Source organism: Hymenobacter lutimineralis, from assembly GCF_008271285.1.
GTDB lineage: Bacteria > Bacteroidota > Bacteroidia > Cytophagales > Hymenobacteraceae > Hymenobacter > Hymenobacter lutimineralis.
The window spans coordinates 1-115,343 of the sequence record NZ_VTHL01000013.1 but is presented as its reverse complement, the minus strand read 5'-3'; the positions used below and the strand labels follow the sequence as shown (position 1 = coordinate 115,343).

The following is a 115,343-nucleotide window of genomic DNA, read 5'->3' as shown; positions in this document are numbered from 1 at the left end:
CGCCCAGGCTCGTATGGTAAGCGAGAATGCCCCGAACGGCACCAGCGTGGGGGCTGCCATAGCGGCTACTGACCCCGATGGCAATACCCTTACCTACGCCATTACGGGAGGTAATACCGGCGGTGCCTTCGCCATCAACGCCAGCTCCGGCCAGCTTACGGTGGCCAACAGTGCTGCCCTCGACTTTGAAACCACGCCCAGCTTTGCGCTGACGGTGCAGGTAACAGACAATGGGACTCCAGCCAGCAGCGCATCGGCTACAGTGACGGTGAACCTCATTGATGTGGACGAAGTGCGGCCCACGGTGAGCATTGGGAGCGGGGCCAGCAGCCCGACGAGCACCTCGCCCATCCCGGTGACGGTGACGTTTTCGGAAAGCGTGACGGGCCTGACGCTGGCCGAGGTAGTGGTGAGCAACGGCACGGCCAGCAACCTGAGTGGGAGCGGGGCTTCCTACAGCGTGAGCATCACCCCAACCGGGGCGGGGCCGGTGACGGTGAACCTGGCCGCGGGCGTGGCCGAGGATGCTGCCGGCAACGGCAACACGGCCGCCGCCCCCTTCAGCATCACGTACACCCTGCCCTCAACCACCGTAACGGCAGTGAGCCGAGGGCAGCTTTCGCCCACGGCCATGCCGACGGTGACGTACACGGTGACCTTTGCCGGGAACATAAGTGGAATTTCGACCAGCAATTTTTCCCTGACAACCACCGGTATAAGTGGGGCAGGGGTGACCAGCGTCTCGGGGTCGGGCTCGACGTATAAGGTGACGGTAAACACGGGCACCGGCAATGGCACCCTGCGTTTGGATGTTGCCAATAGCACGGGCATCAATCCTACGGTCACGAATGTGCCCTTCACCACTGGGCAGGAGTACACCATCACCAAACGCTTTACCAACCCCGTTCTGAGTTTGCAGGGCACCGGGGGGGCGGGCAGCGACGTGACCGTGTTTGTTGACCAGGTGCAGCTGCTGCAGGCGGGTACCAGCACCGCGGCGCCTGGCGTGACCAATGGCAGCTTCGAGTCGTACAGCGCACTTAGTAACGGAACGTTTGGCTATAATCCCACAGCACCAGGTTGGACCTTCAACAGTCGCTCGGGTATTGCGCTGAATGGCAGTGATTTCAGTCCGCCAACGCCTCCAAATGGCAACGCCGTAGCCTTCGTGCAAAGCTCTGCAGGGAATGGGGCGTTGCAGCAGACGCTCGGAGCCTCCATTGGGAGCTTCCAGGTGAATTTTCTGGCCGCCCAGCGTACCTGCTGCTCCAGCCTGGACCAGGTAGTGAATGTATTTATTAATGGGGTGCACGTGGGCAGTAGCGCCCCAAACAGCATTTTCTCTTACCAGCCCTTTACGTCGGCGGCTTTCACGGTGGATGCCACAGCGCCGACCGACCTGACACTGAGCAACAGCAGCGTTACGGAGAATGCCGCAGTAAATACCGTGGTAGGGACGCTTTCGACGACGGCGGCCACGGCCGGCGACACCTACAGCTATGCGCTGGTAAATGGCACTGGCGCCACAGATAACGGGTACTTCAGCATCTCGGGTAATACCCTGCGTACCGCGCAGGTATTCGACTTTGAAACCCAGGCCAGCTACTCCGTACGGGTGCGGGCAACCAGCTCCACTGCCCCCGGGCTCGTGTACGAGGAAGTGTTGACCATCAGCGTAACGGATGTGGACGACACGGCCCCACCGGCACCCGTGGTACTGCTCCCCACCAACGGCCGTCTGCTCGGAACCGCTACGCCTACCTACAGCGGCACGGCCGAAGTGGGCAGCACCGTCAGCGTTAGCGTGGATGGTAGTCTTGTGGGTACCACTACGGCTACCGACGGTAGCTGGAGCCTGCTCCAGCCTGGGGCGTTGACCGAGGGTAGCCACACGGTGTCTGCCAGGGCCACCGATGCGGCCAACAATACCAGCCCAACGAGCAATACTAACAACTTCACGATAGACATCACGGCCCCCACGGTGAGCATTGGGAGCGGGGCCAGCAGCCCGACGAGCACCTCGCCCATCCCGGTGACGGTGACGTTTTCGGAAAGCGTGACGGGCCTGACGCTGGCCGAGGTAGTGGTGAGCAACGGCACGGCCAGCAACCTGAGTGGGAGCGGGGCTTCCTACAGCGTGAGCATCACCCCAACCGGGGCGGGGCCGGTGACGGTGAACCTGGCCGCGGGCGTGGCCGAGGATGCCGCCGGCAACGGCAACACGGCCGCGGCTCCCTTCAGCATCACGTACACTCTGCCCTCAACGGCAACTTCCTGGACCGGGGCCACTTCGGTTAGCTGGTATGAGGCCAGCAACTGGACCAACGGGGTGCCCACGGCCACCCTCGACGCCACCATTCCGTCCGGGGCGGCCCGGTACCCGGCCATCAGCAGCGGCACGGCCCTCGCCCGCAGCCTGACCATTGACCCGGGAGCCAGCCTGACGCAAACGGCGGGCACGCTGAACTTGAAGGGTAACTGGGTCAATAACGGCACCTTTACGGCCACGGGCGGTACGGTAGCCTTTAGCGCGGCCAGCAACCAGAGTGCGGGCGGCAGCAGCCTGAGCCGCTTCTGGAACCTGCGTGTGGAAGCCAGCGGCGTAACCCTTGCGGGGGCCGCCGCCCTCCAGCGCCTTCTTACCCTGACGGGCACCCTCAGCACCAATGGCCAAACGTTTACCTTGCTCTCGGATGCGGGCGGCACGGCCCTGGTGGTAAATGCCGGGGGCACGGTGGTGGGGCCGGCCACGGTGCAGCGCCACCTCGACCCCAGCCGCAACTCCGGCCTGGGCTACCGCCACTACAGCGCCCCGGTGAGCGGCTCAACCGTGGCCGACCTGGCTACGCCCGGCTTCACCCCCGAGGTAAGTCAGGCCAGCGCCTATAATGCCTCGGCCACGCCGGGCAAAATCAAACCGTTCCCGACCGTATTTGCCTATGACCAGAAGCGGGTGAGCCGGACCAGCACCTACGCGCCCTTCGACCGAGGCTTTGTAGTGCCCGCCGGCCTGGGCAGTGCCCTGGAAGTAGGCCGTGGCTACGCCGTGCACATTGCCGGTACGGAAAAGGTTGACTTTATTGGTACCCTTACCACGGGCAATGTGGACGTGAGCCTGGAACGGCTCAGCGACAATGTTGATGCCGGCTGGGCCCTGGTGGGCAACCCTTACCCGGCTCCCCTCGACGGGGGCCAGCTGTTTGAGAGCGGCAATGCCCCCGGGCTGGATCAGAGCTTCTACGTATTGGAAAGCACCGGCCCCTACGCCGGCATGTACCGCGCCTACGTGCGGGGCTTTGAGGGAGGCGAGCAAAATGCCCTCATTGCGTCGGGGCAAGGCTTCTTCGTGCGGGTAAGCCAAAACAGTACGAGTGGCCAGCTGCGGTTCCGGGACGCGCAACGCGTAACCAACCCCAACACGCAGGTAGCCATGTACCGTGGGGGCTCCGGTACCCAGCCCACCGTGGCCTTGTCCCTGCAAGCAGACGGTGGCCAGGCCGACCCGCTCTTCGTGTATGCCGATGCCCAGGCCACGCCGGGCTTCGACAGTGGCTATGATGCCTGGAAGCTGCCCAATACCAGCGGCCTGAACCTGAGCAGCCGCACAGCCCAGGGCCAGGGGCTGAGCATAGATGGCCGGCCGGCCTTTACCGCCACTACTCGCGTAGAGCTGGCCGTGGGGGTGCCCACTGCTGGTACCTATACCATCAGCGCCACCTCCCTGGCCCACCTGCCCGCGGGCCTCGAGGCCTATCTGCATGACGCCGTCACGGGGCAGCTTACCAAGCTCAGCAGCGGCACCAGCTACCGGTTTAGCGTGACGGCAACCCAGGCCCTGGCCTTACTCACGGGCCGCTTTACGCTGCAGTTCAGCGGCGGCGTAGCCCTGGGCTCCGCCGCGGCGGCCGATTTGGCCGCCCAGGTGAGCGTGTATCCTAACCCGGCAAGCAGCCGCTTCACGGTGCTCGTGCCGCCCATCGACGGCGGGCGCACGGTAGAAGCCACCCTGCTCAATAGCCTGGGGCAGGTCGTACGTCGGCAGGTAGTCGGGCTGAACCCGAGCACCGGGGCCCGCTTCGGCTTCGAAACCGAGGGCCTGAGCCAGGGCGTGTATTCGCTGCGCCTGCGGGTGGGGAGCAATGCCTTCACCAAACGCGTGGTGTTGCACTGAGTTGTCTTATCAGCCGGCCCCGGGCATGCAGCGCGGGGCCGGCTTTTTCTCGTCTTCTGTATTCAAAGCACATGAAAAATTTAGTGGTCGTAACCGCCCTGACGTTGGCTTTCCTGGGCCTGACTTATGGAAGCGCCCTGGCCCAGGGCGCCCCCGGCTCCACCGGGCCACAGCCCGATGATGAACCTACCGATGTCCCGCTGGACGGCGGGGCCTCCCTACTGCTGGCGGGTGGGGCAGCTCTGGGCCTGCATAGGCTGCGCCAGCGCCCCACTCGCTGAGAAGCCACGCCCGGTTATTTCTACCAACGCCCTTTTTTCATCCGTGGAAAAGTGGCGTTGGCGCGTCGGTAGTTGCCCAGTTACGCACTCATCCGATAACGGCCGCTCAACACGAAGGGCTTTGTAGCGGAGGCCGGTTTCGGCCCAGCGCCACACAGCGGCTAAGCCGTGACGCACACCTGATGGTTTGATATACAGGGCATCCGCTTCCCGTCTCTCCAGGGCCGCCTTATCCTCCCCAGCCAGCCTGCCCGAGCAGGGGCACGAAGCGAAACTCCTCGAAGTCCTCGCGCACGAAGCTTTCCTCCGACTCCCGCACCACCCGCACCATGCGCTGGCTCTGCTCCGTGCCCACCGGAATTACCAGCGAGCCGCCCACGCGTAGCTGGCGCAGCAGGGGCCGGGGCAGCGAAGGCGAGCCAGCCGTAACAATAATCTTATCAAAGGGCGCCTGATCGGGGAAACCCAGGCTGCCGTCGCCGCAGGAGAGGTGGGCGGGGCGGTGCAGCTGCGCGAGCAGGCGCTGGGTACGGGCAAACAGCACCGCGTTGTACTCAATGCTCCAGACGTGGGGCGTGAGCTCCAGCAGCACGCAGCACTGGTAGCCCGAGCCCGTCCCGATTTCCAGCACCCGGTCCTGGGGCCGCACCTGCAGCAGCTGGGTCTGGAAAGCCACCGTGTAGGGCTGCGAAATTGTTTGTCCCTCCCCAATGGGGAAGGCCTTGTCCTGGTAGGCATGCTCCCGGAAGCCGGGCTCGAAAAACAGGTGGCGCGGCACTTGCTCCAGGGCGCGCAGCACGCGTTCATCGTAAATACCCTTGCGGCGCAGCTCCGCCACCAGGGCGCGGCGCTGGCCACGGTGCCGGTACGTATCGGAAGCCGAAAGAGCAGATTGCGGGGTCACGGAGAATGCGCTTACCTTTGCAGACCCGGCGGGCGCTGTTCAGGTATGAGAAGCGCGAAACTACCGTTTCCGGGGCATAAAAACCACTGGTTTGGCCGCTCCAGGGCCTTTTCGTTGCTTACGCTGTTCGCCGCTTGATTCGTACCCTGCAGAAGCTCAAACTCATGGCCACCGACTTCGGGGCAGCTCTGCTGGCCTGGATGGGCTTTTACCTCCTGCGCAAATACCTTCTTAACGAAAGCTTCACACCCCGGGAAGAGTTGCTCACCCTGCTGGGTTCGGCCCTGCTGATTGCCTTGTTCTGGATGCTGCTCTACGGGCTGATCGGCGAATACCGCGACATTTTCCGCAAATCGCGCCTGGGCGAAATCATTCGGCTGGCCCGGGTGTCCACGCTGGGGGCTTTGGTTATCTTCTTTGCTCTGCTGCTCGACGACGAGGGGGTGAGCAACTACCGGCTGTACTACCGCACCATCTCGGCCTATTTCCTGCTGCACTTCACCATTTCGGCCATTTTGCGCACCTGGGCCGTCACCAGCGTGCAGCGGCTGGTGCGCAGCGGGGTGATTACGTTTAACACCCTTATTGTGGGAGCCAATGCCCTGGCCCGCGACGTACGCCAGGAGCTGGTGCATGCCACCCGCTACCTCGGGTTGCGCATCATCGGGTTTGTGTCGGTGGGCGAGAGCATCGACTCGGCCTTGGCCGCGGCGCTGCCCCGGCAGGGGCACTACCAGGAACTGCCCGAGCTCATTGAGCGGCTTAACGTAGAGCAGGTTATCATTGCCACGGAGCCCAGTGAGCACCTGCTCATTCAGGAAATTCTTACCCTGCTGGAAGGCACGCCCGTGCGCATCAGCATCCTACCTGACCTCTACCAGATGCTGCTGGGCTCGGTGAAGGTCAACCACCTGTTTGGCACCCCGCTTATTGAAATCAAGCAGGATTTGCTGCCCGTGTGGCAGGAAGTAACCAAGCGGGTGCTGGATGTGGTGGGCTCCTTACTGTTTCTGGTGCTGGCCTGGCCGGTGTATGCCTTTACCGCCGTGATGGTGCGCCTTTCCTCGCCGGGCCCCATTTTCTACTCTCAGGAGCGCATCGGCAAAGCGGGGCAGCCGTTCCGTATTTATAAGTTCCGCTCGATGTACGTGGATGCCGAGCGGCTGGGGCCTTCACTTTCTTCCCTGCACGACCCGCGCATCACGCCCTGGGGGCGGTTCATGCGCAAGGTTCGGCTGGATGAGCTGCCGCAGTTCTGGAACGTGGTGAAGGGCGACATGAGTTTGGTGGGCCCGCGGCCCGAGCGGGAGTTCTATATCCGCCAGATTATGGCCGTGGCCCCGCATTACCGCCACCTGCACCGCGTACGTCCCGGCATTACCAGCCTGGGCCAGGTGAAGTATGGCTACGCCGAAACCGTGGAACAGATGGTGGAACGCCTCAAGTACGACATTCTCTACATCGAAAACATGAGTCTGGCCATGGACTTCCGCGTCATGCTCTACACCCTCAAAATCATTGTGGAAGGACGCGGAAAATAATGTGCTGATGTGGTTGAATGTGCTTCGCTCCTTTAATGTGCCAATGCTTTGTAAAGTAAAATTGCACCGTTGAACAATTCAGCATTCCGTTGATTAGCACATCAGCACATTTTCCACATTAGCGCAGCGTAGCATATTCAACCCACATCAACACATTTTCCACATTAGCGCAGCGCAGCACATTTAAACCACCTTAACGAAGTGTTCACCGGCATCATCGAAACCCTGGGTACCATCACGGCCGTGCGCCGGGAAGAAACCAATATTCATTTCACCGTAGAATCCAGCTTCGCTCAGGAGCTGAAAATCGACCAGAGCGTGGCCCACGACGGGGTGTGCCTGACGGTAGTAGCCGTCGATGGCATGGCTGGCACGCACGTTGTCACGGCCATCGACGAGACGCTGCAGAAAACCAACCTGAGCCAGTGGGAGCCGGGCCGCCGTGTGAATCTGGAGCGGTGCCTGGCCGCCAACGGCCGCTTCGACGGCCATATTGTGCAGGGCCACGTGGACCTTACGGCCGAGTGCGAGTCGGTGGAGGACCAGCATGGCTCCTGGGTGTTTCGCTTCCGCCACGAGCCGGGCCCTAGCCGCGTAACGGTGGAAAAAGGCTCTATCTGCGTAAATGGCACCAGCCTCACCTGCTTCAATAGCACCGACGACGGCTTTTCCGTGGCCATCATTCCCTACACCTACGAGCACACCACCTTCCAGGACCTACGCCCCGGCCACCGCGTCAACCTGGAGTTCGACATAGTGGGCAAGTACGTGGCGAAATTGCTGGGGCGGTAAGGAAACTGGCAGCCGGAAACTGCGTAACGGTAGGAGTATCAACTCCTACCGACATGTCAACCAAACGTCAGTTAATAGAGCCTACTCCTGGTGACAAGCGCTACGTGCGCCGCGACAAGGAAGGCAAGTTCACCAGCTCCGCCGATTTAAACCGCTCGTTGTCCGGCGACGACCGGACCAATTCTAAAGTCACCAGCAAATCTGGCCAAGGTGACAAAGGCGACGGGCACACCGGCAACCGCAAGCCCGCCAAGTAACTTTTGCTCAGGATTTACCAATAAAAAAGGCTCCGCGCGACCGTGCGGAGCCTTTTTTATTGAATCGATTTAGGAAGAACCTACGAGTCATGCTGAGCTTGTCGAAGCATCTCTACCGCTTCGTTGGAAGAAGGAGACGAAGCGGTAGAGATGCCTCGACAAGCTCAGCATGACGTCCTGTATAATTTTCTACGCCTCCGCCCCTAGCAGCGGCCACCAGCGCCGGGCCAGGTGCCGGAACGCCAGGGCGCAAAGCCAGGCCATGAGGGAACCCAGCAGCATACCCGCCAGTACATCGGAAGGGTAGTGAGCCCCCAGGTAGATGCGACTGTAGCTGACCAGGGCAGCCCAGATAAAGAGCAGCACCTTGGCCGTGCGGTAGCGCCGGGGCAGCAGAATACCCAGAAACACCGCCAGCGCAAAGGCATTGGCCGCGTGCGAGGAAAGAAACCCGAACTGCCCGCCGCAGCCGTTTACCAGGTTCAGCGTGGCTGAGAGGTCGGCGTCGTGGCAGGGGCGCAGGCGGGCAAAGTAGGGCTTGAACAGGCGGCTGGAAATGACATCGGCCAGCAGCACGCTCAAGCCCAGCAGGGGCAGCAGCAGGGTGGCGCGCCGGCCGTAGAGGTAGCACAGCACCACCACCAGCACGAAGTAGGCCGGAAACCAAACCAAACGTTCGGAGAAAAACACCATCCAGGCATCCAGGCGGGCGGTGTGGCGGGAGTTGGCGGCTACCAGCAGCCAGCGGTCCAGGTGTTGGAAAAACTCAATCAAACCGTGGCAGGGGGGATGGTTAGCCAGTCAAGGCCCGGGCGCAGCCACTGCTGGGTGGCTTCTTCGGGGGAGCCGGGCTCGATGGGAAAATTGTAGTGCCACTCGGCCTGGGGCGGCAAGCTCATCAGGATGCTTTCGGTGCGGCCGCCGGTTTCCAGCCCGAAGCGGGTACCGCGGTCGATGGCCAGGTTGAACTCGGCGTAGCGGCCCCGGCGCATCAGCTGCCACTGCTTCTGCCGCTCCGTGTGGGGCCGGCCGGCGTTCTGGCGCAGCAGTTCACAGTAAGTGCGCCCGTAGACCTCGCCCACGCTGCGTACGAAGGCAAACAAGCTCTCCGCATCTGCCTCCTTGCCTACAATCAGCCGGTCGAAGAAGATGCCGCCGATGCCGCGGGTTTCCTGGCGGTGGGGCAGGTAGAAGTACTCATCGGCCCACTGCTTGAAGCGCGGGTAGTAGGCGGAATTGTGGGCGGCGCACACGTCGGCAATCTGCTGGTGAAACCAACGGGCCTGGGTTTCATCTACGTAGATGGGCGTCAAATCCAGCCCGCCGCCAAACCAGGCTTCCCCGTTGCCGGCCTCGAAGTAGCGCACGTTCATGTGGGAAATGGGCACGAGCGGGCTGCCCGGGTGCTGCACCACCGAGACGCCCGTAGCAAAGTAATTCGGGTCGGGCATGAGCAGGGTGCGGGCTGCCGCCTCACTCATGCGCCCTTCCACGGCCGAAAAGTTCACCCCGCCTTTTTCAATGATCTGGCCACCCGTGAGTACCCGGCTACGGCCCCCGCCCCCGCTGTGGTGGACCCAGGCATCTTCCCGAAACACGCCCATGCCGTCGGCCGCTTCCAGTTGCTGGCAAAGCCAGTCCTGAAATTGGCGCATCCACTGCTCCACGGTGTCGCGGAAGCGGGGCTGAGCGGTGGGCGTAGGGAAGGAGGCGGTGGGCGTAAAATCCATGGCGGCAAGGGCAGAATCAGCGGGCAAAGGTAGAAATTTCCGGCGCTGCCACTCTGCCAAAGCGCAATGGGAGCGGCTCTGGTAATTCAGTTGGCTGCGCGAATGTGCCGGGCAGTAAAGTAAAACCCGCTCGTAGGCGTCTGTACCATTGAAGGCCGCTTTTTACGGCTCCTGTGCTATGCTGCAAGTATTGGGGAAGAACCCTTCCCGCCAAGTGAAAGACCGGTTTACCGGGTTATCAAATTACCAGAACGGCCGCTTTGAGAATTTAGAAGGCGTACGTTTCAGCCCCAGCGAAGCCCCAATGGGCAAGATGCTGGTAGATTTCCTGCGTAAGCCCCGCACCGTAGCTCCGACCGGACAGCTGCCCGCCGTGCGCACCAATTTGCACCTTCCCGCTACGGACCAGCCCACGGTCGTTTGGTTTGGGCACTCGTCTTACCTGATTCAGGCCCACGGGCTGAATATTCTGGTTGACCCCATGTTCAGTGGGGCTGCCTCGCCCTTCTCGTTTGCCGTGCGCGCCTTTGCCGGTGCCGATGTCTACTCGGCCGCCGATATGCCCGTCCTTGATGTGCTGGTGCTCACCCACGACCACTACGACCACCTCGACTACGCTACCGTGGTGGCCCTGCGCGAGAAAGTACGTCACGTGATTACGCCCCTAGGGGTGGGCAGCCACCTGCAGGCCTGGGGCTACGCGCCCGAGCAGATTACCGAGCTGAACTGGCACGACACGGCCACGCCGGTGTCGGGTGTGCAGCTCACGGCCACGCCGGCTCAGCATTTCTCGGGCCGCAGCCTGCGCCCCCGGCAAACCCTGTGGGCTTCGTACGTGCTGCAGCTGGATGGGGCGCGCCTGTTTCTGGGCGGGGACAGTGGCTACGGCCCCCATTTCCGAGCCATTGGCCGGCAGTACGGCCCCTTCGACCTGGCTTTGCTCGAGAATGGTCAGTACAACCTTAGCTGGCACCCCATTCATATGCTGCCCGAGGAAACTGCCCAGGCCGCCCTTGACCTGGGAGCCAACATGCTGCTGCCCGTGCACTGGGCCAAGTTCACCCTGGCCTATCATCCCTGGAATGAGCCCGTGCAGCGGCTATTGCCCGCCGCCGAAAAAGCCCAACTGCCCGTCACGGTGCCCCGCATCGGGCAGCCCTACACTATTGGCGGACCGGTGCTGCGCGACGTTTGGTGGCTCAATAACTAGCCGAAAGCAAGCCAAGCACGGCCAGTATCCGGAGTAACGGCTTACGACAGCTGCTTGCGCATCAGCAGCAGCTCCAGCGGCTGGCGCGGAATGCCAAAGCGCGTGTCGGTGGGAAAAGCCAGGGTTTCGCCGGTGCGCTGGAAGCCGTGCCGCTCGTACCAGGCAATCAGCTCGGCGCGCACCGTAATGACGGAAATCAGAATGCCGGTGCAGGAATGGGCGCGGGCGTGGGTTTCGGCGGCGGCCAGCAGCTGCTTGCCGATGCCCAGGCCTTGCTGCCCGGGCTCCACGGAAAGCATGCCGAGGTAGAGGTCGGGGAACTGGGGCTTTAGGTAAACGCTGCCTACGAGCTGCCCGGTGTTGGTATGAGCCAGCAGGAAGGTGGCACCGGGGGCAGTGCGCAGGGCTTGCAGGTCTTCGGCGTCGGTGCGCTGCCCATCGAGCAGGTGGGCTTCGGTGGTCCAGCCCTGGCGGGAGGCGCCGCCGCGGTAGGCCCGGTTCACGAGTTCCACGAGGGCCGGAATGTCAGCGGCGGTGGCGGGCGCAATGCGTAGTTCGGCAGTCATGGAGGCAAAGATACGGCCTCCGGGGCCCTGTCTTCCGTGGCAAAGGCCCGGTTCGTACCTTCGCCCCGGCATTACCCCACCCACCCCTTATGCTCCCCCAAGCCACCCCCACGCTGGAAACCGACTTCACCCACGCCCAGCCCAGCCGCGCCACCCTGCGCCAGGCCTACCTGCTCATGCGCACGGCCGATGAAATGGCCCGCCTCTACGAGGAAAATAAGGCCGTAACGGCCAAGTACGTGCACGCCACGGCCCGCGGCCACGAGGCCATCCAGCTGGCCGCGGCCTCTATTCTCGGCCCCCAGGACTACGCCGCGCCCTACTACCGCGACGATGCCCTGCTGCTGGGCATGGGCCTGAGCCCCTACGAGCTGATGCTGCAGCTGCTGGCCAAGCGCGACGACCCGTTTTCCGGCGGCCGCACGTATTACAGCCACCCTTCCCTGCGCCGGGCCGGCGTGCCCACCATTCCGCACCAAAGCTCGGCCACGGGCATGCAGGCCATACCGGCCACCGGCATGGCCCACGGCATCAAGTACCTGGAAAGCCAAGGCTTGAACGCCCTGATGCCCGACCCCCGGGACTTTTACGAAAATAACCAGCCGATTCCGGGCCTCTACGGGCTGCAGGCGTCGGAATTGGCGGCTCCGTTGGTGCTCTGCTCCATTGGCGACGGCGCCATGACGGAAGGCGAAGTAAGCGAGGCCCTGCAAATGGCGGCCCTGCATCAACTGCCTATCATCTACCTGGTGCAAGACAACGAGTGGGGTATTTCGGCCACCGGCCGCGAAATGCGCTCCATGAATGCCTACGAGTTTGCAGCGGGCTTTAAGGGCCTGCACCGCCTGCAGTTTGATGGGGCCGATTTTCTGGCCAGCTACGCCGGGATGCGGGAGGCCGCCGACTACGTGCGCCAGCGGCAGGGGCCGGTGCTGGTCCACGCCCGGTGCCCGCTGCTGGGCCACCACACCAGCGGAGTGCGGCGCGAGTGGTACCGCGGCGACAACCTCGCCCACCATACCACCCAGGACCCCTTGCCGCGCTTCCACCAGCAGCTGCTGGAGCTGGATTTCACGGAGCAGGAGCTGCAGGCGCTGGGAGAAGAAGCCCGCGCCACCGTGCAGGCCGACTACCAGCGTGCCCTGGCCGCGCCCAACCCCGACCCGGCTACCTTTGCTGACCACGAGTTTGCCCCGCCAGTCGTAACCCAGGAAGCCGGGGAGCGAAGCCCGGCCGGCGCCGATAAAGCTCTGATGGTGGACGCGGCCTTGCACGCGGTGGATGATATTCTGCGGGAGTTTCCGGAGGCATTGTTCTACGGCCAGGACGTGGGCGGGGAGCTGGGCGGCGTGTTCCGCGAGGCGGCGCTGCTGGCCAAAAAATACGGCGATGCCCGCGTCTTCAACACGCCCATTCAGGAGGCTTACATTGTGGGCAGCACGGCCGGCATGAGTGCCGTAGGAGCCAAAGCCATTGTCGAAATTCAGTTCGCCGACTACATCTGGCCAGCTCTTAATCAGCTGGTAGAGGAGCTGAGCAAGTCGTGCTACCTTTCCAACGGGCAGTTCCCGGTGCAGAGCCTGATCCGCGTGCCCATTGGGGCCTACGGCGGGGGCGGACCCTACCACTCAGGGTCCGTCGAAAGCACGCTGCTCACCATTCGCGGCATCAAGGTGGTGTACCCCAGCAATGCCGCCGACATGAAGGGCCTGATGCGCGCCGCCTTCCTCGACCCCAACCCGGTGGTGATGCTGGAGCATAAAGGTCTATACTGGAGCAAGGTACCCGGCACCGAAGACGCCAAAACCGTGGAGCCCTCTGCCGGCTACGTTATTCCCCTGGGCAAAGCCGCCATAGCCCAGGAAGCCAGTCCGGAGAAGCTGGCCAGTGGCGAAACCTGCGTGGTAGTTACTTACGGCATGGGCGTACACTGGGCCAAAACGGCTAGCCGCCAGTTTGCCGGGCAAGTGGAAATCCTGGACTTGCGCACCCTCAATCCGCTGGACTGGGAGGCCGTGCAAGCCGCCGTGCAGCGCCATGGCAAAGCCCTGGTGCTCACGGAAGAGCCTTTGCTCAACTCCTTTGCCGAAAGCCTGGCCGGCCGCATTCAGCGGCACTGCTTCCGTCAGCTCGACGCGCCGGTGTTTACGCTGGGCGCGGCCAACCTGCCGGCCATTGCCCTGAACGTGGAGCTGGAAAAGCAGATGCTGCCCAACCCCGACAAAGTAGCCGCCGCCCTCCGGGAGCTGCTGGCGTATTAGCCCAGACCACCACTTGCCCAAAAGGAAGAAGCGGCTTCTGCACTAGCAGGAGCCGCTTCCTTTTGAGAATAGAACTGAATAAGGGCTTCAAGGCCCGGGCCCAAGCGGCGTGTTAAGTAGCACCAGATCAGAATGGGTAGCCAATACCCACGTTGAGCGTAGGCGTATTCAGCCAGGGCTTGGCATCGTTGCGCCAAACGGCAAACCGGCGGATAGCCCATTTATCCCCTGGCACGGCCGTGGGGTCGTACACCTTAGTGGCTATATCCAGCCGGATGATGAGGAACGTAAGGTCGAAGCGGATACCCAGCCCGCTGCCTACCGCAATTTCCTGGTAAAAGCGGTTGGCCGAGAAATTAGCCCCTTCGCGGGGGTCGTCGGGACGCAGGGACCACACGTTGCCAAAGTCCGTGAAGAAGGCCCCGTAAATGTAGTCGTAGATGGGGAAGCGGTATTCCACGCTGCCTTCCAGCAGCAGTTCGGCGGGTTGCTCCACGTTCTCATCCTGAATGAGCTTGCCGCGGCTGTCGTACTGAGGTTGGCCGTCTTTGGTGAGAAAAGTAGTATACGAGCCGGGGCCCAGGCGGCGGGGGCGCCAGGCCCGCAAGCTGGAGCCGCCGCCCGCAAAAAAGTACTTGTCGTAGGGAATAACGAAGGAAGAACTGGTTACGCCATCGGCCGTGAAGGTGGTGCGGGTGAGGGCATGCGCCACGCCGGTGTTCAGGCGCCAAGCCAAATAGGTGAGGGGCGTGAGCTTGTAATACCGGCGGTAGTCGGCATTGAAGCGCGCGTAGTCCAGCACCGGGATGCCAGCCAGGCGCGGGTCACCCGAGGCTGGGTCGGGTTGAGTGTAGAGCTGCCGACCCAGGCCGCCCAGCTCCGCTACCACCCGAAAATAAGCGGCGTTACGCGTCTGGTTGAAGTCGTTGCTGTTGTAGAGGGACGTGGCGCTGGCGCTGGGTACCAGCTGCCGGCCAAAGCTGCGCAGAATGGCCCCGTTGTTCGCCAGCGTACCCAGATAAGCCTTAAAATCAGGGTCGATTTTGCTGGTATTCAGCAAGCTGATGTTGAGGGGCGTCACCACGTACTGCTGATAGGCGCTGCGCTGCCATATGTAATCGTAGCTGCCTTCAAGGTTGGTACGGGTATAGTCCGGCCGCTTTACGTAGGTGTACGACGTCGAAACCCGGGTTTTGGGGTTATAGCGCGTGAGAAAGCGGTTGGTCTGCCAGGGCACCAGAAACTGGGGCAAAATCAGGCTCACATTGCCCCCCAGCTGAAACGAATAAACTCCTTTCGGGCTGTTGCTGGTGGGATTGGGCACCTGCCGGTACTGGCCTTCCAGGCCCGCCCGCAAACTGGTTTCCAGCACCTCGGCCCCGCCAAACAGGTTCCGCGTTTTCACCCTGATATTGGCAAACGGGCCCACCAGCAAGGCCGAATAGGTAGCACCCAGCTCGGTGGTTTCCTGGAATTTTTTCAGCGGGGAAGCGTAGATGTTGGCGTCCAGCCGGGCCAGGCCACTGGCGCTGTCGCCCTGCACTTTCTGATACGTTACGGTATTAAACCGGAACATATCCAGGTCGGCCAGCTGGCGCTGGGTGGTCTGGGTGTTGAGCAGGCTGTAGCGGGACCCGGGGCGCACTTCTACGCGCTGGTTCAGCACCTTCGAGCTGTAGCGCTGCCGGTAGGCCAGGAAATTGACCGAGTCGCGCCGCACGGTGTCGCGCTTCACCCCAAAGCGGGTAGTGCCCGCGTCGGTAAACACGTTCACCCGCCGCACGGTGTACACCTTGTGCCGCTCGCCGGGGCCGGGGTTGGCTACGATGGTGCGCAAACGCACGGTGCCGGGCGCAAAGCTCGTGTCGGCTTCCAGGGTCACGTACTGCTGGCGAAAGTCGTAGTAGCCCGCGTTTTTCAGCAGGGTTTCCAGCCGCGACCTTTCCAGGCCAATGGCTTCCTCGTTGTACCGGTCGCCGAGGTGGAGCAGGGAGGTGGAGCTGCCCGCCAGCACCACCGCCGCCACGGCCGTGTCCCCAATGTGGTAGTCGAGCTGGGCGTAGCGGAAGGGCTGATTTTCCGTTACCGAATACGTTACGCTCACCCGGCGGTCCGTGCTCTTTTCGGTGGCACGCACCTGGCTGCGGAAAAACCCCTGGGACCGGAGAAATACGGCCATCTGTTCGGCCGTGCGGGCCGTGAGCAGGGAGTCGTACACCACCGGGGCCTCGCCAATGCGCATCAGGGCGTTGCCTTTGGTAAGGGCCAGCTGGTGGCGCTGGGTGTGTTTTTCCCGCTTCAGCAGCAGCTGGCCCACCGTCACGGAGTCGCGGCCAGCCAGCCGAATCAGGGAATCATACTTGGTGCGCTCTTCTTCCAGCTGGCGCCGCAGCCGCTCGGGGTTGTAAAACGACTGCCCCAACTGATAGATTGCTAGCTTTGGGAGCGGAAACCGGGTATTCGGCTTTTGCTGGTACAGGGCCTGCAGCCGGTCGGTGCTGGCTTCCTTCACGCCTTCCAGCCGCACGCGGTAGAGCAGGTTTTGGCCGGGCTGCAACAGCCGCGTGGGCGAGCAGCCCAGTAGTAGGTTCAGGCTCAGACTCAGCAGAAGTAAGGAAAAAACTCGCCGGGGCGCAGGCAGCACAACAAAGAAATATGGTGTCAAAAGCAGTTGTCAAGTACGTACACGCGTTGCAGCAGAAAAAGTATCGGCTGCGGCACGGCGCCTTCCTGGTAGAAGGCGGCAAGAGCGTGCGCGAGTTGCTAAGTTCAGGACTTCTAACGGAACGCGTGTTCCTTACTGCTGAATTTGCGGCAAAAATCGGGCAGGAGCTGCCCGCCGGCGTGCCGGTGGAAATCATTTCGGAGGCGGAACTCACCCAGCTGGGCACCCTTAGCACCAACAACACCGCCCTGGCCGTGGCCCGCATTCCCGCCGAGCCGGCCCTGCCCACCAGCGCCGCAGGCTTGCTGCTGGCCCTGGATGAAGTGCGCGACCCCGGCAACCTGGGCACCCTCATCCGGCTGGCCGACTGGTACGGGCTGACGGGCATCGTGTGCTCCGAAACCTGCGCCGACCCGTGGAACCCTAAAACCGTGGCGGCCACCATGGGGTCCTTCACGCGGGTGCGCATCTGGCAGCGGGAGCTACCCCAGTGGCTGGGCACGTTCCCGGCCGCCACCCCCATCTACGGCGCCGACCTGGCCGGCGACAACGTGCACCGCTTGGCGCTGGCTCCGGAAGGCGTGCTGGTGATGGGCAGCGAAAGCCACGGCCTGCGACCCGAAGTGCATGCCCGCCTCACCCGTCGTCTGCACATTCCCGGGCGGGGCGGGGCCGAGAGTCTTAATGTGGCCGTGTCGGCCGGTATCCTGCTGGATAACTTTTTCCGGCAGCTGTGAGTAGCAGTCGTTAGTGAGGCGCCACACGCTTGGCAGAGCGGCGGCTGATTCGGCAGGCCGGCACTTTGCAGGCGTGTCTACGGTGGTTTTACCCGGCGGCCACGGCGCGGGGGGCTGGCTCGTTTACCTGCTCGTGCCACTGCGCTTTATCGACTCCTTTTAGCAATAGCCATAGGCAGAAGGCTGATTCGCCAACCAAGGGCAGCACCAGCACGCCGGGCAAGAGGATAGCCGCCAGCGCCGGGGCGAACAGCGCGGCAAAGCAGGCGACCAGATAACCCAGGCCTGCCACCTGCAGCAGGGTCCCCAGCACCCGCGGAAAATACCCCGACTTCCGAATCAGGTAGCCGTTGACCAGGCAGGTTAAGCCGAAAAAGATCAGGGCGATATTAAAGGAAATGTCATGCGTCCTTAGCGCCAGATTGGCCAGTACGGGCAGCTGGCGGGGGCCAAAGGCGCTGGCGTACTCCGGATTGCTCAGAATAGGTAGCACCAGCAGCATAAAGACCTTGCTGACGGCTTCCACCGACAAGGAAACCACATTCAGGAGCACCGCCAGCAGCACCAGGCTTTTGCTGACGGGCCGCAGCAGTAGGTACTCAATCCAGAGTAGGGGCACGGCAAAGAGCACCAGCAGCACGTTGCCCGCCACGCCCAGACGCCAGAGTGCCGGCGAAGCCAGGATATGCCGGGCCGTGGCAACGGCATCACCACCTACCACCAGTTTGCTGGTGACGAAGCCTTCGGCGAAAGCGCCAAACAGGATAATGGCCAGGTACAGCGCCCCGCCAAGGCGGGCATAGAACTGGGGCGAGGATGCAAAGGAACGGGCAGTCATAGCGTCGGTTTGTGCAGGTGTAGGGGCAGAAAAAAGCCGTTCGGGGTCTTATTGCTACCCGAACGGCTTTTGCTATTGGTAATTGACCAGGAGTATGTGGTCAGGGCTGTGAGTTATTCGAGCAGGGAGATACCGAAGCTCAGCGTCTGGCCCTGGGGGCCGCGGTTGGCCTTGAAGGTGTCGTTCAGGTTGTATTTCACGAACAGGTCGATGTTGCGGATGCCGATGGTGCCCTGCACGCCGTACTGAAAATCTTCGAGGTTGTAGCTGCCGCGGTCCTTGTCTTTGCGGGTGCGCCCTTCGCTTTCGTACTTCAGCTTGGTGTGGGCGCCCAGGCGGTAGCCCACAAACCCACCCGCGCCGATGCGGAAGGCATTCCGCCCTTTATCATCGTCGAAGTCGAGGACGGCCATCAGGGGCAGGTTCAGGGTGGTCACGGCCAGCTTGCTTTTCTCCAAACTCAGCGTGGGCTCTTTCGTCGGTGTAGTCACCCCGTTTACGTCCAGGAAGCGGAAGTTCTTATCGAGCATGTAGTTGTTGAAGGCCAGCTCCGGGCCGGTAACCAGGTGCAGGGGCGAGGCTTTGGCACCTACCCGGATATCGTAGTGCCAGTTCAGGCTTACGTAGCGGGAACCAACCGGGCGCAGGTCGAAGTTTTCGCCGCCCACCAGTGTGGGCCGGTTTACGAGGGTGTTCAGGCCCAGGTCCAGGCTGAAGTCCTGGTGCACGCGGCGGTTGCGCTTTTCTTCCTGGCGGGCCCGCCGCTCCACGTTGCGGATGGAGTCTTCCGAGACCGAGCGACCGATGTGCACCGACACGCCATCGTCATTGTCGGAGTCCTTTACCGTCACGCCCATTTTGCCCAGCATCACGTCCACCCGGTCGGTTTTAGCGTTGCCTTTGCCGTCCTGGCTGCGCACTGTCACCCGAATCTGCTCGGGGGCATTGGTGCCGGGGCGCTCCTTGGCGGGGTAGAATTCCAGGGTCACTTGGTCGGTCTTCGAGTTCTGCCCCGCTGCCTCGGCCTGGGTGATGTAGGCATCGAGCAGCAGCATCAGGGAGTCGAGCTTGTAGGTGCGCATCTGGCGCAGCTGCTCTTTATTTTTCACATAAAGGGTCATGGTGGCCTGGTTAGGCAGCTTTACCATGATGGTATCATCGTTGACGGGGGCAGAAGAAGCGGCCAGGGAGCGGCCGGGCGCCAGCACCGCCAGCAACAGGAAAGCCAGCAGAGCAGAAAAGCGTTTCATAGCTGAAAAGAAAAAGAAACTGTTAGAGTTGAATTGTTTTGGAGAGGGTGCGCCCCGCCACGCGGGCTTGCACCGTCAGGGTTTCCGGCAGGCCGGCATCGACCAGGCTCACCTGGTCGCCACGCACGGCGTTGCGCACTTGCCGGAGAATGCCTCCCAGCCGCGGCCGACGGTCGGGGGCGGCGGCCGCAAGGGCCACCGGCGTTTCTGCCTGGCGGTGTACTTCCACCTCAATCGGGCCGACCGGAGCGGCCGTAGTGGGGGAAGGCGTTGCCGAGGCAATGAGGGTTTGCTCGGGAGCTGGCGTAGCAGGGGCCGACTGATAACGCTCCGGTTGCGTATCGGGCCGGCTCGCTACGGCCACGGCCGGAGCAGAAATAGCGGAGGTGTTAGGGGCCACGGAGTGGCTGGGGTGGGGGGATTTGGTTGCCGAGGCGACCAGGCGGGTTGAAGCAGTAGGCCGGTCTGCGGGGGCTTTCTGCGCTTCTGGAGTGGTAGATGCAGGGGTTGCGGAGGGCGTTGCCTGGGCAATTATTTTTTCTTGGGAAATCTGCGGCTCCTGCTGGTCTGCGTCTACTTTTGTGGCCGGTCTGGCGGCCGGAGTAGTGTTGGCGGCCAGGGTGCCCTCAGCGCCCGTGGCTGGGCCCTGGGGGCCGCGCAGCAGCCAGCCCGCGCCCACCATTAGCAGCAGGGCAATAGCGGCAGCCATGGAGTATAGCCACATCACCGGGCGCTTTTTCTGCTCGGGCTGCAGCTCCGCTTCCAAGCGGCTCCAGAGGTCGGCAGGCGGCGTGGGCGCGTGGCCCTGCAGGCGCTGCCGAAACAGCTTATCAATATCTTCCGGTTGCATACAGTTCTTTCGGTTGGGTGGAGGAGGATACCGCTACCGTATTGGCGGCGGCAATGCGGCGCTGCAACATGGCGCGCGCCTTACTCAGCTGCGACTTGCTGGTGCCCTCCGAAATGCCCAGCAGCTCGGCAATTTCGGGGTGGGTGTAGCCCTCCAGCGCGTAGAGGTTGAACACGGTGCGGTAGCCGGCCGGCAGCTCGGCTAGCAAGGCCATCAGGTCATCGGCATTCAGCTGACTTTCGGCTTCGGCCGCGGTGGCCGGCACGTCGTAGGTCAGGTCGTCGATGGCCAGGTGCAGGGGCTCCTTGCGGCGCAGCTGCCCCAGGGCCTCGTTTACCATGATGCGGCGAATCCAGCCTTCAAACGAGCCTTCGTGGCGGTACTGCTCCAGGGCCCGGAACACTTTCACAAAGCCCATGAGCATTACCTCCTCGGCGTCGTCGCGCTGACGCAGGTACCGCAGGCACACGCCCAGCATCAACCCCGCAAACCGCTCGTAGAGCAGTTTCTGGGCGCGGCTGCTGCCTTGGCGGCAAGCGGTTATGAGTTCAACCTCGGTCACAGCGTAGTAGAGTTTTGGAGCAAATAGCGGGCGTTTGGCAGGGTAGATGCGAAGCCGTAGCGGACCGTTGCCTGACCAGGTAAAATTAATGTGCTTCGCTTCGCTAATGTGGAGAATGGGCTGGTGGGAGAGGGTGCTAGGAAGGAAAGCGTGGTCATATGTCCCGGGCAAAGCCAGACCTCCTTTATGTCAAAAAAGCCCTTCCCTGTACCTAACAGGAAAGGGCTTTCTGGAAAAAGGCCTGTTACGAGAATAAACAGGCGAAGTCACCCGGAACAAAGCAACCTCAATCCATTCTCCCCATTAAAAAACCACATCAGCACATTTTTCACATTAGCGGAGCGACCCACATTAGCGCAGCGCAGCACATTAAAACTAGTACTGGCCTACGCTGAGCATCACGAGCGTGCAGGCTTCTTCGGTCTCGATGCCGTGCTGGCGGGCCAGGCGCTCCAGCTCGGGGTTCTCAGTGCCCGGGTTGAAAATAATGCGCTTGGGCTGCAAGTCCAGGATGTAATCGTACCAGGCGGGCTGGTTTTGCGGGCCTACGTACAAAGTCACGGTGTCTACATCGGCGGCAGCGGGCCGCTCGGTTTCGATGGGCAGGCCGGCCACCTGACCTTTCCGAATGCCAACCGGCACAACTTCGTGGCCGTGGCTTTTAAGCTGGTGCACGGCCCGGTAGGAATAGCGGGCCGGATTGTCGCTGGCGCCAAGAACAAGGGTCTTTTTCATACTTGCGGTTTTTAGCTATCAGCTACTAGCTGTTGGCTGTTAGCGCTATGGGGGAATTAGAAAAACTACTCGGGCAGGTTTTGTTGATTTGGGCTCTGTTGAGGAAAACTAGTCGTAATACGCAGAACTCCCGCCCAAGGCCGCCGTTAACACAGCTAACAGCTAACAGCTAACAGCTAACAGCTAACAGCTAACAGCTAACAGCTAACAGCTAACAGCGGCAAAAGCGGCTTCCGCGCACCGTTCTCCATCCATGGCGGCCGACACGATGCCGCCCGCGTAGCCGGCACCCTCCCCACAGGGGAATAGGCCGTGCACCTCCGGGTGCTGGAGCGTGTCCCGGTCGCGGGGAATGCGCACGGGGGAGGAGGTGCGGCTTTCCACGCCCACAATTTGAGCGGCGTTGGTGGCGTAGCCCGGAATCTTCTGGCCGAAGTTGCGGAAGCCCTGCCGCAGCCGCTCCGACAGCCCAGCGCCCAGCACCTCGTCCATAGGCACCGAAACCAGGCCGGGCTGATAGGACGTTTCCAGGAGGGCCCCGGAGGATTTCTTCTTCAGGAAGTCGCCCAGCAGCTGGGCCGGAGCCAGCTGAGTGTTGCCGGCCACCTGGCAGGCCTGCTGCTCAATCTGCTGCTGCAGGCGCAACCCAGCCAGGGCCCCGTGCTGCCGCAGGTCCATATCCTCCAGCTCAATAGCCGTGACGATGCCCGAGTTGGCAAAGCGCGAGTCGCGGCGGCTGGGGCTCATGCCATTCACGACGACCTCGCCGGGCGCGGTGGCGGCGGGCACGATAAAGCCGCCCGGGCACATGCAGAAGGAAAACACGCCCCGCTGCCGACCCTGCCACTGGGTTTGATGAACCAGGGCGTAGGAGGCCGCGGGCAGCGGACCCCGCTCCCGCATCCGGTACTGGGCCTGGTCGATGAGCTGCTGCGGATGCTCGACCCGCACGCCCAGGGCAAAAGGCTTGGCTTCAATGAGCACGCCCCGGCGGTGCAGCAGCTCGTAAATGTCGCGGGCCGAATGGCCGGTGGCCAGAATCACCGCGTCGGCCGTGAGTTCCTCCCCAGCCGCCGTAATTACTCCCCGCAGGTGGTTTTCGGCCAGTACCAGATCATCTACCCGCGTATCAAAGCGCACCTCGCCGCCCGCCGCCAGCACGGAGTCGCGCAGGGCCGCTACAACGGACGGGAGCTTGTTGGTGCCAATGTGGGGGTGGGCATCGACGAGAATATCGGGGGTGGCGCCGTGCTGTACCAGCAGGCGCAGAATCCGCTGCACGTCCCCACGCTTGGTAGAGCGGGTGTAGAGCTTGCCATCGGAGTAAGTGCCGGCTCCACCTTCTCCAAAGCAGTAGTTGGAGTCGGGGTTCACGATGTGGTCTTTGTTGAGGGCCGCCAAATCGCGGCGGCGGGTGCGCACATCCTTGCCGCGCTCCAGCACTACCGGCTTCAGGCCTAGCTCGATGCAGCGCAGGGCCGCAAACAATCCGGCCGGGCCGGCGCCCACAATCAGCACAGAGCGCCGGGCCCGGCTGACATCGGGGTAGGTAAACCAGGGACCAAACAGGTCGGCGGGCGGCGGGCCGGGGTAGATGGCGGCGCGCAGGCGCACCAGGGGCTGCCGGCCGCGCGCGTCAATCGAGCGTTTGCGCAGGTGCACAAAGTCGGCCTCGCCGGGCTGGAGGCCCGCGGCCTGCAGCAACGCGCGGTAGCGGGCGTATTCGTGGTAGGCTACCTCGGCGGGCAGCAGCACCTCAACTTCTTGGGGAGTAGTCATGGGAGGGGTGAAAGGGAGTTAGCCTTCAAACCAGGTAAAACGAGCCGCAAACTTACGAAAAGCCCGGGGCTCTATACGCCAACAACCCCAGCGGCACCGGCGGCTGGGGTTGTTGGCGGAATGTGGAGCGGCTACGACTTGGCTACCGGTTCGTGGTGAATGTTCTGCTTTCTGGGCCAGAACTGCTCCATCGACGTGTTGAAGGTGTGCAGCACGTGGGCCCGCACTTCGCCGGAAGGATGGCGCAGCAGCTGCCCCAGCATATGCCGGTACATTTCCGTCGTTACCTCCAGGCCCCGGGCACTTACCAGGCCGTGGTGCAGCAGGTCGCAGTTGGTGGCCACGGAATTAGCCATGGAGTCAGTAAGCTCTTCGCGAGCCTTATCCGCTTCTTTAAATGATTGTTCCAAACGGGCGTTGAGCCGTTGGTTATGCGGCTGTTCCATACAGTGAGAAATCGGGAAAAGAGGTATACGCAAGCTCCACAACGGGCCAGGATACCAGAATGGTTCAATATATAGTAGAACGATAATAAGGCTGTTGAGGTTGAGTGGCTTCCGGGCTGGGCTGTATGAGGGGCTCCATCGGCCGGCAAAATATCCCCCTGGCTCCGGCTTAAAACCAGCCGCCGGGAGTAGTGCTACGCGCAGGAAACGCCGCGGCTTCTTACCTTGCCTGCTTTCACCTACTGGATATTCTATGCCGCCTGTTGCTGCTGCTGCGCCGTTTTCAGCCCGTCTGCGCTCCATCGTGAGCGGCTCTATCGGCAACTTGGTGGAATGGTACGACTGGTACGTGTACTCGGCTTTTGCCTTGTACTTTGCCCCAGCGTTTTTCCCGGCCGGCAACCAAACGGCCCAGCTCCTGAATACGGCCGCTATCTTCGCCGTGGGCTTTCTGATGCGCCCCCTCGGGGGCTGGCTGCTGGGCGTGTACGCCGACCGTCACGGCCGCAAAGCTGCCCTGCTGCTCTCCGTGCTGCTCATGTGCGGGGGCTCCCTGCTCATTGCCCTCACGCCCGGCTACGCGCAGATTGGGGTAGCGGCCCCGGTGCTGCTGGTGCTGGCCCGCCTGCTGCAGGGGCTGAGCGTGGGCGGCGAATACGGCACCTCGGCCACCTACCTGAGCGAAATGGCCGGGGCCCGGCATCGGGGCTTTTTCTCCTCCTTCCAGTACGTGACGTTGCTGGCCGGGCAGCTGCTGGCCCTGCTGGTGCAGCTGGCTTTGCAGGCCCTGCTCACGCCCGCCGAGCTGGCCAGCTGGGGCTGGCGCGTGCCGTTTGTGCTGGGCGCGGCCGCGGCGGTGTCGGCGCTGTATCTGCGCCGCAACATGGCCGAAACCACCGATTTTGTGCAACAGGAGGCTACTCCGGACGCCAAACTCAGCAAGCTGGCGCTATTGCTCCGCCACCCCCGCGAAATCCTGACGGTGGTGGGCCTTACCCTGGGCGGCACGCTGGCGTTTTACACCTTTACCACCTACGCGCAGAAGTTTCTGGTGAATACGGCCGGTTTCAGCAAGGCCCAGGCCACGCTGGTGTCCTTTGGGGCGCTGGCCGTGGCGTTGGGGCTGCAGCCCCTGATGGGGGCCGTGTCGGATAGGGTGGGGCGGCGGCCGGTGCTGCTGTTTTTTGGGGTGGGCGCCACGCTGGGCACGGTGCCGCTGCTCACGGCCCTGGGGCGCGCCGGCAGCGTAGGTGTGGCCTTCGGGCTGCTGGTGCTGGCCTTATGCATCGTGAGTGGGTACACCTCCATCAATGCGGTAGTGAAGGCCGAGCTGTTTCCGACGGAAATCCGGGCCCTGGGCGTGGGGCTGCCCTATGCCCTCACGGTGGCGGTGTTCGGGGGCACGGCCGAATACGCGGCCCTGCTAGCCAAGCAGCAGGGCGTAGAATCGTTGTACTACTGGTACGTAACGGCCTGCGCCGCTATTTCCCTGCTGGTTTACTGGCGTATGCCCGACACCCAGGCCACCTCGCGCATGACTGCCGATGCCTGAGGCTAGGGCCCGGCCAGTGCAACCCCGCGAAACATCCTGTATCTTTTCGCCATTCTGTTTTACAAAAACCCGTTTTGCTATGAAAAACCTCCTCCGCTTCGGCCTCTTGTCTACCCTCTGGCTGGCTTGCCTGTTGCTTTCCTTCGGTAGCCTGGCCCAGGAAAAAATGCCCGAAGACAAGTCCAAGCGTCCGAGCCCGCCCGCCACGGCTACGGCCAAAACGCCGGCCGGCACCATCACCATCGACTACAGCCGCCCATCAGTGAAGGGCCGCAAAGTATTTGGCGGGCTGGTGCCGCTGGGCCAGGTATGGCGCACCGGGGCCAACGAGGCTACCACGTTCACCGTCGATAAAAACGTGCTGGTAGAAGGCAAGGCCCTGCCCGCCGGCAAGTACGCGCTGTTTTCCATTCCCGGCGAGCAGGCGTGGACCCTCATCTTCAACAAAGTAGCCAACCAGTGGGGCGCCTACGAATACAAAGAGGAGCAGGACGCCTTGCGCGTGCAGGTGCCCGCCAAAACGGCCGCTAACGCCACCGAGCAGCTCACGTTCCAGGTAGATAAGTCCGGCAAAGTGACGCTGCTGTGGGAAAAAGCGCAGGTAGCGTTTACAGTAAAGCCGGCAAAGTAGCCGCCCGCCGCACGACCCTGCTCATGCCAGGCCGGGCCGTTCCTCGTGGGGGAACGGCCCGGCTTTTTTATTCCTCCAAAGCCAAGGTATACACCACGAAGTGCCGGACCCCGAATTTCTGGAACCATAGCGCGGGCGGAACCTTGCTCTGGGTCAGGTCGCAGTAGTACAGAAATCCGTCTTTCTGGTAAGGGAGCGTGTATACCATAACCGGAAAACGGCGGCCTGCCGGAATGCGCGCCTGGTTTTTTTCCTAGGCGAGGATATCGGTGCGCAGGCTGTAGTCGGTGGCTTTGGCCGAGGGCAGAGGCGCGAACTGCTGTTCCTTGCCCATGGTCGGGAAAAAGAATTTCACCTCCAGGCGGGCATCCGTAGCCGGCCGCGCGTACACGTTGCACGCAAAGTGGCCCTTGGCATCAAGGCGGAGCCGGTCCCGGTTCTGGCCCAGCAGATCCTGCTCCGGCTGCGCCACACCGTCGCGAAACTCCTGGGACTTGAGGTGAAAAACCCGCCCGGCCAGCCGCGGGTCGTTGATTTCCAGTTGGTGCTTTTCCACGTGCAGCACCTGCACCATCAGTTCACTGGTGGCCCCATCCGGGAAGCCAAACCGGGCCGTGAGGCGGGTGGTAAGCGTAGCCACTTTCTGGGCCTGGCAGGTGAGGGCCGTACTCAGGAGAATGAGGGACAGAGCAACGCGCATAACGGGAAGGAAAGCGTGACTGATTTTTTGAGTAAGGATTAGCGACAGTTCTCCTTTACAAGCTTGCGCACCTGCTTTTCTGTTGGTGGCTCCAGGCCCCATTGCAGCGCCAGGCGGAGGTTTTCACAAGCTCCGGGTTTATCATTCATTTTTAGTTGAAGCTCGCCGATAGTGCCAAACAGCGGTGCTTTGTCGCGCGGTGGTACCAGCTGCAGGCAGGATTGCCAGTCGGCTATTGCGGCGGCATAGTTTTGCTGCTCGGTGTAGGCCAGGGCCCGGTTGGCATAGGCGCTGATATAGCGTGGGTTTAGTCGGATGGCCTCCGAGTAGTCGGCAATGGCGGCGGGGTAGCGCTTCTGGCCGAAGGCAAGCCAGCCCCGGTTCAGGAAAGAAGTTGTGTCCTGCGGGTCGAGCTGCACGGCGCGGGTGAGGTAGGCGCGGGCTTTGGCCGTGTCCTGCTGCATATACCACCGCCCCGACCAAGCGTAGGCATAGGCATTGTTGGCATCAAGGACGAGAATTTTCTCATTGGTGGCAATGGCCTCGGCATACTCCCGGCGCTGAGCGTGCCCGTAGGCCAAGTTACTGTAGTAACGGACAAGGCTTTCGTTGTCCACGTCGTGCCGCTGGCCCATTCTTAGGTACTGATCTGCCTCGGCTTTTCGCTGTTGGTGCTGCAAAAAGGCACTGAACCCGTAGTACACATCGGCCAGCGTAGAATCCAGTAGCCAGGCCTGGTTGAAGCGTTTAATTGCTGTAATAGGATTATCAGCTTTTAGATAGCTCCAGCCAAAACGAACGTACAGCAGGGCCGTTTCACGCGCGCTCCTGTTGCTGCGGCGCACCGCATCCTGAATAAACTCCGCATCGGAGGCCAACTGCGCCGCAGTTTTTGGCTGACCACCAAAACGGGGCTGCTCGTTGATGGTGCCCGCTGGCCGGGATAATTGTGCCGGGGTAGGTTGGCGCCTGGCCTGGGCCAGCGTTAGGCTTGGTAGCAACAGAAACAGCAGCAGCAGCTTCACAGGTAGATATTTAAAACGCTGATACCTACTACCCCATTCAGGATGACAGCTAACAACTAAAAACCAACGAACAACCAGCAACTAACCAGCTACCCCTGCTCGCCTAGCACGCTTTCCACCCAGCCTTTGCCCCAGTCCTCCAACTCCTGCTCGCTCCAGATGGCGGGATAGAAGATGCGCTTCTGGAACTTGGGAGGCAGGTACTTCTTCCAGTTGGTGCCGCCGGTGGCGGCAATGGCCGTGGGGTCGCGCTCCAGGTAGCGCACCGCCGACTTGTAGTGCATCAGCGGCCAGTTCACGTTCACGCTCACGTCTAGCTGGCGCAGGGCGCGCAGCAGGCGTGGGTGCTGCTGGTCTGCGGCTGGCAGGCGCTGCACCACGCTCCACACGTTGCGCTCGGCAAAGCGGCGGGCGTGCTGGTGCAGGGTATCGGTGTATTTTTCTTCGAACTGAATGAGCGTAAGGGCCTTGGCCCCGCTTTCTTCAATGGTGGCACCGGCCTTCCAGTAGATGCAGCCCAGCAGCTCGTCGTGGGCGGCGGCCTCGCCCAGCAGGCGGCGCTTTTCCTTGTCGGCCAGGTAGAAGAGGGAAGTAGAGGCCAGCTCAATCATGCGGTACTGCACGCTCTGGAAGCCCGACGCCGGCATCAGGCTCATCCGGAACTGCAGAAACTGCTGCTTGTCCATACCGTCCACCATCACGTCGAACGAGTCAATCAGGTTCTCGAAGTAGCGGTTGATACGGCCCACACGCAGCACCACCTCCTGCAGCGTGGGCTGCTGCAGGTCGCCGATTTGTTCGTACTCGCACAGGCACAGCTTGAAGTACAGTTCGGTAATCTGGTGGTAGATGATAAAAATCCGCTCATCGGGAATCTGGGTGAGGGGGCGTTGCAAGCTCAGCAGCGTGTCCAGCTCAATGTAGTCCCAGTAGTTGACGTAGTCGGCGTAGTATAGACCTTCGAGGTAGCCCGCCAGGTCCTGGCCATCGGCGGCGTATTTCTGCTGCAGGCGGCGCAGCTGCTCCAGCACGGCGGGAGCAAACTCGTCGGAGGGAATAGGGGAGAGCATGGGCAGGCGGGTAAGGCGGCGGGTGAACGGGCGCAAAGAACGAAAAACCCCCGCAAACCCCCACGGCCGGGCTTGGCCTAAGGCCGAAGAGTGGTCCTGGCTGGAAATGCTGGTACTTTGGCAAGTTGAATTCCCGCCCGAATCCTCTACTTTTGGCAGGCATCCGCAGAATAACGGCGCGCTATGGCAGAGAAAAGCAGCATTTTCGATATGATCGGGCCCGTTATGATTGGCCCCAGCTCCTCGCATACGGCGGGCGTGGTGCGCATTGCCAGTGCCGCCATCCGCATTCTGGGCTCCCTGCCCACGCACGCCACCATCACGTTCTACAACTCCTTTGCCCGCACCTACGAAGGCCACGGCTCCGACCGCGCCATCGTGGCGGGTCTGCTGGGCTACGCCACCGACGACGTGCGCATTCGCGAGGCCTTCGACCACGCCCGCGCCGCGGGCCTGCAGTACACGTTTCAGAGCGTGGGCAACGCCTCCACCATGCACCCCAACACCATCAAGCTGCAGCTGCGTGATGAGCGCACCGGCCACGCCGTGGAAGTGGTGGGGCAGAGCCGGGGCGGGGGCGTCATTCGCATTGTGGAAGTAGATGGGTTTCCGGCCGATTTCTCCGCTTCCCTGCACACGCTCATTATCGACGCGGCCGACGTGCCCGGCTCCATTGCCTTCATTGCCTCCGTTATTGCCCACGACGACTGCAACATTGCCACCATGTTTGTGAGCCGCAAGGGCAAGCACGAGCTGGCCCGGCAGTTTATCGAAACCGACTCGGGCCTGAAGGATATTACCCTTGAATACCTGCGCCAGTTGAGCTGGGTGCAGCGCGTTACCTACATTCCAAACATCGACTAAGTGCACCAGCGGGCTAGTTCACGGCTTGTATGCCGGTGTTGGTTGATTCCGGCTCCGCCCCCGGCTGCCGGCCCCTACCTTGCGTGGCCGCTGGCCACCTGACTGCCCGCCGCCCCTCTTCCGCTGATTTTCTTTACCTGCTATGAAACACTTGTATCGGCTGCTGCTGGGCACCAGCCTGCTTACGCCGCCCGCCCTGGCTCAAACAACGTCGCCCACCCAGCCCCCCGCCGGCACGCTGCCCGCCACGGCCGGGGGCGGCTGGACGCTGCAGCGCGCCATCGACTACGCCCTGCAAAACAACCTGAACGTGCGCCTGACGCAGTTCTCGGCCGACGTAAACGAGGCGAACCTCCGCCAGAGCCGAGCCGCGCTGCTGCCCAACGCCAACGTGAACGGCTCCCAGTCCTGGAACTTTGGTACCAGCACCGACCCGCTCACCAACGAGTTCATTACGCAGACCATCCGCTCCAACAATTTCTCGGTATCCTCGCAGGTTACGCTCTTTTCGGGCTTTCAGCTGCGCAATACCATCAAGCAGAACGTGCTGAACGTAGAAGCCGGCCGCAACGACGTGGACAAGGCCCGCAACGACCTAGCCCTGAACGTGGCCTCGCAGTACCTGCAGTTGGTGCTGGCCGAGGAGCTGGTGCGCGCCAACCAGCTGCGGGTGAACTCGGCCGAGCAGCAGGTGGAGCGGGCCCGCAAGCTGCTCCGGGCCGGCTCCGTCGCCGAGAGCAACCTGCTCGACGCCCAGGCCCAGCAGGCCTCCGACCAAACCAACGTTATCACGGCCGAAAACCAGCGCGATATTGCCCGCCTGCAGCTGATTCAGCTGCTGAATCTGAGCGGGGCCGAGGCTACGGCCTTCCAGATTGACGTGCCCGCCCTGCCCGACCCCGACGACGAGGCAGAACTGAGCCTGGATCTGAACGAAACTTACCAGACGGCCGAAAGCCTGCTGCCCGAAGTGAAAGCCGCCGACCAGCGCGTGCGGGCCAGCAGCTTCGGCGTGGATGTGGCCCGGGGCGCCTACTACCCGCGCCTGACCTTCGGGGCAGGCTTGTTCACGGGGTATTCCTCGGCCCGCTCCTCGTTTATTCCCACCGGCGAAGTCGACTTCAGCTACGCGCCGGTCTTCATCTACAACCCCGCCACGCCCACCACGCCGCCCGTCCCTACCCAGTACGTGACGGGGGTGGCCCAGCCGCGCTTCGACGTGAAGCCCACGGCCTTCTCCAACCAGATCAAAGACAACTTCGGTAAGCAGCTGCAGTTCAACCTGAGCGTGCCCATCCTGAATGGCCTGCAGGCGCGCACCAACCTGCAGCGCGCCCAGATTGGCGTGCAGCAGGCCCAGGCCCGGGCCGACCAGACTCGTCTGACGCTGCGCCAGAACATTCAGCAGGCCTACGCCGATGCCCGGGCCGCCCAGCGCCGGTACGTGGCCGCCAAGCGGCAGGTAGATGCCCTGACCACGGCGTACCGCAACGCCGAAATCCGCTTCAACAACGGCCTGCTCAACGGCACGGAGTTCAACATCTCGAAAAACAACCTGACGGCGGCCGAGTCGAGCATGATTCAGGCCAAGTACGAGTTCATCTTCCGTCGCAAAGTGCTTGACTTCTACCAGGGCCGCCCCATCAGCCTGTAAGGCGTGCAACAGCCCCGGCCCGCGCGGCCGCCCCGAAAAAGCACCTGGTGGTTTTAGCCAGCAGCAACTACGTCCCTGAGCCCTAAGTTCCTAAGTTTTTACCTATGAAAAATAACCGCACGCTGTACATTCTCATTGCCGTATTGCTGCTGCTGGTGGGTGGATTTATTCTGGCCAAGAAACAAGGCTGGATTGGTAGCCCCGTCGGCACAGAAGTTATTTCGGCCAAGGCCCAGCCCGCAACGATTGTCGAGAAAGTAAGTGCCTCCGGGAAAGTGCAGCCGGAGACGGAAGTGAAAATTTCGCCCGACGTATCGGGGGAAATCACCGAGCTGTACGTGCAGGAAGGCGACTCCGTCAAGAAGGGACAGCTGCTGCTGCGCATCCGGCCCGACAACTACCAGGCCATGGTAAATCAGCAGAACGCGGTGGTCGGCACTCAGCGCGCCAACGTGGGCCAGAGCCAGGCCCGTCTGCAGCAGTTGCTGGCCAATGCCAAGCAAACCGAGCTGACGTACCGGCGGAACGCCTCGCTCTTCAAGCAGAAGGTGATTTCGCAGGCTGATTTTGAAGCCAGCAAGGCCGCCTACGATGCCTCCCAGGAAGAAGTCAACTCGGCCCGCCAGAGCATTCGGGCCGCCCAGAGCCAGGTGCGCAGCGCCCAGGCCAGCCTCGACGAAGCCCGCCGCAACCTCGATAAGACCACCATTTACGCGCCCGTGAGTGGCACCGTCAGCAAACTGAACGTGGAGCGCGGGGAGCGGGTAGTAGGTACCTCGCAGATGGCCGGCACTGAGATTATGCGTATCGCCAACCTCAACTCCATGGAGGTGCGCGTGAACGTGAACGAAAACGACGTAACCAACGTCAACCTCGGCGACTCGGTAGAAGTCGAGGTGGATGCCTATGCCAGCAAGGATGAGAAGTTCCGGGGCCTGGTCACCAGCATTGCCAACACGGCCAAGGATGCTCTCACGGCCGAAGCGGTAACGGAATTTGAAGTGCGCATCCGCCTGCTGCCCGAGTCGTACCGGCACTTGCAGCGCACGGTAAACGGCCGCACCCTGGTGCCCTTCCGCCCCGGCATGACGGCCTCCGTCGACATTATCACCGAGCGCAAGAGCAACGTGCTGACGGTGCCGCTGGCCGCCGTGACTACCCGCTCCGACAGCGCTTTTGCTAAGGGCGGCGACAAGGATAAAGGAGGCATCAAGATCGGGCGCGGCCGTGGGGGCGAGGCTGAGGCGGCCAAGGCTCCCAAGGCCGATGTCCAGGAAGTAGTGTTTGTGGTGAAAGGCGGCAAAGCCGTGCTCACGCCCGTGAAAACCGGCATCAGCGACTTCCAGAACATTGAAATCCTCAGCGGCCTCACCCAAGGTACGGAGGTGGTCAGCGGCCCTTTCCGCGCGGTTTCCAAGACTCTGAAGGATGGGGAGCTGGTTGTAGTGAAGGATGCCAAGAGCATCAACAAAGCGGCCCTGAAGGCCGACGAGCCTAAAGAAGACTAGCCGCGCTAACTACCTGAATGGCTGGTTTTGGCGCCCTGGTTTGGAAGGCTGGCCCCCGCGCGGGGGCCAGCCTTCCGTTTTTTTTGCCTAAACTCGGCCATCGGCTGGCCAAAACCCTGCCGCCTTTTATCCCTTCGTTGATTCTGTAACCCGCAGCTTGGAAAAGATTGCCATGATTGGCGGTGGCTCATGGGCCACTGCACTAGCCAAAATACTGTCGGAAAACGGGGCCCGGGTGGGCTGGTGGATGCGCAGCAAGGACGACGTGCAGCACCTGCAGCGCACCCGCCACAACCGGCGCTACCTTTCCTCCGTGGCCTTCGACCTGACGCGTATATTTCCCTCCAGCGACCTGGACGCCGTGGTGAAGGAAGCCGACTGGCTGGTGCTGGCCGTACCGGCGGCCTTCGTGAAGGATGTGCTCGACAAGCTGGACCGCGACACGCTGCGGCATAAGCGCATTATCACGGCCATCAAGGGCATGATTCCGGGCAAGAATATCCTGGTCACTGACTACGTGGCCGAGCGGTTCCGGCTGCCGCATGCTCAGCTGGGCGTAGTGGCCGGCCCCTGCCACGCCGAGGAAGTAGCCCTGGAAAAACAGAGTTACCTCACCATCGGCTCACCTAGTCCCGAGCTGGCCGAGGACTTCTGCCGCCTGCTGCGCAACCGCTACGTGAAGGCCCACCCCATGGACGACCTCGACGGCATCGAGTACTGCGCCGTGATGAAGAACATCATTGCGCTTACCAGCGGCATTGCCCATGGCCTGGGCTACGGCGACAACTTCCAAGCGGTGCTGGTGAGCAATGCCGTGCAGGAAATGCGACGCTTCGTGCACGCCCTCAACCCTCAGCCCCGCGACCTGTCGGCCTCCGCCTACCTTGGCGACCTGCTGGTGACGGCCTACTCCCAGTTTTCGCGCAACCGTACCTTCGGCAACATGATCGGGCGGGGGTACTCCGTAAAATCGGCGCAGATGGAGATGAATATGGTGGCCGAGGGCTACTACGCCGTGAAAAGCATCCACGAGCTGAACAAGAAACTGCTGGTGCCCATGCCCATTACCTCGGCCGCCTACCACATTCTTTACGAGAAAATTTCGCCGGCCGTAGAGATTGAGCTGCTGAAAGAGAAGTTTAAGTAGCTGAGAAAGCCGCGGCTGCGCACCTGGAAAGCGTTCCGCTGGCTTCTCGTTATCTCAAGCCGTTATCCTGCCTATGAAAGTCGTTGGCTTTACGTTTGTGCGCAATGCCCTCACCTACGATTATCCGGTGCTGGAAAGCCTGCACTCCCTGCTACCGCTCTGCGACGAGGTGGTGGTGGCCGTCGGCAACTCCAGCGACGATACGCTGGCGCTGATCCAGAGCATTGACTCCCCCAAAATCCGCCTGCTCGAAACCACCTGGGACGATACGCTGCGCGAAGGCGGGCAGGTGCTGGCCGTGGAAACCAACAAAGCCCTGGCCGCCGTGCCGGCCGATGCCGACTGGGCCATCTACCTGCAGGCCGACGAGGTGCTGCACGAGGCGGACTACGCGGCCCTGCGCGCCGGTATGGAGCGTTGGAAGGATGCCGCCAACGTGGATGGCCTCCTGCTGCACTACCGCCACTTCTACGGCTCCTACGATTACGTAGGGGATGCGGCCCGCTGGTACCGGCGCGAAATTCGGGTGGTGCGCCCGGGCCGGGGCGTGTACTCCTACCGCGATGCCCAGGGCTTTCGGAAAAACCACAACGAAAAGCTGCGGGTAAAGCTGCTGGACGTTACCGTGCACCACTACGGCTGGGTAAAGCCCCCCGAGGCCATGCAGCGCAAGCAGGAAACGTTCAACAAGCTCTGGCACTCCGACGAGTGGATGGCCGAGCACATTGCCCCGGCCGCGGCGTTTGATTACAGTCAGATAGATTCCCTGCAGCGCTTTACGGGCACGCACCCGGCCGTGATGCAGGCGCGCATCCAAAAGCAGAACTGGCAGTACGACCATGATATGAGCCGCAACCGCCAGCGCTTCAAAGACCGGCTCAAGCACTGGGTGGAGCTGCGCACCGGCTACCGCCCGGGCGAGTACCGCAACTATAAGCTGGTGTAGCCGCGCTAGCCGGCGGCTACCCAATTTCACTCACTTTACCTGCAGCACTACATGGGTTCCTGGGGACACCGTAACTTCGAAAACGACACGGCCGCGGACTTCGCCGCCGACTTCCGCGACCAGCCCAACGAGGCACTGCTGCTGGCCGCGCTGGCCACGGCGGCCGAGGAAGAAGAATACATTGAGGCGGACGTAGCCAGTGAGGCGCTGGCGGCCGCCGAAATCGTGGCCGCTATTCTCGGGAAGCCCTCCCCAGCTTTTCCCGCCGATTTGCAGCCAGCCCTGAAGCAGCTGGATGCCGGCGACAGTGATGACTTACGCGAGCTGGCCCAGGAAGCGGTGGAGGCCGTGCTCCGGCAGTCGGAGCTGCGTGAGCTGTGGGAGGAAACCGCCGATGCGGCTGCCTGGAAGCAGGAGCAGCAAGGGCTTTTGGACCGCCTGGAAGAGCAGGAGTAGGCTATGCCCTGGCTCGTACTGGCCCTGCTCACGGCCCTGTGCCTGGCCTTCTACAACTTCTTTATCAAGCAGGCCGCCGATCAGGTACCCGCCGCCGTGGGGGCCGTGGTCCTGCAACTGGTGGCCGCCGCCTTGGGGGCCTTGTGGCTGCTCAAGCTCAAGCTGCAGGGGCAGCCCCTGCCCGTGACCAGCAAAGGGCTGTGGCTGGCGGCATTGGCCGGCCTGGGGGTGGGCCTGGCCGAAATTCTCACCTTCGTGGTGTTTAGCCGGGGTGTGCCTTCTGCGGTGGGCACGCCCGTGATTGTGGGGGGCTCAGTGCTGCTTACGGCGGTGCTGGGCGTGGTAGTGGCCCGCGAGGTGCTCACCCTGGGGCAGGTGTTGGGTTTGCTGCTCATTGTGGGCGGTATTGCCCTGCTGGCCCGCGGGCATTGATTTAGTTGCTGGTTGGTCGTTGTTCGTGGGCATACTACTTGAGCCCGACAACGCACAACGAACAAGCAGTACCTAAACCCTGGCAACCAGCATCTATCAGCTAAACCCTATGTACAGCATTATGGCCTAGATAAGAATAATTCTCCACTAGAGTAACAACCTGCGCGGGTCCTGGGTATACTTGCAACCCACATTCACACGCCCGCTAATGAGTACTCCCAACGAAAATCAACCGCAAAACGGTCAAAACGGCACTTCCAACCATACCCAGCACTCCGCCGCCGATGGCACCGGCACGGCCGTAACGGGCACGGGCTCCTCGCAGGACCCGCGCACGGCCGAGGGGGAAAATGCCCGCACGCTAACCACCCGCCAGGGGCACCCGCTCACCAATAACCAGAACCTGCGCACCCTCGGCAACCGCGGTCCGGCGCTGCTGGAGCAGTATGCATTCCTTGAAAAAATCAGTCACTTCGACCGGGAGCGGGTACCGGAGCGCGTAGTGCACGCCCGCGGCGCGGGCGCCCACGGCGTGTTCGAAGCCTACGGCAAAGTAGGGGACCAGCCAATCGAGAAGTACACCCGCGCCAAGCTCTTCAACACGGCCGGCAAGCAGACGCCCGTATTCGTGCGCTTTTCTACAGTGGGCCACGGCGGCCACTCCCCCGAAACCCTGCGCGACCCGCGCGGCTTCGCGGTGAAGTTTTACACCGAGGATGGCAACTGGGATTTAGTGGGCAACAACCTCAAGGTGTTCTTTATCCGCGACGCCATGAAGTTTCCGGATTTGATTCACTCTCAGAAGCCCGACCCGGTAACCAACCGCCAGAGCGGGGAGCGGATTTTCGACTTTATCTGCAACACCCCAGAGGCCATGCACATGGTGGCCTTCCTGTTCTCGCCCTGGGGCATTCCGGCCAACTACCGCCAGATGCAAGGCTCGGGCGTGAATACCTACAAGTGGGTGAACCAGGATGGCGACGCCGTCCTGGTGAAGTACCACTGGGAACCGCTCCAGGGCATCAAAAACCTGACGGCCCAGGAAGCGGAGGCCATCCAGGCCAAGAACTTCAACCACGCCACCCAGGACCTGTTCGACAACATCAAGGCCGGCAACTTCCCCGAGTGGGAGCTGCGCGTGCAGATCATGAGCGACGACGAGCATCCGGAGCTGGACTTCGACCCGCTCGATGATACTAAGATCTGGCCTGAGGATCAGTTCCCGCACCTGCCTGTGGGCAAGATGACGCTCAACCGCAACCCCGAAAACTACTTCGCCGAGGTGGAGCAGTCGGCTTTTGGAACTGGCGTGCTGGTGGATGGCCTCGACTTCTCCGACGACAAGATGTTGCAGGGCCGCACCTTCTCGTACTCTGACACTCAGCGCTACCGCGTGGGCACCAATTACCTGCAGCTGCCCATCAACGCGCCCAAAAAGCACGTGGCCACCAACCAGCGCGACGGCCAGATGGCTTACCACGTAGACTCGGCCCCCGGCCAGAACAACCACATCAACTACGAGCCCAGCTCGCTCAATGGCCTGAAGGAAGCGCCCCGCACCGCGCCAGAGCATATGCCTGCGTACAGCGGCCGCGTCGTGCGCCAGACCCTCGACCGCCAGAACAACTTCAAGCAGGCCGGCGAACGGTACCGCCTGCACGAAGACTGGGAGCGGGACGACCTGATCAACAACATGGTGGGCGCCCTGGCCGATGCTGACCGCAAGGTGAGCGACAAGATGGTGGAGCTGTGCACCAACTGCGACCCGGACTGGGGCAAGCGCCTCGCCGAGGGCCTGGCAGCTGCCCGTGGTGGCCAGCAACACGAAGGCGGCAATCAGTATAACGAAGGCCAGCAGCGCGAAGCCTCGCAGCAGGCTGAGGAAGTGGGCCACGAAGCCAAGCCTTACTAAGTTATTTCCTAGCAGCTTGCTGCATAAAAAAAGGCCGCTGAGAACTTCTCAGCGGCCTTTTTATGTATTTTATCTAGTAGTTAGCAAGGCAGCAGGCCGGGTGCCAGCTTCGCCAATTCTTCCCACACGCGGTGCACCGGCAGCCCCATCACGTTGAAGTAGGAGCCCTCTAGGCGGGTTACCGCGGCCAGCCCAATCCAGTCCTGCGCGCCATAGGCCCCGGCTTTATCGAGCGGCTGGTAGCGCTGCACGTAGAAGCGGATTTCGGCTTCGCTGAGGGCGCGGAAATGCACCTGCGTCTGGTCGGAAAACACCACCTGCTGCCCTGCGCCGGTGAGCAGGCATACGCCCGTGTACACGTCGTGGGCGCGGCCCTGCAACTGGGTGAGCATGCGTACGGCGTCTTCTTCATCCTCGGGCTTGTTGAGCACCTGCTCGTCGAGGCACACGATGGTGTCGGCCGTCAGCAGCACTTCGTCGGGGGCTAGCTCGGTGCGGTAGGCGTTGGCTTTGTGGGCGGCGAGGTACTCGGCTATTTCGGCGCGGCGCAGGTGAGGCGGGAAGGATTCATCGACTTCCTTGAGGCGCACTTCGTAGCGGAGGCTCAGGTCGGTGAGCAGCTGACGGCGGCGCGGGGAGTTAGAAGCCAGCAGTAAACGCGTGGGTGTGTTCATCGTCGCGGATGGAGGTAAACAGGAAGCCTCCGATGGTTTTGGGGTAAAAGAACGTGGACTTGGGCGGCATTACGGCCCCGCTGTGGCACACGCGCTCTACCTCGTCCATGGTCACTTCGTTGGTGATGAGGGCGGCGCGGGCCTCGCCCCGGTCTACGCGGGTGAGGCACTCGGGGAAGTTGCGCACGTAGGCCACGCCCGGCCACTGCCGCTGCGCGTCGATGCTCACAATGCCCAGTACTTTTTCGAGCACGAAGAAATGCAGTACCGTCAGGTCGAGCGCCTTCACTTCGGGCGTGAGCGGCCAGCTGAGCTGCCCGTGTACCTCAGGCCGCAGGCGCAGCTTGTAGGCCTGCCCATCCAGGTAAAGCCCGAATGCCCAGGGCTTGCCGGCAATCAACTCCGGTAAGTCATAAGCGTCGTCTTTGGGTACTACGGTGAAGTAGAGCTCCAGGCGGGCCAGGAACTCTGCGTTGCTCAGGCCGCCGGGTAGCTCCAGCAGCAGCCGGTGCGTGGGCAGGATACGCAGGTCGTCGGCCGCCGCATTGGTGAGGTACATCAGGTGGTAGTTCCAGGCTTCGCGGCCCGTGGCCTGCCCCTCGGACGCTAGCTCGCGGGCCTGGCGGTAAGCCAAGGAGCCTTCGTAGCGGTGGTGCCCGTCGGCCAGAATCACCTGCCGCTCGGCCAGTACCTGCTGAAACCGTTGAATCACGCGCGCATCCTGAATCACGGCCAGTACGTCGCGGGCTCCTTGGTAGTCTTCCTCGGTCTGATAGAGTGGGTCGAGGATGGCTTCGTCTAGGTAGCGTTCCAGCTCGAAGTCGTCGTCGCGGTACAGGCCGTGGGTGGCACTGGTTTGGAACTGGGTGCGGGCCAGCAGCTCGGCCCGGTCGTTTACGCTGGCCGGCAGCGTGTTTTCATGGCGCAGCACCACCTCATCAGCCCAGTCGTAAGCCCGAATGTGGCACATAAAGCCCTTGCGGCAGTACTCCCGCTGCGGGTTGCCGGGCAGCCGAAAGTACTGGTAATAAACGTAGATGCCTGGCAGGGCATCCTGACGCAGAATGCCCTGCTGCTGCCACTCCGTGAGCCGGGCTAGGGCGGCGCCCGCTGCATCCTGCCCGCGCGGCACGGACAGGTGAATACTATTCAGTGGATTCCGGTACAGGGCCTCGCGCTGCTTGGCCGACACCACGTCGAATAAGGGCGAAACGTAGTCGTCAATGCGTTGGCCCAGATCGTCGTTGTAGCGCCAGCCCCGCACGGGTTGAATTTCAGCCAATTTTCAGGGGGATGAGGTGATAAAGTAACGGGATGAGGTGACACATCGGGCAAGGTCAGGGTGCCAGCCGGCTGATTTTCCAGCCATCGGCAGTGCGCTCATACACTATCCGGTCGTGGAGGCGGGAGGGGCGGCCCTGCCAGAACTCTACCCGGTGCGGGCGCAGCACGTAGCCGCCCCAATGTGCGGGCCGAGGCAGCGGGTCCTGACCTTCAAATCGGGCGGCAATGGCTTGCTCGCGCTGCTCCAGCTCTTCCCGGCTGGCCACCGGCTGGCTTTGCGGAGAAGCCCACGCGCCCACCTGGCTGCCCCGGGGGCGGCTCTGGAAATACTCCGTCGAAACTGTTTCGGCGGCTTTTTCGATGGTGCCCTCTACCCGCACCTGACGCTCCAGGCCGGGCCAGAAAAAGGTAAGCGCCGCCTGCGGATGAGCGGCCAACTCCTGTCCTTTGCGGGAGTCGTAGTTGGTAAAAAACAAAAAGCCAGCGTCGTCAGGTAGGCCTTTTAGCAGCACTACCCGCGCCGAAGGCTGGCCCTGTTCATTGCTGGTAGCCAGTACCATGGCGGTAGGCTCGTCTACTTGCGCCCCCAGGGCTTCATCCAGCCATTGCCGAAACTGGGCAATGGCCTCGGGCTGTACATCGGCTTCCGAAAGGCTGCGCTGGGCGTAGGTTTTGCGCAGGTCCGCGAGGTGGTGGTCGTTCATGAGCGGCAGAGGAATGAAAGAGAAGCGTGAGACAAAGGTAGGCGTCTAACCGGCCGGGCAACTCAGGGTTTTGGCGCGGTTCGTTTCGGGTACCAGGCGTAGAGCGACCAGGCCCCTTCGCGGCGAAGCAGCTGCAGCTGCCGCTCCCGCACGAAGTCGTCGCCCCGCTCGAAAGCGGCCAACATGCCGGCGCGGTCTTTCAGGTTGTCGCGGTAGTAGTTGTTGCTGCCGTTGTAGTAAGTGCTGTCCAGAAACACGAGGATGGGCCGCTCGTCGAGGCGAGCCAGCAGGGCCGGGTCCGGGCCGGTAGTACTGAAGATGCTGTACAATTGCTGGGCCTGATACGGGGGGGTGCGCACCGCTTTATGGCTCATCAAAGGCAGGTTCGTGAGCACCGAAAGCTGGTAGGTATGGTTGCAGTGCGGGTCGTCCGGGTCCACCGTAAAGCTGTAGTCGCCCTCGGAGCCCGCGTGGTAGTAGGGAATCGGTAGAATAGCTTGGTACTGACTCAGGGGCAGGCCGGAAGTCAGGCGGTCCATGTCGGTGCGGGCGGCCGGCCACGTGAGCAAGTTGGGGCGTTGGGTGAACTTGCGGTAAAAGCGCACAGCGGCGGCCAGGTCGGGTATCAGCAGCAAAGCCAGCACCACGGCCAGCACCCGCACGGGCAGTAGGGTTGCGCGGCGGCCCCACTGGGCCAGCAGCCAGACCACCAGCAGATTCAGGGCCCACCAGAACGGCCATACGTACCGCCCGATGGCCCGGAACTGCGTAACCCGCTCGGTGATTTTATGCAGCCAGAACAAGGGGTTGAAGTAGTTGTGGATGACGTAGGCACCGTCTTGCAGCTCGTACCGTTCCCCCAGGGCCATAAATACCATGGGAATGCTGGCCAGCACCAGCAGCCCCAGAAAGCGCCCGTACACGTCGGCCTGCCTATTGGTCTTGGGCTGGCGCTTGAACAGGCGCAGGCCCAGCCACACCACCAGCGTGTACAGCACCGTGGCGCCCAGGTACGCCGCCGACTCGTAGGGTACGCTCTCGGTGGGGTCGAACAGGAAGCGGAAGTGGTTTTCGCCCGGGGCCTGGAAGAAGGCGCGGAAATGCAGCTTCCACCCAATCCAGTCGTAGCCATTGCTGCCGGTGGGCCGCTCCGAGTACCGCCCGTCCAGCAGAATGAGGGTGAGGCCCGTGATGGCGCCGGCCACGGCCAGCGTGAGCAACAGGCGCGAAACCACCGGCCACCAGGTGCGGTTGGCGCGGTACAGGTCCAGGCCCCACACCACGGCAAACAAGCCCACCAGCGCCCCCAGAATAGCCAGGTAGTAAAAGTGCCAGAAGGACGTTACGAAAATGCTGGCTCCCAGCACCAGCAGCCAGCCACGCAGGGGCCGTCCGGCCGCGTGCCGGCTATAGATTTCCTGCAGGGCCCACACCGCTATAAGCACGGCGGGGACGTACGACAAACTCATGTGGCCCACCTGCAACCGGATAGTTTGCGGCGACAACCAGGGCAAAGCCAGGCAGGCCAGCAGGTGCAGAACCACGGGCAGCCGCCAGGGGCGCAGAATGCGGTGCAGCAGCCCGGTTGCCAGCACCAGCCCGCTGAGGATGACCAGGTCGTAGATATACAGCCCGTAGGGCAGTAGGCCGGGGAAAATGCGTACCAGCACGTGCAGGGCTTCGCTGAGCAGGGGCGTACTATCGGTGTAGTACATGTATTCCCCGAACGGGTAGTTGTGGCCCGTCACGACCATGCCATCGGAGAGAGGCTGCCGCAGAAACATTTCCACGGAATAGTAGCTCTTAATCCCGTCGTAGTGGTCGACAATCAGGTTTTCGCCGGGATGAAAAATGACGATATGAAACGTATAGAGCACCAGCAGCAGTTGTAGCAGTACGCCGACGGGCCCCACCCACCGGGAAACCAGGGAGCTGGCCGGCGGGTTGGCGGAGGTAGATAGCATGGTTCTTATCGAATTGGAAACGGCTGCAATATTCGGTAAAAAGCAGCCGCCTAGCGTTACCCAGTGCCGAACATGCCGCGTCACTGCTTTCTTCCTCCGGCAACCAGCACTATAACCTGGTGCCCCCCGTGCCTCGTACTTCCTAGCGGTAGCCGGCTTTTCCCGGTCCGGCTATCTTGCGCTTTAAACCCGTTTGCGTATGGCTTCCCTGACTTCCGGCAGCTTGCTGATATCCCAGCCCTTCCTGGGCGACCCCAACTTCGAGCGTACCGTGGTGCTGCTGTGCCAGCACGCGGAGGCCGAAGGAACGTTTGGCCTGGTGCTCAACCGCCCGTCTACCCTGGTGCTGGGCGACGTGCTGGAGCTGCCGGACTCGGCGGACACTGCCGTCGGGCAGATTCCGCTGGGCCTGGGCGGCCCCGTCCAGCCCGATTCCCTGCACTATTTGCACCAGCGGGCCGACGTGCCGGGAGCCGCGCCAGTGGGCGACAACGTGTACTGGGGCGGCGACTTTGCAGTCGTCCTGGGGTTGCTGCTTAGCGGGGAGCTGGCTCCCGGGCAAATACGCCTGTACGTGGGCTATTCCGGCTGGACGGCGGGGCAGCTGGCCAGCGAGGTGCAGGAAAATGTTTGGATAGTGCATCCTAATGCTGCCGGGAAAGTATTTACTTTGACTAGTGATGCCCTCTGGCAAGCTATTTTGCGGGAGAAGGGCGGCCGCTACCGCATGCTGTCAAACTACCCGCTGGACCCGCGGCTTAACTAACCCAACGCCGCCGCTTGTCTGTATTGTCCGCCCCGTGCGGACATTGTCCCTGAACTTATGGTACCTGAAAACGAACACCCCGTCCCCAACAACGCTGCCGGTCAACCCGAGGCAGAGTCGCCAATGAGCATTCTGGAGCGCCGCTTGGCCGAAATCAGCGCCAAACAGCCTGCGGCTGCGCCTCCCGTGACCAGTGAGATTACCGAGCAGCCCACCCAGGGTACGCCGCCCATTGCCGAACCCGCCGCTCCCGGCGGCGGCACGGCCGAACCGGCTGCCGCTACCCTGGAACAAGCCCTGCCCAGCCCGAATGCTTCGGCCGAACCAGCCGAGGCCCCTTCGGAACCGCAACGCCGGGCCCAGGAGCATACCGGTACGCAAAACGAAGAAATCCTGGCCGACGAAACTACACCGGAAGCTCAGCCGGAGCCCTTAGCAACGGTTGAAGCCGCGCCGACTGAGTTAGCCGCTGAGGTTCCTGCCCCCGGGGCTGAGGCCGATGGCGCTGGTGCGGCCCCGGAAGCAACTGCTGTCGAAAGCCCCATTTCTTCGGTAGCAGAGGTTTCTGCGCAGGCTACACCTGGGGTGCCGGAAGTAGCCGGTGAGGAGGAGGAAGACTACGTGCCCGAAACGGCCGCCCCCGATTTTGCTACTCTGGATCTGCCGGCGCAGGGGGCGTTTCTGCTGTCTTTACTGCGCCGCTCCGATGCCCGCCAGAACCGTAAGCAGATTTTTGACCTGAACCGCCAGTACGAAACCGCCCTGGCCGCCGAGCGCGCCGCGGCCCGTCAGCAGTTTATTGCCAATGGGGGCGAGGCCGATGACTTTGCCTACGCCGGGCCAGAGGGGCACGCCGAAGTGGTGAAAGCCCTGCAGGAGTTCCGGGAAAGTCGCACCCGTGATGCGAAAGCGGAAGACGAGCAGCGGGCTAAGAACCTCACCCACAAGCAGTATCTGTTGTCGCAGCTGCGCAGCCTGGTGGAGTCGGCCGAAACCAAGGACAGCTCGGCCCGCATCAAGGCCCTGCAAAACGACTGGAAGGCTACGGGCCCCGTGCCTCAGAAGGAAGCGCAGGAGCTGTGGAACAGCTACCACGCCCTGCTGGATATTTTCTACAACAACCGCGGCCTCTTCTTTGAAATGAAGGAGCTGGACCGGCGCCGTAACCTCGAGGCCAAGGAAGCCCTGGTGACGCGCGCCGAAGCCCTCGGGCAGCAAGCCAGCATCAACAAAGCCCTGCAGGAGCTGCGCCAGTTGCACGAGGAATGGAAGCACATCGGCCCGGTGCCCCAGGAGCAGCGCGACGCCGTCTGGAACCGGTTTCTGGCGGCGTCGGAAAAGGTGCACGATCGTAAAAAGGAATTTCTCAATGCCCGCTCGGCGCAGGAAAATGCTAACCTGACCCGCAAGGCGGAAATTCTGGCGCTGATCAAGCCCTTCGCCGAGTTTCACACCGACCGCGTGAACGAGTGGCGCAGCCAGACCGACGCGCTGCAGAAGCTGAAAGAAGCCTGGGATGCTGCCGGGTTGGTACCCCGGGAAAAAGCCGAGCAGATCAACAAGCAGTTCTGGGGCGCTTACAAAGGCTTCTTTCAGCGCAAAAACCAGTTCTTCAAAGCCCTGGATGAGGAAAAGAACGCCAACCTCAAGCGCAAGCAGGAACTGATTGACCAGGCCGAGGCCGCCCTGCAAAACCCAAATTGGGAGGAAGGACGCGAAATTGTGATCCGGCTCCAGAAAGACTGGAAAACTATCGGCCGCGTACCGGAAAAACTGTCGGATAAAATCTGGAACCGGTTTCGCACGGCTTGTGATGCTTTCTTTGAGCGTAAGCATGAGGAAGTCCGGCAGCGGGAGCACCAGGCTCAGCAGCTTTCCAAAGAGCAGGCCGGCCGCCTTGAGCAGATTGCCACCACCGTGGACGCCCTCACGCCCGATACGCCAGGCACCTTGGAAGGCTTCCGCGAACTGGTAAGCGAGTGGCAGGCTTCGGCCGGTAGTGGCCCCCGGGCTGATGCCGAACGCGCGGAAGGCCGCTTCCAGGCCCTGATGGGCAAGTACCTGGATACTTTACCGGGGCTTTCCTACGCCGAGCGCTCCGATTTGCTGTTCCAACTGCAGGTAGACCGCCTCAAAGCTTCCGCCGATACCCAGCAGCTATACAAGAAAGAACAGGCGCTGCGTCGCGACATCAACGAGCTGGAAAACGATATTTCTACCCTGAAAACCAATCTGGAGTTTTTTGCCAGGTCCAAGAATGCTGGTCAGTTGCGCCAGGAATACCAAGGCCGCATCGACGAAGCCCAGCAGCGCATCGAGGGGCTTAAGCGCCAGCTGAAAGTAATTCGTAGCTAGCCGATTCCCGTAATAACCAAAACGACAACCCGTCCTGACTTAGGGCGGGTTGTCGTCTTTTAACTGGTATGCTAGCCGCAGCTACTGTGCGTTTAGCTTCCAGTTATAGGCCATTAACCGGATGGGTACAGCTTCTGGAATCGGCCCAGAGGCAAAGCGGGCCAGAAACTGCCTTAGGCTGCTATGATTCCGGGCGAAGTCGTCCGCGTACCAATTCCCAGGCCCAACTGCGCGGGGAAACCACTCAAAATTTGCAGTAGAGCTGCACCGGCATGTCTTTACCGCTAAAGAAGTTAGGGTCGATGATTCCGGCCGGCTGGCAATTGTGAGCGTATTTTCTTCGGTAAAATTTGGCTCTTACCAGCGCATACAGTAGGTTTGCGTCATATTTAACGCCTCCTTAGCTCAGCTGGTAGAGCAACTGACTTGTAATCAGTAGGTCGCTGGTTCGATCCCGGCAGGAGGCTCTCGAGGACGAAAGCCCTTTGTAAATCCTGGATTTGCGAAGGGCTTTTTCGCGTTGCGACGCCAAGCGTACCTACTACTTGGCGGCCGCGGGCCAGTAGCGCCATGAGAACGGACCGGCTGGTGGAAGCACTATTAGTTGGGGCCCATGTGGTGTTTTGGGTACGGAGTGGGTTCAGATGCCAGGTTGGGGTGGGGATAAGCCAACGCCAGGACAACCCCGGCCGTAGGAGATACGCATCAACCCACCTACGATCAACCTTATGGCTGCTGCCTCCCGACTTGAACACGACTTTCTTGGTGAACGTACCATTCCCGAGGATGCTTACTACGGCATTCAGACGCTGCGGGCCATCGAAAACTTTCGGATTACGGGTATTCCCCTGAAAACGGAACCACTGTTTGTGCAGGCGCTGGCGTACGTGAAAAAGGCGGCGGCTCTGGCAAATCAGGAGCTGGGCGTGCTCGACGCTTCCATTGCGGCAGCCATTGCGCAGGCCTGCGACCGGGTTATTACGGGGGAGTTCGACAACCAATTCCTGACGGACATGATTCAGGGCGGCGCGGGCACTTCCGTCAATATGAATGCCAACGAGGTCATTGCCAACGTGGCGCTGGAAATCATGGGCCACCCGAAAGGCCAGTACGAGTTCTGCCACCCCAACAACCACGTTAACTGCTCGCAGTCGACGAATGACGCGTATCCGACGGCTTTCCGGGTAGCACTCAGCAATAAGCTGGTGGGCTACGGGCAGGCTCTGTCGGAATTGGCCGAGGCATTTGCGCAGAAAGGCGAGGAGTTTCGGAATGTGCTCAAGATGGGGCGCACCCAACTCCAGGATGCCGTACCCATGAGCATGGGCGACGAGTTCAAGGCCTTTGCCACCAACCTGCGCGAAGAGCTGCTGCGCATCGAAGACAGCCGCCAGCTCATCAGTGAAATCAACATGGGCGCTACCGCCATTGGTACTGGGGTAAATGCCCCGTCTGGCTACGCGGAGCTGGTTACGCAGCACCTGCGCACCATCACCGGGCTGGACCTGAAACTAGCCGGCGACCTGATTGAGGCCACCTACGATACCGGAGCCTACGTCCAGCTTTCGGGCGTGCTCAAGCGGACTGCCGTGAAGCTTTCCAAAATATGTAACGATTTGCGCCTGCTTTCCTCCGGGCCGCGTACGGGGCTGTTCGAAATCAACCTGCCGCCCCTGCAGCCGGGCTCCAGCATTATGCCGGGCAAAGTAAACCCGGTGGTGCCAGAAGTAGTCAACCAAACGGCATTCTACGTTATTGGGGCCGACCTGACGGTGACCATGGCAGCGGAAGCGGGCCAGCTACAATTGAATGTAATGGAGCCGGTTATTTCCTTTGCCCTGTTTACCTCTATTTCCTACCTCACCAATGCCTGCCACACCCTGCGCGAGAAGTGCGTGGTGGGCATTACAGCCAATGCGCAGCGGGCCGAGGAGCTGGTGCGCAACAGCATTGGCATCGTTACGCAGCTAAACCCCGTGCTGGGCTACGAAACCGCGGCCGAAATTGCCAAGGAAGCTTTGCGCACGGGTAAGTCCGTGTACGCCATTGCCGTGACGGAGCGCCAGTTGCTGACCCAGGAAAAGTGGGAGGAAATCTTCACCTTCGAGAACATGATTCGCCCGGGCTTTATTCAGTAGCTGGGTCAGGGTTTAGGCAAGAGGGCGTCGGCGGCAATAGTCTGCGCGCGGTTCCGTTCTTTTGCAGCTCACTGAGGCTACTGCTGGCTATGTCCCTATCTTCTTCCCATCTGATTGCCCGAACGGCCGATTTCGTGCGGGAGAAATTTCTGCACGAAGGCTCCGGGCACGACTGGGAGCACATCCGCCGGGTTTGGCAGGTGGCCCGCGCCCTGGCCCAGGAAACACCCGGTGCCGATCCTGTGGTGACGGAGCTGGCCGCCTTGCTGCACGATGTGGCCGACTGGAAATTCCACGACGGAGACGAAGAGGCGGGTCCCCGGGCCGCCCGGGCCTGGCTGCAGGAACTGGCCGTAGAAGAGCCGGTTATTTCGCACATAGAAACGATTATCCGGGAAATCAGCTTTAAAGGCCTGGGCGTGCCCACCCCGATGAGCACGCCGGAAGGGGAGCTGGTGCAGGACGCCGACCGCCTCGATGCCATTGGCGCCATTGGCGTTGCCCGCGCGTTTGCCTATGGGGGCCACAAAGGCCGGCCTTTGCACGACCCCAGCGTGCCACCCGTGGTGCACGACTCGTTCGAGAGCTACAAGAAAAACGCGGGGCCCACCATCAACCACTTCTACGAAAAGCTGCTGTTCCTGCACGAGCGGCTGCAAACGCCCGCCGCCCGACGGGTGGCCCGGCAGCGCCAGCAGTTTATGGAAGACTTTCTCGCGCAGTTCCTCAGTGAGTGGGAGGGACGCGACCTGGCGCCGGCCCTGGATAACCCCGTCACGAATCGTACTTTTACTTCATGATTAGTCGCTTATTTGTTCGTGCCGGCGCGGCGCTGATAGTCGGGTTGCTGGCAGCTTCCTGCCGTACTTGCCCCATTGCTTCCTGCCATACCCGCAAGGCGCATCCCCACAATGGGGTACGTTACCGGGGGCAGCCGCTCTGGAAAAAACAGAACCCCGCCATCGGCGAAAAAATCAAAGTGCACGATCAGAAAGACGGGCGCCACAAATCAGATAAAAGCAAGCCGAAAACCTAGCAGAACTAGGCAAAACGGCCATTTTTTTGTATCTTGCAGGCTTAATCCTGTAACCGCCGACACCCTCCAGAGTGGAGTGTATGTCGGCCTTCCCGACCTCTTATGGCAGAAGCAGAAGGCGAGAGAATCATCCCAATTAACATTGAAGATGAGATGCGCGGCGCCTACATCGACTACTCGATGTCGGTTATCATTTCCCGGGCGTTGCCCGATGTGCGTGATGGACTCAAACCCGTACACCGCCGCGTACTCTACGGCATGAGTGAACTGGGCGTTTCCTACAACAAATCCTACAAGAAAAGCGCCCGTATCGTGGGCGAAGTGCTGGGTAAGTATCACCCCCACGGCGATACCAGCGTGTACGATACCATGGTACGCATGGCCCAGGACTGGAGCCTGCGCTATCCACTGGTAGATGGGCAAGGTAACTTCGGCTCGGTGGACGGCGACTCGCCGGCCGCTATGCGTTACACCGAAGCCCGCCTCAAGCGCCTGGCCGACGAAATGCTGGGCGACCTGGACAAGGACACCGTGGACTTCCAGCCTAACTTCGACGACTCGCTAGAAGAGCCGAGCGTGATGCCGGCTAAATTCCCGAATCTGCTGGTGAACGGTACCTCGGGTATTGCCGTGGGTATGGCCACCAACATGGCGCCCCACAACCTGACGGAGGTTGTGAACGGTATCGTGGCCTACCTCGATAATCCGGATATCACCATCGCCGAGCTCATGGAGTACGTGACGGCGCCGGACTTTCCCACGGGCGGTATCATCTACGGCTACGAAGGCGTAAAGCAGGCCTTTGAAACCGGCCGCGGCCGCGTGGTGGTTCGGGCAAAAGCAACCTTCGAGACCACCCCCTCCGGCAAGGAGCAGATTGTGGTGACCGAGATTCCCTACATGGTGAACAAGGCCTCCATGATCGAGAAAACGGCGGCCCTCATCAACGAGAAGAAAATTGAGGGTATTGCCGACCTGCGGGATGAGTCGGACCGGGACGGTATGCGCATTGTGTACGACCTGAAGCGCGACGCCATGCCCAACGTGGTGCTCAACAACCTGTACCGCTATACCCAGCTGCAGTCATCCTTCGGCGTGAACAATGTAGCCCTGGTGAAAGGCCGGCCGCTGACGCTGAACCTGAAGGACCTCATTCACCACTTCGTAGAGCACCGGGCTGAGGTAGTAGTTCGCCGGGCGCGTTTCGAGCTGGCCGAAGCCCAGAAGCGGGCCCACATCCTGGAAGGGCTGCTGATTGCTCTCGACCACCTGGACGAGGTTATTGCCCTGATTCGCAGCTCCCGTGACCCCGAGGTAGCCCGCGCCCAGCTCATTGAGCGTTTCTCGCTGAGTGAAGTGCAGGCTCGTGCCATTCTGGATATGCGCCTGCAGCGCCTGACTGGCCTGGAGCGCGACAAGATTGTAGCCGAGTACGAGGAGCTGATGAAGCTCATCGACCACTTGAAAGCGGTGCTTTCCTCGGAAGATCTGCAGCGGCAGATCATTAAGGACGAGCTCTACGATATCCGGGAGCGGTACGGCGACAAGCGCCGCACGGCCATTGAGTACGCCGGCGGCGACTTCTCGATGGAAGACATGATTGCCGACGAGAGCATGGTGATTACCATCTCGCGGGAAGGGTACATTAAGCGCACCGCCCTCGACGAATACCGGAGCCAGGGCCGGGGAGGCGTTGGAGCTCGTGGTGCCAGCACCAAAACCGACGACTTCACCGAGCATTTGTTCGTGGCCACCACGCACGAGTACCTGCTGTTCTTTACGGAACTGGGCCGAGTATTCTGGCTAAAGGTGTACGAGGTGCCGGAAGGAGGGAAGGCCACCAAAGGCCGCCCGATTCAGAACCTCATCGAGATTCCCCGCGAAGACAGTGTGCGCTCCGTCCTGAACGTGCGCGGCCTGCGCGACCTGGATTACCTGGAAAATACCTTCCTGATGTTCTGCACCGAGCAGGGAACGGTAAAGAAAACGCCGCTGGAGGCATACTCGCGCCCCCGCGCCGCTGGTATCAATGCCATTACCATCAACGAAGGCGACCGGCTGCTGGACGTGCAGCTCACCACGGGCAGCAGCGAGATTATCGTGGCACTGCGGTCGGGGAGAGCGGTCCGCTTTAACGAAAGCAAAGTGCGCTCGATGGGCCGCAATGCCGCCGGCGTGCGGGGTATTACCCTGGCCGATGACGGCAGTGACCGGGCCATTGGCATGGTGTGCGTGTCGGACGAAGCCCAGGAACTGCTCGTCGTTTCCGAAAATGGCTACGGCAAGCGTAGTTCCCTGGATGAGTACCGTATTACCAACCGCGGGGGCAAGGGCGTACGCGCCATGAAGATTACCGACAAAACCGGTGCGCTGGTGGCCATTAAAGCCGTGGTGGACACCGATGATCTGATGATCATCAACCGCTCCGGCATCACTATTCGCTTGCGGGTAGCCGAGCTCCGTACCATCGGTCGGGCTACGCAGGGCGTGCGGCTGCTGCGCATCAGCGAGGGCGACGCTATTTCTTCAGTAGCCAAAGTGCAGGCTGAGGACAAAGCCGAAGAGGCTGAGGATCTGGCTTCTGAGGCAGCAGCTGAAACCGGGCTGGAAGCGGCTCCGGGCGGGCTGGCGCCGGACCTGGAAGCGCTGATTGAGCCTGATTCGCTCAGCGCTAATTAACTTGCAGCGGCAGAACTCGGAAGCGGGTTCTGCCGTTTGCTTTGGCACTCACCCTAATCCTAATTTTTTTCTTCACCAGAAACCCAATGAAGAAGTTCCTCCTGACCATTGTAGCAGCGTGTGCTATGCAGGCTGCTATGGCACAAAACTCGGCCGTTACCAACGCAGTACTGTACCAGCGCCAGGGTACCCTGGACAAAGCCCGTACGGAAATTGATAAAGCCGTAGTAAATGAAAAAACCAAGGGCAAAGCCAAAACCTGGTATACCCGCGGCGAAGTCTATGAAGGCATGGCTGCCAGCCCAATTTACGGCAAAGGTCTGCAGCCGGGCGAAGGAGCCAAAGTAGCATTTGAGTCGTACCAGAAGGCCATTGAGCTGGAAGGTAAGGACAGCGAGTATGGTAAACTGGCCGTAGGCAAACTCGACAACCTCTACGGTATGGCCCTGAATGCCGGGGTGGAAAGCTACAACGGCAAGAAGTACGATGAAGCCATCAACTCCTATAAAATGGCCCAGCAAATCCGGCCACAGGACACCACGGCATTTTTGTACGCTGCCTATGCATCCGAAGCAAAGGAAGACTTTGCCGGGGCTAAGGAAAACTACAACAAGCTGATGGCCATCAACTACAAGTCGCCGCAGATGTATGAGCGTTTGTTGCTGATTGCCCGGCAGGAGAAAGATGAAAAAGCGGCCTTGGCCGTCGTTCAGCAAGCCCTGCAGGCGTATCCCAACAACAAGGTCTTCATGATTGAGGAGTTGAACATGCTTCTCAGCTCGGGCCAGGGCAAACAGGCCCTTGATAAGATTGACCGGGCCATTGCAGCAGATCCAACCAATGCCAATCTGTATGCCGTGAAAGGCTCGATTCTGGATCAAAACAAACAGACGGAACAAGCCTTTGCAGCGTACAAGAAAGCGGTTGAAGTTGATCCGAATAATTTTGACGCGCAGTTCAACCTCGGGGTATACAACTTCAATAAGGGCGCCGATCTGTACACTAAGGTTAGCCGGATGGATCAGGCCGCTTATATGAAGTCGGGTAAGAAAATGGAGGTAGACGGCAAGAAGTATTTCGAGCAGGCACTACCATATTTTGAAAAGGCGCTGCAGCTGCAGCCCAAGGACCAAGCTACCATCAAATCGTTAAGCCGGGTATATACGACGCTGAAGCGAAATGCTGATGCCGAGCGAATGAACAAGATGCTGGATGGCATGAAGTAGGAGAGCACCTGTTTATAGTGAAAAACGGCCGGATGAACTGATCCGGCCGTTTTTAAAAAACAATACTTAACATAATATAAATTATAAGACAATTATACGATGAGTTATCGGCCTCACAGAGTATGTACTTCGGATACTTTATCCAGCGAGAATTAACAGGAAAAGCAGTAACCAACTGAGAAGTTAGCAGCTGTAATCTCCTTATATGTGCATGTAGTGAAGGAAGTTCCCTGGTTGTCTTAATGAACCCGATAGATTGACTCTACTTATCTACCCCGTGGATATATAAGTTCATCCTTCTAGGCCAGCCAGTTTGATGTACACAGATTTTCTTCAACAAGCTCGACTTAGTATCCAGCGTTTTTGTTCGACCACGCAGCTTTCTAGTCTTTTTAAGAAGGACTCAACTCAATTTAGCCTTAATGACTACCTAGCGTACTGTGCGCGTCATGCAAATACTGTTGGATTGAGGTTACTGTGAGTTTTAAGTTATTTAGGCTCATGATAGCGGGATATGTTTCTAATAGATTATAATAGATTATCGACACACTGCCTGCATGGCCGATTTACGCCTGTAGTGCTAGGCGCAGCCTTGCTTAAGGCTACAAAAGTGAAAGTAAATGTGATGCTGTAGAAGTAAGATAACAGCTATCCTCTACCCTTCTAAACGGCGTACTCCTGCCCTCCTGCCCCGCCTTACCGTTAGTTTGGTATTTATTTATTGATGTAATGGGTTAGTAGATGATTTTAGCAGAATTTGAGGGAGTAATATACATCCATAGTAATAAAAAGTATAAAAAAGTCCATTTTATTTATACTTTTTTATACTTTTTATTACTATGTACTATGTTTTTACTTTTTACTCGTATTATAGTCTCACCATTCATTTCATTCCTCCATTCGCTTTTTATGCCTAAAACCATAGACTACCCGCGCACCTCTTATACCAGCGCTTGGGAAGTAGCCGAAGTAGTTGATGACACTGGTGGCAAGTGTGCATTAGAAACAGCTGCCCGCAAACTGAACCGCAAGGTGAGTGGCTCCTTCAAAGCTATTGTAGGATCCGCCGTCAAGTTTGGTCTTCTCACTAGCAAACGAGAGTTACTTACTACTACGAACCTATTCCGTAGGATTAAACATGCCTATGATAAACAGGAGGAAAAGATTTACCACCGAGAGGCATTTCTTCATCCCCCGCTGTTCATGCAAATCTGTCGCAAGTTCCGTAACCGGGAGCTTCCAGTGCATATGTTCGACGTAATGCTTATCCGGGAATTTGGGGTAGAGGAAATAAACGCCCAGGGCGTAGCAAAGGCATTCGTAGAGGGGGCCCGAATGGTTGACCTCATTGATGAACGAAACATCATTGCCGACATCGACCAACTGAGTGCTCAACAAGGACCTCGCCGGGAACTGGCGGCCGGTGAAATGCCTCTAAACTCCTTTCGTAGAGCAACTGATAGCAACCCCGAGCCGGCCCAAACAACATTACAGCCGTCTGCGCAACCAACCACTCAGAAGTCTATAAATAGTTTACCATTATCTCCCGGCTTTGTACTCGCTGACTCCTCTTTACCTGAAGAACCGGATCCTATATCGGCGTTGTTTAACCTTCCCAGAAACACTGGCAACCAGGCAACGCAAGATTCAGTCTCATTGGTAGACGTGCAACCGTTTGTATCAAAACAACAGCCGTCCCAGCCTAGCGACCGTAACTTTGCCCCCCCGATTTTACCAAATGGTATAAACCTACCTATACCTACACAAAGCCCCGAGCCAAGTACATCAACCCCCGAAGTGATATTCAGGCTGCAGATCAGTGGACCAGGCCTACATACGGATTTAACGATTCAGGACCCATCGGACTTACTGCTGGTACATAGCCTGCTGGAAAAAATAAAACGTCAGCTAGGCGGTGCTGCCTAGCTGACGTCTTAAACGCTTCCTGAATTTGGCCAATTATTTAGCCACTCTTTGAATACGAAAAACAAATAGTTGCTCTGAGGCCCGGTTTCGACCTACATAAAAACTATCGATTAAGGCAACCGCGTAGCCCGGCGCCTGCTGTCCTAACGCATGGGTGGGCAGCAGGCGCTGCGCGGTAATAAGCACGGCCGCTTTGGCCCCCAGCTGCGTGGTATCCGGTTGCCACCGCCGGATGGGCCGGCCAGCCTGCCACACCTGCTTAATCTGCATCTCTGACAGGCTGTACCAGGAATATGCCGGACCACCATGTTTTTTACGCACATCTGCCATTTGCCGGATACTCCTATCGGCCTTGCGGGTTTCCCAAGCCGCATAGGCAGGCATCAGCAACCCGAGCAGCCCGCATTGCAACGCCAGAGAGGCGGCCACCAACGACGTTGCGCGGCCGCCAATTAAGCCCAGGATGACAACCCTATACCCAAGCCCAGCAGCCCCCAGACAGACAAACCAAAAGGCCAGCTGGGTGGGCCGAAAGCCCGGTAGCTGGACAACCAGCAGAGCTGCCGGCAACCCCAGGCAAACCAACAGCAACAATCCACCCCACGTCTTAAGCAGCAGACCGTCTACCCTCCCACTGCTCCCCGGCTGACTGTCGGCATTACCTTGTTCCCAGCTGCGAATCAGTCCGGCCAAGAGCAGTACCAACGGCGGTATCAACGGTAACATATACCGCTCTTTTTTCTCGGGAACGATACTTAAAAAGATTAGGGTAAGCACTAACCAGACTAGGCCATACCAATAAGGCACATACCGCCCGGCCCGCCCGCGGGCGTAGGGAACTACCAACGCCGCCAGTGCGGCCAGCGCCCAGACGCCCGTAAAAACCGGAAAGTTAAGGTAGTAGCTCACCGGCTGCACATGCCGCTCCCCCCACGAAGCCACTTCTACCCGGGCTATGGCCAGTACCTCGGGCTGCACCCGCTCCCACACATACCAGGGCCAGAGGCTACCTAGCAGCGCGCCCACGCCCACGAAAACAGCTACCCCTAGCCCCCATCCCTTGGCTACCTGCCCACGCAGGCCCCAAGGGGTGCAGGATGCTACCACAAAGGGTAATAGCAAAGCGTACAGCGCGACGGGGCCTTTACTTAAAAAGCTGGCGGCCAGCAATAGGCCCGCCGTGGCGTAAAGGAGCAGTTGCCCGGTGCGTAATGCCCTGGTCAGCAACCACAGGCACCCTACCATCCAGGCATTGGAGAAGATGTCCCACTGACCGTCACGCCCTACGGTAATGACCAGAAGGCTGCTGGCCAGCATTAGCGCCGCCAGCCAGGCCGTGCGCCCCGGTTGCTCCTGCTCACCCGGCATGCGGCGGGTCAACTCGCGGGCCAGCCCCCAGAAGAAGAACACCAGAAGCGTAGCCATGCTGGCAGCGGGTAAGCGCAGCACGGCCAGGTTATCGGTAGGGCCCGTGAGCATTTGTACGCCGGCAACTGCCCAGGTTGGCAGCGGGGGTTTAGCCAGGCGCAGCGCCCCATTCATTGTTGGCAGCAGCCAGGAGCCCCCAGCTACCATCTCCCGGGCCGCCACAAAGTTGCGGGCTTCCATCAGGCCTGCCTCCGGCGCCCCCAGGTGCACGAAAAAACTGCATACGCACACGCTCAACACGGCGCCAATGCGGCCAATTCGGGTTTGCAGGAATGTGTGCAAGTACTTCATGGGGTAGTGCGGAATAGGACAGATGGGGAAGATCTGGCGCGGCGGTTAATTAGGTTCTGTCGTTTGCTGGCGGGCGCGGCGGCGCATGCGCACCAACTGCCGCACATTGTCAACCTCCACAGCATCAGGCTGGGAAGCAAGCAGCCGCCGGATGGCCTGGGGAGAGCGGCCACCGAAAATAACCACCTGCAGCCCGGCCGCGTGCGCGGCAGCGCTGTACTCCGGCGTTACTACATACTTGGACAAGACCACCGCCTGTACTCCAACGGCCAGGGCCGTGCGCATTCCCCCGGCAAAGTCCTCGGTGATTTCCAGGCCCAGGGGAAGTTGGGGTAGTTGCTGGCGCAGGTAAACGAGCGTTTGGGGTTGGTTAGTCAGGACCAGCACCCGCTCGGTGGGCACCCGGTATTGCTGCAGCAGACGCTTAAGCTGGCGCACCAGAGTACGGGAACGATGCCCATCCCCATACCGGGCGCAATCATCGGTTTCGTGCAGGTCCAGGTGGATGAGCGGAAATACCGCCCGACGCGCCAAACGGCTGAGTACCGAGTCCAGGCGCTGGGGCCGCTCCCGCTGCAGCCAGTCGTAGGGCCACCCGCCCCGGTAACGCAGGCCGGTGAGGGTAGCGGCCGCGGTGGTACTCACGCAGCCGGTGCGCGCCGTGGTCATGGAGGGTAGGTTCGTATTGTGATACAGCACCAAAACGCTGTCCTGACTAAGCTGCACATCCATTTCGACGCCATCGGCCCCATGTTCCAGCGCCCACCGGATGCCGCGCCACGAGCTGGGCGGCGACGAATTGAACGGATGGATAGGCGTAAAAAAGCCGGCGCCGGCATGGCCCAGAATCTGTACCTGGCTCAGGGGCAAGGGCATCCGGACCTGAGCCAGGGCCGGCAGAACCCCGCACAAGCTCAGCAGGAGGCTCAATAGGGCATTCCGGGCGCCTACCAGTGGTTTCAGGCGGCATTCGCGGAGGCAAGCGGCCGCATCCGGGTAGTAAATTCGGCTACCTTTGCGGGCATACTGTTTTTCTGTGGGGAGGCTTCCCTCCTGTTTATTTACTGCCAATGGCGTCTGTTCTGGTTACTGGTTGCGCTGGGTTTATTGGTTCGCATCTGGTGGAGCTACTGCTGGAGCAGGGCCACCGCGTAACTGGGCTCGACAATTTCGACCCTTTTTACGACCGCGCCCAAAAAGAGCGAAATCTGGGTAGCTGTAGCCACCATCCCCGCTTCCACTTCCACGAAGTAGACCTCCGGCGGGGGCTGGATGGCCTGGTGGATGCCCTGCCCGCCGACCCCGTGGACGTGGTGGTGCACCTGGCGGCCAAAGCCGGGGTGGGCCCCTCCGTCAGGGAACCAGTTGCTTACCTGGAAAACAATGTAGTGGGTACTACTCATCTGCTGGAATGGATGCGGCTGCGCGGCATTCAGAAGCTTTTCTTTGCGTCGTCGTCTTCGGTGTACGGCAATACGCGGGAGCAGCCTTTCCGGGAGGACATGAATTTGCTGGCCACCTGCATTTCGCCGTACGCGGCCTCCAAGCTAGCCGGCGAGCAGCTCACCTACACTTACCATCATCTGCACGGCCTGGATGTGCTCAACGCCCGGTTCTTCACCGTATACGGGCCGCGCCAACGCCCCGATCTGGCCATTCACAAGTTTGTGCGGCTGCTGCACGCCGGCCAGCCTATACCGGTTTTCGGAAACGGCACCTCGGCCCGCGACTACACCTTCGTGCTGGACACCGTGGCCGGCATTGCCCAGGGGGTAGCCTACCTGCTCGGGCATACGGGCGTTTACGAAACCATCAACCTGGGCAACAACCGCCCGGTTTCGTTGCTGGAGCTGATTCAGGCCGTGGGTGAAGCCGTGGGCCGGGAGCCGCAGCTCTCCTTTCAGCCCATGCAGCCCGGGGACGTGGACGTAACCTACGCCGACATTGCCAAGGCGCAGCGCCTGCTGGGCTACTCCCCCCGCACCACGCTTGCCCAGGGGCTTCAGGCCTTTGTGCACTGGCTCACGTTGGAGGAAGCAGCAGCCGGCCCCCGTTAAACCGGCGTGGCTTTCTTAGATACGCGCGGTGATTTGGTGGCGCGGGCTTCGCGGCGCAGCAGCACAATATTGCGCGCGTACACAACCGTCCCGAACACGTTGCCAATAATCAGCACGGCATCCCAGCGCAGGAAAGCATACACCAAGATTAGTACCGAGCCCACGAAGCTGATAACCCAGAAGCTCAGCGGCAGCGTGGACTCCCCCTTACGCTCGGAGTAAATCCACTGGTAAACAAAGCGCAGCAGGAAAATCACCTGGCCCACAACCCCCAGCGCCAGCAGCCCGGCCGGAATGCGGCTGCTAAGCATGGCCCGCAGGCTGAAGTGCTGATTGCCGGCCACAAACCAGGCCAGCATGGCCACCGGAAATACGTAGGCCCCGGCCCGAAACCAGGGATTCAGCTTGTCCCACTCTTTCAGCAGCTGCAGGTTCCGAATATAGATGGCGTAGCTGATTACCTGCGCCCCCAGAATCACCGGGTCGTGACGCAGGATGCCGTACACTATCATCAGAAACGAGGAAATTAGGCTGATCTGCCAGAACAGCGTGGGCACCAGCACCCGCTTGGCCCGCTCGCTCTGAATCCACTGCAGCACAATGCGGCTGGAAAACAGCAGCTGCGAAACCAGCCCAATGCCCAAGGCAACTGTTTGCGACGTCATACCCCGGTTACTTGCCTGCGCCTACTGCCTCAGTCTGCTGGCGGTGGGCCTCCCCGATTTCATAGTTCTTCCAGCGGCTGCGGATCCAGCGGAAGCCGAACGTGTCCACCAGCGGCTTCCAGGCCCGGTTCCAGAGGTTGTACTTGGCCGTGCCCGCAAACCGCGGGAAGTGGCGCACCGGCAGCTGCTTGACTTTGCCGCCCTGCAGCTGCACCAGCGCCCCCAGGAAGCGGTGCATCCCGTGAAATAGCGGAATGCGACGGGCATGCTCGGTTTTGATGATTTTCAGCGGGCAGCCCGTATCCTGAATGCCGTCGTTAATGAGCGTGCGGCGCACGGTGTTGGCAATCAGGGACGACATCTTCTTCACAAACGTATCCTGGCGCTTGGCCCGGATGCCGTTTACCATGTCGAACTCCGGCAGGAACTCAAAAAAGGTCAGGAAATCGAGCGGGGTGGTCTGGATGTCGGAGTCGATATAGCCGATGAGCGTGGTGCGGGCGTGGTCGATGCCGGCTTTCACGGCGGTGCTCAGGCCCCGGTTCTGGCTCAGGCTGATAAACTCGTACTGGGGCTTCTGCCGGCATACCTCGCGCAGGATGGCCACGGAGCCGTCGGTAGAACCATCGTTTACAAACAGCACGGTAGTGGCCACCGGCGTTTCGGCCAGGAACTTGTCCATCTCCACCACAAACTGCCCCAGGCTTTCTTCTTCATTATAGACGGGCACGAGCACCGTCAGACTTTGGGAGGCGAGGTAGGCAGCACGGTCGGGAGCAGCAGACATAGAAACAACGGGGTAAAGCAGGGCGCAAGGTACGCAAGGTTTTGAGCAAGGTACCTGACCATACGCAAAAGCGGCCGAACGGATGGGTTCGGCCGCTTTTGGAGGGCATTACTCCCCTATTAGCGAAGCGCTCCATTCATCCCGCAGCAACGACATCACCAGCTTATCATGAAAGCTTCCATTGCGGAAGCAAGCCTGCCGCAGCCGGCCCTCCAGCTGAAAACCGGCTCGCTGGTACGCTTTCACGCCGCCCTGGTTGGGCTCCGAAACCGTGAGCATAATCCGGTTCAGGCCCAGCTCCGCAAACCCCTGCGCCACCACCTGCCGGGTTACCTCCGTGGCAATTCCCTGGCCCCAGTACTGCTTTTCGCCCAGCAGAATGAAATATTCTCCCGCCTGATTGACCGTGGAAATGCCGGTAATACCGGCGTGACCAATCAACTCCTGCGTATCGGCCAGGTACACCCCCAGATTCAGGCAGCGCGGATCAGCCAACGTAGCTTCCAGCCACTGCGCAACCTTCGCCAGTGAATCCATCTGCTGGAAAACATTCAATGAGTAAAGAATAACCTCCGGGTCCTGCAGCCAGCGGTGGAAGATTTCAGCCTGGTCAATTCGCAGGGGTAATAACTGGATAGCGGTAGAGGGCATTAGAAACGTAACTGGCCGAGTTGAAGAAATGGAAAAACGCTGCCCGAACCTAAGGAAGGCTCGGGCAGCGTTTTCGAATTTGTATAAAAGGGAAGGACGTTACTCCCGCCGCACCCCGCCGGAAATGGTGGTGTGGCGCTGCTTGAGCACGTCCACTACGTCTTCCATGGAAAGTCCGGAGGCTGTCAGCAGTACCAACAAATGGTACAGCAGGTCGGCGGCTTCGCCTTTCAGGCCCTCCAAGTTGCCACCCACCGCGTCGATGACGGTTTCCACGGCCTCCTCTCCCACTTTCTGGGCAATTTTGGGCATGCCCTTGCGGAACAGGGAGGCGGTGTACGACTTGGGGTCCTCGTCGGGGTGCTGGTAGCGGCGCTGTACCAGGCGCTCCAGCTCCGCCACGAAGCTCACGGCCGGAGCCGGGTAACGCGTCTGCTGAGGCTGCTCGAAGCAGCTGGTGGTACCCCGGTGGCAGGTGGGGCCGTCGGGGCGGGCCAGGATGAGCAGGGCGTCCTGGTCGCAGTCCTCGTGCTCACTCACCACGGTGAGGTAGTTCCCGGACGTTTCGCCCTTGGTCCAGAGGCGCTGCTTGGAGCGGGAGAAGAACGTCACGCGACCGGTCTGGCGGGTCACGCGCTGCGCTTCCTCGTTCTGGTAGCCCAGCATCAGTACCTGCCCCGTGTGAGCATCCTGCACAATCACCGGAATCAGCCCATCGGGCATTTTGGCAAAATCCATTGGATTAGTAGTGAGTAGTTGGTATTGAGTAATGAGTAATCGGTTTGATGTACAGTAAGTAGTTTCTCACTACTCAATACCAACTACTCACTACTACTATTACAGCCGCACGGCAATGCCGTCCTGGCGCAGGTGTTCTTTCAGCTCGCGGATGCCGATTTCGCCGAAGTGGAAGATGCTGGCGGCGAGGCCGGCGTCGGCGTGGGCCTGTTGGAATACGTTGGTGAAATCCTGCTTGGAGCCGGCACCGCCCGAGGCTACTACCGGGATGGTTACGGCCCGACTCACGGCCCCGGTGATGTCCAGCGCGAAGCCGTCCTTGGTGCCGTCATTGCTCATGGAGGTTAGCAGGATTTCGCCCGCGCCCCGCTCGGCGGCTTCCCGGCACCACTGCACCGCGTCGCGGCCGGTGTTGTGGGTGCCGGCGCGGGTATAAATCTGCCAACCTCCGGGCACATGGTAGCGGGCATCGGCGGCCACCACGATGCATTGGGACCCGAAGCGGGCGGCCAGCTCGTCAATCAGCTCGGGGCGCGCCAGAGCGGCCGAGTTGATGCTCACTTTGTCGGCTCCGTTCATCAGCAGGGCTTCTACGTCGGACACGGTGCCGATGCCGCCGCCCACAGTGAACGGAATGTCCAGCTCGCGGGCCACGTCGCGCACCAGGGCCACCAGCGTGGCGCGCTTCTGGTTGGTAGCGGTTATATCGAGGAACACCAGCTCGTCGGCGCCCTCGCGGGCGTAGCGGGCGGCCAAAGCCACCGGGTCGCCGGCGTCGCGCAGGCCCTCGAAGCGCACCCCTTTCACGGTGCGCCCGTCCTTCACGTCGAGGCAGGGTATGATTCGTTTGGTTAGCATGCTTGGTTGTTGAAGAATACTGTGTGATCCTGAGCGGAGCGAAGGACCTACTCACGCCAGCACGAAACCGTTGTGCTGCATCCTCCAAACGTGATAAGGTCCTTCGCTCCGCTCAGGATGACAAAAGAACCAGTCAAATTACTCTTACAGCCAGGGCTGCAGCTGCTCCAGCGTGATGGTGCCTTCGTAGATGGCTTTGCCGATGATGGCCCCGTGCATGCCCACGGCGGCCAGGGCCTCCACGTCGGCAATGGTGGTTACGCCACCGCTGGCAATGAGGCGGGCGGCGGGCAGCTGCTCGCGCAGCTCGGTGTACGTAGCCAATGACGGGCCCTGTAGCTTGCCGTCCTTGCTCACGTCAGTGCAGATGAAGGTGGTGGCCCCGCTGGCCAGGTAGCCCTCCAAGAACTCGCGCAGGGTCCGTTCGCTCTGCTCGGCCCAGGCGTTGATGGAAATATGGTTGTCGCGGTAGTCGGCCCCGATGATGATCTGGTCGGCCCCGAACGTGCGGAGCCAGCCGTTCACCGTTTCCGGCTCGCGCACGGCAATGCTACCGGCGGTAATCTGCCGGGCTCCGGCGTCGAAGGCCTGGCGCACGGCGTCCTCGCTCTGCAGCCCGCCCCCGAAGTCGATGTGCAGGCTGGTGTGGCGGGCAATGCGCTCCAGCACGGGCAGATTTACGGGGCGCTTGGCGCGGGCCCCGTCGAGGTCCACCAAGTGCAGGCGTTTCACGCCGGCGGCCTCGAAGCGTTGGGCCACGGCCAGTGGATCGGCATCGTAAGTGGTCTGCTGGGCAAAGTCGCCCTCCGTCAGGCGCACGCACTGGCCGCCTATAAGGTCAATAGCGGGAATGATTTCCATGTAGGTTTTGAGCTTGGTGCTGGTAGCGGAACAACAGAACGTCATGCTGCGCGAAGCCGGAGGCGCAGCCGAAGCATCGCTACCGCCTCGTTGAATTACTACTGCAACGAAGCGGTAGCGATGCTTCGACTCCGCTCAGCATGGCCGTTCTTTTATCACGGGCTTACAGCTTGAGAAAGTTTTCCAGGATACGGGTACCGACGGGGCCGCTCTTTTCGGTGTGGAACTGCGCGGCGTAGAAGTTCTCGTGCTGCACGGCGGCGCTGAACGGCGCGGGGTACGCGGCCTCGGCAATGGTGTACTCACCCACCGGGGCGTAGTAGCTGTGCACGAAGTACACGTAGTCCTCGGCGCTGAGTCCTTCGAACAGCGGACCACGCAAGGCCTGCAGGTTGTTCCAGCCCATGTGCGGCACTTTGTACTCCGGCGTGGCCGGGAACCGCACCACGTCGAAGGGCAGAATCCCGAGCAGCTCGGTGCCTCCTCCTTCCTGGGTGTGGCGACCCAGCAGCTGCATGCCCAGACAGATGCCCAGGAACGGCTGCTTGAGCGTGGGCAGCAGCTCGTGCAAGCCCTGGGCGCGCAGCTCCCGCATGGCGGAGGCGGCCTCGCCCTCACCCGGGAACAGCACCTTATCGGCGCGGCGAATCACGTCGTGGTCGGCCGTGAGCGTGGCCTGCACGCCCAGCCGTTCCAGCGCAAACAGCACCGACTGCACATTGCCGCCTTTGTAATCAATGATGGCTATTTCCATTTGAGAATATTAGAAGTCATCGAGTGTTTATACTTATGTTTAAACAAATGTGTAAAGCTATTTAGACTTACCAGTTATCATCCTGAGCATGTCGCGCATCAAGCTAGGTCGCAGGACTTTACCACGTATGAGCGGTTAGTTCCGGTGTTCTAAGGTTCTTCGCACCACTTAGAATGAAAGCTGTGCCCGCAACGCACATTCCGACAACTGTTTATCCATTTGTATAAACAAATGGATAAACTACAGAATGCCTTTCGTGCTGGGGATTTCCATGCGGCCGGCGTCGCGCACCAGGGCCATTTTGATGGACTTGGCTACGGCCTTGAAAATAGCTTCGATCTTGTGATGCTCATTCTGCCCCTCGGCTTTGATGTTGAGGTTGCAGCGGGCAGCATCGGAGAAGCTCTTGAAGAAATGGTAAAACATTTCGCACGGCATATCTCCTACTTTCTCGCGCTTGAACTCGGCGTCCCACACAATCCAGGGGCGGCCCGAGAAGTCGATGGCGGCTTGGGCCAGCACATCGTCCATGGGCAGCAGGAAGCCGTAGCGGGCCAGGCCGCGCTTGTCGCCGAGAGCCTGGGTGAAGGCTTCGCCCAGGGCAATGGCCGTGTCCTCGATGGTGTGGTGCTCGTCGATGTGCAGGTCGCCCTGCACGGTGATTTTCATATCCACGCCCGAGTGCTTGCTGAGCTGGTCGAGCATGTGGTCGAAGAAGCCCAGGCCGGTGTGCATCTCGGGGCGGCCGTTGCCGTCGAGGTTCAGCTCGATGCGGATTTTGGTTTCGTTCGTGTCGCGTTGTACCACGGCGGTGCGGGCGGGCAGCCGTAGGAACTGGTATATTTTTTCCCAGCTCATGGTGGTCAGCGCGGCAAGCTCGTCGCCCTCCCCTTCTGGCTTCAGCAGGATGGACTGGCAACCCAGGTTCTGGGCCAGCTCCACGTCAGTCAGCCGGTCGCCGATGACGAAGGAATTTTTCAGGTCATAGCCGCTGCCCTCGCCCAGGTATTGGGTGAGCATGCCGGTGCCGGGCTTGCGGGTGGGCAGGTTCTCGTGGGGGAAGCTCCGGTCGATGTGCTCCCGCACGAACTCCACTCCTTCCGAGCGCAGCACGTCGAGCATCATGGTGTGCGCCGGCCAGAAAGTCTCCTCCGGAAAGCTCTCGGTGCCCAGGCCGTCCTGGTTGCTCACCAGCACCAGCTCGTAATCCAGCTCGCGGGCAATGCGCGAGAGGCCAGTGATGGCACCGGGCACAAACTGAAATTTTTCCCGCGTCAGCGCGTCCACCTGGAAATCCGTCGGCGGCTCGATGAGGATGGTGCCGTCGCGGTCAATGAAGAGTACTTTTTTCATGAAGAAGAAACTTGGTCCCGGACTGCTGCGGCCGGACGACCTGAGAGTAGACAAAGAAACAGTTTCGGCCTTAGTCGGCCGCAGATAAAAGATTCTGGATGAACTCGGCATACGCCTCACCCAGCGGCAGCTCCAGATTGAGCGCGAGCCGGCGGCGGGTTGTCTTCACGAGCTCCTGGGTGTGCGGGTTGAAGCCAACTTTTAGGTACTCTTCCCAATACACCCCAAGCCCACGTTTTTGCCAGGACGGCAACTCATTATAGTTAATGCCGTGCGCGAACAGCAAATCGTGCTTGGTAGCGGTACGCTGGCCCTTCACCTGGGCCGTAGCTTCTGCCACGGTGCGGCCCTGCTTGCGGAGCAGCCAGTAGCAATGCGCATTGAGAGAGTTGCGGGCCGCGTCTTCCTGCCGCCACCGGAAGTAATCGACCACGTCCTGTCGGCGCGGCAGTTGGGAAATGCGGCAGTCGAACACCCCTATATTGCCCAGCAAGAGAGAGAATTTGGCCGAGGCCTCACCCGCCAGCACGGAGGTGTACTTGCGCAGCTTACGCCCAAACGAATCCTCGGTGGGGTGCAGCAACAGGGAAATTTCGTCGCTCTGGGTAAAGCCATACACCATCCGGAAACCACAATCCAGCAGATGGCGGGTGGTTTCGGCCATATAGTCGCGCATCCGTTCGTCGAAGGGCGCCTCAAACGGGTGTACTTCCTTAGTTAGGCGGGTGAAGCCGCGCCCATCTAAGCGGGCCACCAGGTACAGGCCGGGCAGCGCGCAGTGGTCGTGGGAGGTTTCAAACACGCGCATTCGCGCGTCGAGGTCATTGAATTTCATCCTGCCAGTTGGTCACGTCAAACTCCTGATTGCCGAGCGGGCGCACAAAGTAAAGCTGGTCGAAGCCTTCGGCGCGGGTGGGTAGCTCCAGCCGGTTACGGGTGGCGCGAATACCTTTATCTGGCACCTGCCGCTCCGGCGGACGCTGCAGGTTGCGCACTTGTGCTTCCGCCGCCACCGACTGAAAAAAATAGCCAACCACTTCGAACCCCGCCGCCCGAGCCGCCGCTATGTACACCGCCCGCTCGGCCTGCGTGGGGTTCGTATTATCTATCACGCAACGTTGCTGAGTTTCCAGGCACAACTCCAGCAACCGCCGTTCCCGGTGGCGCGTGCGCAGCAGGTCCATGCTGATGCGCACATGGGAGTGGAAAAACCGCTGTTGGTAAAACGTCGATTTTCCGGTGGCCTGGATTCCGCAGAACAGCACGAGCTGCATTATTCTTTAGCTGTAAGTGGTGAGTGAATTCGACAACTGAAACTCTTTACAGATAATAAATCCTTCAAATCCACAAGTCGATTCAAAGGAGAAATATCGGTTTGTAGTGTTTGAGGTTATTTCATCCACCAGACCACTTGATAGGTACTTTCGCATTCTGTGAAAGTAATTAGCATGCCAATGCATCAACTCACTGAAAGAATCAACTTCTCTCAAATCAAAGAGAATCGTCGTATGGCCAAAGTCCCAGAACTCTTGAAGCTCGACACCTGAAAAAGCAGCCATAATCTTCTCGGGCTCATCTTCGCTTTGCCAACGCTCCAGTTCTATGGTTATGCGTTTAACGTTGAAGTCGACTTCCAGCTTCTTGACAATCCCGTCACCGATGTACTCACTATAAGAGGTCATATACTACCCCGCAAACTCCCGCAGGGCCCGGAGCAGCTGCTCGTTCTCAGCGGGGGTGCCCACGGTAAGGCGGAGCGTGCCGGCGCAGCCGGGCTGGGTGGTGCGGTTACGCACGATGATGCCCCGGGCTACCAGGAAATCGTACACGGCCGTGGCATCGGGATGGAAACGGACCAGCAGGAAGTTGGCATCCGAGGGGAATACCTCTGTCACAATGGGCAGCGCGGGCAGACGCTCCCGCAGCCAGTCGCGGCTCACCAGCAGCTGCCGGCGCAGCTCCTCGAAACGGGGCGCGTCGCGCAGGGCGGCCAGGGCGTGCTGCTGGGTGGCTTCCGACACGTTATACGGCGGCTTGATTTTGTTGAGGTAGCCGATGATTTCCGGCGAGGCGAAAGCCATACCCAGGCGCAGGCCGGCCAGACCCCAGGCCTTCGAGAAGGTCTGCAGCACCACCAGGTTGGGGAATTCGGCCAGACGGGTGGTCCAGCTGGGGGCGGCGGCGAAATCGGCGTAGGCCTCATCTACCACTACCAGCCCGCGGAACCCGCGCAGAATTTCCTCCATGTACTCGGCGTGGAGCAGGTTGCCGGTGGGGTTATTGGGCGAGCAGAGCCACACGATTTTGGCGTCGGAAGCCAGCACGCCGGCCACGATTTCGGACGAGAGCTGGAAGTCGGGCTTCAGTTGCAGGCGCTCCACGCGCACGTCATTCAGGTTGGCGGCCACCTCGTACATGCCGTAGGTGGGCGGCAGGATGAGCAGGCTGTCGTGGCCGGGCACGCAGGTGAGGCGCACCAGCAGGTCGATGGCCTCATCGGAGCCGTTGCCGAGGAAAATCTGCTCGGGGCGCACGGCTTTGAGCTGGGCCAACTCCTGCTTCACGGCGCGCTGCAGCGGATCGGGGTAGCGGTTGAACTGGTCGGGGCCGGCGCTGCCGAGGCTGTTCTCGTTGGCGTCGAGCATGACCTGGGCCTCGCCCTGAAATTCGTCGCGGGCCGACGAGTAGGGCTTCATGCCCCGGATGTTGGGGCGTACGAGGCTATCAAGGTTGAACATCGGTTGGTTTCTTATTGTCATCCTGAGCAGAGCGAAGGACCTTATCACGTCTGTGTTACTACCGAACGTCTGGTTCTGGCGTGATAAGGTCCTTCGACACTGGCTTGATGCGCCACATGCTCAGGATGACAGGTTATTTATATATCTGTTTCTACTGCTTCCAGGCGGAGGGTGACGGCGCGGGCGTGGGCGCGGAGGCCTTCGGCTTCGGCCATGGTTTCTACCACGGGGCCCACGTTCAGCAGGCCTTCGGGGGTGAGGCGCTGGAAGGTAATTTTCTTCAGAAACGAATCCAGCGACACGCCGCTGTAGTTGCGGGCGTACCCGTTGGTGGGCAGCGTGTGGTTGGTGCCCGAGGCGTAGTCGCCCACGGCTTCCGGGGTGAGGTGGCCCAGGAATACGGAGCCGGCGTTGGTTACGCCTTCGGCCAGTTGCTCGGGGTTGCGCACGGCCAGAATCAGGTGCTCGGGAGCATACTGGTTCGAGAAGTACAACATTTCCTCCGGCGTGCGCAGCAGGATGGCGCGGCTTTCGGTGAGGGCCTGGGCGGCCACCTCAGCCCGGGGCAGCTCGCGCAGCTGGCGCTCCACCTCGGCTTTGGTCTGCTCCAGCATCGACAGCGAGTCCGACAGCAGAATCACCTGCGAGTCGGGGCCGTGCTCGGCCTGACTGAGCAGGTCGGCCGCCACGAAGGCCGGCGTGGCCGATTCGTCGGCAATAACCAGCACTTCAGACGGGCCGGCCGGCATATCAATGGCCACGCCGTAGCGGGTAGCCAGTTGCTTGGCGGCCGTCACGTAGCGGTTGCCGGGGCCGAAGATCTTGTCCACGGCCGGCACTGAGTCAGTTCCGCCGCTCAGCGCGGCCACGGCCTGGGCCCCGCCGGCTTTCACGATGGTGGTGATGCCCAGCAGCTGCGCCGTAAACAGGATGATGGAGTTCACCGAGCCATCCTTCTGGGGCGGAGTGCACAGCACGATTTCAGGGCAGCTGGCCAGCCGGGCGGGTACGCCCAGCATCAGCAACGTGCTGAACAGCGGCGCGGTGCCGCCCGGAATGTAGAGGCCCACGCGCTGCACGGGCACCGCCCGCCGCCAGCACGTCACGCCCGGCATGGTTTCCACGCGCTCCTCCTGCGGGATTTGCGCTTTATGGAACCGCAGAATGTTGGCGTGCGCCTGCCGGATGGCCGTTTGCAGCTCGGCCGGCACCTGGGCAGCGGCAGCGGCCAGCTCCTCGGGCCCCACGCGCAGGCCGCCCGCGAGGTCGGCCCCGTCGAACTGCCGGGCGTAGTCGAGCAGAGCCGCGTCGCCGCGCCGGCGCACGTCCTCAAAAATCTGCTGCACGCGCTGCTCCACGTCCTGGGCCTGCTGCTGGGCAGCCCGCTGCTGCAGCGCCGCCCACTCCGGCTGGGAAGGATATTGGAAGATGTTCATCTTAATTAATGTGGGGAATGTGAAAAATGTGTGGGAATGTGAATGAATAACTGCTTCAACTAATCATTTTTCACATTTCCCACATTCACGCTCATTTGTCACATTCAGCTTTAGCTGATCATTTTCTCAATCGGGAGTACCAGAATGCCTTCGGCGCCGACGGCTTTGAGCTGGCTGGTGATGTGCCAGAAGTCGTCCTCATTCACGACCGACTGCACCGACACCCAGCCTTCTTCGGCCAGCTTCGTGACGGTGGGCGACTTAATGCCGGGCAGCAGGGCCTTCACCGCGTCGAGGGCGGCCACGGGGGCATTGAGCACAATGTACTTGTTGCGGCGGGCGCGACGCACGGCCTGCATGCGGAACTGCAGCTGCTCGAGCAGCTCCTTTTTCTCGGCGCTTAGGCTCTGGTTGGCAATGAGCACCGCTTCGGAGCGGAACACAGTTTCTACTTCGCGCAGGCCGTTGCCCAGCAGCGTGGAGCCACTGCTGACAATATCACAGATGGCCTCGGCTAGTCCAATGCTGGGGGCAATTTCCACCGACCCGCTGATGGTGTGCAGGTTGGCTTTCACGCCGCGCTCCGCCAGGTAGTCGCCCAGAATGCGCGGGTACGAGGTAGCAATGTTCACACCGTGCAGGTCCTCAATGGAGTCATAGGTGGCGGCGCGGGGCACGGCCAAACTCAGGCGGCACTTGCTGAAGCCCAGGCCTTCTACTTCCAGGCCGGGAAAACCGGCTTCCACCAGCACGTTCTGGCCCACAATGCCCAGGTCGGCCACGCCGTCCTGCACGTAGCCGGGAATATCGTCGTCGCGCAGGTACAGGATTTCGAGGGGGAAGTTGGTAGCTTCGGTTTTGAGCTTGTAGGAAGCCGAGAGGAAGCTGATGCCGCATTCCCGAATCAAATTCAGGGAATCTTCGCTTAAGCGGCCCGATTTCTGGATGGCCAGACGGAGCATATGTCTTTCAATTAGGAATTAAGAATTAGGAATTAAGAATTGGCGCGTTTTGCCAAGTGCTTAACCGTAATTCAGAAGGGGTTGGTGGGAAACAGGGCAGCAGACCCAAACGTTGGAAATTAGCCATAATCTGGCCGGGCCACCTGCTTTCGGGGGCCGGGGAACCAAGGGTGCGGTTCGCCCAACGGGGTCAATATGATGCGTATATTCCTCTAGAAAGAGGAATGATGCCCGTGGTGATGGTGATGCTGGGTCTCAGACGCGCAGGCCTCAGCCAGGCGGCCCGCAACGGGGGCAGCCAGGTGGCTAGAAGAGCTCAGGAAAAGCGCGGAGAAAAGCATACGGGGCTTGGAGTAGCGGGGCAAAGGTAAGCGCGACAGTCAGAGTTGAAAACTTTTCAGCAAAAAAAATCAATTTGGCAACCTGTATCTTCGCCCTTTCTGCACGATTTCCACTTTCTGGCACTATTGTTTCGGGCAAGGTGCCGTCCCTGTTGCTAACTTTTCTTTCTGCTGTCCCTATGCGCACGTTCCTTTTGGTGAGCTGGCTTGTGGCCCTGAGCAGCCTGGCGCTGCCGGTCGTTGCTCAAACCGCAGCTGCTGATACGACCCAACCCCAGCTGCCGCTGCCGCAGGCCAGTCCGCGGGCTCTGCTCCAGCAAACCGTGGGCCTCACCGACATTACCGTGGAGTACCACTCCCCCAGCGTGAAGGGCCGCGGTATCTGGGGGCAGCTCGTTCCCTACAACCAAATCTGGCGCGCCGGGGCCAACGAGAATACCGTTATCACCTTTTCCAGCAACGTGCACCTGAACGGGCAGCTGGTCCTGGCCGGCAAGTATTCCCTCTTCGTGCTGCCGGTATCAGACCAGGACTGGCAGTTTGTGCTGAACAAAGTAACCACGCACTGGGGCGCCGAGGGCTACAACGCGGCCCAGGACGTGGTGCGGGTGCCCGTAGTGCCGGAAGCCTCGGCCTTTCGTGAAACCCTGTGCTACTGGTTTTCGGATGTTCGCCCCACCGCCGCCCACCTCAATCTAAGCTGGGAAAAGCTTACGGGCTCACTCACCATCGAAACGGACGTACACGCCCAGGTGCTGGCGGGCATCGAGCAAACCCTGGCGGCCCGTCCCAACAACTGGCAGCTGCTGGCCCAGGCGGCCGAGTATCTGGTCCAAAATAACCTTCAGGCCGAGCAGGCCCTGCACTACATCAACGAGTCGATTCGATTAAATGAGTCCTATACCAACACGTGGATAAAAGCGCGGCTGATGGCTTCCAAGCAGGATTATGGCACGGCCGTCATCTACGCCCGCAAAGCCCTCAAGCTCGGCGACAAAGACGACGCCAACTTTAAAGCCCAGCAACCTAACATGCGTATTGCCCTCACCGAGTGGCAAGCCAAAGCCTACTGAGCAGTCGTAGGAACCAGGCTTTCGTACGTTAACTTCAACCGGCGCCCCACTAGGCGCCGGTTTTCGTATAGGCTGCGGGCGCAGTACCTTGGCCAGCATGGAAGCATTTCTCTCCGTTTGCGCCGCGATTCATCCAATGTCGGTGGCGCTAGAGTCTGCACTGCGGGAGCGGGTGCAAGCCGAGGCGGTGCCCGACCGGGCCTACCTGCTGCAGCCCGGGCAAACGGCCAACCGCCTGTATTTTCTCGAGCAAGGGCTGGTGCGCGGCTTCTACCTCAAGGAAGGCAAGGAAGTCACGTCGTGGTTTATGCCGGGAGGGCATTTCGTGATTTCCATCCACTCCTTTTTCGCCCGGCAGCCTTCGCACGAGTACCTGCAGGCCCTGGAAGACTGCCGGCTCTGGTCCTTGCGCTACGAGCAGCTACAGCAGCTGTACCGCGAGTTTCCGGAATTCAACTTCATCGGCCGCACCCTCACCGAGCGGTACTACGTGCTCAGTGAGCAACGGGCTCTGCACCTGCGCATGTACTCGGCCGCCGAGCGGTACGAGCAACTGCTGCGTGACTTGCCCAACATCTTCCAGCGGGTGCCGCTCAAGCTACTGGCCTCCCACCTGGGTCTCACCCCCGAAACGCTCAGCCGCCTGCGTGCCCACCGCAGTTCTTGATATTTATCAAGTGTTCCGGCAACACGAAGCCTGACTTTTGGAGCATTGTTTCACTTAGCTCCTTTCGTCATGCATTCCTTATTTGCGACGCTGCCTTTGGGTGGCTACCACGTGTCGGCCCCACCCCTGCTGGTCATCATTTTTCTGGCCTTTGTCTTCTGCTTTGTGCTGGAGCGCATCATTCCAGGCTGGCAGCTGCCCTGGGTTCCCACCTGGCCACGGCGGGTACTGACGGTCAATCTGGCCCAGCTGCTGGTGGTCGTGGTGGCGGGCGTCACCTGGGAAAAGTGGTTTTCGGCCTACTCACTGTGGCACGTTTCCCGGCACCTGGGGCCGGTACCTAGTGGCCTGCTGGCCTACGTGGTGGCCACGTTTATATTCTACTGGTGGCACCGCTGGCGCCACACCCAGGATTTCCTCTGGCTGCACTTTCACCAAATTCACCACAGCCCCCAGCGCATTGAGGTTATTACCTCCTTCTACAAGCACCCATTGGAAATGACGGTTAACTCCCTCATTGGAGGCTTGCTGGTGTACACCGTGCTGGGGCTGAGCCCGGCCGCCGGCGCCGTGTACACGCTGTGTACGGCCCTGGGTGAGTTTTTCTACCACACCAACGTGCGCACGCCCCGCTGGGTGGGTTACATTTTTCAGCGGCCCGAAATGCACCGCGTCCATCACCAGTACCAGCAGCACAGCCACAACTATGGCGACCTGGTGGTGTGGGACTGGCTCTTCGGTACCTACCGCAACCCCGCCCGCTTCACAGCCACCTGCGGCTTCGATGCGGAAAAGGAAGAACAGTTAACCGATATGCTCCGCTTTAAGGACGTGCACGCCGATGCTTAATTTATTCGCACTAGGCCGGTACGCCTTGCTAGGGTTCGTACCGCTATTGCTGGCTGGCTGCAACGACGGTGCCCTGGGCATTAGTGGCAGCGTAGCTGAATCTCGGCAACGGCAGGTGTTTCTTCGGCACTATACTCCTTCCGTATCGACGTTTACCTTCGCGGGTGTACCCTATCGGATTCAGGAATGCTGGGTAGAACAAACCTGGACCCACCGGGGCTGGAACAAAATGGTTATTGACCCGGACAAGTATGCCGGTTACAATTTCGTTGTTCGCGTAACGCCTTCGACTGATCAGCTCTGGGGTATCAGGTTTCAGTCGGTCACCATGCAAAGTCAGCATCTGAGTTCCACGGCCTCCAGCCTGTGGAGCACAACTTATGGCGTGCCGCCCGATACGCTGGCCTACCGGCTCATGCTGAGCGACTCCACGCCTACCAATCAGGTAATTCGGTTTTATAAACACGCCCGCTAAAACCGCGCAATTACGCGCACGTTCACCACCCGGGGTGAAAGGTAGTTGGGCACGGCGTAGGTAAGGCCGTTCAAATCCTGCACGTAGTTGTAGCCCCCAATGTTGTTAGCCGCAATGATGTTGAGCACTTCCAGTCCCAGCCAGAGGCTTTCGAGCTGGCCGGGGCGGCGCGTGGCCGCGTTGCTCTGCAAACTCAGCACTTTCGAAAAGCCAATATCCACGCGCTTATAGGAGCGCGTGAGCTTGGTAGTGCCGCGCAGCTCGGGCGCTTCGGGCGGGCTAAACGGCAGGCCCGAGCCAAATACTAGGTTCACGTAGCCTTTCACCGAGGGGTTGTTAGGCAAGTGGTCCTGGAAGAAGATACCCAGGTTCAGGCGCTGGTCGCTGGGGCGGCGGATATAGCCTTTGGGCTGCTTGCCCACGGCCTGCCCGTCGGCATCAAACACGGTCAGAGAATCGTCGGAGAGGTTTTCGCGGGTGGTAAGCACGCCCAGACTGATCCAGGATTCGTCGCCTTTCACGAACTCCCCACTCACGCGGGCGTCGAAGCCGGCGGCGTAGGCCGTGGCGTTGTTACGGGCAAAGTAGCGCAGGCGCACATTGTCCACGTCGTAGGGCACCACGTCCGTCATATACTTGTAGTAGACTTCCCCCGTGAGGCGGAAGGGCCGCCCCCACTGCTCAAAGCGCAGGTCGGAGCCGGCAATGACGTGCAAGGAGCGTTGGGCCCGCAGCTCCGGGTTCAGGGAGGCCGCGTACACCAGCGGGGCCTGGGGCGCGGCGCGCTCAGCCACCTGGCGGCGCAGCTCGCGGTAGAACGGCGGCTGGTAGTACAGGCCCGTCCCGAACTTAAATGACAGGCATGGGTTGCGGCGCGTGATAAACGAATACTGGGCCCGGGGGCTTACCACCAGCTGACCGTTCGCCGTCCAGTAGTGGGCGCGCAACCCGTAGGTGAGTGTGCGCAGCGAATCCAGGGTCACGCGGTCCTGCACGTAGCCTTGGTAGCGGTAGCTGTCTAGGTTCAGGCTGGAGCGCAGGCGGGTGCGGCGGTAGTCAGGCACGAAGTCGGCTGAGTCGACGTAGCTATATTCATTCAGCACGTCTTCAATGTGCTCCTGCCCGGCTTTGGCGCCAGCCAGCACGGTGTGCCGGGTGCCGGGCGTCCACTCGGTGCGGGCCTCCAGGGTACCTACCCGGGCCTGCAGGGTGTTGCGGGAATGCTTAAAGCTGGAACCGACGTCGCGCTGGCGCACTTCCCGGTTGTAGTCCTGTGAATTGGGGTCGCGGTTGATATCGGCGAAAAAGTAACCCGCCTCCACGTCGCGGTATTCCAGCTCCTTGGACAGCAAAAGGCCCGCCTGCAACTCCCCGGTGAATGAATTGGTAAAGCGCCGGCGCAAACTCAGGCCCGTTTGGTAGGTATCGTACTGCATCCGCTCGTGCCCATCGTAGAGGATGGTCAGGCGCTGAAACTGGGCCGTGCCCGTGCTGAACGTAGCCTGGCCCGAGACGGGCGAAAACAGAAAATCGTTGTGGGCTACGGCCGTGAGCAGGCTCAGGGTAGTGCGGCTGGGGTCCGAGGCGTCGCGGCCCAGGCCGGCGGTGAGGTACACCTGCGCATCGTAGAACGTGGGATTATACTGTCCCTGGGCCGTTCTGAGCGTGTTGAAGACGTAGGTGGGGTTCTTGTAACGCACCCCCACCAGATAGGTCAGGCGGCGGTTGGGCGAAGCGACTTCTACGTGGGCGGTGCCGCCCGTGAGGCTGGCCGTGGCCGAAGCGGCAAACCGCTCGGGGCGCTTATAGTTCACGCTCAGCACCGAGGCCAGCTTGTCGCCGTACCGGGGCTGCCAGCCCCCACTGGAAAACTCCACGTTTTCCACCAAGTCGGGGTTGATGAAGCTCAGGCCTTCCTGCTGGGCGGAGGTAACCAGGAATGGCCGGTACACCTCAAAGCCATTCACGTACACCAGGTTTTCCTCGTAGTTGCCCCCGCGCACGGCGTAGGTGCTGGTCAGCTCGTTGTTGGCCACTACCCCGGGCAGCGTGGTCAGAATCTTGTTGAAGTCGCCAAAAGCGGAGGGCAGCTCTTTGGCTGCGCGCGGGTCAATAGGTGTAATGCTGACCTGCTCACGTGGGTCGGCTCCGCTCGGGCGGGCCCGGATGGTGACGTTGCTCAGGGCCCGGTTATCGGTTTGCAACGTCAGCTTCAGGTCCCGGGCGTTTGCCAGGTCCAAGGGCTGGCGCAGGGTTTGGTAGCCGATGCGACGCACCACCAGCACTAGCGGGCGGGCAGCGGTGGGCGGCGTTACGGTGAGGGAAAACCGGCCTGCGGCATCCGTATTGGTGCCGCCGGGCTGGCCTTCTACCCCCACGCCCGCCAGCTCCAGCGGAAGGCCGCCGGCATCAAGCACGGTGCCCTGCACCAGCACCCGGGCAGCCTGCTGGGCCAGGGCCGGCGGCAAGGCCAGAAATAGGGTTGCTACCAGCAGCCATAGGCTAGACTGACCTACTACCGGCCGCTTCCCCCACCCACCGCTGCGCATTAGTTTTCCTCGCTGGCTACGGTGGCACTTACTTGCTCACGCAAGTCGGCCAGGGTAGCAATAGGGTCCGCGGAATTGAACACAAACGAGCCGGCCACCAGTACGTCGGCGCCGGCCTGCACCAGGGCCGCGGCGTTTTCGCTCGTCACGCCCCCGTCAATTTCAATGAGGGCGGGCGAGCCGCAGTCCACCAGCAGCTCTTTCAGGGCGGCTACTTTGCGTAGGGTATTGGGGATAAAGCTCTGCCCGCCAAAGCCCGGATTCACCGACATGATGCAAACCAGGTCGAGGTCGGCGGCAATATCTTCCAGCACCCACACGGGCGTGTGCGGGTTGAGGGCCACCCCGGCCCGGCAGCCCAGCTGCTTGATTTGCTGCACCACGCGGTGCAGGTGCGGGCAGGCTTCGTAATGCACTGTGAGGTTGGCGGCCCCGGCGTCGCGGAAGGCGGCCAGGTAGTGCTGGGGCTCCTCAATCATCAGGTGCACGTCCAGGGGTTGCTGGGCGTGGCGGTGAATGGCCTGCAGCACCGGAATGCCAAAGGAAATGTTCGGCACAAAGCGGCCATCCATCACGTCGCAGTGCAGCCAGTCGGCGGCGCTACGGCCGAGCATTTCGGCTTCAGCTTGGAGGTTGGCAAAATCGGAGGCCAGCAGCGAAGGGGCCAGCAGCGGCATGGGGCGACGAAGTGCATTCATGAACACGAAGGTAGGCGTTGGGTTGGATACCGGCCGCAGCGGATAACGTAAAAAAGCGGGCCCGGCGTACAAAGTCGGGCGGTTGGGGTAGCTTATCTACCTTCACCAGCCAGACTTGGTGCACCGGGCCCGCCGGGCTACGGCCGCTTACGCTTCGTCGCGACGCTTCCAGGGCTGCCAGTCCAGGTCCCCGTTTTCGCGACGGCGCAGGAACACGGTCTGGTCGTCGCGCTGCATTTTGCCAAAGGTGAGGTCGGCGCGGCAATCCAAACACTTCACCGAGGTGTACTTAAACTTATCCTGGGCCACGCGGGAAGACAAATCCAGGTTATCAGACCCGCAGATACCGCAGTTCAGCACGTCGGGAAAGCTCAGCCGGTCGTACTCAGCCACCACCTCGTGGAAGTTGATGCCTTGGACCGTAAAGTGAAACTGCCGGCGCCCGATGCGCTTGGAAATCATCAATTGAAGCATGAGAAATAGAAATAGGGTTACGAAAGAATGAGGAAACTACAGCCCGACCGACGACTAGCGGCGCACGAAGCGGGTAGCATACTGCACCGTGCCAGCGTTGACCAGGCAGCTATACGTGCCGGCAATCAGGTGGGCGGCGCTCAGCTGGGCTGGTCCGGCTGCCCCCACAAGCGTCTGCTCGCTCACCAATCGGCCCAGGGTATCGAAAATCCGGACCTGCACGGGGCGGCGCTGCAGCTCAGCAGGCAAGGTCAAAAAGAACTGATCGGCTTCGCTGGGATTGGGGTATACCCGTACTTCCCCCCGATTGTGCACCGGCCGGGTACCCAGCGGTGTGCCGGGGTTGGCCAGGTTATAGGCGCGCACGAAATCGGGGATGCCGTAGCCCAGCAAGTTGTCCGGGGCGGCGGCCTGGGTGCCCGACTGCTTCAGGAGCGCAATAATTTCCTGGGCCGTGCGGTTGCGGTTGGCCTGCCAGAAGCCGGCCGTCATGCCGGCCAGAATGGGACAGGCGTAGGACGTGCCATTGCCCAGCACCACGGCCCCGGAAGGACGAATGACGGCGGCCTGCCCACCGCGGGCGGCCAGGTCGGGCTTGATGCGCCCGTCGGCGGTGGGCCCCACGGAGCTGAACCCGCTGCGGATGCCCACCGAGTCGACGGCGCCCACGGCAATGATGGAATCGGCATCGGCCGGTACGCCAATGTAGCGCCAGGCCCCGTTGCCATCATTGCCGGCACTGTTCAGCACCAGAATGCCCACGCGTGCGGCCAGGTCGGCGGCCCGGGTGCCAATGGCGGTATTGCCATCCAGCTCGGCGTAGGTGTGGGTAGCGGCCGGGAAGTCGGGAAACGTGGTGTAGCCCAGGGAGGAGGTAATAATGTCAACGCCGACGGAGTCGGCATACTCGGCCGCTATCAGCCAGTTCATTTCCTCTACCGGCGTTTCGGAGGCCACGTCTTCGGTAATGCACAGGTGGTAGGTAGCCTTGGGGGCCGTGCCGGTGAAAAAGCCCGGCTGCGAAGCGGCCATGGTAGAAAGCACACTGGTGCCGTGCCCGTCGCGCAGGAATACGGCGGGCTGCTTATCCACAAAGTTATAGGTGCTGGCCAGCCGGTTTTCCGCAAACAAGGGTTGGAAGGGCGTGAGCTTATCAACGCCGGGAAATCCCGCGTCGAACACGGCAATGTGCATGTCCTCGCCCCGGTAGCCGGCATCGTGCATGGCCACGGCCCCGAGCTGCACGGCCTGGGCATACGCCTTGCCGTAGTCGGAGCGGCGGCCGGCAACGGAACGCTGGGTGGCGGCGGACACGGGCGCATACGTGTCGGACGCCGGAGCGGCCGTTTTCTTACGGTTCAGCGGGCTGGCCTGCCGCACAAAGGGCAGGGCCTGCACCTGGGCCAGGGTGGCGTCGTCGCAGCTGATCATGACCGCGTTGAACCATCGCGAAGGGTACCAGTAGCTTACACCAGGCACGGCTTTCAGCTGGGCTACGTAGCTGGGATTGACGGGCAGGTCCTGGGCCGTAAGAGCAATATTCTGACGTTGGCGGCGCGCCTGGGCCCGAGCCGACAGGAAGGCGTCGGGCTGGTCGAGTTGAAAGGGCGAGCCGGCTTTGTCCTTAAAGTAAATCAGGTGCTTTTGGGTGGCGGCCCGCCGGGCGGGCGGCGTAGGGCCCGCCCAGGCCGCGCCGCTGATAGCCAGGGAAAGCAGTAAGCCGGAAACCAGGTGCTTCATATACATCAACTGAAAGGGCCGGCCTAAGCCGGCCCGATAACGACATCAGGACAAAGGAAAAAGACTACAGCTTCCCGCTTTCCACCAACACTTCGCGCCGCTCCCGCCCACTCTGGATATACCCGGCCGCAATGGGGCAGCCGCCCTGGTCGGGGTTGGGGTTCTGACAGTAGAAATACCGCTTCCGCTCCCGAAACACGGGGCCTTCGCCTTTCGCAAACACCTGCTGGCGGCTGGAAAAGTAGTAGGCATCGTCTTCCCCGTCGTCGATGGTGGTGACGGTTTCATTGTAGGTTTTATCCCCGGCCGTAAAGGCCTTGCCCACGTTCAGGTAGCGGCGGCTAAGCGTGTCCACGTCGGCAAAGGCGTAGGGGTTCCAGCGGCGGCCTTCGCGCACCGGAAACACCAGCTCCACCGTGCGGCGGTTCTGGCCCGTGAGCTGCAGGGTCTGGCTGGTTGGGGTGAGCACGTACACGCTGTCGTCGCGCCAGGTGTCGGTGGCCAGCACGCGCTTGGAGCGAATAACCCGGTAGCTGCGCAGGCCAGCGGCATCGGTGAAAATATCTTCCACCCGCTCCCGAAACTGGAAACGCGTGCTGATGGACTGGTTTTCCTCCCACACCACGTCTTCCACGTCAAATATGCGGTAGGTACCCACGGCAATGGGGTAATAGTCGGTGCCCAGGGGCATAGCTTCCTCGGTTTCCGTGTCGCAGGCGTACGCTACCCCCGCTACGGCCACTATCATCAGCGTTCGGCGTAGCCAACCAGCCAGATTCCTCATATTGTTTCTACGGTTTGCGCTGCGGGTGTAGCTACCTCTTCAATGATGTGACGCTCAATCCAGCCCCCGCCCAGCACGTCCTGGCCCTCGTAGAATACGGCGGCCTGACCGGGCGTGATGGCGTGCACGGGCTCTTCGAAATATACGTGAATTTTGTCGCCGATTTGCTCCAGAAACGCGGGTGCGCCGCCGTGGTTGTAGCGCACTTTGGTGACGCTGGGCACCAGGCCGCGGCCTTCCAGGGAAGCATACTTACCCATGTTCAGCTTGCCCACCACGGTGCGCGTGCTGGCCAGCTCCTCGTAGTTGCCGAGCACTACCTGGTTGGTTTCGGGGCGTATTTCGGTCACGTACACTGGGAAGCCCAGGGCCACGCCCAGGCCTTTGCGCTGCCCGATGGTGTAGAACGGGTAGCCTTCGTGGGTGCCAATGACGGTGCCGTCGCGGAGCACAAACTGGCCGCCAGCCACGCGCTCCTCCAATCCGGCCACCCGGCGGCGCAGGAAGCCGCGGTAGTCGTTGTCGGGGATAAAGCAGATTTCGTAGCTCTCGGGCTTGTTTACGAGTTCCGTGAAGCCGCGGCGCCGGGCCTCGTCGTAGATTTCGGTTTTGCGCATCTGGCCCAGGGGGAACAGGGTGCGCGCCAGACTCTGCTGACTCACGCCCCAGAGCGCGTAGCTTTGGTCCTTGTTTTCGTCGAGGCCCTTGCTGATGACGTAGCGGCCGTTTTCCTCGCGCACCTGGGCGTAGTGGCCGGTGGCAATAAACTGGCAGCCGAGCTGATCGGCGCGGCGCAGCAGGGCATCCCACTTGATGTGGGTGTTGCAGAGCACGCAGGGGTTGGGCGTGCGCCCGGCCAGGTATTCCTCGGTGAAGTTGGAGATGACAAAGTCCCCGAACTCGTCGCGGATGTCGATGATGTAGTGCGGGAAGCCCAGCTCCACAGCAATCTGGCGGGCATCGTTGATGCTATCGAGCGAGCAGCAGCCGGTTTCTTTCTTGGAGCCGCCCGCCGAGGCGTAGTCCCAGGTTTTCATGGTCATCCCGACCACTTCGTAGCCTTGCTCGTGCAGGAGCACGGCCGCTACGCTACTGTCGATGCCGCCGCTCATGGCTACCAGCACCCGTCCTTTCGAAGTATTCATACGTGATGTGAATTGCGCCCGAAGCGTGAAAGGTTCCGGCCGAAGGCACAAAGGTACGGAGGTTTGAATGGTTGTTTTGCTGGATGGCAGAATGGTTGACTAGATGAATTGTTGCCTGGCGGAATGGCTGTCGTTGTTTCTGAACCATTTAACGGTTTACCCACTCCACCATTCAGCTATTCTCGCCGCTCTATTGCATTTACAAATGAAAAATTAGGCTATGTTTCGGATATTGCGGGGCTAACGCCCTCCTACGCCTGGCTGGCCTTCCACACCTTTTGTATGTCCCTGATTACGTCCGTGCTCGTGCGCGGTATCAATAACCTGTCGGATGCGCGCTATTGCGCCGGCATGGGTGCCGACTACCTTACCTTCCGCCTCGACCCCGCCCTGCCGGGCTACCTGGAGCCAGCCGCCGTGCAGGAGCTCAGCGGCTGGGTAGCCGGGGTGCAGCTGGTGGGTGAGTTCAGCACCTTACCCGTCGATGAAATCAATGCCCTGGCCGAGCAGTGTGGCCTGCACTATATCCTGCTGCATCGCGCCCGCCCGGCCCAGGAGCTCAGCCGCCTTACGCGCCCGGTGTTGCAGCTGGCCGAGTGGATTCCGGATATGCTGCCCGAAGACGTGGACCTGCGGTTCCGGCAGCTGGTAGCCAATACCCGGGGCATCGTGCTGGCCGATGTGCCTCCGGCCCCGCTTACGGGCGTGCAGCGGGCCCACCTCAGCGAACAGGCCCGCTCCTACCCGGTGTGGCTGGCGGCCGGCTTCGCCGAGGGTATTTCCCTGCGGGAGCTGCTGCAGCAAGTGCACGTGGCGGGTATTGTGCTGGAAGGCGGCCAGGAAATCAAGCCCGGCCTGCGCGACTTCGATGAAATGGAAAAAGTATTCGAGGCGCTGGAAGATTAACAGGCCGAATGGCTGGTCGCTTATTTGCAATCAGCCATTCAGCCCTCTGATGCTTCACCCCATCACCGTGAGCAGGCTGAAGAACGGCTCAGCCAGCGCCAGGTCACCCGCAAGGTGCACGTGCGCTTCAGCAGCAGTCCGGGGCAGGCTTTTGGTGAAGAGCCGCCAGGCGACCTGACCAGCTAAGGTAATGCGGGCGGCCGGCTCCGTAGCCTCGGTTTCCTGCAGTTGCCAGGCGCCTGCCGTACAGCGCAGCTGCCAGTACCCACCCCCATCCCCCGTAATATGCAGGCTGACGATAGTGCCTTCGGAAGCGGCTACGTGGCGGTAGTGCCAAGGCCAGGCGCGCAGGCAGGTTTGCAGAAACGGGTGGTAAAGCTCCGTCGTCAGCAGGACCTGCTCCTCGCCCACTGCTTGCCGGATCTGCTGCTGGTGGTGCCATTTTTCGGTGTAGTCGCGGGCCACGTGAAACCAGTTGCGCGACTCCTGCTCCCCGGCCCAGGCCACCGAAAACACCGCCGGCGCCTGCGGATCGAGCGAAGCCAGCAGCCTGCAATACTCTGACCCCGACACCTCCAGCAGCCACGTAAGCACGGCCGGGCTGAGGCGCTGGCCAGCCTGCACCCAGCCGTGGTTCAGCTCATTCAGGAACTGCACAATGCCCGCGTAGTCCGTGGAGGCCGGCGCCTGCCCGAAGTAGCCGTCTCGCAGCATAGACAGAGTGCGCAGGTTGCCATCGAGTAGGTGCAGGGCCACGTCACGTACCCGCCACTTGGGCGCTACGGTAGGCAGCTCCCATTGCTCGGGGCGCAGGCCGCGCAGCAGAGTCAGCAGGTGCTCATCCAGCACCGGAAAGAGGTGAACGGTCTGAATAGGCTCCATGGGCAATCTGGTTTTTGTTGTTAGTTATCCGTTCGTTCTACTAACGGACAACTCTTTTACTGCGGCCCGGGCCCCGGGCTTAGCTGGAACTGCAGGTACTTGATGGGAATGCCCTCATTGCGGTAGCGCCGCTCGTAGTGCGTCTGGATGTCCTCGGCGTGGGGGAGCAGCTCGGGCGTGGCGTACAAATCCTTGGTATGAGCCAGCACAGTAGCGCCAGGCCGCGCCAGCACAGTTTCCAGGGAGTAGTCGAACAGCGCTTCACTATCCGTTTTGAGGTGCACGAGGCCCCCGGGGCGCAGTACTTGCTGGTACAGATCCAGAAAACGCGGGGCCGTGAGCCGGCGCTTGGCGTCGCCCAGGCGGGGGCGCGGGTCGGGAAACGTAATCCAGATTTCGCTTAGCTCGCCGGGCGCAAAGTGCTCCAGCAGCGTGAGGGCCTGGGTGCGCAGGAAACCCACGTTGGTGAGTTGCTGCTCCCGGGCTCGGGTGCTGCCCCGCCAGATTCTTTCGCCCTTGATATCGAGGCCCAGAAAATTGCGCCCGGGGTAGCGGGCAGCCAGCCCCACGGTGTACTCGCCCTTGCCGCAGCCCATTTCCAGCGTGATAGGCTGGGCCGTCGGAAAAAAGGCCTCATTCCAGCGCCCGACCAGTTGCTGGTACGTATCCTTGCCCGGCTCCACAATCTCGGGCCGGCCGGCGTTTTCGGCAAAACGAACAAGTTTAATTCGACTCACTGCTGCAATGTGCTAATGTGATGAAAATGTGCTCCGCTGCGCTAATGTGGAAAATGGGCTGCAATGGCAGAGTGCAAGTGGAGTCAACGAGAAAATTTACAGCTCAGGAATTTCGGCGACGACGAAGGTACTGCCACCAATGAAGATGACATCATCGGCATGCGCGGCGGCGCGGGCAGCCTGCACGGCTTCGGGCACGGTGCCGAAGGTACTGCCGTGCAGCCCGGCAGCCGTGGCTTGCGCGGCCAGCTCCGGGGCCGGCAAAGCGCGCGGAATACTGGCCTGGCAGAAATAGTAGGTGGCCTCGGCGGGTAGTTGGGCCAGCATATGGGGCACGTCCTTGTCGTTAACGGTGCCCAGCACCAGGTGCAGCTCCCGGCGCGGCACGCGGGCCAGCTGGGCCATGACTAAACCCAGGCCCGCCTCGTTGTGGCCCGTGTCGCAGATAATGAGCGGACGGCGGCCCAGAATAGTCCAGCGCCCTTGCAGGCCCGTCAGCTGGCGCACCTCGCGCAGGCCGGTTTGCAGCGCCTCGTCGGAAATAGCAAAGCCCTGGCGGCGCAGTTCCTCCACCGTAGCCAGCACCCCGGGCAGATTTAGGCGCTGGTAGTCGCCCACTAAACCCAGGGTGTACTCGGCGCTGCCCCCAGCGGGATACCGCACAACGCGCACCTGCTGTTCTTCCTCGTCGAAGGTCGGCTCGCGCACCAGCTCTACCGCGTATTCATCGGCAGCAAAGACCAGGGAGGCGCCTTCCGCGGCAGCTTTGCGTCGGAATACGTGGGCCACTTCCGGCTGATGCTGGCTGATGATTGCGGGCACGCCGGGCTTGATGATGCCGGCTTTTTCGGCCGCAATTTCGGGCAGGGTGTTGCCCAGCAGCGCCATGTGGTCGAAGCTGATGTTGGTAATGAGCGAAACCAGCGGGGTAATGATATTGGTGGAATCCAGCCGACCGCCCAGGCCTACTTCAATGATGGCAATGTCTACCTGCTGCTCGGCGAAATACTGGAAGGCCAGGGCCACGGTCATTTCAAAGAAGGAAGGCTTCAGCTCTTCAAATAGCGGCCGCCAGCGCGCCACCCACTCTACCAGGTAGTCGGCCGGTAGTTCCTGGCCGTTCAGCTTCACGCGCTCCGTAAACTCGCGTAGGTGGGGCGAGGTGTACAAACCCACCCGGTAGCCCGCCGCCTGCAGTACCGCCGCCAGCCAGTGCGAGGAGCTGCCTTTGCCGTTGGTGCCCGCTACGTGCACGCTCCGAAACTGCCGTTCGGGGTTGCCCATGGCCTGCATCAGTGCCTCAATGTTGGCCAGGCTCTTGGTGTGGGCCGCCGCCCCTACCCGCTGAAACATGGGTAGCTGGGTGTAGAGGTAAGCCAGGGTTTCTTCGTAATTCATGCGCAAAGAAAAAGCCGCCGGCCGGAATTTCCCGCCGACGGCTCTGTAAATATCAACTACCGCTGTTATCGAACCGTGATGCGGAAGGTGTAGAACCCCGTGGCGCCACCGGCCACCGCCGTCGTGCGACGGAAGGCCGATTTGTACAAGGCGTCGCTGCAGACCTTTTCCTGAGCCGGCGACACGTTGCCGGATACTTTCGTTACGGCCTCTACTTCACCGTCGGCGTTGATTTTGATTTTAAAGCGCACATAGCCGGAGTTGTTGTCGATGGCTGGCGCGGTGGGGCGGTCTTCGAAAGCCCAACCAGCCATTTCCAGGCCATTGCCGCCCCCGCTGCCACCGCCACTGCCGGGCGTGCCGTACAGGGCCTTGGCATCGAGGGAGCCGTTGGGGTCACCCTGGTCGCCTACGGCGCCGGGCCGGTCACCGTTGTTGTTGCCGGTGGGCCGGTTACTGGTGCCGTTTTCACCGTTGCCCCCGCCGTTCTGGCTGCCACGGGGCGTAAACACGGCGCGTTGGTCTACCTTAGGCTTAGGCACTTCGCGCACAGGTTCCTCGCGGGGCGGGGCGGGCTTCTCCGTGGGCGGCACCGTGACAGGGCTTTCCTCGGCTTCGCTGGTTACCACTTTAGCTTCCTCAGCGGGCTGCGGGTCGGGCTGCGACTGTTGCTGGGCCGGCTGCGGATCCGGGTCAGGCTGGGAAGCCGGCGGGCGCGAGTCTTCGCGGTTGGGCGACTCATTGGCCGTGGCCGTGCTTTGCACGTCGCCGGAGCCGGCCTCGTCGATGCCGTAGTTGAGCTCCACGCCGCCCCCGCCCAGCTCCAGGAGCGGCGGATCGGGGCCTTTGAACACGGTAAACCAGAACAGTAACCCCAGCAGCACGTGAAACACCACCGTGCCAATCAGCGCCTCGCGCCTATGTTCCTCGCGGTATTCCATGGGTTGATTTTACGTTGCTTGTTACGGGTTGTTCAATTTGGTTGTCAGGCTGAGTGGAGGCGAAGCCTTTCTACTGCTTCGTTAAGCTTACTACACTAGCAAGATGCTTCGACAAGCTCAGCATGACGTCCTGTAGAAGTGTGCCGCGCTAACAAAATCATGCCACTACGCAACCAGCTACTTCTGCTGGGCCTGGGTGGCCATGACCATCTTTATTTTCAGCCGGTTCCCGATTTCGAGGATATCTACCAACTTCTGTACGTTCAGGGAAGCATCTACGCGCAGCACGGCGGTGGGCTGCTCCAGGCCGGCCACGCGCTGGGCCAGCGCCGTTTCCAGGGTGGCGGCCGTTACGGGCGTGCGGTCCAGGAAGTACTGGCCCTGGCCATCTACCGAAATCGTAATGGGCTGCTTTACGGCCTGCTTGCCCGAGCGGGCATTGGGCAGCATCAGCTTGATAACGTTCGGGTTCACCATGGTCGACACAATCAGGAAGAACAGCATCAGGAAGAACATGATGTCGTTCATCGAGCTGGTCTCGACGTGGGAAGAAACTTTACGGCGCCGGCTTAAGTCCATTGCTTATGAAATGTGAGTAATGTGGTGGAATGTGAAAATGTGAGAAATGATGTGCTACTAAAATGCCTAAGCACATTTACCACATTTTCACATTCCACCACATTCGCTAATTGTCCTGCAGAATGTCCATGAACTCGATGGCCGAGTTCTCCATGCGGAACACCATACGCTCGACCATGATGCTAAGCCAGTGGTACCCAATGTGGGCCACGATACCGACGATGAGGCCGGCCGCCGAGGTCACCATCTTGGTGTACAGACCACCCGAAATCTGGGCAATGCCGAAGTCGCCGGTGGAGCTGATGGCGTAGAAGATCTTGATAACCCCTACAATGGTACCCACGAAGCCCAACATGGGCGCAATGCCGGCCACGATGCCCAGTACGTTGATGTTCTTCTCAAGGCGGGCAATTTCAATCTTGCCCACGTTTTCCACGCTGGTTTCGATGTCCTTGAGCGGCTGCCCAATGCGGCGGATGCCTTTATCAATCATGCGGGCCAGCGGGGAGGCGTTCTGGGCGCAGAGCATCTTGGCGCCCTGCAGGTCGCCCTTCACCATCAGGTTGCGGATTCCGGGCATAAACGAGTCGGGCACGGCGCCGGCCTTGCGGATGGTGAGGTACCGCTCGAAGATGATGTAGATCGAAACGAACAGCAGCAGAAACAGCGGCACCATAATCCAGCCACCGGCCAGAATCAGGTCAATCAGCGAAAGGCCGGTGCCGGCAGCAGCGTCGGCGGTAGGAACGGTGGTGGCGGCAGCAGCCGTAGTGTCGGGGGCGGCGGCAGTAACCTGCAGCAGAAATGGCGTCATGCTAATAATTAATGACTTCGGTTTGCACGCCAAACTGCTTTCTTACGGCAGCCTCGTGGCGCTTAGCCGAGGCCTGGTCAGCGAAATCGGCGGCGGAAAGGCGGTAGAATCGGGTACCCTTAATGAAGCGGTTGCCCCGGCGCGGCAGAAGCAGTTGGGTAACCTTGCCTTTGCTGGCGTAGGCTTTCTGCAGCTTCCGGGCCGATGCCTCGTTGTTAACGGCAACTACCGCCACGTACCAACGATTGGTAATACCGGAAATTGTAGCACTGGCTTTTGCCGGTTCTACAGCCTTCTTGGCTACTGACACCGCTTTAGGCGCGGGCGTTGCAGCTACCTTCTTTTCGGGAGTGGCTACGGGCACCGGGGCCGGCACTTCCGCAGCAGCTACCGCCGGCGCCGGCTTCACAGCTTCCGGCTCGCTCCAGCCCGGTTGGGCCAAGGCAGCCTGCTGCCGCTCAATAACGGGCGCAGCGGGAGCAGCAGAAGTTTCGGTTGCGCTGGCTACCTGTTCCGTGGCACCGCGCAGGTTTTCGGGCAGGTAGCCCATGCGCAGCGCGAACAGGTAGTTAGCCGACAGCACCAGGCCGCCAATCAGAGCCACGGCCACGCCGGTGAGCACGCGGCGGCCCAGGCGGCTGCGCGAGGCGCGCAAAACGGGTTCCGGCAACTCCGTACCTCGCTCCCGGGCCTGCATGGCGTCGGTAGCCCGCACGGGGCGCGAAAGCAGCTCGGGCAACCCAAACGAAGCCGTGAGCAGGTTGTGGGTGCCGGTATACTCAAAGTCGAGGCCGCGGCCGGCGGCTTGGCGGAAGATGCCAATACCGGGCAGTTCCGTGCGCTGAGCAGCTGTTAGCTCACTTTGCATCCGCACTACCGCCTCGCGCACCAGCTGCCGGGCCTGAGCGGCCGGAATGTTGAGCGTCCGACTAAGGGCGTCTACCAGCAGGCCGTCGTTGCGCGTCAGCGCCTGGTTGAAGGCCACGCGCTTGGCCGGCGGGGCCAGCGTGTGGCGTACCGGGTGAATATGCGCCGGCGAGTAGTCGGCAATCAGCCCCCCAAACTCGGGGATGATAACACAGTCATGGTCGCGCAACAAGGCGCTGATATGGTCGGAAAGCTGCAAGGTCGGGCCGGGTTTTGTCGGAGGTGGATGCGGAGCTAGAACTGGTAGGTAACGCCGGCCAGCACATTCACGCCCTTCACCGGGTAGAGAAGAAAACGCTCGTATTTGCGGCCTAGCAGGTTGTTACCCATAGCAAAGATGGACAGATTATCCGAGAAACGATAATCAGCCCGCAGGTTCAGGTCCACTACGCTGTCGGTGGGGCGCACGGTTTGCACGTAGGTGCCGGAGGGCGTGGGGGGCACGCTATTGTCGGGCACAAAGCGGGTTACGGCCCCGTAGCTCGATGACAAGGTGTAGAGCTCGGCGCCTACCAGCAGCTTGTCCATAAAGTTGTAGGAGCCGAAGAAGGTGCCCTGGAAAGTAGGCCGGTGGAAGGCCTCGGCCAGGGTTTTGGTTTTATAGGCGTTGTAGTCGGCCTTGAAGCCCAGGCGGAACCGCTCGGCGGCGTTGTAGAGCGCCTCCCCGTGCACGTTCAGGAACTGCGTGGTTTTGCGGTCATACACCAGGTCGAAGCGGGTAGAGTCGCGCCGGCTGTTGTTGTAGAAGTACAGGTTCTGGTCGTTGGCCAGCGTCACCTTGGCGTTCAGCTCCAGGGCCCGCGCTGGGGTGGCCGAGAAGCCAAAGAACACCGTGGGCCCGCGGTGGGTATCGGCCACGCGCTGCTGCGGCCCGAGCCAGGGGTTTTCGGTGGTCAGATCGTACATGGTCACGCGCTGCAGGCCGCCACCGAGGCCCCCGTACACCACAAACCGGTCTTCGGCCACGGTGTAGCCCAGGCGCACGGCCGGGTACACGTTGAACTGCTTGGCCGTGCCGATGGTGTCACCGGTGTAGCCAAGCGTGGCGCCAATGGACACGTCGAGGCGGTCGAAGTCCACTTCCAGAGCGGGCGTCACCTGCACAAACGGCCGGCTCACGCTCACCGAATCCTTGTGCGAGATAAAGGAACCCTCGCCGTTGATGGCCACGCGGGTTTTCTCCGTGAGGTAGTATTTCGACTGCAAGCCCAGCTGGAAGTCACTTTCCCGGGCTTCGAAGTTGTCTTTCCAGTAGCGGAAGCCCGCGCTCAGGTCGTACTGAAACTGGGCGTCGGCGGCGCGGTTGCGCAGGTACACCTTGGCAGCGGCGCGGTTGAATACCTGCTTGAGCGTGTCGGCGTCGGGGCGCGGCTCCCGCGGGGTGTAGCCGTAGAAGTTGTACCGCTCCCGGCCCAGGTCGAGGCGGGCGCCCAGGGTGAGCGGGCCGCTGAAGGTTTCGCCGTGCAACCCCAGGCTGCTTTGAGCCACCCCGGAGTTTTTGCCATCCACGGGGCCTTTGGCCGAGGAAATGTGGCTGAGGTTGACGCCGTAGGAAGCCGCGTTGTCGCGGGTGTTGTGCAGGTACGCCTTGCCGTAGAGGGTGCCGTAGTTGCCCAGGCCCGCCTTCACGTAGTTGCCCAGCAGCGGGGCCAGCTCTTCCTGCTTAATGGTGAGCACCCGCACCGAGGGGTTCAGGTTATCGGAGGGCAGGCGGAAGTCAGGGAAGGAGTACTGCAGCGGCTTGGCCGTTTTGGTGGGGGGCGCAATCTGAACCTTCTCGTAGTTGCGCGTGGCCTCGGGTAGCTGGTTCACGCGCTCCTTCACAATCTCAATTTCGGCGTCTTCAATCTTGCCGCGGGTACGCTGGGCCTGGGCCAGCTGCGGGGCGGCGCTGGCCGCCAGTAGCACCAGGGCCGCGGCGGTATGGGAGGAACGAAGCGTCATACTAGCAGAAAAGGGCTTTATTCAGCTGATGCTTTACACAAACTGAATTTATAGCCTGTTAATCAGAAGGTTATTTTCGTATTGGATTTTACAGCTCGATCTTATTGCTCGCCCTCAGCAGGTGCTTCCGCCGGCGTTTCAGCGGGCGTAGCGGTGCTGTCGGCAGGAGCCGCCTGCAGAGAAGCGCGCGGCACCGTGCGGCCTTTGGGAGCGGTCTTGGCGGGTGCTTTGCCGGTAGCTGGCTTGGTGGTGCCGGCTTTGGTGGACGCTGGCTTAGCCGGCGCCGGCGTGCCGCTGTCGAGGCCTGCGAGGCGCTGCTTGGCGCCTTCCACCACTTCGGGCACCGGGAATTTATTGTCGATGATGGAGTTCAGCGTGGCCTTGGCCTGGAAGGTTTCCCCCTGGGCCGTGTAGATGTCGGCAATGAGCAGGAAGGCCCGGCCCAGCCACAGCTCGTAGCTGCTGAAGCTGGAGTTGCTCTTGTAAGCTGCGTCCAGCGCCGCCTCGTACTTCTGCTGCTTGAAGAGCACTTCGGCCAGCAGGTACTGGGCCTCCGCCCCCGATTCGTCGGTGGCGGCTGCCGCAGCGGCTGTTAGCTCCGGTACGGCTTGGTCGAGGGACCCGGCGCGGTAGCTGGCTTTGCCCAGATAGAGCAGGGCTTGGTTTGCAGCGCTAAGCGAAGTGCTGCCCAGCCCTTTCACTTCCTCGGCCACGCGCCGGGTAGCGGGGTAGTCGCCACTTTCGTAGTAGCTTTTCATCAGCCCCACGCCCGCCGTGGCAATTTCGCGGCGGTTCTGGGAGGTGCTTTGCAGGCGGCCGTAATACTTGATGGCCTCGGCGTAGTTCTTGTTTTCGAACTCCAGGTCGGCCACCCGGCCCACGGCCCGGTTCACAAACTCCGACTTGCCCTCGGCCACCACGGCCTTCATGCGCGTGAGGGCTTCGGCTTTCTTGCCGGTTTTCAGGTAGGCATCGGCCAGCAGGTAGCGCCCATCCACAGCCAGGGCGTTGTTGGGATACTGCTTGAGGTAGGCTTCGAGGCGCGGAATGGCCTGTTCGTATTTCTCGGCCGAGTACAGCGACTTGGCCGCCTCAAACTCCACGCTTTCCACGGCTGCGTCGTTGGGGTTCTGCTGCTTGAAGCGGGCTAGGTAGGCATCGAACTCATCCGTCTGCCCCAGGGCCGTGAGCGACTGTTGCAGGGAGTAGATGGAGGAACTGGCAGCCTTGCTGCGCGGGTATTGGTCGAGCACGCGCTTGAAGTCGGCGGCAGCTTTGTCGTGCTGGCCCAGGTTGGCGTAGGCCACCCCGCGCTTTTGCAGGGTGGTGGGCACCAGCGGGGAGTTGGGCCGGTTGTCGAGCAGGCGGGTGAAGCCGGCTACGGCCGCTTCGTAGTTGCCGCCTTCAAACTCCAGCTGGGCCTGTTGGTACACGGCATCATCGGCGTAGCGCGAGGAAGGGGCGGTTTTCAGCAGGGTAGCCAGGGTGCTGGCGGCCTCGTCGCGGCGGCCCAGGAGGCCCAGCACCACGCTCTTCTGGTAGTAGGCGTAGTCCTTGTCGGCGGCGTTGGCCTCAATCACGCGGTTGTAGCCTTCCAACGCGGTCTGGTAGCTTTTGGCCACGTAGTTGATGTCGGCCAGGCGCAGGGTTACGTCGTAGTAGTTGGGGTCCTTGGCGGCCTGAGCATCTTTCAGGTAAGCCTGAAACTGGGGTCGGGCCTTCTCATACTGCTGGGTGTTGTAGTAGGCGTAGCCCAGCCCGTAGCGGGCCTGCTGGTCGAAGTTGGTTTGGGCGGCAGGGCCACTAGCGGCGGTGCGCAGAGCGGCCGTGTAGCTCGTAATAGCCGGCTGGTACTGCTGCCCCTGGCTGTACAGGTCCCCACGCAGCACCTCGGCCGCGGCCTGCAGGGCGTCGTCCTGCGGATATTTCAGGCTTTTCTCCACCACCGGCAGGGCCTCGTTGAAGCGGCTGGCGTTGTAGAGCGTGGCGGCCTGGTAGTAGGCCACGCGCTGGTAGGTGGCGTTGAGCTTGGCACTGCGGTTTTCGAGACCTTCGAGGTAGCTCAGGGCCTGGGCGTAGTCGGCCGAGTTCAGGAAACTCTCGCTCAGGATGTCGTCCACCACGGCCGCGTTCTTGGAACGAGGGTACTTGCGGTCGAAGTCGCGCAGGGCGGCAATAACCTCCTGGGTGTTGCCCTGCTCGTAGTTGATCTGGGCGTACTTGACGGTGGCGTTTTCGGTGATATTCTTATCAAACGTGAGCTTGCGGGCCGCGTCGAAGGCATTCAGGGCCAGCTGCTTCTGCTGGGTCTGCAGGTAGCTCAAACCCAGGTGGTAGGCTGCGTTCTGGCCCAGAGAGTCGCGGCGGGCGGCCACGCCCTTCAGGCTCCCGATGGCGCCTTTGTAGTCGCCCATCTTGTAGTTGGCGTAGCCCACCTTGTACTGCACCGAGGGGTCGATTTTCTTGCGGCCATTGGCGTACTTATCGAAATACTCGGTGGCCTGCTTGTAGTCCTGCTTCTGGTAGAAGGCGTCGCCCACCAGCAGCTGTATCTCGTCGGCCGACTGCGGGGGCGGCGACTGGGCCAAGGCCTTGGTGCCGTAGCTGATGAGGCCGTCCAGGTCGCCCTCCTTGTAGTAGATCTGCGTCATCACGGCCGGCACCACGGGGCGGTAGGCGTCGTTCTGCTCGGCCACGGCCAGGTCTTTGCGGGCCCCGGCAAAGTCGCCGCTCAGGTAAGCCAGGTAGCCGGCGTAGTAGGAGCTGGCGTAGCGGTACTGGTGCTGGCCCTGCTTGTTGCGGTCGAACTGCAGGCGGGCCTTGTCGAAATCCTTCTGGGCAAAGTAGCTGTAGCCCAACTTAAACTCCGACTCGGCGCGCTGCTCGGCCGAGAGGTTGTCGGGAGCCACGCGCTGCAGGTACTCAATGGCCTTGGGGTAGCTTTTCTTGTCGAAGTAGAACTTGCCCAGCTCGAAAAACGCCACGGCGGCCTTGGGGTGGGCCGGGTTGCGGGCCGCGAAGGCCAGGACGCGTCCTTCGGCGTCGGGGTGCTGCAGGTACAATCCCGAGACGGCGTAGTAGTACTCGGCGTCGGTGGTGCGGTCCTGCCCGTCGCCGGTGCGGCGCTGGGTTAGCTCCAGATACTGCTGAAATGCCTGCTGGGCCGCCCCGTACTTGGCGCGGTCGAAGAGCTCCAGGCCTTCCTGAAAATACCGTTCATCGTTGGCAAACACCTGCGTCTGCTGGGCCTGGGCGGCGAGGGGAGCCGTGGCGCCCAGGGCCGCAGCCAGGGCAATCCGGGGAAATAACTTCATTGCTCGGCGTTACGGGAAACAGCCCCACTTGGGAGGCGGATACGGCCAAAAGTAGTTAAAAATGCCGTTGGGTTGCGGCAGAATCAAGCTTTTGGATGCTAGTAACGTCAAATGAGGGGACTTGGTGTAGAAGTTAGAAGCATTGGCTCCTTTGGGGTTCATCTTTTTCTATCCGTCTGCCACGCTTTAGCAGTTTCCTCGTTGGCTGGACTTAAGCCTTCTGCCCACTCAAGTATCCTGTTGCTGATTTTTCCGGCGCTTGAAAAATCCAGCTATTCCGAATGCGTAGAGCTTTCCTTCTGACTTCAGCTAAAACAGCTTTCCTCTGGCAACCTTTGCCGCCCCGGGTGCCTCCTTGGGCTGTTCTCTCCCCTATTCTTCCTGATGTTTCTTCGCTTACCGCTGGTGCTGGCCGGGCTGCTGCTTGCTTTGCACACGAGTGCCCAAACCACCCTGCTGCGCGGCGCCGTGCTCGACGGGCAAACCAACGCCCCGGTGCCGTTTGCGTCCGTGGGCGTGCCCCGGCAGGCGCTGGGCACCGTGGCCGATGCCGAAGGGCGCTTCCAGTTTCGCGTGCCCGATTCGGTGGCGGCCCGGGCGCCGCGGGTGCTGGTGTCGTGCGTGGGGTACCAAACGGCCGACCTGCCACTCACTGACTTGCAGGCGGCCGCGCCGGTAGTGCGGCTGGCGCCCCTGGCCCGGCAGCTGGCGGCTGTAACGGTGCGGGCCGGCAAGCAGCGCGTGCAGACGTTCGGGCGCACGGCCGGTTCTACCTTTATGACGTCCCGCCTCTACACCGAGCCCGGCCTGGTGAGCGACGAGCTGGCCAAAGAGCAGGGTACCCTGGTGCCCCTGGCTTCGGACTGCCACCTGCGCGACTTCAACATGCTGGTGGCTTTCAACCGGTTCAGGAGCGTCACGTTTCGCCTGAATCTGTACTCGGTGAAAAACAGCCTGCCCGATGAGCCCCTGCTTTCCCAGGACGTGCGCTTTACCGTGCAGCAGCCGCGCGGCTGGGTGAAAGTTGATTTGCAGCCCTACCAGCTCTACCTGCGGGGCCACCGCCAGGTGGCCGTGACGGTGCAGTGGCTGCACAGCGAAGCGGCCGAGGGCCAGGCCAAGGCGTTTGGCATTGCCGCCGTGCCCCAGCCCGGGCACAGCATCCTCACCCGCGATAAAAGCCAGGCCCAGTGGCAGCAGACCAAGCCCGGCTACCTCAGCCTCTACCTCACCGCCGACGTGTACCGCCCCGCCAAAACCGCCCAGCCCGCCGCGGCCGACTACGCGCTGCCCGACTCCCTGCGCTACCTGCAGCAGCTGCAGGGCCCCGCGCTGACCGAGCTGGATAATCCCGAGCACTACGGCAACAACGCCGCTGCTGGTCATACAGTAGCAGTTTCGGGCGGACTGCTTTACTACGAGCGGTACGGCCGTGGCACCCCGCTCCTGCTACTACACGGCAACGGCCAGTCCATAGCAGCATTCCAAAAGCAGATAAGCGCGCTGGCCCGGCACTTTGAGGTTATTGCCGTTGATACCCGCGCCCACGGCCGCAGCGTAGATTACACCACCACGCCTCTCACCTACGACCTGTTTGCCGAAGACGTGCGCCAACTGCTCGATTCCCTCCGCCTGCCCCGGGTGGACGTGCTGGGTTGGAGCGACGGGGGCAACACCGCCCTGAAGCTGGCCTTGGCGCACCCCACCCGCGTCCGGCGCCTGGCCATTATGGGCGCCAACCTGTTTCCCACCCCCGAGGCCATTGCCCCCGATTTCCTGGCCCTGCTCCGCCGCCAGTTGCGCGAAGCCGAGCAGCGCCCCGAAGCCAGTCAGCCCCACCGGGCGCGGCTAATCCGGCTGCTGCTGCAGGAGCCGCAGCTTGCCTTTTGGGATATGGCCACCGTGCAAGCGCCGGTGCTCGTCATGGCCGGAGAGAAAGACGTAATACTGGAAAAGCACACCCGCGCCCTGGCCCGCAGCCTGCCCCAGGGCCAACTGCGCATTTTCCCGGGCGCTACGCACTACGCGCCCCAGGAAGTGCCCGGGTTGTTTAACGAGGCCGTGCTGATGTTTCTGCGCCAACCCTGAAACTTAACGGCATTAGCTGGCCCGTTCCAGCGTCACTTCGTCCCGGGTGAAGTCGAAGCGCTGGCGCTCCACCTGCCCGCGGCACACGACGGCCCGGGGCAAGGCCAGCTTGCCTTTGGCTTGGGCTTCCAGCTGGGCCTCACCGGTAGCTTCGAGCACGGCTACAGTTTCGCCATTCAGCTGCAGCGCCCACGGCCCCGGCACCACTGGCCCGTCCGGGTACCCCACAATAAATACTTCCTGGGGGCTGATCTGAATGATGTCGAGGACGCGCATGGGGCTGGGATTTACAATCAAAAAGCAGAACGTCATGCTGAGCGAAGTCGAAGCATCTCGCCAGTGCGGTAAACCCAACGAAGTGGTAGAGATGCTTCGACTTCGCTCAGCATGACACTATAACCGCTAAACCTCCCCAGCCTTAATCCGCGAGTCGAACCGGAACTCTTCCCGGGCCACAATCTGGATGCGTTTGAAGTCGGGGTGGCGGCTGTGCAGCACGTAGTTGAACTCCTGGGGCACGATGGACGAGGGCACGCGCAGCACGGCCGAGGAGCGGCGGCGGTACCAGGCGTCGCCGAGGGGCTGGCATAGGGCGTAGCGGCTGGCCCGCTCCCATTCTGGCGGCAGCTCGGCCAGCGGTATTTCTTCGATCAGCAAGTCATCCGGCACCTCAATGACGAGCACGCGGAACTGGTCGTTGAGGCCTTCGCCGCTGCGGTGTACCACGTTTTCGAGGCAGGCCAGGGCCCGGCTGGCGGCGGTGTAGATAACGAACTGGTCCTTGAAATTCCAGCGCGCCCGGTACCCCGAGGCAAACAGGTCGTCGGCGTACTTGGCTAGGCAGATGCGGTAAACCAGCATGGGCTACGACAGGTCGCCGTAGGCTATGCGGGCCAGCTCCTCGCTCACCAGGTCGATGCCGCCGCTGGTTTCCAGCAGCTTCAGGGGCACCTCGCCGTCGAGGCCGTGGGCGGGCTTGTCGAGCCAGCGCAGAAACGCGGCCGCTTCGCCAAACACTTCCACGCCCAGGTTGTAGAGGCTAATGATCTTGAGGGTTTTCTCACTGCTGGCGGGGCTCAGGGGCTTTTTCTCCTGGGAGTAGGTGCGCAGCGTCTTGGTCGACAGCTCGTAGATGGCCTCCAGCTCGTTGGCCTGCAGCTGAAAGGCCTCACCCACTTCGAAGGCCGTGGCGGCGGGCACGCCCTTGCGGGCCTCCATCACCAGGGCAAAGGCGTCCTGCCCGGCCCGGCCCCAGGCCGCCCATTTCTTGCGCAACGCCGCGGGCATGGTAGCCGCGAGCTTGGGTTGGTGTGCAATAGCAGTCATAAAGCAGATTCTGATTTGGCAGGACGAACTTAAGGAAATTTTTCTAACTAACGAGGAAATTTTTCCAAAGTTTGACAACAACTTCTTCCTGGTGACGCAACGCCTTAGCCACCCCTGCCAGCGCAAGTGATTCGCCCCTTTAAGCAAAAAAACAATTTTACCTCATTAAAAATAATTAATACTATTTTTTATGATAGCAAAGCTATTATCATCGGAAGTATTAATAAGTTTGCAACGTTAATCAGAACCCAAACCTCCTGTATGTATGCAGCCTAAAGTACCCATTACCGTGGCTACCGGCGACGGAATCGGCCCCGAAATCATGACCCAGACCCTGCGGGTGCTGGAAGCTGCGGGTGCCGCCCTGGAACCTGAATTCATTGAGGTGGGCGAGCAGGTGTACCGCTCGGGCTACAGCTCCGGCATTCATCCGGCGGCCTGGGAGTCGTTGCGCCGCACCCGGGTGCTGCTCAAGGCACCCATCACCACCCCCCTGGGTGGGGGCTACAAAAGCCTGAACGTGACGCTGCGCAAAACGCTGGGGTTATACGCCAACGTGCGGCCCACCCGCAGCCTGTTTCCGGCCGTAGCCACGCGCCACCCCAAGCTCGACGTAGTCATCATCCGCGAAAACGAGGAAGACCTGTACGCCGGTATCGAGCACCAGCAGACGCCCGACGTGGTGCAGTGCCTGAAGCTGGTGAGCCGGCCGGGCTGCGAGAAAATTGTGCGCTACGCCTTTGCGTACTGCCGCCAGCACGGGCGCCGCAAGCTCACGTGCATGACCAAGGACAACATCATGAAGCTCACCGATGGGCTGTTTCACCGGGTGTTTCAGGAAGTTGGCCAAGAGTACCCCGACATTGAACAGGAGCACCAGATCATCGACATTGGCACGGCCCGCCTGGCCGATACGCCCGAGCGCTACGACGTGGTGGTGACCCTGAACCTGTACGGCGATATTATTTCCGACGTGGTGGCCCAGATAGCCGGCTCGGTGGGCCTGGCTGGCTCGGCCAACATCGGCGACCAGGGCGCCTTGTTTGAAGCCATTCACGGCTCGGCCCCGGACATTGCGGGCCAGAACGTAGCCAACCCCTCGGGCCTGCTGCAGGCCGCCGTGCTCATGCTGGTGCACCTGGGCCAGACGGAGGCCGCCGCCCGGGTGCACAACGCTTGGCTGTGCGCCCTGGAAGACGGCTGCCACACGGCCGATATCTACCACCCCGAAACCAGCCGCGCCCGGCTGAGTACCTCCGAGTTTGCGGATGCCGTGATTGAGCGCCTGGGCCGGGAGCCCCGGCAGCTGCGGCCTTTCCAGGCGGCTACCAGCCCTACGGAGCAGGCCCCGGTCCCGGCCGCACCGGCGCCTCGCCTCCCCGTGGTGCAGCAACTGGTGGGCGTGGATATCTTTCTGCGCTGGGACGGCAAGCAGCCCGAGGAGCTGGGCCGTAAGCTGGAAGCCATTACCGGCCGCCGGATGCAGCTGAAGATGATTACCAACCGCGGCGTGAAGGTATACCCCGATGGCTACCCCGAAACCTTTTGCACCGACCACTGGCGCTGCCGCTTTGTGGCCGCCGATGCCCTGGTAAGTCAGCCCCAGCCGGAGTTTACGCCCGTTCCCTTCCTGGATGTGCTGTTCCTGCTGCACCGGCTGGTTGATTTCGGCTTCTACCTCATCAAGACCGAGCACTTGTACCTGCTGGATGGAAAACGGGCGTTTTCCCTTGGCCAAGGTGAATAACCGGGCTCAAAAAAGCAGGAGTACTATCTTTGAGCACAGTAATACGTTCACGAAAAATCGTTTCTCCCGCCACGTATTCCTGCCGAGCTTATTCCGCACGCCATGCTTCGCATCGACCTCAACGAAAATTTTTACCTGCGCGACCCGCAGGACACCGACCTGGGCCGCCGCCTGGTGGCCGAAAGCGTCCGGCTGATTGACGAAATCGGGTTTGAGCAGTTTACGTTTAAAAAGCTGGCCCAGCGCATCGAGTCCACGGAGGCCTCCTTGTACCGCTACTTTGAAAACAAGCACAAACTGTTGGTGTACCTGGTAAGCTGGCACTGGGCCTGGCTGCGCTACCAGATTCGGTTTCATACCCACAACGTGGCCGACGCCCGCCAGCGCCTGCGCCTGATCCTGGGCATTCTCACCCAGGCCCACCAGGACGACCCCACTACCTCCCAGCTCGACGAAGCCGCCCTCTACCGCATTGTGGTGAGCGAAGCCTCCAAAGCCTACCTCACCAAAGAGGTGGATGAGGACAACAAAGCCGGGCTGTTTCAGGAGTACAAGCGGCTGGCGGCGGGCATCAGCGAGGTAGTGCGCGAGATTAACCCGGTCTACGCCTACCCCCACGCCCTGGTCAGCACCCTGCTCGAATCGGCCCGCAAGCAGCACTTCTTCGCCCAGCACCTGCCCTCCCTTACCGACGCGGCCCCCCCGGCGGCGGAAAACAAATCCATCCACGACTTTCTTACACGCTTGGCTTTTGCCGCCCTGGGCTAAAGGCCAGCCGCTAGCCCTCTACGCAAAAGACAAGCGGCCCCACTAAAAAACGCGGGCCGCACATTACCCACTTTCAAACGGTTTACTTCCATGGCGGATTCGCACGCCTCTTCGCTTACCCCCGGCCAGCGCCTGTGGCGCCTGCTTGCCTCGGAGCGGCGCGACATTGCCTACCTCTACGTATACGCGGCCCTGACCGGGCTCATCAGCCTGTCGCTGCCCCTGGGCGTGCAGTCGGTAATTGGCTTTGTGAGCAGCGGGGCCGTCAGTACTTCGCTGGTGGTGCTTATTGCCTTTATTGTGCTGGGCACCCTCCTGGTAGGCGGCCTGCAGGTGATGCAGGTGTACCTGGTAGAGTTTATTCAGCAGCGCCTGTTTGCCCGCCTGAGCCTGGACTTTGCCCTGCGCCTGCCGCGCGTGCGCAGTGAGGCCCTCAACGGCCAGTACCTGCCCGAGCTGATGAACCGCCTGCTGGACGTGCCCACCCTGCAAAAAGGGCTGGCCACCATCCTGGTGGAGTTTTCGGCCGCCGCCCTGCAAATTCTCTTTGGCCTGCTGCTGCTGTCGTTCTACCACCCCGTCTTCATTGCTTTCGGGGTGCTGCTGGTAGCCCTGCTGGCGCTGATGATCCGGGTAACCGGCCCCCAGGGGCTGAGCACCAGCCTGCTCGAATCCAAGTATAAATACCGCGTGGTGGCTTGGCTGGAAGATGTAGCCCGCACGGTGCAGACGTTCCGCCACCCGCCCCGGCAGGAGCTGCCCCTGGAACGCACCGATGCCCTCGTGGAGGGGTATCTGGGGGCCCGCCAGAGCCACTTCCGGATTCTGCTGGTGCAGTACTGGGGCTTCGTCACCTTCAAAACGCTCATCACGGCTGCCCTGCTCATCATTGGCTGCTGGCTGCTGATCAACCGCCAGTTGAACATCGGCCAGTTTGTGGCGGCCGAAATCATCATCATTCTCACCATTTCGGCGGTGGAAAAGGTGTTGCTAAAGCTCGACGTTGTCTACGATGCGCTGACTTCCCTGGACAAAATCGGCCACGTGCTGGACTTACCCTTGGTGACGGCCGGGGGCACCACTACCCTGCCGCTGCCGGCCGGCCGTAGCGGGCTGCGCGCCGAGTTGCGCCAGCTTAGCTACACCTACCCCGGTGGCTCACGCGCCCCCCTCGATCAGCTCACCCTCAGCATCGGGGCCGGGGAGCACCTGGGACTGGCGGGCTACGATGGCTCGGGCAAAACCACCCTGCTGCGTATTCTGGCCGGACTCCTGACGGGCTACACCGGTGTGGTGGCCTACGATGGCATTGCCCTGCAGGATGTGGAGCCCACCTCCCTGGGTGAGCATGTGGGCGACAACATTGCCCACCAGCATCTTTTCGACGGTACCGTGCTCGACAATCTTACCCTGGGCCAAGCCAGCGTTGGGGCCGAGGACGTGGCCTGGGCCCTGGAGCTGGTGGGGCTGCGCGACGAGCTTTACGCCCGGCCGCTGGGCCTGAATACGCCCCTGGGTATCGGTACTCCCCTGGCAGAAAGCACCCGGCAGAAGCTGCTGCTGGCCCGAGCCCTGGTGCGCCGCCCCCGCCTGCTCCTGCTCGACACCTTCCTGCCCGGCGTGGAGCCCGCCGAGCGGCTGCGCATCCTGCGCCGGGTACTGGCCCCCGACCAGGGCTGGACGGTGGTGGTAGCCTCCAACGACCGGCGGGTGCTGGCCTTGTGCCCGCGGTTGGCCGTGCTCCGGGCCGGACGCCTGGTAACCGATGGGTCTTTTGCCGAAGTATCCCAACAACCCGGTATGCAGGACCTGCTGGCGTAGATTTTCCTTGGTGTCTTTCCTGCTGGCAGCTGCTCCTGCATTTCCCGGGCAACCAGCCACGAACAACGAATACTTCCCTTCCCATGCCGTTTGCTGAACATCCATTGGCCGAATCCAACCCCCTGACCGGGCGCTTCCGCTCGTTTGCGCGGGTGCAGACGCCTACCACCGGCCGAACCCTGGCCCGGTGGGCGGCCGCGCTGGGGCTGCTGGCCCTGGCGGCGGGCTTCCTGCCCTGGACGCAGAACATCCGCTCCACCGGCACCCTCACCACCCTGCGCCCCCAGGACCGCCCCCAGACCGTGCCCAGCACCATTGCCGGCCGCATTGACCGCTGGCGGGTGCGCGAGGGGCAGCACGTACGCCGGGGCGACACCCTGGTAGACCTGGTAGAAGTCAAGGAAAAGTACTTCGACCCCCAGCTGGTGCAGCGCACCCGTGAGCAGCTGGAAGCCAAAATTGCCTCGCTCAGCGAAAACAAAGCCAAGAACGCGGCCCTCACCGACCAGCAGGTAGCCCTGCGTGCGGGCCTGCAGGTGAGCTTAAGCAAAGCCCGTAACTACGTAGAGCAGAGCCGCCTCAAAGTAAATTCCGACGAGGCCGACCTGGTGGCCGTGCGCAACGACTACACCATTGCCCAGCGCCAGCAGCAGCGGCAGGAAGAGCTCTACAAGCAGGGCCTGAAGTCCCTGACGGAGCTGGAGCAGCGCCGCCTCAAGTTTCAGGAAGCCACGGCCAAGCTGCAGTCCGCCGAAAACAAGCTGGAAGCCAGCCGCCAGGCCCTGCGCAACGCCCAGTTGGAGCTGGCTTCCCTCTCGGCCGAGTACCAGGACAAGCTGGCCAAGTCGGAGTCGGACCGCCGCTCCGTGACGACTTACCAGTTCGATACTGAGGGCCAGATTGCCAAGATGCGCAACGAACTGGCCAACCTCAGCATCCGCTCGGGCTACTACCAGATTACGGCCCCGCAGGATGGCTACGTGGTCCGGGCCCTGAAAGAGGGCCTGGGTGAAATCGTGAAGGAAGGCGAGCCTATCGTTACGGTAATGCCCGATGCTCCGGCCCTGGCCGCCGAGCTGTACGTGCAGCCCATGGACATTCCCCTGCTGAGCGTGGGCCGCAAGGTACGGCTGCAGTTCGACGGCTGGCCGGCCCTGGTATTCAGTGGCTGGCCCGGCACCAGCTTCGGCACATTCGGCGGCGTGGTGGCCGTCATCGACAACATCGACTCCCAGGGCCAGTACCGGGTGCTGGTCACCCCAGACCCCGACCAGGAACCTTGGCCCAAGCCTTTGCGCGTAGGCAGCGGGGTGTACGGCTGGGCCCTGCTCGACGATGTGCCCATCTGGTACGAGCTGTGGCGGCAGGTGAATGGCTTCCCGCCCGACTTTGTGGGCGCCCCCGCTGGGAAGGACGGGAAAGAAGGCAAAGCCGGCAAGAAGGAGAAGAAAGCCGAGGCCTCGGCCGAAGAAGAAGCTAAATGAAGCAGCTGCGCACTTTTGCCCTGGCCGCGGGCCTGCTCCTGACTGCTGGCCTAGAAGGCGCGGAAGCGCAAGCCGCGCGTCCCGCCAACCGGCCGGCCGGCCGCCTTCCGGCCCCGCCCCCGTTGGTGGCCCGGCCCGTGGACCTGCCCGACTCCAGCCGCGTGTTTGGCCTCAGCGACCTGCTCGCCTACGTCACGCTGCGCCACCCCGTGGCCCGGCAGGCGGGGCTGCTGCCCGAGCGGGCCCTGCAGGAGGTACGCTTTGCCCGCGGGCAGTTCGACCCGGCTGCGACCAGCAAATACTACGGCAAAACCCTGGGCGGCAAGGAATACTTCCACGACTGGGATTCCCAGTTGCGGGTACCGCTCTGGTTTGGGGCCGACGTGAAAGCGGGCTTTGAGCGCGGCACCGGCACCTACATCAACCCCGAAAACTACACGGCTCCGGCCGGCCTAAGCTACCTGGGCATTTCGGTGCCGCTGGCCCAGGGCCTGCTGGTAGATGAGCGCCGGGCCGCTGTGCGCCAGGCCCAGGCCCTGCAGGGCTTGGCCGAAGCCCAGCGCCGCGGAGCCCTCAACAAGCTGCTGCTGCAAGCCGCCAAGGACTACTGGGACTGGACGCTGAGCCACCAGCGCCGGGAATTGCTGCGCCAGAATACGGAGCTGGCCGATGTACGCCTGCGGGCCATCCGGGAGCGGGTGCGCCTCGGCGACCTGGCCGCCATCGACTCGGTGGAGGCCCTGACCGAGCTGCAAAACCGGCAGGCGGCCCTGGTGCAGGCCCAGGTGCAGTGGCAGAACGCCACCCTGCAGCTGAGCACCTACCTCTGGGACGAGCAGCAGCAGCCCCGGGACCTGCCCGCCGACGTACGGCCCCAGCCCCTGGTAGACCCCGCCGGCTGGCGCCCCCTCCCCACCGACTCGCTAACCCTGCTCGCGGAGCAAGCCCAGCAGGTGCACCCCGAGCTGCAGAAAAGCCGGGCCAAGCTCCTCCAATTGGGCGTGGAGCGCCGTCTGCTGGCCAATAAGCTGCTGCCCAAGCTCAACGTCGATTACAACCTGCTGCAGGCGGGCACCCCCTTCAGCCCCGAAACCGGAGCCCAGCTCAGCGGCAGCTACCTGCAAAACAACTACAAGCTGGGAGTGAGCTTTGCCTACCCCGTGCTGCTGCGCCAGGAGCGCGCCAAGCTCCAGCTCAACCGCCTGAAGCTGCGCGAAACCGAACTGGAGCTGCAGCAAGGCACCCGCGACATCCAGGCCGGGCTGCGCACGGCGGCCAACGACTGGGAAGCCCTGCGCCAGCAGCTGGCCTTACAGGCCCAGGTGGTGCAGAACGCCGAACAGCTGCGCCGGGGTGAGCAAACCCGCTTCGAAAACGGGGAAAGCTCGGTGTTCCTGCTCAACACCCGCGAAGCCAGCCTGGTGAGTGCCCGCCTGAAACTGGCGGAGCTCCAGGCCAAATACGCCCAAACCCAGGCAACCCTCCGCTGGGCGGCCGGCGGCCCCACGCAGTAACCGCCCGCACCCAGGCGCAAGCCTCGCCTATTCCTACCCTTTACGTAGCGCTACCCAGCCCGGCCAGAACCCTGTTTCTGGCCGGGCCGGGAAAGCCATGTCCTGCCCACATCCTTCTACCTCTTCTTACCCCGGCTACATGGATACACACGTACTCCTTTCCAACCTTACTAACCCTACGCTGCTGTTTTTTGTGCTGGGTATTCTGGCCACGGTGGTGAAAAGCGACCTGGAAATTCCGCCGGCCTCTATCAAGTTCATTTCCCTGTACCTGCTCTTCTCTATTGGCTTTAAGGGCGGGCAGGAGCTGGCTCACAGCGCCTTCACGCCGGAAATACTGTACTCCCTGGGGTTTGGCCTGCTGGTGGCGGCCCTGATTCCGCTTTACACGTTTTTCGTGCTGAAGCGCCGGCTCAGCGTTGCCGATGCCGGCGCCGTAGCGGCGGCCTACGGCTCGGTAAGTGCCGTCACGTTTGTGTCGGCGGTGTCGTTTCTGGAAATGCAGCAACGGCACTTCAGCGGGCACATGGTAGCCGTGATGGCGCTGATGGAAGCCCCGGCCATCATTGTAGGGGTGATTCTAATGCAACGGTACGAGGCGGACTCCGAGGAAAGCCGCCCCAGCCTGGGCGCCATCGTGCAGCATTCCTTCACCAATGGCAGCGTGCTGATGGTGCTGGGCAGCCTCATGATTGGCCTGATTGCCGACACCAAGCAGGCGGAAGGCATCAAGCCTTTCACCACTGATATTTTTAAGGGCTTCCTGGCCATCTTCCTACTCGAAATGGGCATGGTCACGGCCCGCCGCTTTGCCGCCTTTCGCCACTATGGCCGCTTCGTCACGGCCTTTGCCTTGCTGGTGCCCCTGCTCAATGGCTGCCTGGTAGCGGCCCTCAGCCACTTGGTTACCGATAGTGAGGGTAACCGCTTCATCTTCGCCATTCTGGCGGCCAGTGCCTCCTACATTGCCGTGCCCGCCGCCATGCGCCTGGCCGCGCCCAAAGCCGACCCGGGCCTGTACCTACCCATGGCCCTGGGCGTCACCTTCCCCTTCAACATCACCGTGGGCATGCCGCTCTACTTCGCCATCGTGCAGCATTTTTGAGGAAACAAAAGTCTTCTCAGCCTCCCGAAGCCAGCTGGGGCCGAATGGGTATCCAGATTTCTTCTTCTGAGGTCGGGTCAGCATTGCGGTAGCCGGGGCCCAGCACTTCCAGGTGGGGCCGGTCGTCCAGCACGAACCCGGACGCCGGCAGCCACTCCAGCAGAATGTAGGCAAACACGCGCGTATCCAGGCTCGACCCGCGGTAGTCGAACACGGCGTACTGGCCCGCGGGTATGGTCAGCGGGGCCATTCCGACGGGCACCGGCGTAGCGTCCGCCACGGCCACCGCGGCCCATTTACAGAATACGGCGTGCGGGTCGTAGGCGGCGAAATAGCCGGCGGGGTACTGTGTCACCGAAAACAGGTCAGGGCTGGTGGACGACGCCACCTCACGCCGGCGCGGCATAAACGTGCGCCAGAGCAGCGCCGTCTGGTCTTCAGCCCGCGACATCAGCTGGCTAAAGCCCAGCAGCCGGCGGGCCGGGGCTTCGATGATTCGGGGCTGCAGGGCGGGAAAATCGAGCATGCGTGGCAGGCTAGTTGGCCTGGATTTAGAAGTTGGGGCCTGAAGTTAACCGTTCCACTTTGGCCTGGATGCACTAAGGGTCTTTTACTAGGTGTGCTGTTCCAAACCGTCCAGTTAGCATTAGGGCGAAACTTTTACCCGAGGGCCAGGACACCAACTGGCCTGAAACGCTTCGACATAGCGCAGGAAGCCGAAGGTACTTTGCCCGTAGGAGCCCACTGCCCACGTTCAACCCAACGAAAATTCTTGCCTGACATGCGTAAAGGATCCGTAACAATGCCGTAGCTTTGCAGCATGCTTCAACCAAAAAACTTGTTGATGAAGCGTGGGAACCTGCTCGGCGGGGAACCGCGAGTAGACCGGAAGGTCTTCGCAACCGTCGGTTTTCCCGATTTTGCCTCTGGTATTTCTGTTATTTTTTCTGGGTATTGCCCCGCCGCCGTTTCGGATTCCGAAACGGTTTTTTTATGTCCCTTGAGTTCGTTGGCTGCTGCCCCGCTGCCGATTCATACTGCCTAACTCAACTGCCAATCCCAACCCTCCACCACCCATGGCCCCCAACCCTCTCTTCCTTAACCGTGGCTGCTGTCATCAGCACCTCGGCCTGCACCGGCAGCCAGTTTCTCCGTCTTGGGTTGCGGAAGCTTAAGGCATCCTACCGTCCGTTTTAGTTAGACGCCCATCCTTTTCCTAGACTCCGGTATGGCACGTAAAGACCTGCTCGACATTGCATCCCTTCACCGTGAGGAAATCGAGTTCCTGCTCGACCAATCCACGTCCTTTAAAAAACTCTTCACCCACTCGGTGAAGAAAATTCCGGCCCTCGAGGGCAAGTCCGTGCTCATGCTGTTCTACGAGGCCAGCACCCGCACGCACTCCTCCTTCGAGGTCGCGGCCAAACGCCTCTCGGCGGAGGTAACCAATTTCGACGTGGCCCACTCCTCCATCACGAAGGGCGAGTCGGTGCGCGAGACAATTGAGACGCTCCAGGCCATGCGCACCGACTACATCGTTGTGCGCCACAGCCACCCCGGCCTGCCCGGTATGATTGCCCGCCAAACCACGGCGTCGGTCATCAATGCCGGCGACGGGGCGCACGAGCACCCCACCCAGGCCCTGCTGGACGCTTTCACCATCAAGGAAAAATTTCCTGACCCCCGGGGCAAAAGAGTCCTCATCATCGGGGATATCCTTCACTCCCGCGTCGCGCGCTCTACCAGCACCCTGCTGCAAAAGCTGGGCGTTGAGGTGGCGTACCTCGGCCCAGGCTCGCTGGTGCCTAAGTACGCCCCGGAAAGCATCCGCCGCTTTACCGACTACGAGGCGGCCATGGCCTGGGCGCCCGATGTGGTGTACCTGCTCCGCGTGCAGATGGAGCGCCAGGACGTGCAGTTTTTCCCCAGCGTCCGCGAATACCACCGGGTCTACGGCATCACCACCGCCCGGCTGGCAGAAATCCGCGACCGGGGCCTCTACATCATGCACCCCGGCCCCGTGAACCGGGGAGTCGAGTTGTGCGACGCCGTTATGGACTACGAGCGCAGCCTCATCACCAACCAGGTTGAAAACGGCATCTCCATCCGCATGGCCGTGCTCGACTGGCTGACGCCCGGCGGGGAATTCCCGAAGCAGGAAGCGTATACCGCGCGGCAACAGGCTAACTCGACGGTGATTATGCCCTAAATACCGAACGCAACGACCGACTCTGCTCTTTAACTTCCATTTCCCATAACCCTGACCCGGTTACAGTACTCCTTCACTCCATGCTTCTCCTTCAAAATACCCGCATCGCCTCCGAAAACTCCCCCAAACTGCTCGAGGGCGATGTCCTGATTGTCGAAGGAAAAATTCAGAAAATCGGCACCAACCTGCCTGTTCCCAAGGGTGCCCGCGTTATTGACGCCCGCGGCCGGGTGCTGATGCCGGCTATGTTTGATGCCCACGTCCACTTCCGCGCCCCCGGGTTTGAAAACAAGGAAACTATTACCACGGGCAGCGAGGCGGCCATCAACGGCGGTGTGACCGGCGTGGTGATGATGCCCAACACCCGCCCAGCCCTCGACTCGGCAAGCGCGGTGGCTACCGTGCTCGAAAATGCCAAGCACCGGTCCCGCATTCCGGTGTACACCTCCGGTTGCGTTACCAAAAACCGCGAGGGCAAGGAGCTGGCGGAAATTGAGGGAATGCACCGCCTCGGCGTGATCATGCTCACCGACGACGGGGATACCACCCGCGACCCGGCAGTACTGTTCCGCGCGATGCAGTATGCCACCGAGTTTGGAATGTTCTTCGCCAGCCACTGCGAGGTGCCGGAGCTGGCCGGGCCGCGCGCCCTCAACGAAGGGGTGATGAGTTATCGGCTCGGCATCAAAGGCTCGCCAGCCTGCGCGGAGGAAATCATCATCGACCGCGACATCCGGCTGGCCCACGCGACGGGCGCCCACGTGCACATCCAGCACGTGTCCAGCAAGCTTGGCATGGAGACCATCCGGTGGTGGAAATCGCGCGGCGATGTGAAGGTGACGGCGGAAGTGGCCCCGCACCACCTGCTGTTCACCGACGAGCACATCGGCGACTACGACACGAACTATAAGATGAACCCGCCGCTGCGGACGCAGGCCGATTGTGACGCCTTGCTCGAGGGACTCAAAGAAGGCGTCTTCGACCTCATTGCCACCGACCACGCCCCGCACACGCCCTTCGAAAAAGCCCAGGATTTCATCAGCGCCCCCAACGGCATCACCGGCCTGGACACGGCCCTGGTGTCGCTGTACCACTTCTTCGTGGAGCCCGGCAAATTTGGGTGGGACCTGGTGGTGAAGCGCTATTCGGCCGAGCCCCGCCGCCTGATGGGTCTGCCCGTGCCCACCATCGAAGTCGGCCAGCCAGCCGAGTGCGTCTTGTTCGATACCGAAGCGGAAACCACGTTCACGAAGGAATTCATGAAATCCAAGTCCCAGAATACGCCCTTCATCGACCAGACGCTGAAAGGCCGGGTAGACCTGGTGATTTTGGGGACAAAAATCCTGCTGGAGCGCGAACAGTTGGTTGAGCTGTCCGAAAAATAAACAGAACGCCTTACTACTAAGAACGTCATGCTGAGCGCAGTCGAAGCATCTCTACCACGAGAGTAAATCCAATCGATGGATTGCTGCTACAGTTGAGATGCTTGCCCAACAGCGACCTTCGGTTCGACTCCAGTCCCCTTCGCACAGCATGACCACCAAAGAATTTTGATGAGTACTCTTTCCTCCTCCAATCCTAAGCCCCTGGTTGGGGTGGTCATGGGCTCCAGCAGCGACTGGAACACCATGCAGCACGCCGTGCAGATGCTCGCGCACTTTGGCGTGGCCCACGAAGCCCGCGTGGTGTCGGCCCACCGCATGCCAGACGACTTATTTGCCTACGCCGAACAAGCCGGCCCGCGTGGTTTGCAGGCCATCATTGCCGGTGCGGGCGGGGCCGCCCACCTGCCCGGTATGCTGGCCGCCAAAACCACGGTGCCCGTACTGGGCGTGCCAGTGGCCAGCCGCCATTTGCAGGGAGTAGATTCGCTGCACAGCATTGTGCAAATGCCCAAAGGGGTGCCCGTAGCCACCTTTGCCATCGGCGACGCCGGAGCGGCTAATGCCGCCCTGTTCGCCGTCAGCCAGCTCGCTCTGCACGACCCGGACCTGGCTGCCAAGCTGCAAGTGTTTCGCGCCGAACAAACTGAAGCTGCTCGCGCTATGACCCTGCCCGTATGAACGAAGAAATTCACGTTGCAGCCATGACCCCAATTTTCCCAGGCAGCGAGGACGCCGCGGGCCAAAAGGCCACGCTGGGGGTACTGGGAGGCGGACAGCTGGGCCGAATGTTTGTGCATGCCGCCCAGCGCCTGGGCTACTTCACCGCCGTACTGGAGCCCGACGCGCAAAGCCCGGCCGGGCTGGTAAGTCACCACCACATCCAGACCGGTTACGACGACCCGGCCGGGCTGGCACAACTGGCCCAGCTGTGCCAGGCCATCACCACCGAGTTTGAAAACGTGCCAGCTCATACGCTGCAAACGCTGGCCCTGACCCGGCCCGTGGCGCCTGGCGCGACCGTGGTTGGCATTGCCCAAAACCGCATTGAGGAAAAAGCCCACTTCGCGGACTGCGCCGCTGTGTCGGGGGTGACTTGCGCGCCGTATACCGTGATTGAAACCCCGGCCCAATTGCAGGCTGTGCAAGCCGAGCGGAAGGATTTGCTGCCCGGCATCCTGAAAACCGCGCGCATGGGCTATGACGGCAAAGGCCAGGTCCGCGTGAGGACAGCCGCTGAGCTGGAAGCCGCCTGGGCGGAGCTAGGCGGCGTGGCCTGCGTGCTGGAAAAGATGCTGCCGCTCACCGCCGAATGTTCGGTGCTGGTGGCGCGCGGCTGGGACGGGCAAGTGGTCAGCTACGCCCCGCAGCGCAACGTGCACGTCGATGGTATTCTGGCCGTGACCCACGCCTACGAAGGCAGTCTGCCGCCCGCCCTGGCAACCCGGGCCCGCGACGCGGCCGTCTCCATCGCGCAGCATCTCGGCTACGTGGGGGTGCTGTGCGTCGAGTTTTTTGTGGTGGAAGACGGCAGCGAGCATGGCGGCCTGGTGGTCAACGAAATGGCCCCACGCCCGCACAACAGCGGCCACTATACCCTGGACGCCTGCGACGCGTCGCAGTTTGACCTGCAGGTGCATGCCATGGCGGGCTTACCTCTGCCGGAGCCGCGCCAGCATTCTCCAGCCATCATGCTTAACCTGCTGGGCGATGTCTGGTTCGACGCCAACGGTCAGCCACACGAGCCGGATTGGGCCACCGTACTGAGTTTGCCAGGAACCCACCTACACCTGTACCGTAAGTTGCAGGCGCGCGCAGGCCGCAAGATGGGCCACCTGACCATCACCGGCCCGGATGTCGCCAGTGTTAAAACCGTGGCGCGCCGCGCCGCTGATTTGCTCGGCTTGCCAGGTTTGGACGCCATCTAGAGGCTATTTATCATTTCCAGTCGTGCCGCCTTGGCTCCCTTCCCTACCGGAGACGGGGGCTGAGTAAGGCCAACCAACAGAACATGACCCAAACAGTAAAACTGATTCTGGAAGACGGCACCCTGATCGAAGGCGAGTCGTTCGGCGCGTATACCTCCGCAGCCGGGGAGGTGGTCTTCAGCACGGCCATGACGGGCTACCCCGAGAACCTGACGGACCCTTCCTTTGCCGGGCAGATCCTGGTGCTGACCTACCCGATGGTGGGCAACTACGGCGTGCCGGGCGAGGAGCTCTACGAGTCCATTTCCCGCATCTTCGAGTCGGACAAGGTGCACGTGGCCGGCCTGGTGGTCAACTACTACTCCCAGGAGCACAGCCACTGGCACGCGGCCAAGAGCCTGGGCGACTGGCTCAAGGAGTACAACATTCCCGGCATCTGCGGGGTGGACACGCGCCTTTTGACCAAGAAGCTGCGCGAGCAGGGCGCCCTGCTGGGCAAAATCGTGGCCGAGGAAGATATTCCGATGCACGACCCGAACCTGGAGAACCTGGTGGCGCAGGTCAGCCCCGCGGGCGTGCAGCACTACGGCCACGGCCAGCACAAGATCGTGCTGGTGGACTGCGGCACCAAGACCAACATTATCCGCTGCTTCCTGGAGCGCGACGTGGAACTGATCCGTGTGCCCTGGGACTACGACTTCACCCAGCTCGACTACGACGGCCTGTTTCTCTCGAACGGCCCCGGCGACCCGAAGATGTGCCAGGCCACCATCGGCCACCTGCAGAAAGCCCTGCAGCAGGACAAGCCCATCTTCGGCATCTGCCTGGGCTCCCAGCTCATGGGCCTGGCCGCGGGCGGGGACACGTTCAAGCTCAAGTACGGGCACCGCAGCCACAACCAGCCGGTCAAGCTCACGGGCACCCAGCGCAGCTACATCACCAGCCAGAACCACGGCTATGCGGTGGACCCCACCACGCTGCCGAGCGAGTGGACCATGCTGTTTGAGAACCTGAACGACGGCACCTGCGAAGGCATCCAGCACCAGACCAAGCCCTTCTTCTCCACCCAGTTCCACCCCGAAGCCGCCGGCGGCCCCCAGGACACGGAGTTTCTGTTCGACCAGTTTCTGGACGAGGTAGAGAAGTACAAGCAGGCATCGAATGCTTAGCGACTTGGTTACGACCAAATCATTGGCGCTAGTGGCGCTGATAGCATTTACCGGTTTCGTGTTGATAGGTGCTTTTTACACGCCTGATAAGCCGTCTGAGCTCAAGTTCGACAAAGAGAGTTGGACGGTGTATAATGACGGTGAAGGCACCTATCCTTACCGGGAAAGGATGCTTAGTGATTGGGTTAAGCATCACCAATTAACAGGGTTGACTTACGAGCAGCTTGTTGATTCGATTGGTGAGCCAAGCAACTACGGTCAGGATGACGACACCATAATTCAGTACCTGATTTTTGAAGGGTTTGAATCGGATATTGACCCGGTTCACGGCAAAACGCTCGACCTGACATTGGGACCTGATTCAGTTGTAACTGCTTACAAAGTCACTGAATGGTAAGTACCCTGGAACGTCATGCTGAGCTTGTCGAAGCATCTCTACCGCTTCGTTGTATTGTTCGGTAGAGATGCTTCGACAAGCTCAGCATGACGTTCTGCACCACACAAACCGACCTCTAAACTCGCCCTTTCCAACGCCCCGCCTACATGCCAGAAAAACGTAGAGGTCTGCCGAATTGGGTTTTTTTGCTGATGGGGGCCGTGGTTTTTGGCCTGTTCCTGTTTGGCAAGTACCTGGTCCAGCCCACGCTGCTGCGCACCGTGCTGGGGGAGCCGGGAAACCTGGTGAACCGGGCCATGAAGTCGGCCAAAGTTTCGCCCCGCATAACCCGGCGCACCGGGGAAATAACCGCCAAAAACTTCAAGGTGGAAAAGCTCGGCGCCCGCAAAGACACGACCGTTTTCCGCTTCTTCATGGAAGGCGAACGGGCCGACGCCACCATCAAACTCTGGATGGTCAAACGGCCGTCCGGGCAATGGGAGGTTTTCAAAACCGACACCCTCTTCAGCGCGGTGAAAACCGCTTCCGCTCACGCACGCAAATAGGCTGTAGCCAGCTCCAAACGACTGCTTTTCGACACGACTCCCGCATGGGTCTGTTACCTCACTCCTAGAATGGAAAAACCACAGAAAGTTCTCATCCTCGGTTCCGGTGCCCTCAAAATCGGGGAGGCCGGTGAGTTCGATTACTCCGGCTCGCAGGCCCTCAAGGCGCTGAAAGAGGAAGGCATCCGCACCATCCTCATCAACCCCAACATTGCCACCGTGCAGACGTCGGACGACATTGCCGACGACGTGTACTTCCTGCCCGTGACGCCCTACTTCGTGGAACGCGTCATACAAAAGGAGCAGCCCGACGGCATTCTGGTGGCCTTCGGCGGGCAGACGGCCCTGAACTGCGCCGTGGCCCTGTACCGCGCCGGCGTGTTCGACAAGTACCAGGTGCGCGTGCTGGGCACGCCCGTGCAGAGCATCATCGACACCGAGGACCGCGACATCTTCAAGGAAAAGCTCGACCAGATCGGCGTGCTCACGGCCCGCAGCGAAGCCGTGACGACGATGGAGGACGCGCTGGCGGCCGCGGAGCGGATTGGCTTCCCCATCATCGTGCGCGCCGCCTTCGCGCTGGGCGGCCTGGGCAGCGGCTTCGCCAACAACATGGACGAGCTGCGCACCCTGGCCCAGAAGTCCTTCTCCACCTCCGACCAGATTCTGGTGGAAGAGTCCTTGAAAGGCTGGAAGGAAGTCGAGTACGAGGTGGTGCGCGACCAGTTCGACAACTGCATCACCGTCTGCAACATGGAAAACTTCGACCCCATCGGTATCCACACCGGGGAAAGTATCGTGGTGGCCCCGTCGCAGACCCTGAGCAACCGCGAGTACCACAAGCTGCGCAGCATCGGCATCCAGACCATCCGCCACCTGGGCATCGTGGGCGAGTGCAACATTCAGTACGCCCTCGACCCGTACTCGGAAGAATACCGCGTCATTGAGGTGAATGCCCGCCTCTCCCGCTCCTCGGCCCTGGCCTCCAAGGCCACGGGCTACCCGCTGGCCTTCGTGGCCGCCAAGCTCAGCCTGGGCTACTCGCTGGCCGAGCTCAAGAACAGCGTCACGCAAACCACCTCGGCCTTCTTCGAGCCCGCCCTGGACTACCTGGTGGTCAAGCTGCCGCGCTGGGATTTGGGCAAGTTCTCGGGCGTGCAGCGCCAGATCGGCTCGGCCATGAAGAGCGTGGGCGAGGTCATGGCCATCGGCAAAACGTTCGAGGAAGCCATTCAGAAGGGCCTGCGCATGCTCGACACGGGCCGGCGCGGCTTCGTGGCCAACAAAGCCGAGTCCCAGCTCGACCACGCCAGCCTGGACCAGCTGCTGAGCGAGCCCAACGAGGAGCGCATCTTCGCCATCAACGAAGCTTTCCAGGCCGGCTACGACGTGGACCGCGTGCACGCGCTCACGCGCATCGACCGCTGGTTTCTGCAGCGCCTCTACGGCATCTACCAGCTGGGCCAGCAGCTCGCCTCAACGCGCCAGCAGGGCGGCCTTGACGCCCTGGATACGGCCCTGCTGCGCCAGGCCAAGAAGCAGGGCTTTTCGGACCAGCAGCTGGCCGTGCTGCTGCTGGGCCCGGCCGAGGTGAAGGCCCACGAGCTGCTCGTGCGCGCCCGCCGCCAGGCCCTGGGCGTGCGGCCCGTCGTCAAGCAAATTGACACGCTGGCGGCCGAATTCCCGGCCCAGACCAACTACCTGTACCTGACCTACCACGGCACCGAAAACGACCTGGAACCGGAAACCGAGAAGTCGGTGGTGGTGCTGGGCTCGGGCGTGTACCGCATCGGCTCGTCGGTGGAGTTTGACTGGTGCGGGGTGAATGCGGCCCAGACCGTGAACGAGGAGGGCTACAAGTCCATCATCATCAACTACAACCCCGAAACCGTGAGCACCGACTACGACGTGTCGGACCGCCTCTACTTCGAGGAATTGAGCTACGAGCGGGTGATGGACATCCTGGACTTTGAGGCGCCGCAGGGCGTGATCCTGAGCACCGGCGGGCAGATTCCCAACAACATTGCCACCCGCCTGGAAGCGGCCGGCGCGCCCATCCTGGGCACGGCCGCCGCCCGCATCGACGAGGCCGAAAACCGCCACAAGTTCAGCTCCATCCTCGACGAGCTGGGCATTGCCCAGCCGCGCTGGAGCGAGCTGACCACCCTGGAGGCCATCTACGCCTTCGTCAAGCAGGTGGGCTTCCCGGTGCTGATCCGGCCGAGCTACGTGCTGTCGGGGGCAGCCATGAACGTGGTCTCGAACGTGCCGGAGCTGGAGGAGTACCTGAAGCTGGCCGTGGACGTCAGCGCCGAGTACCCGGTGGTGGTGTCCGAGTTCATCCAGGAGGCGAAGGAAATCGAGCTGGACGCGGTGGCCGATAAAGGGGAAATTGTTTCCTATGCTATTTCGGAGCACGTGGAGTTTGCCGGCGTGCACTCGGGGGATGCGACCATGTACTACCCGCCCCAGCGCGTGTACGTGGGCACGGTGCGCAAGCTCAAGGTCATTGCCGAGAAGATTGCCCGGCGCTTCCAGATCAGCGGGCCGTTCAACATCCAGTTCCTGGAGAAGAACCGCGAAATCCGGGTGATTGAGTGCAACCTGCGGGCCTCGCGCTCCTTCCCCTTCGTGAGCAAGGTCTCGGGCCACAACCTGATCAGGAAGGCCACGCAGGTGCTGCTGGGCGTGCCCGTAGCGCGCGACGCGAGCGAGCTGGTCTACGATTTGCCCTTCGTGGGGGTGAAGGCCTCGCAGTTCTCCTTCACGCGCCTGCAGGGGGCCGACCCGGTGCTGCGCGTGGACATGACCAGCACCGGG

At 61.4% G+C, this 115,343-nt stretch carries 102 protein-coding genes and 1 tRNA gene (1 of these 103 running past the window's edge); 48 read left to right on the top strand and 55 right to left on the bottom strand.

Annotated elements, in window-relative coordinates:
* Both FY528_RS13190 and FY528_RS13185 read left to right on the top strand, forming a co-directional pair.
* On the top strand, positions 1-4,171 hold the 3' portion of the coding sequence (locus tag FY528_RS13190; RefSeq protein ID WP_149071486.1) for a DUF8693 domain-containing protein. 1,724 nt of this gene lie to the left of the window's left edge; 4,171 of the gene's 5,895 nt are visible here — the last part of the coding sequence; its start codon lies off the left edge, out of view; it ends in the stop codon at positions 4,169-4,171.
* A gap of 71 nt (positions 4,172-4,242) precedes the next feature.
* Positions 4,243-4,452 carry a PID-CTERM protein-sorting domain-containing protein gene (locus FY528_RS13185; protein ID WP_232066333.1) on the top strand — a complete coding sequence of 70 codons (210 nt, stop codon included), beginning with the start codon at positions 4,243-4,245 and terminating at the stop codon, positions 4,450-4,452.
* A gap of 229 nt (positions 4,453-4,681) precedes the next feature.
* Here FY528_RS13185 and FY528_RS13180 read toward each other — a convergent pair whose 3' ends face one another.
* Positions 4,682-5,356, bottom strand: a complete 675-nt coding sequence (locus FY528_RS13180; protein WP_149071485.1) for a protein-L-isoaspartate(D-aspartate) O-methyltransferase — start codon at positions 5,354-5,356, stop codon at positions 4,682-4,684.
* 134 nt (positions 5,357-5,490) lie between these two features.
* On the opposite strand from FY528_RS13180, the gene FY528_RS13175 reads away from it, so the two are divergent.
* The 3 genes from FY528_RS13175 (at position 5,491) to FY528_RS13165 (ending at position 7,946) form a co-directional block, all read left to right on the top strand.
* A complete protein-coding gene (locus FY528_RS13175) occupies positions 5,491-6,897 on the top strand; it encodes a sugar transferase (protein ID WP_262383995.1) in 1,407 nt (468 codons plus the stop codon).
* Positions 6,898-7,098: 201 nt separating this feature from the next.
* Positions 7,099-7,689, top strand: coding sequence for a riboflavin synthase (locus tag FY528_RS13170; RefSeq protein WP_149071484.1), 591 nt, complete (start codon positions 7,099-7,101; stop codon positions 7,687-7,689).
* 53 nt (positions 7,690-7,742) lie between these two features.
* On the top strand, positions 7,743-7,946 hold the full coding sequence (locus FY528_RS13165) for a hypothetical protein (protein ID WP_149071483.1): 204 nt from the start codon (positions 7,743-7,745) through the stop codon (positions 7,944-7,946).
* A gap of 189 nt (positions 7,947-8,135) precedes the next feature.
* On the opposite strand, the gene FY528_RS13160 is transcribed toward FY528_RS13165, so the two are convergent.
* Both FY528_RS13160 and hemF read right to left on the bottom strand, forming a co-directional pair.
* Complete coding sequence (locus tag FY528_RS13160) at positions 8,136-8,720, bottom strand: phosphatase PAP2 family protein (RefSeq protein WP_149071482.1); 585 nt, start codon at positions 8,718-8,720, stop codon at positions 8,136-8,138.
* Positions 8,717-9,676 (bottom strand): oxygen-dependent coproporphyrinogen oxidase, encoded by a 960-nt coding sequence (gene hemF / locus FY528_RS13155; RefSeq protein ID WP_149071481.1) that lies wholly within the window; start codon positions 9,674-9,676, stop codon positions 8,717-8,719. The genes FY528_RS13160 and hemF overlap by 4 nt, the downstream gene beginning before the upstream one ends.
* Positions 9,677-9,854: 178 nt before the next feature.
* On the opposite strand from hemF, the gene FY528_RS13150 reads away from it, so the two are divergent.
* On the top strand, positions 9,855-10,886 hold the full coding sequence (locus FY528_RS13150; RefSeq protein ID WP_149071480.1) for an MBL fold metallo-hydrolase: 1,032 nt from the start codon (positions 9,855-9,857) through the stop codon (positions 10,884-10,886).
* A gap of 41 nt (positions 10,887-10,927) precedes the next feature.
* Here FY528_RS13150 and FY528_RS13145 read toward each other — a convergent pair whose 3' ends face one another.
* On the bottom strand, positions 10,928-11,452 hold the full coding sequence (locus tag FY528_RS13145) for a GNAT family N-acetyltransferase (RefSeq protein WP_149071479.1): 525 nt from the start codon (positions 11,450-11,452) through the stop codon (positions 10,928-10,930).
* A gap of 89 nt (positions 11,453-11,541) precedes the next feature.
* On the opposite strand from FY528_RS13145, the gene FY528_RS13140 reads away from it, so the two are divergent.
* Positions 11,542-13,713: an alpha-ketoacid dehydrogenase subunit alpha/beta gene (locus FY528_RS13140; RefSeq protein ID WP_149071478.1), complete on the top strand. Its 2,172-nt coding sequence runs from the start codon at positions 11,542-11,544 to the stop codon at positions 13,711-13,713.
* A 127-nt stretch (positions 13,714-13,840) separates the two neighbouring features.
* Here the strand turns inward: FY528_RS13140 and tamL are convergent, their stop codons facing one another.
* Positions 13,841-16,357 carry a translocation and assembly module lipoprotein TamL gene (tamL, locus tag FY528_RS13135; protein ID WP_149071477.1) on the bottom strand — a complete coding sequence of 839 codons (2,517 nt, stop codon included), beginning with the start codon at positions 16,355-16,357 and terminating at the stop codon, positions 13,841-13,843.
* Between the two features lie 11 nt (positions 16,358-16,368).
* Here tamL and FY528_RS13130 point away from each other — a divergent pair, with 11 nt between their 5' ends.
* Complete coding sequence (locus FY528_RS13130) at positions 16,369-17,115, top strand: TrmH family RNA methyltransferase (protein ID WP_149071476.1); 747 nt, start codon at positions 16,369-16,371, stop codon at positions 17,113-17,115.
* Positions 17,116-17,203: 88 nt separating this feature from the next.
* On the opposite strand, the gene FY528_RS13125 is transcribed toward FY528_RS13130, so the two are convergent.
* The 7 genes from FY528_RS13125 to FY528_RS13095 form a co-directional block, all read right to left on the bottom strand.
* Positions 17,204-17,953, bottom strand: a complete 750-nt coding sequence (locus FY528_RS13125; RefSeq protein ID WP_149071475.1) for a DUF4386 domain-containing protein — start codon at positions 17,951-17,953, stop codon at positions 17,204-17,206.
* A gap of 113 nt (positions 17,954-18,066) precedes the next feature.
* On the bottom strand, positions 18,067-19,203 hold the full coding sequence (locus FY528_RS13120) for a porin family protein (RefSeq protein ID WP_149071474.1): 1,137 nt from the start codon (positions 19,201-19,203) through the stop codon (positions 18,067-18,069).
* A 22-nt stretch (positions 19,204-19,225) separates the two neighbouring features.
* Positions 19,226-20,053 carry a hypothetical protein gene (locus FY528_RS13115; protein WP_149071473.1) on the bottom strand — a complete coding sequence of 276 codons (828 nt, stop codon included), beginning with the start codon at positions 20,051-20,053 and terminating at the stop codon, positions 19,226-19,228.
* Positions 20,034-20,615: an RNA polymerase sigma factor gene (locus FY528_RS13110; RefSeq protein ID WP_149071472.1), complete on the bottom strand. Its 582-nt coding sequence runs from the start codon at positions 20,613-20,615 to the stop codon at positions 20,034-20,036. The genes FY528_RS13115 and FY528_RS13110 overlap by 20 nt, the downstream gene beginning before the upstream one ends.
* Before the next feature lie 375 nt (positions 20,616-20,990).
* Positions 20,991-21,350 carry a CoA-binding protein gene (locus tag FY528_RS13105; RefSeq protein WP_149071471.1) on the bottom strand — a complete coding sequence of 120 codons (360 nt, stop codon included), beginning with the start codon at positions 21,348-21,350 and terminating at the stop codon, positions 20,991-20,993.
* 204 nt (positions 21,351-21,554) lie between these two features.
* The gene (locus FY528_RS13100) at positions 21,555-23,129 is read right to left on the bottom strand and encodes an NAD(P)/FAD-dependent oxidoreductase (protein WP_149071470.1); all 1,575 of its coding nucleotides are present in this window, start codon (positions 23,127-23,129) and stop codon (positions 21,555-21,557) included.
* A gap of 131 nt (positions 23,130-23,260) precedes the next feature.
* A complete protein-coding gene (locus FY528_RS13095; RefSeq protein ID WP_168679745.1) occupies positions 23,261-23,485 on the bottom strand; it encodes a hypothetical protein in 225 nt (74 codons plus the stop codon).
* 343 nt (positions 23,486-23,828) lie between these two features.
* On the opposite strand from FY528_RS13095, the gene FY528_RS13090 reads away from it, so the two are divergent.
* Complete coding sequence (locus tag FY528_RS13090; RefSeq protein WP_149071468.1) at positions 23,829-25,127, top strand: MFS transporter; 1,299 nt, start codon at positions 23,829-23,831, stop codon at positions 25,125-25,127.
* Between the two features lie 79 nt (positions 25,128-25,206).
* Positions 25,207-25,758 carry a DUF2911 domain-containing protein gene (locus FY528_RS13085; RefSeq protein WP_149071467.1) on the top strand — a complete coding sequence of 184 codons (552 nt, stop codon included), beginning with the start codon at positions 25,207-25,209 and terminating at the stop codon, positions 25,756-25,758.
* A gap of 67 nt (positions 25,759-25,825) precedes the next feature.
* Here FY528_RS13085 and FY528_RS21265 read toward each other — a convergent pair whose 3' ends face one another.
* From FY528_RS21265 to FY528_RS13070, 4 genes are all read right to left on the bottom strand, one after another.
* Entirely contained in the window at positions 25,826-25,966 is a 141-nt protein-coding gene (locus FY528_RS21265) for a hypothetical protein (protein WP_187632115.1), read from the bottom strand.
* 45 nt (positions 25,967-26,011) lie between these two features.
* Positions 26,012-26,458 (bottom strand): hypothetical protein, encoded by a 447-nt coding sequence (locus FY528_RS13080; RefSeq protein WP_149071466.1) that lies wholly within the window; start codon positions 26,456-26,458, stop codon positions 26,012-26,014.
* Between the two features lie 38 nt (positions 26,459-26,496).
* Positions 26,497-27,483, bottom strand: a complete 987-nt coding sequence (locus FY528_RS13075; protein WP_149071465.1) for a tetratricopeptide repeat protein — start codon at positions 27,481-27,483, stop codon at positions 26,497-26,499.
* 89 nt (positions 27,484-27,572) lie between these two features.
* Positions 27,573-28,553, bottom strand: coding sequence for a tryptophan 2,3-dioxygenase family protein (locus tag FY528_RS13070; protein ID WP_149071464.1), 981 nt, complete (start codon positions 28,551-28,553; stop codon positions 27,573-27,575).
* Between the two features lie 183 nt (positions 28,554-28,736).
* Between FY528_RS13070 and sdaAB the strand changes: the two genes are divergently transcribed.
* The 8 genes from sdaAB (at position 28,737) to FY528_RS13030 (ending at position 37,472) form a co-directional block, all read left to right on the top strand.
* Positions 28,737-29,417, top strand: a complete 681-nt coding sequence (gene sdaAB, locus FY528_RS13065) for an L-serine ammonia-lyase, iron-sulfur-dependent subunit beta (RefSeq protein WP_149071463.1) — start codon at positions 28,737-28,739, stop codon at positions 29,415-29,417.
* A 142-nt stretch (positions 29,418-29,559) separates the two neighbouring features.
* Complete coding sequence (locus FY528_RS13060) at positions 29,560-31,071, top strand: TolC family protein (RefSeq protein ID WP_149071462.1); 1,512 nt, start codon at positions 29,560-29,562, stop codon at positions 31,069-31,071.
* A gap of 104 nt (positions 31,072-31,175) precedes the next feature.
* On the top strand, positions 31,176-32,579 hold the full coding sequence (locus FY528_RS13055; RefSeq protein ID WP_149071461.1) for an efflux RND transporter periplasmic adaptor subunit: 1,404 nt from the start codon (positions 31,176-31,178) through the stop codon (positions 32,577-32,579).
* Between the two features lie 157 nt (positions 32,580-32,736).
* Complete coding sequence (locus tag FY528_RS13050; RefSeq protein WP_149071460.1) at positions 32,737-33,726, top strand: NAD(P)H-dependent glycerol-3-phosphate dehydrogenase; 990 nt, start codon at positions 32,737-32,739, stop codon at positions 33,724-33,726.
* 73 nt (positions 33,727-33,799) lie between these two features.
* A complete protein-coding gene (locus FY528_RS13045) occupies positions 33,800-34,672 on the top strand; it encodes a glycosyltransferase family protein (RefSeq protein WP_149071459.1) in 873 nt (290 codons plus the stop codon).
* 51 nt (positions 34,673-34,723) lie between these two features.
* Positions 34,724-35,128 carry a DUF4259 domain-containing protein gene (locus tag FY528_RS13040; RefSeq protein ID WP_149071458.1) on the top strand — a complete coding sequence of 135 codons (405 nt, stop codon included), beginning with the start codon at positions 34,724-34,726 and terminating at the stop codon, positions 35,126-35,128.
* 3 nt (positions 35,129-35,131) lie between these two features.
* The gene (locus FY528_RS13035; RefSeq protein WP_149071457.1) at positions 35,132-35,560 is read left to right on the top strand and encodes an EamA family transporter; all 429 of its coding nucleotides are present in this window, start codon (positions 35,132-35,134) and stop codon (positions 35,558-35,560) included.
* A 208-nt stretch (positions 35,561-35,768) separates the two neighbouring features.
* Positions 35,769-37,472, top strand: a complete 1,704-nt coding sequence (locus FY528_RS13030) for a catalase (protein ID WP_149071456.1) — start codon at positions 35,769-35,771, stop codon at positions 37,470-37,472.
* Positions 37,473-37,552: 80 nt separating this feature from the next.
* Here the strand turns inward: FY528_RS13030 and FY528_RS13025 are convergent, their stop codons facing one another.
* From FY528_RS13025 to FY528_RS13010, 4 genes are all read right to left on the bottom strand, one after another.
* Positions 37,553-38,146, bottom strand: a complete 594-nt coding sequence (locus FY528_RS13025; protein ID WP_149071455.1) for a Maf family nucleotide pyrophosphatase — start codon at positions 38,144-38,146, stop codon at positions 37,553-37,555.
* A complete protein-coding gene (locus FY528_RS13020) occupies positions 38,112-39,428 on the bottom strand; it encodes a DUF1015 domain-containing protein (RefSeq protein WP_149071454.1) in 1,317 nt (438 codons plus the stop codon). The genes FY528_RS13025 and FY528_RS13020 overlap by 35 nt, the downstream gene beginning before the upstream one ends.
* A 55-nt stretch (positions 39,429-39,483) precedes the next feature.
* Positions 39,484-40,134 carry a pyridoxamine 5'-phosphate oxidase gene (gene pdxH / locus FY528_RS13015; protein ID WP_149071453.1) on the bottom strand — a complete coding sequence of 217 codons (651 nt, stop codon included), beginning with the start codon at positions 40,132-40,134 and terminating at the stop codon, positions 39,484-39,486.
* Between the two features lie 62 nt (positions 40,135-40,196).
* Complete coding sequence (locus FY528_RS13010; RefSeq protein WP_149071452.1) at positions 40,197-42,098, bottom strand: DUF6311 domain-containing protein; 1,902 nt, start codon at positions 42,096-42,098, stop codon at positions 40,197-40,199.
* A gap of 199 nt (positions 42,099-42,297) precedes the next feature.
* Here FY528_RS13010 and FY528_RS13005 point away from each other — a divergent pair, with 199 nt between their 5' ends.
* From FY528_RS13005 to FY528_RS12965, 9 genes are all read left to right on the top strand, one after another.
* Positions 42,298-42,864 (top strand): YqgE/AlgH family protein, encoded by a 567-nt coding sequence (locus FY528_RS13005; RefSeq protein WP_149071451.1) that lies wholly within the window; start codon positions 42,298-42,300, stop codon positions 42,862-42,864.
* 57 nt (positions 42,865-42,921) lie between these two features.
* Entirely contained in the window at positions 42,922-45,219 is a 2,298-nt protein-coding gene (locus tag FY528_RS13000) for a DUF349 domain-containing protein (protein ID WP_149071450.1), read from the top strand.
* A 394-nt stretch (positions 45,220-45,613) separates the two neighbouring features.
* A tRNA-Thr gene (locus tag FY528_RS12995) sits at positions 45,614-45,686 on the top strand.
* A 261-nt stretch (positions 45,687-45,947) separates the two neighbouring features.
* On the top strand, positions 45,948-47,357 hold the full coding sequence (gene aspA, locus FY528_RS12990; protein WP_149071449.1) for an aspartate ammonia-lyase: 1,410 nt from the start codon (positions 45,948-45,950) through the stop codon (positions 47,355-47,357).
* A gap of 89 nt (positions 47,358-47,446) precedes the next feature.
* Positions 47,447-48,157, top strand: coding sequence for an HD domain-containing protein (locus FY528_RS12985; protein WP_187632114.1), 711 nt, complete (start codon positions 47,447-47,449; stop codon positions 48,155-48,157).
* Positions 48,154-48,393, top strand: coding sequence for a hypothetical protein (locus FY528_RS12980; protein ID WP_149071448.1), 240 nt, complete (start codon positions 48,154-48,156; stop codon positions 48,391-48,393). Before FY528_RS12985 ends, FY528_RS12980 begins: the two co-directional genes overlap by 4 nt.
* A gap of 102 nt (positions 48,394-48,495) precedes the next feature.
* Complete coding sequence (gene gyrA, locus FY528_RS12975; protein ID WP_149071447.1) at positions 48,496-51,072, top strand: DNA gyrase subunit A; 2,577 nt, start codon at positions 48,496-48,498, stop codon at positions 51,070-51,072.
* Between the two features lie 86 nt (positions 51,073-51,158).
* Positions 51,159-52,298, top strand: coding sequence for a tetratricopeptide repeat protein (locus tag FY528_RS12970; protein ID WP_149071446.1), 1,140 nt, complete (start codon positions 51,159-51,161; stop codon positions 52,296-52,298).
* Between the two features lie 741 nt (positions 52,299-53,039).
* The gene (locus tag FY528_RS12965) at positions 53,040-54,224 is read left to right on the top strand and encodes a hypothetical protein (RefSeq protein ID WP_149071445.1); all 1,185 of its coding nucleotides are present in this window, start codon (positions 53,040-53,042) and stop codon (positions 54,222-54,224) included.
* Positions 54,225-54,257: 33 nt separating this feature from the next.
* On the opposite strand, the gene FY528_RS12960 is transcribed toward FY528_RS12965, so the two are convergent.
* Both FY528_RS12960 and FY528_RS12955 read right to left on the bottom strand, forming a co-directional pair.
* Positions 54,258-55,943, bottom strand: a complete 1,686-nt coding sequence (locus FY528_RS12960) for an ArnT family glycosyltransferase (RefSeq protein WP_149071444.1) — start codon at positions 55,941-55,943, stop codon at positions 54,258-54,260.
* Between the two features lie 45 nt (positions 55,944-55,988).
* A complete protein-coding gene (locus FY528_RS12955) occupies positions 55,989-56,819 on the bottom strand; it encodes a glycerophosphodiester phosphodiesterase (RefSeq protein ID WP_168679711.1) in 831 nt (276 codons plus the stop codon).
* A 194-nt stretch (positions 56,820-57,013) separates the two neighbouring features.
* Between FY528_RS12955 and FY528_RS12950 the strand changes: the two genes are divergently transcribed.
* Entirely contained in the window at positions 57,014-58,000 is a 987-nt protein-coding gene (locus tag FY528_RS12950) for a GDP-mannose 4,6-dehydratase (protein ID WP_149071442.1), read from the top strand.
* Here FY528_RS12950 and FY528_RS12945 read toward each other — a convergent pair.
* The 14 genes from FY528_RS12945 to hisG form a co-directional block, all read right to left on the bottom strand.
* Positions 57,997-58,665: a lipid-A-disaccharide synthase N-terminal domain-containing protein gene (locus FY528_RS12945; RefSeq protein WP_149071441.1), complete on the bottom strand. Its 669-nt coding sequence runs from the start codon at positions 58,663-58,665 to the stop codon at positions 57,997-57,999. The genes FY528_RS12950 and FY528_RS12945 overlap by 4 nt on opposite strands.
* 7 nt (positions 58,666-58,672) lie before the next feature.
* Positions 58,673-59,452, bottom strand: a complete 780-nt coding sequence (locus FY528_RS12940; RefSeq protein ID WP_149071440.1) for a glycosyltransferase family 2 protein — start codon at positions 59,450-59,452, stop codon at positions 58,673-58,675.
* 108 nt (positions 59,453-59,560) lie between these two features.
* A complete protein-coding gene (locus FY528_RS12935; RefSeq protein WP_149071439.1) occupies positions 59,561-60,103 on the bottom strand; it encodes a GNAT family N-acetyltransferase in 543 nt (180 codons plus the stop codon).
* A gap of 99 nt (positions 60,104-60,202) precedes the next feature.
* Complete coding sequence (gene hisIE / locus FY528_RS12930) at positions 60,203-60,841, bottom strand: bifunctional phosphoribosyl-AMP cyclohydrolase/phosphoribosyl-ATP diphosphatase HisIE (RefSeq protein WP_149071438.1); 639 nt, start codon at positions 60,839-60,841, stop codon at positions 60,203-60,205.
* Between the two features lie 99 nt (positions 60,842-60,940).
* The gene (hisF, locus tag FY528_RS12925; protein WP_149071437.1) at positions 60,941-61,699 is read right to left on the bottom strand and encodes an imidazole glycerol phosphate synthase subunit HisF; all 759 of its coding nucleotides are present in this window, start codon (positions 61,697-61,699) and stop codon (positions 60,941-60,943) included.
* 144 nt (positions 61,700-61,843) lie between these two features.
* A complete protein-coding gene (gene hisA / locus FY528_RS12920; protein ID WP_149071517.1) occupies positions 61,844-62,560 on the bottom strand; it encodes a 1-(5-phosphoribosyl)-5-[(5-phosphoribosylamino)methylideneamino]imidazole-4-carboxamide isomerase in 717 nt (238 codons plus the stop codon).
* Between the two features lie 163 nt (positions 62,561-62,723).
* Positions 62,724-63,314 carry an imidazole glycerol phosphate synthase subunit HisH gene (gene hisH, locus FY528_RS12915; RefSeq protein ID WP_149071436.1) on the bottom strand — a complete coding sequence of 197 codons (591 nt, stop codon included), beginning with the start codon at positions 63,312-63,314 and terminating at the stop codon, positions 62,724-62,726.
* Positions 63,315-63,554: 240 nt separating this feature from the next.
* On the bottom strand, positions 63,555-64,667 hold the full coding sequence (gene hisB, locus FY528_RS12910) for a bifunctional histidinol-phosphatase/imidazoleglycerol-phosphate dehydratase HisB (protein WP_149071435.1): 1,113 nt from the start codon (positions 64,665-64,667) through the stop codon (positions 63,555-63,557).
* A gap of 70 nt (positions 64,668-64,737) precedes the next feature.
* Entirely contained in the window at positions 64,738-65,502 is a 765-nt protein-coding gene (locus tag FY528_RS12905) for a tRNA(His) guanylyltransferase Thg1 family protein (protein WP_149071434.1), read from the bottom strand.
* On the bottom strand, positions 65,489-65,941 hold the full coding sequence (locus tag FY528_RS12900) for an AAA family ATPase (RefSeq protein WP_149071433.1): 453 nt from the start codon (positions 65,939-65,941) through the stop codon (positions 65,489-65,491). The genes FY528_RS12905 and FY528_RS12900 overlap by 14 nt, the downstream gene beginning before the upstream one ends.
* Before the next feature lie 6 nt (positions 65,942-65,947).
* Entirely contained in the window at positions 65,948-66,349 is a 402-nt protein-coding gene (locus tag FY528_RS12895; RefSeq protein ID WP_149071432.1) for a hypothetical protein, read from the bottom strand.
* A 3-nt stretch (positions 66,350-66,352) separates the two neighbouring features.
* Positions 66,353-67,405: a histidinol-phosphate transaminase gene (gene hisC, locus FY528_RS12890; RefSeq protein WP_149071431.1), complete on the bottom strand. Its 1,053-nt coding sequence runs from the start codon at positions 67,403-67,405 to the stop codon at positions 66,353-66,355.
* Positions 67,406-67,542: 137 nt separating this feature from the next.
* A complete protein-coding gene (gene hisD, locus FY528_RS12885; RefSeq protein WP_149071430.1) occupies positions 67,543-68,841 on the bottom strand; it encodes a histidinol dehydrogenase in 1,299 nt (432 codons plus the stop codon).
* 110 nt (positions 68,842-68,951) lie between these two features.
* Positions 68,952-69,803 (bottom strand): ATP phosphoribosyltransferase, encoded by an 852-nt coding sequence (gene hisG / locus FY528_RS12880; RefSeq protein ID WP_149071429.1) that lies wholly within the window; start codon positions 69,801-69,803, stop codon positions 68,952-68,954.
* Positions 69,804-70,323: 520 nt separating this feature from the next.
* On the opposite strand from hisG, the gene FY528_RS12875 reads away from it, so the two are divergent.
* From FY528_RS12875 to FY528_RS12860, 4 genes are all read left to right on the top strand, one after another.
* Positions 70,324-71,217 (top strand): DUF2911 domain-containing protein, encoded by an 894-nt coding sequence (locus FY528_RS12875; RefSeq protein WP_149071428.1) that lies wholly within the window; start codon positions 70,324-70,326, stop codon positions 71,215-71,217.
* Between the two features lie 97 nt (positions 71,218-71,314).
* Positions 71,315-71,884, top strand: a complete 570-nt coding sequence (locus FY528_RS12870) for a Crp/Fnr family transcriptional regulator (RefSeq protein ID WP_149071427.1) — start codon at positions 71,315-71,317, stop codon at positions 71,882-71,884.
* A gap of 69 nt (positions 71,885-71,953) precedes the next feature.
* Positions 71,954-72,733, top strand: a complete 780-nt coding sequence (locus FY528_RS12865) for a sterol desaturase family protein (protein WP_222931816.1) — start codon at positions 71,954-71,956, stop codon at positions 72,731-72,733.
* Positions 72,726-73,208: a hypothetical protein gene (locus tag FY528_RS12860; protein WP_149071426.1), complete on the top strand. Its 483-nt coding sequence runs from the start codon at positions 72,726-72,728 to the stop codon at positions 73,206-73,208. Before FY528_RS12865 ends, FY528_RS12860 begins: the two co-directional genes overlap by 8 nt.
* Here FY528_RS12860 and FY528_RS12855 read toward each other — a convergent pair.
* The 6 genes from FY528_RS12855 to mnmA all read right to left on the bottom strand — a co-directional run bounded on the left by FY528_RS12855 (position 73,205) and on the right by mnmA (position 80,598).
* Positions 73,205-75,676, bottom strand: a complete 2,472-nt coding sequence (locus FY528_RS12855) for a TonB-dependent receptor (RefSeq protein ID WP_262383993.1) — start codon at positions 75,674-75,676, stop codon at positions 73,205-73,207. The genes FY528_RS12860 and FY528_RS12855 overlap by 4 nt on opposite strands.
* A gap of 80 nt (positions 75,677-75,756) precedes the next feature.
* Positions 75,757-76,455, bottom strand: a complete 699-nt coding sequence (rpe, locus tag FY528_RS12850; protein WP_262383992.1) for a ribulose-phosphate 3-epimerase — start codon at positions 76,453-76,455, stop codon at positions 75,757-75,759.
* Positions 76,456-76,602: 147 nt separating this feature from the next.
* Positions 76,603-76,929, bottom strand: coding sequence for a hypothetical protein (locus FY528_RS12845; protein ID WP_149071424.1), 327 nt, complete (start codon positions 76,927-76,929; stop codon positions 76,603-76,605).
* 54 nt (positions 76,930-76,983) lie between these two features.
* Positions 76,984-78,669, bottom strand: coding sequence for a S8 family serine peptidase (locus FY528_RS12840; RefSeq protein WP_187632113.1), 1,686 nt, complete (start codon positions 78,667-78,669; stop codon positions 76,984-76,986).
* Positions 78,670-78,733: 64 nt separating this feature from the next.
* The gene (locus FY528_RS12835) at positions 78,734-79,453 is read right to left on the bottom strand and encodes a hypothetical protein (RefSeq protein WP_187632112.1); all 720 of its coding nucleotides are present in this window, start codon (positions 79,451-79,453) and stop codon (positions 78,734-78,736) included.
* A complete protein-coding gene (gene mnmA, locus FY528_RS12830) occupies positions 79,450-80,598 on the bottom strand; it encodes a tRNA 2-thiouridine(34) synthase MnmA (RefSeq protein ID WP_149071421.1) in 1,149 nt (382 codons plus the stop codon). The genes FY528_RS12835 and mnmA overlap by 4 nt, the downstream gene beginning before the upstream one ends.
* Positions 80,599-80,880: 282 nt before the next feature.
* Here mnmA and trpF point away from each other — a divergent pair, with 282 nt between their 5' ends.
* On the top strand, positions 80,881-81,504 hold the full coding sequence (gene trpF / locus FY528_RS12825) for a phosphoribosylanthranilate isomerase (protein WP_168679677.1): 624 nt from the start codon (positions 80,881-80,883) through the stop codon (positions 81,502-81,504).
* A 54-nt stretch (positions 81,505-81,558) separates the two neighbouring features.
* On the opposite strand, the gene FY528_RS12820 is transcribed toward trpF, so the two are convergent.
* The 9 genes from FY528_RS12820 to FY528_RS12780 all read right to left on the bottom strand — a co-directional run bounded on the left by FY528_RS12820 (position 81,559) and on the right by FY528_RS12780 (position 93,040).
* On the bottom strand, positions 81,559-82,386 hold the full coding sequence (locus tag FY528_RS12820; RefSeq protein ID WP_149071419.1) for a maleylpyruvate isomerase N-terminal domain-containing protein: 828 nt from the start codon (positions 82,384-82,386) through the stop codon (positions 81,559-81,561).
* A 56-nt stretch (positions 82,387-82,442) separates the two neighbouring features.
* The gene (gene trmB, locus FY528_RS12815; RefSeq protein WP_149071418.1) at positions 82,443-83,123 is read right to left on the bottom strand and encodes a tRNA (guanosine(46)-N7)-methyltransferase TrmB; all 681 of its coding nucleotides are present in this window, start codon (positions 83,121-83,123) and stop codon (positions 82,443-82,445) included.
* A gap of 96 nt (positions 83,124-83,219) precedes the next feature.
* Positions 83,220-84,521, bottom strand: coding sequence for a bifunctional folylpolyglutamate synthase/dihydrofolate synthase (locus FY528_RS12810; RefSeq protein ID WP_149071417.1), 1,302 nt, complete (start codon positions 84,519-84,521; stop codon positions 83,220-83,222).
* A 65-nt stretch (positions 84,522-84,586) separates the two neighbouring features.
* On the bottom strand, positions 84,587-85,462 hold the full coding sequence (locus FY528_RS12805; RefSeq protein ID WP_149071416.1) for a hypothetical protein: 876 nt from the start codon (positions 85,460-85,462) through the stop codon (positions 84,587-84,589).
* A gap of 177 nt (positions 85,463-85,639) precedes the next feature.
* Positions 85,640-86,041: an ExbD/TolR family protein gene (locus FY528_RS12800; RefSeq protein ID WP_149071415.1), complete on the bottom strand. Its 402-nt coding sequence runs from the start codon at positions 86,039-86,041 to the stop codon at positions 85,640-85,642.
* 106 nt (positions 86,042-86,147) lie between these two features.
* On the bottom strand, positions 86,148-86,855 hold the full coding sequence (locus FY528_RS12795; RefSeq protein WP_149071414.1) for a MotA/TolQ/ExbB proton channel family protein: 708 nt from the start codon (positions 86,853-86,855) through the stop codon (positions 86,148-86,150).
* A 1-nt stretch (position 86,856) separates the two neighbouring features.
* Entirely contained in the window at positions 86,857-87,981 is a 1,125-nt protein-coding gene (locus FY528_RS12790) for an HU domain-containing protein (RefSeq protein WP_149071413.1), read from the bottom strand.
* 35 nt (positions 87,982-88,016) lie between these two features.
* A complete protein-coding gene (locus tag FY528_RS12785; RefSeq protein WP_149071412.1) occupies positions 88,017-89,726 on the bottom strand; it encodes a TonB-dependent receptor in 1,710 nt (569 codons plus the stop codon).
* Between the two features lie 101 nt (positions 89,727-89,827).
* Positions 89,828-93,040, bottom strand: coding sequence for a tetratricopeptide repeat protein (locus tag FY528_RS12780; protein ID WP_149071411.1), 3,213 nt, complete (start codon positions 93,038-93,040; stop codon positions 89,828-89,830).
* A 384-nt stretch (positions 93,041-93,424) separates the two neighbouring features.
* Here FY528_RS12780 and FY528_RS12775 point away from each other — a divergent pair, with 384 nt between their 5' ends.
* Positions 93,425-95,128, top strand: coding sequence for an alpha/beta fold hydrolase (locus FY528_RS12775; RefSeq protein WP_149071410.1), 1,704 nt, complete (start codon positions 93,425-93,427; stop codon positions 95,126-95,128).
* Between the two features lie 12 nt (positions 95,129-95,140).
* Here the strand turns inward: FY528_RS12775 and FY528_RS12770 are convergent, their stop codons facing one another.
* The 3 genes from FY528_RS12770 to FY528_RS12760 form a co-directional block, all read right to left on the bottom strand.
* Positions 95,141-95,440 carry a hypothetical protein gene (locus FY528_RS12770; RefSeq protein ID WP_149071409.1) on the bottom strand — a complete coding sequence of 100 codons (300 nt, stop codon included), beginning with the start codon at positions 95,438-95,440 and terminating at the stop codon, positions 95,141-95,143.
* A gap of 90 nt (positions 95,441-95,530) precedes the next feature.
* Positions 95,531-95,989 (bottom strand): RES family NAD+ phosphorylase, encoded by a 459-nt coding sequence (locus FY528_RS12765; RefSeq protein WP_149071408.1) that lies wholly within the window; start codon positions 95,987-95,989, stop codon positions 95,531-95,533.
* A gap of 3 nt (positions 95,990-95,992) precedes the next feature.
* A complete protein-coding gene (locus FY528_RS12760) occupies positions 95,993-96,454 on the bottom strand; it encodes an Xre family toxin-antitoxin system antitoxin (protein ID WP_262383991.1) in 462 nt (153 codons plus the stop codon).
* Between the two features lie 265 nt (positions 96,455-96,719).
* On the opposite strand from FY528_RS12760, the gene FY528_RS12755 reads away from it, so the two are divergent.
* The 6 genes from FY528_RS12755 (at position 96,720) to FY528_RS12730 (ending at position 104,893) form a co-directional block, all read left to right on the top strand.
* Complete coding sequence (locus FY528_RS12755) at positions 96,720-98,201, top strand: NADP-dependent isocitrate dehydrogenase (protein WP_149071407.1); 1,482 nt, start codon at positions 96,720-96,722, stop codon at positions 98,199-98,201.
* Positions 98,202-98,303: 102 nt separating this feature from the next.
* Positions 98,304-98,969 (top strand): TetR/AcrR family transcriptional regulator, encoded by a 666-nt coding sequence (locus FY528_RS12750; protein WP_149071406.1) that lies wholly within the window; start codon positions 98,304-98,306, stop codon positions 98,967-98,969.
* Between the two features lie 90 nt (positions 98,970-99,059).
* Positions 99,060-100,790, top strand: coding sequence for a peptidase domain-containing ABC transporter (locus tag FY528_RS12745; protein ID WP_149071405.1), 1,731 nt, complete (start codon positions 99,060-99,062; stop codon positions 100,788-100,790).
* 83 nt (positions 100,791-100,873) lie between these two features.
* Positions 100,874-102,274, top strand: coding sequence for an HlyD family secretion protein (locus tag FY528_RS12740; RefSeq protein WP_149071404.1), 1,401 nt, complete (start codon positions 100,874-100,876; stop codon positions 102,272-102,274).
* Positions 102,271-103,788, top strand: a complete 1,518-nt coding sequence (locus FY528_RS12735; RefSeq protein ID WP_149071403.1) for a TolC family protein — start codon at positions 102,271-102,273, stop codon at positions 103,786-103,788. The genes FY528_RS12740 and FY528_RS12735 overlap by 4 nt, the downstream gene beginning before the upstream one ends.
* A gap of 139 nt (positions 103,789-103,927) precedes the next feature.
* A complete protein-coding gene (locus tag FY528_RS12730; RefSeq protein ID WP_149071402.1) occupies positions 103,928-104,893 on the top strand; it encodes a sodium-dependent bicarbonate transport family permease in 966 nt (321 codons plus the stop codon).
* 16 nt (positions 104,894-104,909) lie between these two features.
* Here FY528_RS12730 and FY528_RS12725 read toward each other — a convergent pair whose 3' ends face one another.
* Positions 104,910-105,419 (bottom strand): GyrI-like domain-containing protein, encoded by a 510-nt coding sequence (locus FY528_RS12725; RefSeq protein ID WP_262383990.1) that lies wholly within the window; start codon positions 105,417-105,419, stop codon positions 104,910-104,912.
* A gap of 702 nt (positions 105,420-106,121) precedes the next feature.
* On the opposite strand from FY528_RS12725, the gene FY528_RS12720 reads away from it, so the two are divergent.
* The 8 genes from FY528_RS12720 to carB all read left to right on the top strand — a co-directional run.
* The gene (locus FY528_RS12720; RefSeq protein WP_149071401.1) at positions 106,122-107,102 is read left to right on the top strand and encodes an aspartate carbamoyltransferase catalytic subunit; all 981 of its coding nucleotides are present in this window, start codon (positions 106,122-106,124) and stop codon (positions 107,100-107,102) included.
* A gap of 80 nt (positions 107,103-107,182) precedes the next feature.
* Positions 107,183-108,487: a dihydroorotase gene (locus FY528_RS12715; RefSeq protein WP_149071400.1), complete on the top strand. Its 1,305-nt coding sequence runs from the start codon at positions 107,183-107,185 to the stop codon at positions 108,485-108,487.
* A 168-nt stretch (positions 108,488-108,655) separates the two neighbouring features.
* Positions 108,656-109,165 (top strand): 5-(carboxyamino)imidazole ribonucleotide mutase, encoded by a 510-nt coding sequence (gene purE / locus FY528_RS12710; RefSeq protein WP_149071399.1) that lies wholly within the window; start codon positions 108,656-108,658, stop codon positions 109,163-109,165.
* Positions 109,166-109,188: 23 nt separating this feature from the next.
* Positions 109,189-110,412, top strand: a complete 1,224-nt coding sequence (locus tag FY528_RS12705) for a 5-(carboxyamino)imidazole ribonucleotide synthase (protein ID WP_149071512.1) — start codon at positions 109,189-109,191, stop codon at positions 110,410-110,412.
* An 83-nt stretch (positions 110,413-110,495) separates the two neighbouring features.
* Positions 110,496-111,581 carry a glutamine-hydrolyzing carbamoyl-phosphate synthase small subunit gene (carA, locus tag FY528_RS12700; RefSeq protein ID WP_149071398.1) on the top strand — a complete coding sequence of 362 codons (1,086 nt, stop codon included), beginning with the start codon at positions 110,496-110,498 and terminating at the stop codon, positions 111,579-111,581.
* Positions 111,574-111,978, top strand: a complete 405-nt coding sequence (locus tag FY528_RS12695) for a hypothetical protein (protein ID WP_187632111.1) — start codon at positions 111,574-111,576, stop codon at positions 111,976-111,978. The genes carA and FY528_RS12695 overlap by 8 nt, the downstream gene beginning before the upstream one ends.
* 191 nt (positions 111,979-112,169) lie before the next feature.
* Positions 112,170-112,523 (top strand): hypothetical protein, encoded by a 354-nt coding sequence (locus FY528_RS12690; RefSeq protein ID WP_149071396.1) that lies wholly within the window; start codon positions 112,170-112,172, stop codon positions 112,521-112,523.
* Positions 112,524-112,592: 69 nt separating this feature from the next.
* Positions 112,593-115,343: carbamoyl-phosphate synthase (glutamine-hydrolyzing) large subunit (gene carB / locus FY528_RS12685; RefSeq protein WP_149071395.1), on the top strand; the 2,751-nt coding region annotated here is incomplete at its 3' end.

Coding starts and splice junctions, on each gene's coding strand:
- FY528_RS12905 (WP_149071434.1), bottom strand. CDS start 65,502: ATGAAATTCAATGACCTCGACGCGCGAATGCGCGTGTTTGAAACCTCC.
- FY528_RS12765 (WP_149071408.1), bottom strand. CDS start 95,989: ATGCTGGTTTACCGCATCTGCCTAGCCAAGTACGCCGACGACCTGTTT.
- FY528_RS13115 (WP_149071473.1), bottom strand. CDS start 20,053: ATGCAACCGGAAGATATTGATAAGCTGTTTCGGCAGCGCCTGCAGGGC.
- FY528_RS12745 (WP_149071405.1), top strand. CDS start 99,060: ATGGCGGATTCGCACGCCTCTTCGCTTACCCCCGGCCAGCGCCTGTGG.
- hisIE (WP_149071438.1), bottom strand. CDS start 60,841: ATGGATTTTGCCAAAATGCCCGATGGGCTGATTCCGGTGATTGTGCAG.
- aspA (WP_149071449.1), top strand. CDS start 45,948: ATGGCTGCTGCCTCCCGACTTGAACACGACTTTCTTGGTGAACGTACC.
- carA (WP_149071398.1), top strand. CDS start 110,496: ATGACCCAAACAGTAAAACTGATTCTGGAAGACGGCACCCTGATCGAA.
- FY528_RS12705 (WP_149071512.1), top strand. CDS start 109,189: ATGACCCCAATTTTCCCAGGCAGCGAGGACGCCGCGGGCCAAAAGGCC.
- FY528_RS13125 (WP_149071475.1), bottom strand. CDS start 17,953: ATGACTGCCCGTTCCTTTGCATCCTCGCCCCAGTTCTATGCCCGCCTT.
- trpF (WP_168679677.1), top strand. CDS start 80,881: ATGTCCCTGATTACGTCCGTGCTCGTGCGCGGTATCAATAACCTGTCG.
- FY528_RS13000 (WP_149071450.1), top strand. CDS start 42,922: ATGGTACCTGAAAACGAACACCCCGTCCCCAACAACGCTGCCGGTCAA.
- purE (WP_149071399.1), top strand. CDS start 108,656: ATGAGTACTCTTTCCTCCTCCAATCCTAAGCCCCTGGTTGGGGTGGTC.
- FY528_RS13040 (WP_149071458.1), top strand. CDS start 34,724: ATGGGTTCCTGGGGACACCGTAACTTCGAAAACGACACGGCCGCGGAC.
- FY528_RS13010 (WP_149071452.1), bottom strand. CDS start 42,098: ATGCTATCTACCTCCGCCAACCCGCCGGCCAGCTCCCTGGTTTCCCGG.
- FY528_RS12715 (WP_149071400.1), top strand. CDS start 107,183: ATGCTTCTCCTTCAAAATACCCGCATCGCCTCCGAAAACTCCCCCAAA.
- FY528_RS12780 (WP_149071411.1), bottom strand. CDS start 93,040: ATGAAGTTATTTCCCCGGATTGCCCTGGCTGCGGCCCTGGGCGCCACG.
- hisB (WP_149071435.1), bottom strand. CDS start 64,667: ATGAAAAAAGTACTCTTCATTGACCGCGACGGCACCATCCTCATCGAG.
- hisF (WP_149071437.1), bottom strand. CDS start 61,699: ATGCTAACCAAACGAATCATACCCTGCCTCGACGTGAAGGACGGGCGC.
- hisG (WP_149071429.1), bottom strand. CDS start 69,803: ATGCTCCGTCTGGCCATCCAGAAATCGGGCCGCTTAAGCGAAGATTCC.
- FY528_RS12865 (WP_222931816.1), top strand. CDS start 71,954: ATGCATTCCTTATTTGCGACGCTGCCTTTGGGTGGCTACCACGTGTCG.
- FY528_RS12965 (WP_149071445.1), top strand. CDS start 53,040: ATGATTTTAGCAGAATTTGAGGGAGTAATATACATCCATAGTAATAAA.
- FY528_RS12720 (WP_149071401.1), top strand. CDS start 106,122: ATGGCACGTAAAGACCTGCTCGACATTGCATCCCTTCACCGTGAGGAA.
- FY528_RS12970 (WP_149071446.1), top strand. CDS start 51,159: ATGAAGAAGTTCCTCCTGACCATTGTAGCAGCGTGTGCTATGCAGGCT.
- FY528_RS12840 (WP_187632113.1), bottom strand. CDS start 78,669: ATGAAGCACCTGGTTTCCGGCTTACTGCTTTCCCTGGCTATCAGCGGC.
- FY528_RS12810 (WP_149071417.1), bottom strand. CDS start 84,521: ATGAATTACGAAGAAACCCTGGCTTACCTCTACACCCAGCTACCCATG.
- FY528_RS13090 (WP_149071468.1), top strand. CDS start 23,829: ATGCCGCCTGTTGCTGCTGCTGCGCCGTTTTCAGCCCGTCTGCGCTCC.
- FY528_RS12895 (WP_149071432.1), bottom strand. CDS start 66,349: ATGACCTCTTATAGTGAGTACATCGGTGACGGGATTGTCAAGAAGCTG.
- FY528_RS13165 (WP_149071483.1), top strand. CDS start 7,743: ATGTCAACCAAACGTCAGTTAATAGAGCCTACTCCTGGTGACAAGCGC.
- FY528_RS12950 (WP_149071442.1), top strand. CDS start 57,014: ATGGCGTCTGTTCTGGTTACTGGTTGCGCTGGGTTTATTGGTTCGCAT.
- FY528_RS13095 (WP_168679745.1), bottom strand. CDS start 23,485: ATGGCTAATTCCGTGGCCACCAACTGCGACCTGCTGCACCACGGCCTG.
- mnmA (WP_149071421.1), bottom strand. CDS start 80,598: ATGAATACTTCGAAAGGACGGGTGCTGGTAGCCATGAGCGGCGGCATC.
- FY528_RS12740 (WP_149071404.1), top strand. CDS start 100,874: ATGCCGTTTGCTGAACATCCATTGGCCGAATCCAACCCCCTGACCGGG.
- FY528_RS12900 (WP_149071433.1), bottom strand. CDS start 65,941: ATGCAGCTCGTGCTGTTCTGCGGAATCCAGGCCACCGGAAAATCGACG.
- FY528_RS12725 (WP_262383990.1), bottom strand. CDS start 105,419: ATGCTCGATTTTCCCGCCCTGCAGCCCCGAATCATCGAAGCCCCGGCC.
- hisA (WP_149071517.1), bottom strand. CDS start 62,560: ATGGAAATCATTCCCGCTATTGACCTTATAGGCGGCCAGTGCGTGCGC.
- FY528_RS12690 (WP_149071396.1), top strand. CDS start 112,170: ATGGGGGCCGTGGTTTTTGGCCTGTTCCTGTTTGGCAAGTACCTGGTC.
- FY528_RS12770 (WP_149071409.1), bottom strand. CDS start 95,440: ATGACGTTCTGCTTTTTGATTGTAAATCCCAGCCCCATGCGCGTCCTC.
- FY528_RS13100 (WP_149071470.1), bottom strand. CDS start 23,129: ATGACTACTCCCCAAGAAGTTGAGGTGCTGCTGCCCGCCGAGGTAGCC.
- FY528_RS13025 (WP_149071455.1), bottom strand. CDS start 38,146: ATGAACACACCCACGCGTTTACTGCTGGCTTCTAACTCCCCGCGCCGC.
- FY528_RS12980 (WP_149071448.1), top strand. CDS start 48,154: ATGATTAGTCGCTTATTTGTTCGTGCCGGCGCGGCGCTGATAGTCGGG.
- FY528_RS21265 (WP_187632115.1), bottom strand. CDS start 25,966: ATGGTATACACGCTCCCTTACCAGAAAGACGGATTTCTGTACTACTGC.
- FY528_RS12845 (WP_149071424.1), bottom strand. CDS start 76,929: ATGCTTCAATTGATGATTTCCAAGCGCATCGGGCGCCGGCAGTTTCAC.
- FY528_RS13055 (WP_149071461.1), top strand. CDS start 31,176: ATGAAAAATAACCGCACGCTGTACATTCTCATTGCCGTATTGCTGCTG.
- FY528_RS12955 (WP_168679711.1), bottom strand. CDS start 56,819: ATGCCCTTGCCCCTGAGCCAGGTACAGATTCTGGGCCATGCCGGCGCC.
- FY528_RS13035 (WP_149071457.1), top strand. CDS start 35,132: ATGCCCTGGCTCGTACTGGCCCTGCTCACGGCCCTGTGCCTGGCCTTC.
- FY528_RS12945 (WP_149071441.1), bottom strand. CDS start 58,665: ATGACGTCGCAAACAGTTGCCTTGGGCATTGGGCTGGTTTCGCAGCTG.
- FY528_RS12735 (WP_149071403.1), top strand. CDS start 102,271: ATGAAGCAGCTGCGCACTTTTGCCCTGGCCGCGGGCCTGCTCCTGACT.
- FY528_RS12750 (WP_149071406.1), top strand. CDS start 98,304: ATGCTTCGCATCGACCTCAACGAAAATTTTTACCTGCGCGACCCGCAG.
- hisH (WP_149071436.1), bottom strand. CDS start 63,314: ATGGAAATAGCCATCATTGATTACAAAGGCGGCAATGTGCAGTCGGTG.
- FY528_RS12695 (WP_187632111.1), top strand. CDS start 111,574: ATGCTTAGCGACTTGGTTACGACCAAATCATTGGCGCTAGTGGCGCTG.
- hisC (WP_149071431.1), bottom strand. CDS start 67,405: ATGTTCAACCTTGATAGCCTCGTACGCCCCAACATCCGGGGCATGAAG.
- FY528_RS12760 (WP_262383991.1), bottom strand. CDS start 96,454: ATGACTGCTATTGCACACCAACCCAAGCTCGCGGCTACCATGCCCGCG.
- FY528_RS12755 (WP_149071407.1), top strand. CDS start 96,720: ATGCAGCCTAAAGTACCCATTACCGTGGCTACCGGCGACGGAATCGGC.
- FY528_RS13005 (WP_149071451.1), top strand. CDS start 42,298: ATGGCTTCCCTGACTTCCGGCAGCTTGCTGATATCCCAGCCCTTCCTG.
- FY528_RS12820 (WP_149071419.1), bottom strand. CDS start 82,386: ATGGAGCCTATTCAGACCGTTCACCTCTTTCCGGTGCTGGATGAGCAC.
- FY528_RS12730 (WP_149071402.1), top strand. CDS start 103,928: ATGGATACACACGTACTCCTTTCCAACCTTACTAACCCTACGCTGCTG.
- FY528_RS12800 (WP_149071415.1), bottom strand. CDS start 86,041: ATGGACTTAAGCCGGCGCCGTAAAGTTTCTTCCCACGTCGAGACCAGC.
- FY528_RS13140 (WP_149071478.1), top strand. CDS start 11,542: ATGCTCCCCCAAGCCACCCCCACGCTGGAAACCGACTTCACCCACGCC.
- FY528_RS12935 (WP_149071439.1), bottom strand. CDS start 60,103: ATGCCCTCTACCGCTATCCAGTTATTACCCCTGCGAATTGACCAGGCT.
- pdxH (WP_149071453.1), bottom strand. CDS start 40,134: ATGAACGACCACCACCTCGCGGACCTGCGCAAAACCTACGCCCAGCGC.
- FY528_RS12805 (WP_149071416.1), bottom strand. CDS start 85,462: ATGGAATACCGCGAGGAACATAGGCGCGAGGCGCTGATTGGCACGGTG.
- FY528_RS12875 (WP_149071428.1), top strand. CDS start 70,324: ATGCGCACGTTCCTTTTGGTGAGCTGGCTTGTGGCCCTGAGCAGCCTG.
- FY528_RS13105 (WP_149071471.1), bottom strand. CDS start 21,350: ATGAAAAAGACCCTTGTTCTTGGCGCCAGCGACAATCCGGCCCGCTAT.
- rpe (WP_262383992.1), bottom strand. CDS start 76,455: ATGAATGCACTTCGTCGCCCCATGCCGCTGCTGGCCCCTTCGCTGCTG.
- FY528_RS13185 (WP_232066333.1), top strand. CDS start 4,243: ATGAAAAATTTAGTGGTCGTAACCGCCCTGACGTTGGCTTTCCTGGGC.
- FY528_RS12860 (WP_149071426.1), top strand. CDS start 72,726: ATGCTTAATTTATTCGCACTAGGCCGGTACGCCTTGCTAGGGTTCGTA.
- FY528_RS12785 (WP_149071412.1), bottom strand. CDS start 89,726: ATGACGCTTCGTTCCTCCCATACCGCCGCGGCCCTGGTGCTACTGGCG.
- FY528_RS13150 (WP_149071480.1), top strand. CDS start 9,855: ATGCTGCAAGTATTGGGGAAGAACCCTTCCCGCCAAGTGAAAGACCGG.
- FY528_RS13060 (WP_149071462.1), top strand. CDS start 29,560: ATGAAACACTTGTATCGGCTGCTGCTGGGCACCAGCCTGCTTACGCCG.
- FY528_RS13080 (WP_149071466.1), bottom strand. CDS start 26,458: ATGCGCGTTGCTCTGTCCCTCATTCTCCTGAGTACGGCCCTCACCTGC.
- FY528_RS13030 (WP_149071456.1), top strand. CDS start 35,769: ATGAGTACTCCCAACGAAAATCAACCGCAAAACGGTCAAAACGGCACT.
- FY528_RS13070 (WP_149071464.1), bottom strand. CDS start 28,553: ATGCTCTCCCCTATTCCCTCCGACGAGTTTGCTCCCGCCGTGCTGGAG.
- FY528_RS13130 (WP_149071476.1), top strand. CDS start 16,369: ATGGTGTCAAAAGCAGTTGTCAAGTACGTACACGCGTTGCAGCAGAAA.
- FY528_RS12775 (WP_149071410.1), top strand. CDS start 93,425: ATGTTTCTTCGCTTACCGCTGGTGCTGGCCGGGCTGCTGCTTGCTTTG.
- FY528_RS12870 (WP_149071427.1), top strand. CDS start 71,315: ATGGAAGCATTTCTCTCCGTTTGCGCCGCGATTCATCCAATGTCGGTG.
- FY528_RS13145 (WP_149071479.1), bottom strand. CDS start 11,452: ATGACTGCCGAACTACGCATTGCGCCCGCCACCGCCGCTGACATTCCG.
- FY528_RS12960 (WP_149071444.1), bottom strand. CDS start 55,943: ATGAAGTACTTGCACACATTCCTGCAAACCCGAATTGGCCGCATTGGC.
- FY528_RS13045 (WP_149071459.1), top strand. CDS start 33,800: ATGAAAGTCGTTGGCTTTACGTTTGTGCGCAATGCCCTCACCTACGAT.
- FY528_RS12985 (WP_187632114.1), top strand. CDS start 47,447: ATGTCCCTATCTTCTTCCCATCTGATTGCCCGAACGGCCGATTTCGTG.
- hemF (WP_149071481.1), bottom strand. CDS start 9,676: ATGGATTTTACGCCCACCGCCTCCTTCCCTACGCCCACCGCTCAGCCC.
- sdaAB (WP_149071463.1), top strand. CDS start 28,737: ATGGCAGAGAAAAGCAGCATTTTCGATATGATCGGGCCCGTTATGATT.
- gyrA (WP_149071447.1), top strand. CDS start 48,496: ATGGCAGAAGCAGAAGGCGAGAGAATCATCCCAATTAACATTGAAGAT.
- FY528_RS13120 (WP_149071474.1), bottom strand. CDS start 19,203: ATGAAACGCTTTTCTGCTCTGCTGGCTTTCCTGTTGCTGGCGGTGCTG.
- FY528_RS12940 (WP_149071440.1), bottom strand. CDS start 59,452: ATGTCTGCTGCTCCCGACCGTGCTGCCTACCTCGCCTCCCAAAGTCTG.
- FY528_RS12835 (WP_187632112.1), bottom strand. CDS start 79,453: ATGAGGAATCTGGCTGGTTGGCTACGCCGAACGCTGATGATAGTGGCC.
- hisD (WP_149071430.1), bottom strand. CDS start 68,841: ATGAACATCTTCCAATATCCTTCCCAGCCGGAGTGGGCGGCGCTGCAG.
- FY528_RS13085 (WP_149071467.1), top strand. CDS start 25,207: ATGAAAAACCTCCTCCGCTTCGGCCTCTTGTCTACCCTCTGGCTGGCT.
- FY528_RS12795 (WP_149071414.1), bottom strand. CDS start 86,855: ATGACGCCATTTCTGCTGCAGGTTACTGCCGCCGCCCCCGACACTACG.